The organism is Providencia zhijiangensis (assembly GCF_030315915.2).
Classification (GTDB): Bacteria; Pseudomonadota; Gammaproteobacteria; order Enterobacterales; family Enterobacteriaceae; genus Providencia; species Providencia zhijiangensis.
Window position 1 is genome coordinate 346,028 of sequence record NZ_CP135990.1, and the last position, 115,343, is coordinate 461,370.

Genomic DNA, 115,343 nt, shown 5'->3' on the forward strand with positions numbered 1-115,343 from the left:
CGTCGTGTATTGAATTAGATGGTAATTAAGGTGTGTCTTGGGGAGAGCGATAATTAAAAATAGTAAGGCTTGGTATTATTAATATTTTCATTTCATATAGGGTTATAGTTAGGATTAATAATTCAGTTAGGAAATAGTTGAAGCTATTTCTCTATAAGCTTGTGTTTTTAATTGACTATTTTCACGGTGAATAAATTTGGCAATTAAAATTTTGAAGTAATATAGGTGAACAATAACGTGATGAACATTATCTCATTTATTAGGAACTACTAATAATTGAAGGGTAGTGATTGATTCATGAATATATGCTTTATAATTCAATTAATTAGACTTTGTTTTTCTGAAAACACGATGTCGAGTAAAAATATTTAACTAATTTTATTTGTTAATGAATTGATTTTTAACTGAATAAATTAATATTTATCAGTGCGTTGATATTAATTGTTATGTCAATGCAAATGCGAATAAATTAATAATACCGCCCTCGATTGAATCAATTAGGGGGTAGTTAAATACGTCATAAAAATATTATCTAAATATATTATTCAAATATTAAAATCCAATAAGTCAAATACTATGAATTTAACAGGAATATAAATATGGGTAAAAATACAGAAAGTAATGACATTGAAAATAATAATAAAATGACGTCTAGCAGCATGATGCAAAATATGGCTTCGTTTGGAGCGCCAAGTATTATGGTTAATCAAACCTCGCAGCTTGTTACAGGGACGGGGGATATTGCCTTAGATTTGGTCGTGGTGATTGATACTAGCGGCTCCATGTCTGATGAATCTACGGATTTAAGCCAACAAATTGACGCTGCTATTGAAAAAGCGGCAGCAAATTGCCCATCACATTTACGCGCCACATTCTTAGGGATACAAGGTGTTTGGTCTGGTACTAAGTTTGATCAATCAGTGAGTGATTATTTAATCTTAAAAGGGGTTAACGAAAGCAGCCTACAAGCGCGCCCACCTTTTAAAGAGGCTGATGGTATTGACCATGCAGGTAATAAAGAAGATCTTTGTCGTGCCGTTATTGATGTGAGTAAATACTTTGATTGGCGTGATGGCGCTCGTCGAGCCATTTTTGTCTTAGGTGACGAAGGCATGGAGGGAGGAGGTGGCCGACTTACCAGTGCGGCAATAGCCAAAAACAATGAAGCGATTGACGTTGCTCAACATGCTCATGTCAAAGTGTATACCTATCAAGGGACACCGGATGATGCGCCAACCAATCTTGACCGTTTCCCAAGCCTAGCGGATAGAGACAGAGTCACAAAAGAATATGCCCGCCTAGCTGAGCAAACGGGGGGGCGTTCTTATATCTACACCACTGGCATAGCCAACTTCGCTTTAGTCTTGCAAGAAATTCTTTGTGACAGTTTGATCCCTCCGACTATCCCAAATCCAGAGCGTTCAGACTGTGCAAATGTCTGTGACCAACTGCCGACTATCTTAGGAACGGTGAATACGCTAGCTGAAATTATCAATAAGGCGATAGATGCTTGCTGTGGTAACGAAAGCCATCACAGCCACCACTCGCATCATCATTCAGTTTGCCAGTGTCAAAAATAATAATCAAAAGGCCTGCAATTGCAGGCCTAATACTACGACGAGTCAAATGAATATTTGTGAGAAAGATTTTATAAATTGGGATTACTGACTGGTATCTATGATAAAAAATGAATAAAGTACCTCGCTAATATACCGCTCATAACGTTAGTCATAGGTAACAGAGGATAATATTTTGGCGCCTATCACCGAAGAAAAACATGATGGACAAACCCTGCTAGTCAGTAGCTCACGGCTAAATGATGGAACATCTATTATGTTTTATCGAATCGGAACAGATAAGCCTAAGTATGAAATTGAAATATATAGCCATGCTAGTCGTTCCAGCTCAGAAGATATTATATGGCTAGATTATGATGCAGAGTATGGCTGTGGTGATGTCCACTCAGACACTTTTCTCAAAATAGATGATGAGGCAGAAGAAGAATTATCTTGTCACTGCTATTACAGCGGAGATAGCATCATTTTGCATGCTCAGCTCCCGATTAATACTCTTCGGCTTATCCAGGCATCGAATAGATTGCAATTACGGCTATCTATTGCGGGATTGGTCATCAATCACGGAAATCACACAATACTACTCTCCGACAGGATAATAAGTGAGTGGAAACAGATTATTGTTCTTCAATAGGATAAGGCCCGCAATGAATTCCATTGGGGCCTTATTTGTGGTGTACAGATTAAACTCTATGGATATATATCAGAGTACGATTTAGTAGAAGATACCGATAATTGCGCAGTGAGCCACAAAGCCCACCATCAACGGTATGGCAGTTCGTTTCACCACATCGAATGGCTGAAGTTTGGCACCACTGGATACGGCGATTATCACCCCCGAAACCGGAGACATACCGCGCCCCATATGAGAAGCCTGCTGCATTGGCAGGATCATCGCAATTGGGTTAACCCCCATGCTGTGTGCAATTTGTGGGATCAATTCCACGAATGCTAAGAATGGTGCGTTACCAGAACCCATAATAATCGCGGCGGCTAAGGTGACTAATGCGAACACAATCGCCATTGCAAACGGTGGTAAACCAACGGATTCAGCGCCAAGGATTAACTGGTCGATGGCACCACTGACTTTGATCCCGTGAGCAAACACGCCCGCAGCGACTAACAGCCCGACTACGTTACTGAACGCATGCCCCATCCCATTCAAAAAGGTTTGAAAGCCATTACACACTTGCTTGAAGTTACGTACTCGGATGGTTTCCAGTACCATACAAATCGCCATAGCAATCAGTACGATGGTCACAACATCTAGATGAATTCCCTCAAAGAACAGGTTGGAAGAGCCGACCGCCATAATGATTGGCAGCATCGGTAAAATGGCATAGTAGCCCGGTACCGATTTGGTTGTTGCTTCTTTGTCGTGAGACTGGACTGCTTTACCGATTTCAGGGACGAAACCCTGTTTTCGGTCACAATGACGTTGCCAGAAAATATGGGTAATACCGACCACTAGCACCGTGGCTAATGCCGCAGGCCCTTGGTAGTAAAGGACATATTCAACGACAGACATATCAACGGCTTTCGCACCACGGATAGCATCAATCGCGGTTGGTGTATAAGCAACCCCAAGGGATGTTGCGATAACCCCAGCGGCAGAGGCAGGAGAGAGTCCCAAACCAATCATAATTGGGAACATCGTACCCATTAACAGCACGGCTAAGCCTGTCGCCGATGGAATAGCTAACTGTAAGATACTCGCTAACAAGAATGAGAAAAATAGCAGCACATAAGGCGAACGCATATTTTTCAGAGGCTTAGTTGCAACACGTACCACAGCTTCGTTGGCACCGATATGATCCATATAGTGAGCAAAACCCATTAATGCCATGATCATCAGACCAAGATCAGCAGCACGGCTACTAAATAGGTCGCGCATCACTTCAAACGGATCAAGCCAAGTAATGCCCGTGGTTGCGACGCTTTTCGGTAGGATCGGACCCCAGCCTAAGGCTAGAGTGAAAATCATCAATGCCAAACCCGCAATTAATAACACGGGTTCAGCTTTGTATCCCTTCAAAATAAAGCGAGCAACCAAAACAACGATAATCAGAACCGTTAGAATTGGGATCATGCTTTAGCTCCTGGCTTGAAACGTTCAGCCGTAATTTGTACCACTTGTTTTAAAACATCACTGGCGGCATACAGGGATTTCACTGGCAGATATTCATAAATCGAGTGGAAGTTATGAGCACCGGTGAAAATATTCGGGCAAGGAAGTCCATTTTGTGAAAGCGCGGCTCCATCATAGCCTCCACGCATTGGGATCACTTTTGGCGTAATACCACAAGCTTCATAAGCGGCGTGTGCAATATCGATTGGATAACGGTTTTCACCTTGTAAGCTGTTGAACACGTTTGAGTAACGGTCAGCTAAAGTGCAAGTGACACTTTCTGGTCCCCATAAGTCTTCACAGTGACCCGCTAATTTTTTCAGGAATGCCATACGAGCGCGGTAGCCCTCTTCGGTAAAGTCACGCACATCCATTTTCAGCACTGTGCGAGCGCTGTTACCGGACATCTGCTTAACCCAGTAATAACCTTCACGGTTTTCGGTATATTCAGGTGCTTCGCCGCCTGGTAGCATCGCGATAAATTTCTGTGCCATTAGCAGGGAGTTCACCAGTTTGCCTTTCGCGGACATTGGGTGAGCTGATTTACCTGTAAAGATGATTTCAACATCCCCCGCATTCCAGTTTTCATACACCAGTTCGCCAATACCACAGCAATCTAGGGTATAGGCAAAATCTGCACCAAACTCTTTAACATCAAACACTTTCGCACCGCGTAGACCTTGTTCTTCATCAGGAACGAAGCCCACTTTGATGTCCCCGTGTTTGATGTCTGGGTTTTGTTTAAAGTACTGCAACATATCCATAATCGAGGCGATAGCCGCTTTATCATCGGCACCTAATAGGCTGGTACCGTCGGTGACAATGATGTCATCACCAAGGTAATTTCCTAATTCTGGGAACTCACTTTTACGCAGGTAAATATTGAGTTCTTTGTTCATGCAAATATCTTCGCCGTTGTAAGGCAAAATTTGTGCTTTGGTGTCGTTAGTCTGTTCTGCGCTGGTATCTAAGTGACCGAAAAATGCCACTGTAGGCACTTTATAATCGAGATTAGAAGGCAGTGTAGCGGTCACGATAGCCGTATCTCGCAGTTTGATATCCTGTAAGCCTAAGCCTTCTAACTCTTGAACTAACTGTTTGGCAAGAACGCGCTGGCCTTCAGAGGATGGCATGATGCCTGCGGCGCCTTTTTCCCTATTCGTGGTGGTGTTAATTTTTGTATAAGAAATAAAACGGTCAACAATATTCATTATTCTCATTCTCCAGCATCATCGTGATGCATTATTTTTATACTTTCATTATTGCAATGAAGACAAACATCACTTCGTTGCAATATTCTTTTATCATGAATAACGACAAAATAAATATCTGACCAGTTATTTTTTTGATTAAAGACACAGAGTGATTAAAAAAGAGGAATAGAAGTGGCAATATTTAATTATTAAATTAGAATATGCATCACAAAGTACTCAATGGAAGGTTAATTTATCTAGTTGATATAAATAAAGTATTTTTGGTTGGTTACCGCTGGTTATATTTAATGCTAGATATTCAACTTTCCTAACTTAAATTGTTATTTAACGAAGATAATAAAAATTTAAAATTCAGTTATACTATTATAATAATGTTATCGCAGTTTAAAAAACTATTAAAATATTTTTTTAAATATTATTAATATTTTAATTCAGCCAGACTAATGACGTATTCTTTTAGTTTTTGTGATCAGATTAATATTATTATTTAAAAATCAAACGTCATATTCTCCAAGTTCCATTTAATGGGAAATATTCTATTCAATATTTCCCATTGAAAATGGAACCGTTAACGTCCTAAGTAGCCATCCCAATCTTTCCAAACAGGTTGTAACCCGGCTTGTACTAAAGCATGGGCGACTTGTGCTGCACTGCGGTTATCGTGGGGCGAGAACTGCTCTAACTCGGTTTTCGAATCCGCATAGCCTCCAGGTTGAGTTTTAGAGCCCGCACTGACACTGTTAATCGCCAGTGGTACCACATGATCCCGAAAATAAGGAGATTCTCGGGTGGACAGCGACAATTCCACCGTCGGGGCAAGCAAGCGAAATGCACAGATTAACTGAACCAGCTCCGCATCCCCCATCAGTGAGGCGGGCTCGATTCCCCCTGCACAAGGGCGTAGGCGTGGAAATGAAATGGAATAGCGGCTCTGCCAATAGTATTGCTGCATATACAGCAGATGTTCTGCCACCATATAACAATCCGTTCGCCAGCTACTGGAAAGCCCAATTAATGCTCCCAATCCAATTTTATCAACACCCGCTTGGCCAAGGCGCTCTGGCGTTGCTAATCGCCAATGAAAATCCTGTTTTTTGCCTTTTAAATGATGAAGTTGATAAGTCGGCTCATGGTAGGTTTCTTGGTATACCATCACGCCATCTAATCCCAAGGTTTTTAGCTCGCGATATTCTTCGGTTGATAAAGGCTGAACCTCCATCATGAGCGAACTGAAATAGGAGCGGATCACTGGGATATGGCGGCGAAAATAGTCCATTCCGACTTTGGTTTGATGTTCACCCGTTACCAAGAGCAAACTGTCAAAACCAATTTGGCGGATGGTTTCACATTCACGAACAATTTCGGCGTCATCAAGGGTTTTGCGCTTAATGCGGTTGCTCATCGAAAACCCGCAATAGGTACAGTCATTGGCACATAAATTGGAAAGGTATAGAGGAACATAAAATCCAACAGTATGACCAAAACGTTGACGTGTTAAGCGCTGCGCCTTTTGTGCCATCGGTTCGATGTAATGCCGCCCCGCAGGGGAAAGTAGCGCCATAAAGTCATCGAGAGTCAATGTATCACTCTGCAATGCTTGCTCTACATCCGCGGCGGTTTTGCTATTGATCTGTAATGTGAGATCGTCCCAATCCAGCTGTTCCCAACGCTCCCGAAAGCTTTCAATCATTGCAGCGCCTCCAAAAATTGAGTCAGAGGGCTGGATGCCTCTGCTCGCTGTTTGGGGGCCGCAAGCCCACTTTGACGAGCGAGTTGTGCCGCTTCAACTGCCATTTTAAAGGCTTGTGCCATTAATACGGGCTGTTTAGCGACAGCGATGGCTGTATTGACTAGTACCGCATCAGCCCCCATTTCAATGGCTTCGGCAGCGTGGCTAGGGGCACCAATTCCTGCATCCACCACCACGGGTACATTGGCCTGTTCGATGATAATTTGCAGCATCTCCTTGGTCACTAAACCTTTATTGGTACCAATTGGCGCGCCGAGAGGCATCACCGCCGCGCAGCCCACTTCTTCCAGTCGCTTACATAACACGGGATCCGCGCTGCAATAAGGCAACACGACAAACCCTTCTTTAACCAGTTGCTCTGCGGCGAGTAACGTTTCAATAGGATCTGGCAATAAGTAACGGACATCGGGATGGATTTCGAGTTTTACCCAATGAGTGCCGAGCGCTTCACGAGCGAGACGTGCGGCAAAAATAGCTTCTTGGGCATTCTTGGCGCCGGACGTGTTGGGAAGTAACTTAACTCCCAACTCTTGAAGTGGCTGCAAAATACCGTCATCTTGCCCGCGTAAATTAACACGCTTCATCGCCATGGTCACCAGCTGGCTACCCGATGCTTGGATGGCTTGCTGCATTAATGTTGGATTGGCAAACTTGCCTGTTCCAGTAAATAAACGTGACTGAAAAGTGACATCAGCAATTTTTAACATCATTAACCCCCTGCGATAGCTTGAAACAGCAGAATGTTGTCTTGTTCATTCAAAAAATGGCTCTCCCACTGGCTTTTGGGAATGATTATTTGGTTGATAGCCAGTGCTGAGCCGGATGTACTTTGCCCGAGCAGTGTTAATAGCTGGTGGACGGTTATGGGCGATTCAACCTCCATCGGCTGGTCATTGATTATGATATGCATGTGGCTTCTCGGCAGACGGGACACTGTTTTGATCGAGTTAGTTGCAAGGTATTCCATTGCTGCTGCTTTCCATCAAACAGGCGCAGTTTTCCACTTAACGGAGAGGGTAACCCCACCAGCAATTTGATGGCTTCCAACGCTTGTAACGTGCCAATCACACCTACCACTGGCCCCAATACTCCCGCTGTGCGGCAGTTACGTTGAGGCTCTTCTTGGTCGGGATACAAGCAGGCGTAGCAGCCCGATTGAAAAGGCGGCTCAAGCACCATCAATTGCCCGCCAAAGCCAACGGCACTGCCACTGACGAGCGGGATATTGCTAATGACGCACGCGGCATTGACCGCATGGCGAGTGGCCATGTTGTCACAGCAATCCAGCACCAAATCCACCTGCTCCACTAAGGGAAGCAAACTTTCAGCATCCAGCTTTTGTTGGAAAATGCGCGTCTTGGTATGGGGATTAAGCCGCTTTAAACGCGCTGCGGCCAGCTGAGCTTTCGACTGGTTAATATCCTGTGTGTCATACAGCACTTGGCGTTGCAAGTTAGACACATGCAGGTCATCATGATCCGCTATCCATAATTCACCGACACCCGCCCCCGCGAGATACAAACTTGCAGGGGAGCCTAGTCCACCTAAACCGACAATCAATACCTTGCTCTGTTTGAGTTTTTGTTGCCCTTCAGGACTGACATCCTCAAGCAGCAATTGGCGGCTATAACGCATAAATTCGAGATCATTGAGCATGGTCGTTTTCCTTTAAGCGAGCGGTCGATTCAACCAGATCCAGCAATGTTCGCGTTGCACTTTGCCAGTCATCGGCTTGGGTGATGGCACTGACAACCGCTACACTGCCAACGCCAGTGGCAAGCACCGCAGGTACGCGGTCAATGGATATCCCTCCGATGGCCACGGTCGGATAGTCCGGTGTATCGATAACCATCTGCTTTAACGCGTCTAAACCTTGCGGAGAGGAAGGCATCTGCTTGGTCTGGGTCGGAAAAATATGCCCAAGGGCGATATAAGATGGGCGCACGGTTTTGGCAATCGCGACTTCATCAGGATCGTGGGTGGAGATCCCCAACCGTAGCCCAGCTTGGTGAATAGCAACTAGGTCGGTGGTTTCCAGATCTTCTTGCCCTAAGTGTACGCCATAGGCGCCCAGCTCTATGGCTAAACGCCAATAGTCATTAATAAATAATCGGGCGTTATGCTGCTTGCCAAGCGCTATTGCTTGCTGAATTTGATCGCGAACTTGGTGGTCTTGCTTGTCTTTGATGCGCAATTGCAAGGTGGAAACACCTGCATTTAGCAGGCGTTCAATCCATTCAATAGAATCCACAACCGGGTACAGACCGAGGCAATGCTCGGTCGGTGGAAATGGACTTTTTGGGAGATTAAGCGTTTTGTTCATCACTCACGACCTCAGTAATCTCAGCCCCATGATAGAGTTCGCTACCGTGAGCACGGAATGCTTCCGACATCTGCTCCATACCCGCTTCCTTTTGTGCAGCATAGTCACGAACTTCTTGGGAAATTTTCATGGAGCAGAATTTTGGTCCACACATAGAGCAGAAGTGGGCGATTTTCCCTGACGCTTGCGGCAAGGTTTCATCGTGATATTTACGAGCGGTTTCAGGGTCTAGGGCGAGGTTAAACTGGTCTTCCCAACGGAACTCAAAACGCGCTTTGGACATAGCATTATCACGAATCTGCGCCCCTGGATGACCTTTCGCGAGATCAGCGGCGTGGGCAGCGATCTTGTAGGTAATCAGCCCCTGTTTGACATCTTCTTTGTTCGGTAAACCAAGATGCTCTTTTGGCGTCACGTAGCACAGCATTGCACAGCCAAACCAGCCAATCATCGCCGCGCCAATGCCGGAAGTGAAATGGTCATAACCCGGTGCGATATCGGTGGTTAGGGGGCCTAAGGTATAGAATGGGGCTTCGTGGCAGTGCTCTAGCTCTTCGGTCATATTGCGACGGATCATCTGCATCGGAACATGTCCCGGGCCTTCAATCATCACCTGCACATCGTATTCCCACGCAATTTTGGTCAGCTCGCCTAATGTATGTAACTCTGAGAATTGTGCTTCATCGTTGGCATCTTGCACAGAACCCGGACGTAACCCATCTCCAAGAGACAGCGATACATCATAAGCGGCGCAAATTTCGCAAATTTCACGGAAATGCTCATACAGGAAGTTTTCTTGATGGTGGGATAAACACCATTTCGCCATGATAGAGCCACCGCGAGAGACAATGCCAGTCAGGCGCTTCGCCGTCATTGGCACATAGCGCAGTAAAACGCCGGCATGGATAGTGAAGTAATCCACCCCTTGCTCGGCTTGTTCCAGCAGGGTGTCGCGGAACATTTCCCAAGTGAGATTTTCAGCAACACCGTTCACTTTTTCGAGCGCTTGGTAGATAGGCACGGTACCAATTGGCACTGGGCTATTACGTAAAATCCATTCGCGGGTTTCGTGAATATAGCGACCGGTGGATAAATCCATCACCGTATCTGCGCCCCAGCGAGTAGACCAAATCAGTTTTTCCACCTCTTCCTCGATGGATGAAGTCACCGAGGAGTTACCGATATTGGCATTCACTTTCACTAAGAAATTGCGCCCGATAATCATCGGTTCAGATTCAGGGTGGTTAATATTGGCAGGAATAATTGCACGACCGGCAGCCACTTCTTGGCGTACAAATTCAGGGGTAATATTTTCTGGCAAAATAGCGCCGAAGCTTTGCCCCGGATGCTGCTGTCTTAACACTTCGCTGCGAATACGTTCACGGCCCATATTTTCACGGATAGCGATAAATTCCATTTCAGGAGTCACAATGCCTTGGCGAGCATAGTGCAACTGAGTGACACATTTGCCTGTTTGCGCTTTTAGTGGTGCAGGACGATGATTAAAACGTAAGTGATCTAAGCCCGCATCCGCTAAGCGCTGCTGGGTAAAGTCAGAGCTGAGATTCTCGACGGCAATCGTATCAGTGCGTTCATTGATCCACGGCGCACGGATTTTTTTCAATCCTTTGTGAACATTGAGTTCAGAAGCCGGATCGCCATAAGGGCCAGAGGTATCATAGACGGGGACAGCTTCGTTATCTTCAAACTTGGGATTATCTTTGTCACCGCCGATAAGTGTCGGGGAGAGCTGAATTTCGCGCATGGGAACTTGGATATCGTTCCGTGAGCCTCGCAGGTAAATACGCTCAGAGTTAGGGAATGAAACACCGGAAAGGGTATTGATAAAGTCTTCTGCGGCGTCACGTTGCTCTTTTCGTGTGCGTGCAGGCGCAGCTTTAGGGGAAATATCGGTACTCGGTATAACTGAATTATTAGCATTATTGGACATAGCAATTTCCTGACATCGTCACAGGCTATACGGCGTAAAACGCCAATAGCGGGTTTATCGAAAGAAAGTTGCTTGTCTGGAGTTCGGAGGAGTAATGGTAAGGCGTTGCGGCTAGTTTTTCGCCAAATAAATGAGCGAAAATTGCGCTGAATGATTACTCTTGTTCCCTTCGCGGGTATTAACCCGATCAGGTTCCGCGGATCCCGAATTAACGGTCTCAGCCTGATGTTTGCACATGCTAGGCACTCCGACAAGATTCTTCAGTATAAAGTTTCCCCGTCATTCTTCAAGCGATAAGTGCGTTGGCTTCTCTCGGCTACCCTAGTTACATACTTGTGTATGCTCCTAGGGATATCCTCGCTTGCCACCTTCTTCTCACTCGAATAATTTAGGGGAAATCAGTGTATTGGGTAAAAATCCAAAACCTAGAAATTAAAAGTTAAAACTAGGTTGGGGATTAGTTTGCCGCCTTCCTCTAGCACGAATAATTTAGAGGAACCTTTGAAAGGCAGTTAGTTAAAAACCTAAAAATCCAAAACCTAGAAATTAAAAGTTAAAACTAGGTTGGCTAAATATGGGTTTTACAAACTCCACGAATATTGCGGCCAGTGATTTTCGTTGGCGGCTTGGAGCAGGCGCGGGTCACCGTTGACGATAAACGTCTCATCGGCGAAATGACACATTGGTAGGTCATTGGCGGAATCGGTGTAGAAATAAATATACGCATCGGTGATGGGCTGGTGGGAAATCCACTGAGTTAAACGCTTAACTTTGCCCTCTTTGAAGGTCGGGATGCCATCGACTTCGGTGGTGTAACAGCCATTTGAACGCTTAATATCAATACCCATCGTGACATCGGCGCCAAGGCGATCCGCTACCTTCTTCACGATAAAGGTAACCGTTGCGGAGATCACAATGATCGGGATCCCTTGAGATCGATATGAGGCGACGGTGCTTAATGCGTTAGGGTAAATGCGCGGAATAATAATGGTATCCACAAAATCATCTAACCACTCATCGACTTGCTCTGTCTTGATGCCATCAAGGGTCTGCAAACTAAACTTTAAGTAAGTCACCATATCCAAATTGCCCGCGTTGTATTGTGCCATCATCTCTTTATCGGCTTCGACAAAACGCGGGTCGGTAATGATTTTCTTATCCCATAAATATTGCGTCCAAAGTACGCTGCTATCGCCACGGATCAGGGTGTCATCGAGATCAAAAATCGCTAATTTGGTTTGTGTAGATGGGTTTTGCATGGGGTTCCTTTCACTGACTAGCTTATCGTTGACTAGCTTAGAGCTCGAATTTCATTTTTATTAAACATTAACTCAAGGCGTGTGCCTGGTTCAAATAAACGCTCAGATGAGCGGTTGAGCAAGTCCACGGTCATATCCCCCGCAGGCGTGTTCACGCTATAGCGAATGATATTCCCTAAAAGCTGGTGGTCAAGGATCACGGCATCCACAGGCGCCGAAATATGGTTGCCATATTGACGTCCCACTTCGCGAACATAAATGGATTCAGGGCGAATGGCTAGGGTGCCTTGTAAATTCACGCCCAGCATCCCATTGGCTTTTTCAGCGTCCACCAGATTGTAGTGCCCCATAAATCGAGCCACAAATTCAGTAGCCGGCTGAGTATAGATATTTTCCGCAGTATCGCTTTGGATAATCGAGCCTTTGTTCATTAAGAAGATGCGGTCAGACATAATCATCGCTTCGTCTTGGTCGTGGGTGACGAAAATGGTGGTGAGCTTCAGCTCTCGCTGAATTTCACGAATTTGCTGGCGTAAATGTTTACGAATACGGGCATCAAGGGCGGATAACGGCTCATCAAGGAGTAAAATTTGCGGCTTCATCACCAATGCGCGAGCAAGAGCAACACGCTGGCGTTGACCACCCGAAAGTTGGTGAGGATATTGGTTTTCTTTGCCTTGTAATTCCACCATATCGATGACTTCCGCCACGGCTTTATCTCGCTCAGTGGCGGGCATCTTACGCATTTTCAATCCAAACGCGATGTTTTCAGCCACCGTCATGTTTGGGAAGAGGGCGTAGCTTTGGAATACCATGCCCACGCCGCGCTGTTGAGCTGGCTGCTGGGTGATATTCTGGCGGTTGATATACAGCTCCCCGCTGTCGGGTTGTTCAAGCCCGGCGATACAACGCAGTAACGTGGATTTTCCGCAGCCACTTGGCCCCAATAGCGTAATAAATTCCCCTTGCTCAATCGTAAACTGGATATCGGAGAATACTTGGTTCTGACCAAAGGATTTTGTTAGGTTTTCAGCAATGACGTAGCTCATCGTTCATCTCCCGCACGATTCAAGCGCGTTGCTAGCCAAGTCAGCAGCAACGTAAATAGGAAGTAAGACATCACTAGCGCAGAGGTAAAGTGTCCACTAGTTTGGCGCATATTAAACAGATAGATCTGCAAGGTTTCGAAGCGGGTTCCCACTAAGATATTGGCGAATACGAATTCTCCCATTAAGAATGAGAAGGAAATCAGTAAAGAAACCAATAACCCTTTACGGATATTTGGCAGCACTATCATTAAAAAGGCTTTAAAGGTGCTGGCGCCGAGTAGGTGTGCGGCATCCATTAAGTCATGCAGATTGATCCCTTGAAAGCTATTCGCCAGCGCGCGGTACATAAACGGCAACGTGATAGTGAAGTAGGTGCCAATTAAGATCCATGGGGTACCGACCAACATAAATGGCTCATCCGCAAAGATTTGCAGTAAACCGACTGAAGAGACCACGGGTGGGATCGCAAAAGGGAGAATAATCAGTAAATCCATCAACCCTTTGAGTTTTGGAAAGTGATAAAAAACGGCAAAAGTCATTGGCAAAATGACCAGTACGCTGATCAGCAATGTGCCAAAACAGATCAGTAGCGATCGCCCAAATGCCATTAAAAAGCGCGGATCTTGCCACAGTTGTAGATACCACTTGATGGATAGGGCATCAGGCATAATCGTCGCACCCCATGAGCTCGAAATGGAGTAAATAAAAGTGGCGATAATTGGCAGCGCAAGAATGGCGGCAACGGTGCCGAGAACCATTTTATGAAACAGTAAGCTCGGTGCTTTTGGGCTACGAATATTAGGATTTAGCATGGTAGCTCCGCTTTAATAGCCAGTGGTGGATGGCTGTGATAAACCCGAGGATCGCAATCAGCACAACGGACAGCGCGGCTGCCATATTTGGCTCTAAAAACAGGTCGCCAGAGACAAGGCTAGCGATGCGGATAGTGACTAAATTGTAGTTTCCACTGGTGAGTGCGTAAGTACTGGCGTAAGCGCCAACAGCATTGGCAACTAAGATAATAAATGTGCCTAACAGTGCAGGTGAAATGACCGGAATACCCACTTTCAGCCAGTAGGTTAACTTGCTGGCACCCATGGTTTTTGCTGCATCTTCCCATTCAGGCTTGAGTGCATCGAATGCAGGATAAAGCAATAAAATACCAAGCGGGATTTGGAAATAGATATACAGCAGCATCAAGCCACTGGCGCTGTAAATATTAAAATCATCAATCCATCCCCAGGCTTTAAGTTGCAGGGTAATCGCCCCGTTAAAACCTAAGATAATAATAAATGCGAAAGCTAATGGGACGCCGCTGAAGTTGCTTGCCATGGTGGTAAACGAAATCATGAAATTGCGCACTTTGCCTTGCATTTTGTAGATAGAAAATGCCGTTACGCAGGCGATCAGCAAACCAACAACGCTACAAATTAGCGATAGCCATAGGGTGTTTTGAAACGCTTGTAGGTAGAAATCATTGGAGAAAATTTCAACGTAATTTTCAAAAGACCACGCTTCTTCGTAGACAAAACTGTTGAAGAGTACCCAAATCATCGGGGCGATTTGAAACAGGCAAAACAGCACAATAAACGGCACGATTAACAGTGCGGCACGCCAGTGAAAATGTACATTGGGCTTGTTAAACATCGTTAAGCCTCTCTCTTGCTGGCGGGGCTGGTCGTTGGCTGGGATATCCGCCATTAGCGACCTCCTGCTAATAAATCATGGCATACAGTTTTGTCTGTGAATGGCGCACCCAGTAGCTGGCAAACGGTGCCACAAATCGCCGTTTGTTCCATCGGAACGTCGGGGCGATGAGAGAATGCGCTACCAATAGTCAACAGCGGAACTGTACACTCTTCCGGCAAAATACCACCGTGGCTACGGTCGTTATTCATCCCGTGGTCGCTGGTGATGATGATTTGGTAGCCCTGCTCTATCCACATCGGTAAGTAATGGGATAAATAAATGTCTGCTTTGCGAGCCGCATTGCGATACTGGGACGAGTCAAATCCAAACTTATGCCCTGCATCATCGATATTCATGGGGTGGATCAGCAAAAAATCGGGGTCGTGCTGGGTGCGTAGATATTCTGCATCCATAAACAGGTGATCATCAGGGTAGTGGTCTGCTTGGTAGAAGCAACCATGCTGAATCGGCAGCTGCTTATCATGGGTAAATCGGTCGCGGTTCGCCTCAAATGGCGCGTGGTTATACAGCTCACTGACCCAATAGTACGCTGCCGCTGCGGTGGTTTTTCCGGCTTGGTGAGCCAATGAAAAGATGTTCTCGAAGTGAGAAAGTCGCACCACATCGTTGTTGACGATGCCACTTTGAACCGGAGGAATACCCGTCAAAATGCATTCGTACAGCGGGCGAGACATGGATGGGAGCTCACACTCCATTTTATAAAGTGTTGCTCTATCGGCTTTGATAAGACCATTGAGATAGCCCATACATTGATGGGCTACTGAATAACTTAAACCGTCGAGAACAACAAGTATGACTTTTTCAGACATCAGACTGTTGATTCCTAATTGCGATTATTGCTGGTGAATTAATACTTGCTGCTGCCACATTTTCGGTAAGTTGCGTGATGACTTTTCCCAGCCTTCAGCATCTTTAATCGGGTGAACATTTTTGTATTGCTCATCTGGCAGTAATTTGGCTTGGATATCCGCAGGCAGTGTCAGGTATTGAGCACGAATTGGGCGCGCATAACCTTCTGCAAGATTGATTTGTCCTTTATCACTGAAAATAAACTCGCGGGCTAATTTCGCGGCATTTGGGTTTTTAGCAAATTTATTGATGATGGTGGTGTAGCCGGAGATAACGCTGCCATCGGATGGGATCACCACAATAAAGCGGTCGCGGTTGATTTGGTCACGGTAGTTCAGTGCGTTGAAGTCCCATAAAATGCCCACTTCCACTTCGCCTTTTTCGATGTTGGCAACCGTTGGGTCATTGACGGATAAACGCTTCTGTTTTGCTAATTCGCCAAAGAATTCAATGGCAGGCTTCAGGTTATTTTCATCACCACCACGTGCAAAAGCGGCAGCCAATACGGCGTTGTTGGCTTGTGCAGCAATGCCTACATCCCCAACGGTGACTTTGTATTTTCCTTTAAGTAAATCATCCCAGCTTTTTGGTGCGTCTTTGACTAAGTCTTTATTGATCATAAACGCGATAGTGCCGGTATAAGCCAGCGCCCAATGACCGTCTTTATCTTTTGCCCAATCCGGCACTTGTGACCAAGTGGTCGGTTTGTACGGCTGAGTCACGCCTTTTTGCACAGCAACAGGGCCGAAAGATGCGCCGACATCACCGATATCTGCGGTGGCGTTATTTTTTTCAGCGGCAAACTTTGCAATTTCCTGCGCAGAGCTCATGTCTGTATCTTGATGCTTTAAACCGTATTCTGTCGATAAATCCTGCCATGTGCCTTTCCAGTTCGCCCATGTATCAGGCATCCCGACGCTATAAACTTGGCCTTCTTTCTTTGCAGCTTCGATAAGTTGGGTTAAATCGCTGTCAGCCGCAAATGCCATTTGAGAAGCGCTGAGTGACAGTAAAATTGCAGGTACGATAGCTTTCATCTTGTTTCTCTCTGTAAGAGTCGCCGTATTGGTTAGTTGGCATGCTAATTATTCGAGATGACAATGAATTGACAGTTGTGTGACACTTTTTAGATGCTGTGACTTTTAAATGTCTAAAAAGTGTCAAAATCGTGAAAGGGTAGTGACGAATCAAACGGTTGTATGACAATCTATAAAACAAGCGTATCTTTAACCGCAACTCAGCGTGCTGAAATAGAGAAACAGAATGAATAAACACACATTAGCAGGAACCGAAAGCGGCTGGTGGTTTGTCTGCTTTGCGGGTCGGTTGTGGTTGCCCCAAGGTGATGTACCTAGAGGTGCTGCACAGCAGTTTGGATTAACGGGAAAACTCGCGACTCCGATCGGTGAGTGGCAAGGGGAAATTGTCTGGCTGATTGCTGAAAAAATGTCATCGGATATGGCTTCGCCTCGCGTGGTCGCTTCCCAAGATGAAGGGCTATTTCGCCTCGCAGGGCGTGGTGTACAGCTCGCGGAATTTTATCGCTCTCATCGTTACTGTGGATATTGCGGAACGGCGATGCGCCATAGTTCAACGGAATGGGCGTGCCTGTGCGACCACTGCCATGAACGTTATTATCCACAAATTGCTCCATGTATTATCGTTGGTATACGCCGCGATGATCATATTTTGCTGGCACAACACCGTCGCCATTCACAAAATCCGCTGTTCACGGTGCTGGCAGGGTTTGTGGAAGTGGGGGAAACCTTAGAAGAGGCGGTGGCTCGCGAAGTGATGGAAGAGAGCCATATAAAAGTACGCAATATTCGTTATGTCTCTTCCCAGCCTTGGCCATTCCCACACTCGCTGATGATGGGCTTTTTAGCGGATTATGATAGTGGGGACATTCAAGTGGATCCTAAAGAGTTAGTGAGCGCTAACTGGTATCACTATAATGATCTGCCGCTGATCCCGCCAGGAGATACAATAGCTCGGCGATTAATTGAAGATAGTGTGGTGCTATGTCGTCAATTTGATGAAGATAACCACTAATTGCGCTGGCGCTGATATTGTTTCCCTTTGCTGGTATAATATGGCGCCTTAGCCATTTGCGGCGGCCACAATAATAATGGAGTAAATAATGACTGAGTTGAAAAATGACCGCTATCTACGTGCGTTGCTACGCCAGCCTGTAGATGTGACCCCAGTATGGATGATGCGTCAAGCAGGGCGTTACCTACCAGAATATAAAGCAACTCGTGCAGAAGCTGGTGATTTTATTGCTTTGTGTAAAAATACGGAGTTAGCGTGTGAAGTCACATTACAGCCACTTCGTCGTTTTCCATTAGACGCCGCAATTTTATTCTCTGATATTCTAACCATTCCTGATGCGATGGGGCTGGGGCTCTATTTCGAAGCTGGTGAAGGCCCTCGTTTTGAAAGACCAGTAGCCAGTGCTGCCGATGTTAATAATATTCCAATCCCTGATCCTGAACAGGAACTGGGTTATGTGATGGACGCAGTTCGTGCCATTCGCAGAGCCTTAAATGGTGATGTGCCACTGATTGGTTTCTCGGGTAGCCCGTGGACATTAGCGACCTATATGGTTGAAGGTGGCAGTAGCAAAGCGTTCACTAAAATCAAAAAAATGATGTATGAAGATCCAAAAACGCTGCATTTACTGCTGGATAAGCTGGCAGATAGCGTGATTTTGTATCTGAATGCTCAAGTGCGTGCGGGTGCTCAATCCCTGATGATTTTCGATACGTGGGGCGGCGTGTTGACTAAGCGTGATTATCTGGAATTCTCCTTGCGCTACATGCACAAAATTGTTGATGGCTTAATTCGTGAAAATGACGGTCGTCGTGTGCCTGTGACCCTGTTTACCAAAGGTGGCGGTCAGTGGTTAGAAGAGATGGCGGCAACAGGCTGTGATGCGCTAGGTTTGGATTGGACGACCGAAATTGCGGATGCTCGTCGTCGTGTTGGTGACAAAGTGGCGCTGCAAGGCAATATGGATCCTTCAATGTTATATGCGCCACCTGCGCGTATTGAGCAAGAAGTGCAGCACATTCTAGAGGGCTTTGGTCAAGGTGAAGGGCATGTCTTCAATTTAGGCCATGGTATTCATCAAGATGTAGCACCTGAACATGCGGGTGCGTTTGTGGACGCGGTTCACCGTTTCTCTCGTCAATATCACCAATAGCCTTTCATTCCCAATAGCGGCGTCACTTTGCAGTGATTTGCCGCTATTTATGCCTCTAATTTAAGCGATGTATTTACAGGATCTTGTAAGTGCATCATTATCATCTATGATTAATCCTTATTAATAATGGTTCCATGATGGCAATTGATACTCAGCAGTTGCGACAACAGCAGGTAGAGCTAGCTCAACAAGTCATTTTGCACGACGAGTTTGTCCCGCCGCGTTTTATTGGTGGTGCGGATGTCGGTTTTGAGCAAGACGGTACTGTGACTCGCGCGGTGATTGTGGTGCTTTCATGGCCTGAGCTGCAATTGGTGGAGTATCAAATAGCACGGATCCCAACTCAATTACCCTATATACCCGGGTTGCTCTCGTTTCGTGAAGTCCCAGGATTAATGGCTGCGTGGGAAAAAATCCAACACAAGCCCGACTTAGTGCTGGTGGATGGTCAAGGTATTGCTCATCCGCGGCGTTTTGGGGTGGCTTGTCATTTTGGATTATTGGCTGATGTAGCGACGATAGGGGTAGCAAAAAGCCGTTTATGTGGTGATGTTGTCGAACTCAATGCTGAACCTGAAAGTGTCGAAATGTTGAAAGTGGCTCAAGAGCAATTAGGGTGGGTTTATCGCAGTAAGAAACGCTGTAATCCTTTATATCTTTCTCCGGGTCACAAAGTCAGTTTTATTTCCTCGCTAGAGTGGGTAAAACGGTGTATTCAGGGGTATAGATTGCCAGAACCGACCCGTTTTGCTGATGGAATCGCTTCGAATCGCACATTTTTTAAGCGAATGAATGAGAAAATTGGCTAATTATCAGCAAAATATGTGGCATTGGCAGATTTTCAGGTAAACTGCGAAGTATTGAGATTGATGAGTCAGAAATTATGTTAAGAAATCCTATTCATTTGAGGTTAGAGAAACTAGAAAGCTGGCAGCATATGACCTTCATGGCATCCCTGTGCGAGAGAATGTATCCTAATTATCAAATGTTTTGCCAGCAAACTGAATTTGCTGATGCGAAGGTTTATCGTGCCATCCTTGATTTAGTTTGGGAAACCTTGGTTATCAAAGATAGCAAAGTCAATTTCGACAATCAGTTAGAGAAGTTAGAAGAAATTATTCCAGTCGCCGATGACTTCGATATGTACGGTGTTTATCCCGCTATCGACGCTTGTATTGCTTTAGGTGAACTCATTCATGCAAAACTGAGTGGTGAAACCCTTGAGCACGCAATCTTAGTCAGTGAAGCATCGATTCGTACTGTTGCTATGCTTGAAATGACTCAAGCAGGGCGTGAAATGACCGATGAAGAGCTAAAAGTGGTGCCTGCTGTGGAAGAAGAGTGGGACATTCAATGGGACATTTTCCGCTTATTAGCCGCTTGCGAAGAACGAGACTTAGAGTTAATTAAAGGATTAAAATCTGACCTCCGCGAAGCGGGTGTCAGCAATATCGGCATTACTGTCGCGTAAATTTTGCACTTTTAAGTGCGAAAACGTGACTTAAAGCAGTAATGCTGTGTACTAAGACTTCACATTTACCCCTACTCTGTTCTACATTTAGGGGCGAGAAGAAGTGGCTATCGGGGGCGTGTATCAGGGGCTGTCTATCTGGCATATCCGACGCACTCGATGCTTTGCAAACGATAAACACACTGTGTAAGGATAATTTATGAACAAGACTGAATTAGTTGATGCTATCGCAGAATCAGCAGATCTGACTAAAACTCAAGCTAAAGCAGCTTTAGAAGCAACTCTGAGCGCAATTTCAGATTCTCTGAAAAGCGGCGAAGCAGTACAACTGGTCGGTTTCGGTACTTTTAAAGTTAGCCACCGTGCAGCTCGTACCGGTCGTAACCCACAAACTAAAGCAGAAATCCAAATTCCTGCAACAACTGTACCAGCATTCTCTGCCGGTAAAGCACTAAAAGACGCTGTAAAATAAGTACATTGTCTACGAGAATTATCAGAGGGGGTATGAAGTTACCCCTTTTGTTTATTCGCCAAAGGTTGCTGGTGTTGGGAGCAGTCTCAATACTAAGCGCCTGTTCTTCTAATTCGCCTCGACTCCCTGAGTTTAGTGCCAGCGGATTTATTGCCGATGAAGGCGTAATTCGAATGTGGAGACTGAATGATGCGAAGAGTCAGCCGTTGGTCTTAATGGTGGTGTATAGCCCCTATAAACGAACCGACACCTCCGTCAATTTCTTTGAATATCGTGATGGCAAATTGTGGCAGATCCGCAGCCAAGTCCTCAATCAAGGGGATAACAACATCACGGAACAACTGCGCTTTAGTAAAGATAATGAAATTGTGTTTATGCAGCGCGCGCAAAATAATATCAAAACCCCGCTTTCCTCTGATGAAATTAATCGTTGGCGCTTTGAAGCTGACCGTATCTTGAATATTAATACCGCACTGATTGTGGGTGGCGTAGAGCTACATCAAGGGTATTGGAAGCAAGGTAAAATCACCACTTGTGATGGTGAAAAGCGCGATGTTACTTTCGAACCGTATGCACAGAAATGGCTAGATGATAGAGCCAAAGTCTGGACGAAAGAGCTGAATTTGGCGTGGCTGGAGTCACCAGAGGGAAGTCAGCTTTTGATGGTGGCGGATACCAACTTCTGCAGTTGGCAACCTTCTAAAGATTCGCTCTAATCTCACCGCTCGTCGTCTTTCAAATCCTAGCGTTGTTGGCTTCGGTGACTTAACCCAGTCACATAGTTATCTATGCTCCTGGGCATAAGTAACCTCGCCGCCTAGCTATGCTTCGAAATACTTAGAGCCATTGGCTGGGTGAAGGTCAAAGGCAAAAACAAGAAACAGAAAAGCAAAAAGCTGATAAAAGTTTCCTCTTATCAGCTTGTGGGTTATTTGCTTCTATTATTTGTTCTATTACTTGATGCGGGCGATGGCACGGTAGCCGATATCGTTGCGATAGAAGCTGCCAGACCAATTGATAGTCTTGGCAACTTCGTACGCTTTAGCTTGAGCTTTTGCGATGTCATTGCCTAGTGCAGTGACACACAGAACACGTCCGCCGGCAGTGACGACTTCGCCTGCTTGGTTTAGCTTGGTACCTGCGTGGAATACTTTGCTATCAGCTGCTTCTGATGTTGGGAGACCCGAAATCACATCACCATTGCGATAATCACCTGGATATCCACCTGCCGCAATCACGATACCTAGCGCTGGACGTTCATCCCACAGGGAATCTTTACCTGCGAGTTCGCCTTTAGCTCCCGCTAAACACAGAGCAACTAAATCAGATTGTAAGCGCATCATAATTGGCTGAGTTTCTGGGTCGCCAAAACGGCAGTTAAACTCGATAACTTTCGGATTGCCCGCTTTATCAATCATCAAACCTGCATATAAGAAACCTTGATAACGGTTCCCTTCCTGATCCATTCCTTTAACGGTTGGATAAATAACTTGCTCCATAACACGTTGATGAACCGTATCTGTCACCACTGGCGCTGGGGAATATGCACCCATACCGCCAGTGTTTAAGCCAGTATCGCCATCGCCAACACGTTTATGGTCTTGGCTGGTTGCCATTGGGATGACATTTTCACCATCTACCATGACGATGAAACTTGCTTCTTCGCCATCAAGGAACTCTTCGATAACGATACGATGACCCGCATCACCGAATGCATTGCCAGCCAGCATATCATGGACAGCATCTTTGGCTTCTTGCAGCGTCATTGCCACAATCACGCCTTTACCAGCAGCCAAACCATCAGCCTTGATAACGATAGGTGCGCCAACTTTATCTAAATAAGCCAAAGCAGGCTCAATTTCCGTAAAGTTTTCATAAGCTGCGGTCGGAATGCTGTGACGCGCTAAGAAATCTTTGGTGAACGCTTTAGAACCTTCTAACTGCGCAGCACCTTGAGTTGGCCCAAAAATGGTTAAGCCAGCTTGCTTGAATGCATCAACCACACCGATAACCAATGGTGCTTCAGGGCCTACGATGGTTAAACCGATTTGCTTGTCTTTGGCAAATTGCAGTAAACCATCAATGTCAGTTGCTGAGATATCGACATTTTCCAGTGCAGGTTCCAGTGCTGTACCCGCGTTACCCGGTGCAACATACACTTTATCTGCTAATGGAGATTGTGCGGCTTTCCATGCTAAAGCGTGCTCGCGGCCGCCACCACCAATAATCAGTATATTCATAGAAACCCCTAGCAATTAGTGACGGAAATGACGCATGTTAGTGAAGATCATTGCGATGCCATGTTCATTCGCAGCGGCAATTACTTCATCATCACGAATAGAGCCACCTGGTTGGATAACGCAAGTCACGCCTACAGAGGCAGCTGCATCGATGCCATCACGGAATGGGAAGAATGCATCGGATGCCATTGCACAACCAGCAACTTCTAAACCTTCATCGGCAGCTTTGATCCCTGCAATCTTAGCAGAGTACACGCGGCTCATTTGACCTGCACCAATACCGATGGTCATGTTGTTCTTAGAATAAACAATTGCATTTGATTTTACGAACTTCGCCACTTTCCAGCAGAACAGGGCATCTTTTAATTCACGCTCAGTTGGCTGGCGTGTGGTCACGACGCGTAAATCTTCCGCTTCGACCATACCTAAGTCACGATCTTGAATCAGTAAACCGCCATTCACGCGTTTGAAATCTAAACCTGCAACTGGCTTGCTCCACTCACCACACACCAGAACGCGCACGTTTTGCTTGGTAGATAAAGAAGGCAATGCATCTTCAGCAATTGAAGGGGCAATGATCACTTCAACAAATTGGCGTTCAATGATGGCTTCTGCGGTGGCTTTATCTAATTGACGGTTAAACGCAATGATGCCACCGAATGCTGAGGTTGGGTCAGTCTTGAATGCTTTATCATAAGCGGCATGGATATTGTCACCAATGGCGACCCCACAAGGGTTAGCATGCTTAACAATAACGCAGGCAGGCTCATCGAAAGATTTAACACACTCAAGAGCGGCATCGGTGTCTGCGATATTATTATAAGAAAGCGCTTTACCTTGAATTTGGTTCGCAGTGGCAATTGACGCTTCTTTTGGATTTTCTTCTATATAGAAAGCCGCGTCTTGATGGCTGTTTTCGCCATAGCGCATATCTTGCTTCTTAATGAAGTTTAAATTCAGGGTACGAGGGAAACGACCTGATGGCTGAGTAGTATCACCGTGATATGGCGCGACCAGCTCACCAAAGTAGTTAGCAATCATGCTGTCATAAGCGGCAGTGTGCTCGAATGCTTTAATAGCTAAGTCAAAGCGTGTTGACCAGTTCAGGGAATTTTCGTGGTTATCCATCTCTTCGATGATTTTGTCATAGTCATTACTGTTAACCACGATAGCCACGTCTTTATGGTTCTTCGCTGCGGAGCGAACCATAGTTGGGCCACCAATATCGATATTCTCAACGGCATCTTCTAATGTGCAGTTTGGTTTTGCGACGGTTTGAGCAAATGGATAAAGGTTCACAACCACCATATCAATAGGTGCGATGTTATGCTGCTGCATGATGGCATCATCTTTACCGCGACGACCTAAGATCCCACCGTGAACTTTCGGGTGCAGAGTCTTAACGCGACCATCCATCATTTCAGGAAAACCGGTGTAATCTGAAACTTCAGTGACCTTAAGGCCTTGCTCTGCTAATAATTTAGCGGTTCCACCGGTAGAAAGCAGTTCAACACCACGGTGAGAAAGCACCTTAGCGAATTCAACAACCCCTGTTTTATCAGACACACTAAGCAGGGCACGGCGAATAGGACGAAGCTGTTGCATGAGAGAGATCCCTTGGATTTGGATAAAAAAGCAATATCTATATATAAGTCACTAACAATTTCAGAGCATCAAAATAAAATCAATGCCGAATTTTCGCGCTAATTGTAGCGCAAACGTTTGCGTAATGCGCGAACTATTTTCACTATTTTTTCAGTCTGTGGATAAATCTGTGTGTAAGTGGGTATAAATAGGGGTTTTGCTGTGGAATGCAGCAGTTGAACTAAAAACCGTAAAAAATCTTAAAAAAAGGGTTGCAGGATTTCTGCGACTCCCTATAATGCGCATCCACTGACCGGGAACAAGCCAACGCAAAGCGCGATGGACACTGAACCGGCAGCGAGAGAATCTGAAAAGATTAAGCAAAAAATGCTTGACTCTCACTGAGGAAAGCGTAATATACGCCACCTCGCGACAACGACCTAAGTTGATAAAAACTGAGTCGAATTTCTTAAGAAATGTCGCACCGCTCTTTAACAATTTATCAGACAATCTGTGTGGGCACTCACAGGACACTATCAAAAAAATATTTGATTTTAAGTCTTGAAGAGTGACTAACACGTTAATTCATATATATGAACTAATAGGTAATTTGGTTTCTTCGGAAATCAAACGACAGTAACATTCTTTGAGCATCAAGCTTTTTAATTGAAGAGTTTGATCATGGCTCAGATTGAACGCTGGCGGCAGGCCTAACACATGCAAGTCGAGCGGTAACAGGGGAAGCTTGCTTCTCGCTGACGAGCGGCGGACGGGTGAGTAATGTATGGGGATCTGCCCGATAGAGGGGGATAACTACTGGAAACGGTAGCTAATACCGCATAATCTCTTAGGAGCAAAGCAGGGGAACTTCGGTCCTTGCGCTATCGGATGAACCCATATGGGATTAGCTAGTTGGTGAGGTAATGGCTCACCAAGGCGACGATCCCTAGCTGGTCTGAGAGGATGATCAGCCACACTGGGACTGAGACACGGCCCAGACTCCTACGGGAGGCAGCAGTGGGGAATATTGCACAATGGGCGCAAGCCTGATGCAGCCATGCCGCGTGTATGAAGAAGGCCTTAGGGTTGTAAAGTACTTTCAGTTGGGAGGAAGGCGTTGATGCTAATATCATCAACGATTGACGTTACCAACAGAAGAAGCACCGGCTAACTCCGTGCCAGCAGCCGCGGTAATACGGAGGGTGCAAGCGTTAATCGGAATTACTGGGCGTAAAGCGCACGCAGGCGGTTGATTAAGTTAGATGTGAAATCCCCGGGCTTAACCTGGGAATGGCATCTAAGACTGGTCAGCTAGAGTCTTGTAGAGGGGGGTAGAATTCCATGTGTAGCGGTGAAATGCGTAGAGATGTGGAGGAATACCGGTGGCGAAGGCGGCCCCCTGGACAAAGACTGACGCTCAGGTGCGAAAGCGTGGGGAGCAAACAGGATTAGATACCCTGGTAGTCCACGCTGTAAACGATGTCGATTTGGAGGTTGTTCCCTTGAGGAGTGGCTTCCGGAGCTAACGCGTTAAATCGACCGCCTGGGGAGTACGGCCGCAAGGTTAAAACTCAAATGAATTGACGGGGGCCCGCACAAGCGGTGGAGCATGTGGTTTAATTCGATGCAACGCGAAGAACCTTACCTACTCTTGACATCCAGAGAATTTAGCAGAGATGCTTTAGTGCCTTCGGGAACTCTGAGACAGGTGCTGCATGGCTGTCGTCAGCTCGTGTTGTGAAATGTTGGGTTAAGTCCCGCAACGAGCGCAACCCTTATCCTTTGTTGCCAGCACGTGATGGTGGGAACTCAAAGGAGACTGCCGGTGATAAACCGGAGGAAGGTGGGGATGACGTCAAGTCATCATGGCCCTTACGAGTAGGGCTACACACGTGCTACAATGGCGTATACAAAGAGAAGCGACCTCGCGAGAGCAAGCGGAACTCATAAAGTACGTCGTAGTCCGGATTGGAGTCTGCAACTCGACTCCATGAAGTCGGAATCGCTAGTAATCGTAGATCAGAATGCTACGGTGAATACGTTCCCGGGCCTTGTACACACCGCCCGTCACACCATGGGAGTGGGTTGCAAAAGAAGTAGGTAGCTTAACCTTCGGGAGGGCGCTTACCACTTTGTGATTCATGACTGGGGTGAAGTCGTAACAAGGTAACCGTAGGGGAACCTGCGGTTGGATCACCTCCTTACCATTGAAGTGTACTTGTGAAGTGCTCACACAGATTGTCTGATAGAAAGTAGAGCAAAAAGCGCGTCTGCGAAGCTGACTGTAGTGTCCCCTTCGTCTAGAGGCCTAGGACACCGCCCTTTCACGGCGGTAACAGGGGTTCGAATCCCCTAGGGGACGCCAATTGCGCGGAGAATGAGTGAAAGACGTTCCCCACAAATAATGATTAAGCCAATTACGTTGTAGTTGGTTTAACAATTATGCTCTTTAACAATCTGGAACAAGCTGAAAATTGAAAACAACGCACATTGTTTATCGCTTAAACAATGTGAGAGTCTCTCAAAAATCTCAACTTGAATGTGTTCAATTGGCCGTCGGGTCAGTTGATAAAAGACACCTTCGGGTTGTGAGGTTAAGCGACTAAGCGTACACGGTGGATGCCTAGGCAATCAGAGGCGATGAAGGACGTGCTAATCTGCGATAAGCGTCGGTAAGGTGATATGAACCGTTATAACCGACGATTTCCGAATGGGGAAACCCAGTGCAATTCGTTGCACTATCGTTTGATGAATACATAGTCAAACGAGGCGAACCGAGGGAACTGAAACATCTCAGTACCTCGAGGAAAAGAAATCAACCGAGATTCCCCTAGTAGCGGCGAGCGAACGGGGAGCAGCCCAGAGTCTTAATCAGCATTAGCATCAGGAGAACGGTCTGGAAAGGCCGGCAGTAAAGGGTGATAGCCCCGTATCCGAAGGTGTTAGTGTTGTGAACTCGACGAGTAGGGCGGGACACGTGTTATCCTGTCTGAATATGGGGGGACCATCCTCCAAGGCTAAATACTCCTGATTGACCGATAGTGAACCAGTACCGTGAGGGAAAGGCGAAAAGAACCCCGGCGAGGGGAGTGAAATAGAACCTGAAACCGTGTACGTACAAGCAGTGGGAGCACCCTTGTGGTGTGACTGCGTACCTTTTGTATAATGGGTCAGCGACTTATATTCTGTAGCAAGGTTAACCGTATAGGGGAGCCGTAGGGAAACCGAGTCTTAACTGGGCGAATGAGTTGCAGGGTATAGACCCGAAACCCGGTGATCTAGCCATGGGCAGGTTGAAGGTTGGGTAACACTAACTGGAGGACCGAACCGACTAATGTTGAAAAATTAGCGGATGACTTGTGGCTGGGGGTGAAAGGCCAATCAAACCGGGAGATAGCTGGTTCTCCCCGAAAGCTATTTAGGTAGCGCCTCGTGAACTCATCTTCGGGGGTAGAGCACTGTTTCGACTAGGGGGTCATCCCGACTTACCAACTCGATGCAAACTACGAATACCGAAGAATGTTATCACGGGAGACACACGGCGGGTGCTAACGTTCGTCGTGAAGAGGGAAACAACCCAGACCGCCAGCTAAGGTCCCAAAGTCATAGTTAAGTGGGAAACGAAGTGGGAAGGCTCAGACAGCCAGGATGTTGGCTTAGAAGCAGCCATCATTTAAAGAAAGCGTAATAGCTCACTGGTCGAGTCGGCCTGCGCGGAAGATGTAACGGGGCTAAACTATGCACCGAAGCTGCGGCAGCGATATGTAAATATTGTTGGGTAGGGGAGCGTTCTGTAAGCCTGTGAAGGTGTGCTGTGAGGCATGCTGGAGGTATCAGAAGTGCGAATGCTGACATAAGTAACGATAATGCGGGTGAAAAACCCGCACGCCGGAAGACCAAGGGTTCCTGTCCAACGTTAATCGGGGCAGGGTGAGTCGACCCCTAAGGCGAGGCAGAAATGCGTAGTCGATGGGAAACGGGTTAATATTCCCGTACTGGTGATAATTGCGATGGGGGGACGGAGAAGGTTAGGCTGGCCGGGCGACGGTTGTCCCGGTTTAAGGATGTAGGCAGGTGAATTAGGCAAATCCGGTTCACTATATGCTGAGGTCTGATGACGAGTCACTACGGTGGCGAAGTAGCTCATACCCCGCTTCCAGGAAAAGCCTCTAAGCTCTAGATTATCATTAATCGTACCCCAAACCGACACAGGTGGTCAGGTAGAGAATACTCAGGCGCTTGAGAGAACTCGGGTGAAGGAACTAGGCAAAATGGTGCCGTAACTTCGGGAGAAGGCACGCTGGCATTAGGTGAAGTGATTTACTCATGGAGCTGAAGCCAGTCGCAGATACCAGCTGGCTGCAACTGTTTATTAAAAACACAGCACTGTGCAAACACGAAAGTGGACGTATACGGTGTGACGCCTGCCCGGTGCTGGAAGGTTAATTGATGGGGTTATCCGTAAGGAGAAGCTCTTGATCGAAGCCCCAGTAAACGGCGGCCGTAACTATAACGGTCCTAAGGTAGCGAAATTCCTTGTCGGGTAAGTTCCGACCTGCACGAATGGCGTAATGATGGCCAGGCTGTCTCCACCCGAGACTCAGTGAAATTGAACTCGCTGTGAAGATGCAGTGTACCCGCGGCAAGACGGAAAGACCCCGTGAACCTTTACTATAGCTTGACACTGAACATTGAGCCTTGATGTGTAGGATAGGTGGGAGGCTTTGAAGCGTGGACGCCAGTCTGCGTGGAGCCAACCTTGAAATACCACCCTTTAATGTTTGATGTTCTAACGTAGCCCCATTATCTGGGGTGCGGACAGTGTCTGGTGGGTAGTTTGACTGGGGCGGTCTCCTCCCAAAGAGTAACGGAGGAGCACGAAGGTTGGCTAAGCATGGTCGGACATCATGCGGTTAGTGCAAAGGCATAAGCCAGCTTGACTGCGAGAGTGACGGCTCGAGCAGGTACGAAAGTAGGTCTTAGTGATCCGGTGGTTCTGTATGGAAGGGCCATCGCTCAACGGATAAAAGGTACTCCGGGGATAACAGGCTGATACCGCCCAAGAGTTCATATCGACGGCGGTGTTTGGCACCTCGATGTCGGCTCATCACATCCTGGGGCTGAAGTAGGTCCCAAGGGTACGGCTGTTCGCCGTTTAAAGTGGTACGCGAGCTGGGTTTAGAACGTCGTGAGACAGTTCGGTCCCTATCTGCCGTGGGCGTTGGAAGATTGAAAGGGGCTGCTCCTAGTACGAGAGGACCGGAGTGGACGCACCACTGGTGTTCGGGTTGTCATGCCAATGGCATTGCCCGGTAGCTAAGTGCGGAAGAGATAACCGCTGAAAGCATCTAAGCGGGAAACTTGCCTTGAGATGAGTCTTCCCTGACTCTTTAAGGGTCCTAAAGGAACGTTTAAGACTAAGACGTTGATAGGTTGGGTGTGTAAGCGTAGCGATACGTTGAGCTAACCAATACTAATGAACCGTGAGGCTTAACCTGACAACACCGAAGGTGTTTTCGAGATGAGAGATTAAAGTTGATTCAATGAAGTGGGACGCCGAGAGGTGGACACGACAGCTTGTTCAGGATTGATATTCTGGTTTAGTGGATTAGAGACTAAACGGGAATAAACAGAATTTGTCTGGCGGCAATAGCGCGGTGGTCCCACCTGACCCCATGCCGAACTCAGAAGTGAAACGCCGTAGCGCCGATGGTAGTGTGGGGTCTCCCCATGTGAGAGTAGGGAACTGCCAGACATTAAATTAGCCGAGAAGCCACCCATTGGGTGGCTTTTTTGCGTTTGGGGCATGAAAAATAGGTGATAAAAGGTCAGATTGTCACCCTCTGAGGTGCTATTATCGAAACAGACACCTTCAGATCTTACAAATTCCGTTATTCTTACTCTCTGACTACCTGCATTTAAAGGCGACTATGCAAAACCTACCACCCGAAAATCATTATTCAAGAAACAATAAGTCTTAAAATCCTCTCTATTTCAGATCAAAAAAGTCTAAGCCATTTTAGCTATTAAGCTGTAATAAAAAGTCTGGATATCATCGAGTTATCAGTTTGCTAGACTCTCAATATTCCTATAACACTGACCATCGCTTGAAATTATTTCAACTTGCTTTGAAACGCTCGACAAGTAGAGTTACATTGGTTAGATTGTTTAGCATTCTAGAAGTCTAAACGTATAAAGTATATTTAAGGGGATGAACCATGCCAATTCGCCTGCCTGATGAGCTACCAGCAGTTAATTTCTTGCGTGAAGAAAATGTTTTTGTCATGACCACGACGAGAGCAAGCCTTCAGGAGATCCGTCCCTTGAAAGTACTGATACTGAACTTAATGCCTAAAAAAATTGAGACTGAAAACCAATTTTTACGGTTGCTATCAAACACGCCATTGCAAGTCGACATCCAGCTTCTACGCATTGATCAGCGAGAATCTAAGAATACACCAACGGAACATTTGAACAATTTTTACTGTGACTTTGAAGATATTAAACACCAAAATTTTGATGGATTAATTGTCACAGGTGCTCCGCTCGGCTTAGTTGAATTTGCTGACGTGTGTTATTGGGAACAAATAGAGCGCGTGATTGCATGGGCAAAAGAGCATGTAACTTCAACATTGTTTGTTTGCTGGGCTGTTCAAGCTGCGCTTAACGTATTGTATGATTTACCTAAATTAACCCGTAAAGAGAAACTTTCTGGGGTATATTCACACGAAACATTAGAGCCTTACGCGTTATTAACTCGAGGATTTGATGCTTCTTTTTATGCGCCGCACTCCCGTTATGCCGATTTCCCTGAAGACTATATTCGTCAGAACACAGACCTTGATATTTTAGCCAGTTCACCGGAAGCAGGAGCGTACTTATTTGCATCAAAAGATAAGCGTTTGGCATTTGTCACGGGACATCCTGAGTACGATGCAGAGACATTATCCCAAGAATATTGGCGTGATGTGGATGCGGGGATCACACCTGAACTGCCGTGTAATTATTTCAAAAATGATGATCCGAATAATTCACCGGAAGTTCGTTGGCGTAGTCATGGCCACTTGTTATTCTCCAATTGGCTCAATTATTATGTGTATCAGATCACACCATTTGATCTTACTCACATGGAACCGACTTTAGATTAAAAAACTCACTTAATGCCAGTTAACTGGTCATATCTCAGAATATAAGGCTGAATAATCAAAATTATTTGGCCTTTAAATCAAGTTTTCCTTCTTTATTCAGATGAATAAATAACCATTTTTTGCCTATTTGTTCATTTTTTATTTTTAACAAAAAAATCCCACCAATACACAACCCTATGATTTAACTAATATTTAACACTTTGTTTTTTTGTAATAGAAATTAAAGGCAAAATAAAAATAGTAAATATCTCCTTTTAGATCAAATAGATAAAATTAATTTAAATTAAAATGGAAACCGTTTTTGATTTATTTATTTTTTGAGTTTACTCTTAATTCATAGCCAGCCATGAGTGAGGAAAAAACAATGGATCAGCAGTTATCTATTTCAGATTTAACCTTCAAGAAAGCATTTTCTCAGCAAGCAAAACAGATATTACATGCTGATTTTATTGGATTTCTTTCTTATCTCGTTGAAGGTTTCTTGCCAAGAAGAGAGCAGTTACTCAAAGATAGAGTGCATCGCCAAAAAGGGATTGATGCAGGAAGTTTACCTGATTTTATTATGGAATCTAATTCCATTAAAAATGCAGATTGGAAGATTCAAAATATTCCTGACGATTTACAAGATCGTCGTATAGAAATTACTGGGCCAGTTGATCGGAAAATGGTGATCAACGCATTGAATGCTAATGTAAAAGTATTTATGGCTGATTTTGAGGACTCTTTATCGCCATCATGGGAAAGGTTGATTGATGGGCAAATCAACTTACGCGATGCGATCACCGGCGAAATATCTTACACCAATGAAAATGGAAAAGTTTATCAGCTGAAATCTAATCCCGCTGTGTTGATCGCCCGAGTGCGTGGACTGCATTTAGATGAAAAACATGTGCTTGTTGATAACCAACCGATACCCGGTGGGCTGTTTGATTTCGCACTCTACTTTTTCAATAACTATCAGGCATTACTGGCGAAGGGAAGTGGCCCTTATTTCTATATTCCGAAGCTGGAATCTTGGCAGGAGGCTCAATGGTGGAGTGATGTGTTTAGCGCCGCAGAAGATTATGTAGGCTTACCACGCGGGACTATCAAAGCCACAGTGTTAATTGAAACACTCCCTGCGGTTTTCCAGATGGATGAAATTTTGTACCACATGCGCCACCACATTGTTGGGCTTAACTGTGGGCGTTGGGACTACATTTTCAGCTACATCAAAACATTGAAAGAGCACGCTGACCGCGTTTTACCGGATAGACAGTCGGTGACAATGACGCAGGAGTTTTTAAGCGCCTATTCACGTTTGCTGATCAAAACTTGTCATCGCCGTGGTGCGTTTGCAATGGGGGGAATGTCTGCCTTTATTCCAAGTAAAGATGAACAGGAAAATCAAGCGATTCTCGCCAAAGTGAAAGCGGACAAAGAGCTGGAAGCGCGTAATGGTCATGATGGTTCATGGATTGCACACCCAGGTTTGGCTGACACCGTCATGGCGGTTTTCAACGAAGCATTAGGCGAGCGAAAAAACCAGCTGAATATCCGACGTGAAAATGATGCTGAAATCACCGCGCAACAGTTACTAAAACCTTGTGAGGGCGAAAGAACCGAAGCGGGTATGCGCGCCAATATTCGCGTGGCGGTGCAATACATTGAAGCATGGATTTCAGGAAATGGCTGCGTGCCTATCTACGGTTTGATGGAGGATGCGGCGACCGCTGAAATTTCGCGGACATCAATTTGGCAGTGGATCCGTCATGGAAAATCATTATCGAACGGTATGAAAGTCACGAAAGCGTTATTTGAAGAGATGCTGGATGAAGAGTTGCAAGTCATCCAAAAAGAGCTTGGTGATCATCGTTTTCAAAGTGGGCGATTCAAAGAAGCGAGTGAGCTAATGCGTCGAATCACAACCCAAGATGAATTGATCGAGTTCTTAACGATACCGGGCTATCAATTACTAGATTAGCGAACTTGAAGAATACAGATATCACTCAATTACCCTACAAAGACAGATAACAAGAAAGGATGTAAATCATGACAACATCGCGCTTAGAACAGATTGCTCAATTGGAAAATGAGTGGAAAAAACCACGCTGGAAAGGCATTACTCGCCCTTATGCAGCTGAAGAAGTGATCAAATTACGCGGCTCGGTCAATCCTGAGCATACATTAGCTCGTAAAGGAGCTGAACGCTTTTGGGCACAGCTGAATGGCGGCGCGAAGAAAGGCTATGTAAATGCATTAGGTGCATTAACGGGCGGGCAAGCATTGCAACAAGCAAAAGCGGGAATTGAAGCTGTTTATCTCTCTGGCTGGCAGGTTGCGGCAGATGCGAACTCAGCATCCAGCATGTATCCAGATCAATCACTCTACCCTGTGGACTCAGTGCCGAACGTGGTTCAGCGGATCAACAATACATTCCGTCGCGCGGATCAAATTCAGTGGGCGAATGGCATTGGCCCCGATAATAAAGAATACATCGATTTCTTTTTACCTATCGTTGCGGATGCGGAAGCTGGCTTTGGTGGGGTACTGAATGCGTTTGAGCTGATGAAGCACATGATTGAAGCGGGTGCAGCGGCGGTACACTTTGAGGATCAATTGGCGGCGGTGAAAAAATGTGGCCATATGGGTGGAAAAGTTTTAGTTCCAACCCAAGAAGCAGTCCAAAAATTAGTTGCAGCACGCTTAGCGGCGGATGTTTCAGGTGTTCCTACTATCTTAATTGCTAGAACGGATGCGGACGCTGCTGATTTATTAACATCAGATTGTGACCCTTATGATGAGCCATTTATCACGGGTGAGCGTACGGCCGAGGGTTTCTTCCGTACCACGGCAGGGATAGAGCAAGCGATTAGCCGAGGCTTAGCCTATGCCCCTTATGCTGATTTAGTCTGGTGTGAAACCTCCAAGCCAGATCTGGAAGCTGCGCGTCAATTTTCTGAGGCAATTCACGCTAAATTCCCAGGTAAATTATTAGCTTATAACTGTTCACCTTCATTTAACTGGAAGAAAAATTTGGACGACAGCACCATTGCTCGTTTCCAACAAGAGTTGTCAGACATGGGCTATCGCTTCCAGTTTATTACCTTGGCAGGAATTCACAGCATGTGGTTCAACATGTTCGACCTTGCTCACGCTTACGCACAAGGCGAAGGAATGAAACACTATGTTGATAAAGTTCAGGAATGTGAATTTGCCGCTATCAATAAAGGCTATACCTTCTCTTCTCATCAGCAAGAAGTGGGAACTGGCTATTTTGATAAGGTGACGACGGTGATTCAAGGGGGGAGTTCTTCAGTTACGGCATTAACGGGTTCGACCGAAGAAGAGCAATTCTAATCGGGGAGAAATTTACGGTTCCTATTGCTCGGTGTATGTGTGTTGACATAAGTGTATCTTTTGACTTTTCAGGCACGTAAGTGCCTGTTTTTTTATTGGGAGAGTGAAGATGACCCTCGAAACTGAACAGATCATCGCTCAAACCATTTTGCAGGGCTTTGATGCGCAATATGGGCGATTTCTTGAAATCACCTCGGGCGCTCAAGAACGCTTTGAACGCGGGGATTGGCATGCGGTTCAACACGCGATGAAACAAAGGATCAAACTGTATGATCACCACGTGGGGCTTGTCGTTGCTCAGCTGCAGTGTATGGGGCTAGTGCAATCGCTCAGTCCTTATAATTTGGCAAGGATCAAACAGGTCTATGCGACATTGCTATCGGATTACCCGCGTTTTGAAATTGCTGAAAGTTTTTTTAATTCAGTATATTGCCGGCTGTTTCAACATCGAGAGCTGACCCAAGAAAATCTGTTTATCTTTACTTCACAACCTGCACGGCGCTTTTGCACCTTACCAAGACCATTAGCTCGCGAATATAAGCTCAATGGGAACATGGAAACGGTATTTAATGGGATTTTAAGCGGGTTGCCCATTCGCTTAACGTGGCGAAATTTAGCCTTTGATATTGATTGCATTGTAGAAACGCTAAGGCAGCGCTTCCCTGAGATTGTTGAACAGGGTGCTCAATTGCATGTGGCGAATGAGCTGTTTTATCGGAATAAAGCCGCATGGTTAGTTGGGAAGCTATATATCAATCACCAAGTTTACCCATTCCTATTGCCTATTCACCATGATGAAGACGGTAAAATGTATGTAGACGCGTGTTTAACTGGGTTTGATGACGCGAGCATCGTGTTTGGCTTCGCTCGTTCCTATTTTATGGTGTATGCGCCATTTCCGGCAGGGTTAGTTTTCTGGCTCCGCGAAATTTTACCCAGCAAATCAATCGCTGAGTTGTATATGGCGATTGGTTGCCAAAAGCACGGTAAAACAGAATATTACCGAGAGTACTTGGCGTATTTAAACTTTTCTCGAGAACAATTTACCCTCGCGCCTGGTGTGAAAGGTATGGTGATGTTGGTGTTTACGGCGCCATCATTTGATCGGGTATTTAAGATTATTAAAGATAAATTTGCGCCACAAAAAGAAGTGACTAAAGCTCGAGTGCTTGAGTGTTATCAAATGGTCAAAGAGCACGACCGAGTCGGTCGCATGGCGGATACTCAAGAGTTTGAAAACTTTATTATTGAAAAGCGTTTTGTCAGTGATGAGCTAATGAGCGAGTTACTGACGGAGGCGCCGTCTCAGGTTGAAGATTTGGGGGATAAAATATTAATTCGTCATCTCTATATGGAACGAAAGATGATCCCGCTGAATATTTTTATGGATGAAGCGTCGGATGAGCAGCTTTATCACGCAATAGAAGAATATGGCTGCGCCATCAAACAGCTGGCTGCCGCCAATATTTTCCCAGGGGATATGCTATTTAAAAACTTTGGGGTAACACGCCATGGTCGGGTGGTATTTTATGATTATGATGAAATTTGCTATATGACCGAGGTGAATTTCCGTCATATTCCTGAGCCACTTTACCCTGAGCAAGAGCTCTCTGGTGAACCTTGGTACAGCGTACGGGAGCAAGATGTTTTCCCCGAAGAATTTTCGCAATTCTTATGCCAAGATCCGAAAGTTAGAGATTATTTACAGCTGCACCATCAAGATTTATTTAACGCAGATTATTGGCAAAAACTGCAAAAACGTATTTTGGATGGGTATGTAGAAGATGTGTTTGCTTACTCGGAAGATCAGCGCTTTTGCCGTCGATTTATTCACGCTATCTCTGCGGCTTAGTTGATTGAAAGTGGGTCAATGACCCACTTTATAACTCAACCACTCACATCATAACTTAGCAATTACAGCGCGCTTTGCACCGCTTGCTGTGCTAATTCGGTGATTTTATCGTAGTTGCCATTTTCCAGAGCATCTTCTGGTACTAACCATGAGCCACCAATACACAGCACGCTGTCTAGAGCGAGATAATCACGGTAATTTGCGAGGGAGATCCCGCCTGTTGGGCAGAAGCGAACTTGGGAGAAAGGCCCTGCAATCGCTTTGAGCGCTTTCACGCCACCATTGGCTTCGGCTGGGAAGAATTTGAATTCTTTAAGTCCGTAGTTCATGCCCGCCATTAATTCAGATACGGTGGAAATTCCGGGAATTAATGGAATGCTGCCTTGATTTGCCGCCGCTAATAATTCGTCCGTTAAACCTGGGCTGATAGCAAATTGCGCACCCGCTTGGGTCACTTCAGCCAGCTGTTTTGCATTGATAACGGTACCGGCACCTACAATCGCTTCAGGGACTTCTTCAGCAATAAGTCGGATGGCTTCGATGGCGCATTCCGTTCTTAACGTGACTTCCAATACTTTGATACCGCCTTTGAGTAAGGCTTTTGCTAAAGGAACGGCTTGCTCGAGTTTTTTGATCACAATGACAGGAACAACAGGACCTTGTTTTAGAACATCTTCAGCAGTCATTTTCCAATTATTCATAATAAATCCTATTAAGCGGCATAAACTAAAAATTAATACAGTCAGTCATTAATACTACAAGCACCTTCTTCGGCGCCGGATAAATGTTGTCTTAATGCACCAAACAGCTCTCGACCACAACCCACTCGTTCTGCACTCAGGTCGGCTTGATAAGGTTGACGAGCGGATAAAATTTGTTCGTCGACGAGAAGCTCAATTTCTCCCGTTAATGCATTAACGCGAATTAAATCACCGTCTTGGACTTTGGCGAGTAAGCCGCCATTGTAAGCTTCTGGGGTGACATGAATAGCAGAAGGTACTTTGCCCGATGCTCCCGACAATCGCCCGTCAGTGACTAATGCCACTTTATAGCCTTTGTCCAATAATACCCCGAGTGGCGGCATTAATTTATGTAATTCAGGCATGCCATTCGCAGATGGTCCTTGGAAACGAACCACAATGACGCAGTCTCTGTCTAATTCGCCTGCTTCAAAACGCGGTGCAATATCATTTTGATTATTGAACACGATGGCTGGGGCTTCAATCACTTGGTTTTCAACGGGAACGGCTGACGTTTTCATCACAGCGCGACCAAGGTTCCCAGACAGTAGTTTAGTCCCACCGTGATGGGAGAAAGGATGATCAATATCAGCAATTACTTCAAGATCATAAGAATTTTTTGCCCCTTCGCGCCAAGATAACTGACCGTTGTCCAACCAAGGTTCGAGGGTATAACGTGATAACCCAAACCCGGCGACGGTGTGAACGTCATCATGGAGTAAACCTTTAGCAAGGAGCTGGCGGATCAACAACTGAACGCCACCGGCCGCTTGGAATTGGTTAATATCAGCTTGGCCATTTGGATAAATTCGGCAAATCAGAGGAACGACAGCAGAAAGATCAGAGAAATCATCCCAATTGATAATAATGCCGGCGGCGCGTGCAATCGCCACCAGATGCATGGTGAGATTGGTGGATCCCCCTGTTGCCAGAAGCGCCACAATACCATTTACAATCACTTTTTCATCAACCAGTTTACCAATCGGTAAATAATTTCCTGATTGCTCAGTAAGGCGTGTAATTTGGCGAGCCGCAGCACGAGTGAGTTCATCACGTAATGGGGAATCTGGTGGAACAAAGGAAGAGCCAGGTAAGTGTAACCCCATCACTTCCATCACCATTTGGTTAGAGTTTGCGGTACCGTAAAATGTGCAGGTACCAATGCTGTGATAGGACGCGGCTTCAGCATCAAGTAATGCATTGCGGTCAACTTTCCCTTCAACGTATAGCTGACGAATTCTCACTTTTTCTTTGTTGGGTAAGCCAGTGCTCATGGGGCCTGCAGGGACAAAAACTGCGGGTAGGTGCCCAAAAGAGAGCGCGCCCATCATCAGCCCCGGAACAATTTTATCGCAGATCCCTAAATAGAGCGCGCCATCGAACATATTGTGGGAAAGTCCGATGGCAGTGGACATCGCGATAACATCGCGGCTCAGTAATGAGAGTTCCATACCATCTTGCCCTTGGGTAACACCATCGCACATGGCAGGAACACCCGCAGCTACTTGCCCAATCGCACCATTTTCCAGTAGCGCTTGTTTCAATTGGTCAGGGTAGCGGTCATAGGGGCGATGAGCGGAAAGCATGTCGTTATAGGAGTTAATGATAGCGATATCGGAACGAGTCATGCTTTTGAGAATACTTTTTTCTTCGCTTTGGCAGGCAGCAAAACCATGAGCCAGATTCCCACACGCTAATTCAGCGCGATGTACAGTACTGCTACGAGCCTGTTCAATTTTTTCGAGATACGCTTTTCGACTCTCTTTCGAGCGCGCGATGATACGTTGGGTGATCTGTAAAATATGGTCATTGGCCTTCGTTGAAGGTGTGACGTCAGAAATATTTTTGCTCATGATAATGGCTCCATTATACAAACAGTACTCTTTATGTTACCGGTAACATTGTTCAATGAAAAAACAATTGTTGCAATGATCAAAATGAAGATTTCGACATATCTGTGATCTGAATCAAGAAGAGGATCGGGGAGTAATCGTGACCATTTCAGCCTAACAGAATGATAAATAATAACTATAATGAGTTGGTCAATGGCATTGAGATAAAAATCAAGTAGGGAAATATGGCTGGGTTGAAAAAACGGAATTCGCTTGGGTGGCTGTTAGGTGTTTTTTGGTTGTGCTCAAGCAGCGTTCAAGCGACAGAAGTGCCTGAAGTGGTTTTAACCACAGGATCTTACAGCGTATTAGAGAAGGCGATTTCAGCTAGTCAAGGTAGTTATGCTGAGCAAAAAATGGCGAATGCAACCGCCACTTTGTTGGGTACTCCCTACAATAATCGCACTTTAAATATGGATGCATTCTCAACGGAACGGTTAATCATTGACTTAAAAGCCGTTGATTGCATGACATTCATTGAGTATAGCGAAGCCTTTAAATATGCGGATGATGCTGAACAATTTACCTCATATTTAGAGAAAGTACGCTATGTCGATGCAAAAGTCGCATTTAATCAACGTCGTCATTTCTTTTCGGATTGGGCAGAAGGGGATCATAAAGTGGTCTCTGATATAACAGCTCAATTGAGCCCCCACACTATTTTTGTTAATAAACAACTGAATAAAAAAAGTAACGGTGATCCTATTATTGCTACGATTAAAATAACACCAAGAGTGATTGGTTATATCCCAACTCGATTTATTGATAGAAAATTACTGAAGCAGTTAAAAACAGGGGATTACATTGGTATTTATTCCCCTGCATCAGGATTGGATGTCACCCATGTGGGTATTGTTATTAGAGATGGCGAAAAAGTGATATTTCGCCATGCTTCTTCGCAACGAAAAAATTTACGGGTAATGGATGTCGAACTATTTTCTTATCTTCAAGGAAAAAGTGGAATTATGGTATTTAGATAAAGCTGGCTTGAAAGTTAAGCCCGCTAATTACTTATTTTTTAATGCTGATTACGTATGACATTATTTTAAATAAATTTCAATTTTTAAAATAAAATTAAAACGTAAGTACAAGTGATTTTTAGTTACCAATTATTTCCATAACTATTTAAATTGTAAAACATTATTAAATTAGAGATGTTTTAATAATAGTTTCACAAGGTTAAAACAACGAGTGACATTAAAAAATATTTTTATAAAGCAATGGATTACAACTAAGAATAGTAAAGGTTAAAAATTAAAATCATAATGGCACCTTAAATTCCTATCAATAATAGTTAATTCGATTGTTTTTATCTATTTTAAAAAAAACAGATTGTTTTTATAATGCCCGTTAATGTTTGATTGAGTTCTTTATATTGAGGTGAGTATGTACATGTCAGAAAAACAAAATATTTATGCTTTGCTTGGCAATCATCTTCGTAAAGCTAGAGTACGTAAAGGGTTATCAGGTCAGGAGTTAGCGGCTATTATTCAACTTAGTCAGCAGCAGGTATCTCGATATGAACTGGGTGTGAATAAGCTGAGTTTAGATAAATTAATCGAGATTGCTATTTTACTTGAAATTGATATTCATGAAATTACCACTATGATTGCGCGTCAATTTGAGAAAGAGAGAGTTAATTCTAGTGAGGTGGCACTAGCGAGTTTTTAATTTATTTTCACTTCCCTTAAAGTTTTATAGATTAAAAAAATTATAATGATTAAATGATTTTAATTATTAATGCTATCTTCAATGTAATAATTAAATGTCATGAATCTGATGATTCTGCTTTTAAATGATAAAAGCAGATAACGATTAAATTCGATTAGTTTTCTTTATAAAATTATTCATATTCTGCTTTTTTTGATTCATTTAATTTACTCTTTTTTTATATTTGCTCATATTTAAGACGATTCTTTACGAAAAGTTCTCATGGTTTTATCGAGGGCGGTGTGCTTAAATGTGCGACAATTCAACATGGAAAAAGGGCAGTTTTAAATGGCTAGGGCAATATGGATATTTGTCATATTCCTACTTGTCGGTTGTTCAACGACACCTTCAAAAACGGGCTACTATCTCGATCAGAGTTACCCGTCACAGAATACCAGTGAGCGTATTCAATTTATTGTTCTGCATTACACTGTTTCTGATGATGCCCACTCAATTAAAATATTAACGAAAGGAAAGGTGAGTTCCCACTACCTCATTCCTAGTCAACCTGCACAAAAAAATGGTCAGCCTGTTATTTTACAACTCGTTCCTGAGCGTTTGAAAGCGTGGCACGCAGGGGATAGCCGCTGGCAATATCATCATGGACTTAATGATAGCTCGATTGGTATTGAAATCGTTAATGAAGGTTTGGTGAGAAAAAATGGTCAAGATATCTGGCCGCCTTTTAATGACTCACAGATAGATGCGTTGATCCCGCTATTGAAAGACATCATGCAACGTTATGACATTCCGCCTGAAAATGTTATTGGTCATAGTGATATCGCACCACTGCGTAAGCAAGATCCGGGACGTGCATTTCCGTGGCAATCATTAGCGCTGCACGGGATTGGTGCTTGGCCTGACCCACAAACCGTCAATAAGTATTTAGCTGGGCGACAAATTAATGCACCTGTCAGTGTATTAAACCTACAAAAAGCATTGAAGTTTTATGGCTATGCGGGGATCCCACTGACAGGAAAATTAGATAAAGAAACGAAGCAGACGTTGCGTGCATTCCAAATGCATTATCGTCCACGGGATATTGATGGGAGGGCAGATGCGGAAACGGAAGCTATCGCTTTAGCTTTGATTGAAAAATATCGCAATATGCCGAAATTCAAACAATCTTTGAAATCGAATAAATCGGAAAGCGTATCCGGTCAACAGGGTGATTAACCCGTCAGTAACATGATTAATTGAAGAAGTGCGGGGAGATCCCGCACTTTTACTTGCTAGCGATTAGCGCCATATTCATGGCTGATTTCTTTAGCGGCTTTGATCACCATCGCTCCCAACTCAGTTACCCGATCATCGGTGATCCGTGAAAGTGGCCCAGAAATTGAGATCGCAGCAAATGCCTCTTTATGCTCATCATAAATACAGGCGCCAATACATCTTAACCCCAGAGCATGTTCTTCATCATCATAAGAAAACCCTTGTTTTTTAGCTTGTTGCAGATTTTCTTTCAATGCGGATGGGTTAGTTAATGTATGCGGTGTATAGGCATGTAAGCCTTTTTTGCCAAGTAATGGAATTAGCTGTTCTTCAGGCAAATTGGCAATAAACGCCTTTCCTGCACCCGATGCATGTAATGGCAGTTTCCCGCCAATCGGAGCAGACATGCGCATTAGTGCATTACATTGTACTTGGTCAACAATCACAGCGTCATATTCCGTGTGATCTAAAATCGCTAAATTAACGGTTTCGCCAGATTCTTCCATCAAACGGCGTAATATCGGATGGACAAGGGCTAATAAATTACGACTTTCAAGGAAGCTACTGCCGATGATAAAGGCATGAGAAGCGATGACCCACAGCCCGAGATCCCCTGTCTGGCGCACAAAACCGTGCTGCTCTAGGGTCATTAATAAGCGGTGAGTTGTGGAATTAGGTAAACCAGCTTGAAGGGCTAAATCGGTGAGGGCGATCCCTCCGGTCGATTCAGAAATGTATTCCAAAAGCGTCAGTCCACGGCTTAAGGATTGAACTTGTCCGGCAGCCGTAGCGCCACTCGCAGGTCCTTTTGCCTTCTTTATTTTTTTAGTAATGGGTGTAGCCGCCATCAAGTGTCTCCTGACAGGAATGAATATTCGTTTCTATTATGAATGATTTCATTCAAAAATACTCATCGGATCAGCAAAAAGTCGATCTTTGGCAACCTGAAAAACTCTCATCATAACGACGAATTTTCTCTTCTGAAGTTATGGTAGGATGTGATTCATACAAATTTAGTTTAGTTTCAATTCATTGACGTTTTAGCTGTGTGAAGTCACAGCATGGGGCCGATTAAGCCGAGGGATTATCATTTTCAGGAGGACAGTGCAGTGTCCAGCAAGAAAAACCAATTAGAACAACAATTAAAAAATAGAATTCTCGTCCTAGATGGTGCGATGGGAACGATGATCCAACGCCATAAACTCTCTGAAGAGCAGTTTCGCGGCGCGCGTTTTGCAGATTGGCCAAGTGATTTGAAAGGCAATAATGACTTACTTGTGCTCACCCAGCCCGAGATTATTCGCGATATCCATAGCCAATATTTTGCAGCAGGGGCGGATATTGTTGAAACCAATACATTTAACTCCACCACCATTGCGATGGCGGATTATAAAATGGAAGCCCTTTCTGCACAAATCAATGAAACCGCAGCTCGCCTTGCTCGTGAATGTGCCGATGAGTGGACACGTAAAACCCCAGAAAAACCGCGTTATGTGGCTGGGGTCTTGGGACCAACAAACCGTACGGCATCGATCTCCCCTGATGTGAATGATCCGGCTTATCGCAACGTCACGTTTGATCTGCTGGTGGACGCGTATCGCGAATCCACACGATCGCTGATTAAAGGTGGTGTCGATCTGATCATGATCGAAACTATCTTTGACACATTAAATGCAAAAGCGGCAATTTTTGCTGTAGAAACTGAATTTGAAGCCCTTGGGATCCATTTACCAGTGATGATCTCAGGGACTATCACTGATGCCTCGGGACGCACCTTATCGGGACAAACCACGGAAGCATTTTATAACTCATTGCGTCACTCTCAGCCGCTATCATTCGGGCTTAACTGCGCACTGGGGCCTGACGAACTTCGTCAATATATCGCTGAATTATCTCGTATTTCAGAGTGCTATGTTAGCGCCCACCCCAATGCAGGATTACCGAATGCATTCGGTGAATACGATCTTGATGCCCAAAATATGGCGCAGCAGATCCGCGAATGGGCGGAAGCTGGCTTTTTAAATATCGTCGGTGGATGCTGTGGTACCACGCCACTTCATATCCAAAAAATGGCGCAAGCCGTTGAGGGGCTTAAACCTCGCCAGTTGCCAAAATTGCCAGTGGAATGTCGTTTATCCGGTTTAGAGCCGCTGAATATTAGTGCGCAGTCTCTGTTTGTGAACGTGGGAGAGCGTACTAACGTCACAGGCTCAGCAAAATTCAAGCGTTTAATTAAAGAAGAAAATTACCAAGAAGCCCTTGATATCGCTCGCCAACAAGTGGAAAACGGCGCGCAGATCATCGACATCAATATGGATGAGGGAATGCTAGATTCTCACGCGGCGATGGTGCGTTTTCTGAATTTGATCGCGGGGGAGCCGGATATTGCACGGGTACCTATTATGATCGATTCCTCGAAATGGGATGTGATTGAAAAAGGCCTGAAATGCATCCAAGGCAAAGGGATCGTCAACTCCATCTCAATGAAAGAGGGAGTTGATGCCTTTATTGAACACGCCAAATTAGTCCGTAAATATGGCGCGGCAATGGTGGTAATGGCGTTCGATGAAGTGGGGCAAGCAGATACCCGCGAGCGTAAAATCGAAATTTGCCGCCGTGCATACCAAATATTGACGGAAACGGTCGGTTTCCCGCCTGAAGATATTATTTTTGACCCGAACATTTTTGCGGTTGCTACGGGGATTGAAGAACACAATAACTATGCCATTGATTTTATTGAAGTCTGTAAGGATATTAAAGATCAACTGCCCCATGCATTGATCTCCGGCGGGGTATCAAACGTCTCTTTCTCATTCCGAGGCAATGATCCGGTACGTGAAGCCATTCACGCGGTTTTCCTGTACCACGCGATCCGCAATGGCATGGATATGGGGATCGTCAATGCGGGACAATTGGCCATTTATGACGATCTTCCTGCTGAACTCAAAAACGCGGTAGAAGATGTGATCCTCAATCGCCGAGAAGACGGTACTGAAAAGCTACTGGAACTGGCTGAAAAATACCGTGGAACAGGGGGACAAGAGCAGCAAGTTCAACAAGCGGAATGGCGCAGTTGGGAAGTGGAAAAACGGCTGGAATACTCGCTAGTGAAAGGGATCACGGAATTTATTATCCAAGATACGGAAGAGACCCGCCAACGCGCATCAAGCCCTATCGAAGTGATCGAAGGCCCGTTAATGAACGGCATGAATGTGGTGGGCGACCTATTTGGTGAAGGAAAAATGTTCCTGCCCCAAGTGGTGAAATCCGCTCGCGTGATGAAGCAAGCTGTGGCGTACTTGGAGCCGTACATTCAAGAACTCAAACAATCAGGAAGCAGCGCAGGTAAAGTATTATTAGCGACGGTGAAAGGGGATGTGCACGACATTGGCAAAAATATCGTGGGCGTCGTTTTGCAGTGTAATAACTATGAAATCATTGATTTAGGCGTCATGGTGCCATGTGAAACGATCCTGAAAACCGCTCGTGAACAAAACGTCGATATTATCGGTTTATCGGGTCTGATTACGCCGTCATTGGATGAGATGGTGCATGTGGCAAAAGAGATGGAGCGACAAGGGTTTACCTTACCGTTATTGATCGGTGGCGCAACCACTTCGAAAGCTCACACCGCTGTGAAAATCGAGCAAAACTATTCAGGACCTACGGTCTATGTGCAGAACGCATCCCGTACGGTGGGTGTCGTCGCCGCATTACTTTCAGCAACCCAAAAAGCCGAGTTTGTAGCCCGAACGCGTCGTGAATATGACACGGTTCGCTTGCAACATGGGCGCAAAAAGCCAAGAACCCCACCCGTCACATTAGAAGCTGCTCGCGCTAATGGGGTGAATATTGATTGGCAACAGTACCAGCCGCCAGTCCCTAAATTCTTAGGCGTTCAAGAGGTGGCGGCTTCCATTAAAACATTGCGTGAGTATATCGATTGGACACCATTCTTTATGACATGGTCATTAGCAGGTAAATATCCGCGAATTCTGGAAGATGAAGTGGTCGGGGAAGAGGCGCGCAAATTGTTGGCTGATGCCAATGCGATGCTTGACACGCTGGATAGCCAAAAATTACTGACGCCAAAAGGAATTTTTGGGATTTTCCCTGCAAACCGTGTGGTGGATGATGTGGAAATCTATCGCTCCTCTGCTCGGGATGAAGTCCAAGCGATTTCACTGAATTTACGCCAGCAAACGTTGAAAACCGATTTTCCTAACTACTGTTTATCCGATTTTGTGGCGCCGAAAGAGAGTGGTAAAGCGGACTATATCGGTGCATTTGCGGTTACTGGCGGGTTAGAAGAGGATGAGTTGGCTGAGCAGTATGAAAATGCCCACGATGATTATAATAAAATCATGGTGAAAGCCTTGGCTGATCGCTTAGCAGAAGCCTTTGCAGAATATTTGCATCAACAAGTCAGAACCCAGTATTGGGGCTACGCACAGGATGAAGCGCTGAGCAACGAAGAGTTGATCCGTGAAAATTATCAAGGCATTCGCCCTGCGCCGGGTTATGCCGCTTGTCCTGAACACACAGAAAAGGAAAAAATCTGGCAACTCCTGAATGTGGAAGACAAAATTGGTATGAAACTGACCAGCTCTTACGCTATGTGGCCGGGAGCCTCGGTGTCGGGTTGGTACTTTAGTCACCCCGATAGTAAATATTTTGCGGTGGCGCAGGTGCAAAAAGATCAAATTGAAGATTATGCTAAACGCAAAGGAATGACTGTCGCAGAATTAGAACGCTGGTTAGCACCGAACCTCGGCTATGATCCAGAAGATTGATTTGATCCAGAAGATTGATTTGATCCAGAAGATTGATTTTTCAGTTATTCGCCTCCATCTTATAGGCAGGAAATCTATTGGGAGCAAATGATGAGCTATGAATTTATAATTGAAGGAAAACTGCCGTCCTCGGTAGTTTATCCTTATCAGATCCAAAATAGCGCCGCACCAGACACGTTTATGATGAGCGAAGATGCGGTGAGTGCCATGATGAGTATTTTGCAAATCATGGACAAATTGGATACTGAAGATTCATTGACGGAACATTGCTTTAACCAAATTTGGTTAAGAAGCGAGTTAACGCCAGCAAGAGCAGAAGAAATTTATCTGTTCTTGGAAAACCAAGAGCGGGTTGAGCCGATCCCTTCACAAGAAGAAATCGACGCGTTTTATCAAGCCCAACAAGCGGAAGATAAGTTACTCTCTAAAGAAAGTACCAAAGAAGGTATGGTTCCGGTTCATAAATTTGCGACCAATGATGGCTGGTTAATTACAGCGAAAGAGAGTGAATTAATTGCCGAGGTATTTTCAGAAGAATTAGTGGGTGAAAACCATTTTGTGGTTTCCCAAATATCGACGCTATGCAAAATTAGTCATCAAAAATTGGAATTGATTTTAATTGAGTGGGGTAAGTTTAATTTATTTGCCAGTAAGCATGGTGGATATCGCGTTAATTAATTTTCCGCATTAAGACAATTTAATTATTAAGCAGAGGGTGATTAGCTCGTTTTGTAACCAATTACGATAATCACCCAAATTATTTTCTTAAAAATTCACTTCATTTGGTTATTTTCTGCTTATAGTCCTTATGATTTTTGTATGGGAATGATATCTTATATAGCAGTGGTCAATGCCAAGCTGTGAGTAAATGTCATGAAATTACCCTCTCTCTTATTTAGTTTCTGCATTATCTGTGCCCCTTATGTGCAAGCAGAGCCAATAGAGTCGGGTTCGTTTCATAACCAGCCAACCAAAGCGGCTGCTAATCAATCTTCTACCCCAAATATCACCCCTGTAGTTTTAACGCCTCAGGCGGATTCTGCTTTAGTTGAACCTTTACCTAAAGCCCTTGAAGTGACTGAGCCAAGCAACCTTCCAACCGATTTCCAAAGTAGCATTAAAGAGGCTAATGCGGGCAAAGTTGATGCCATGATTGATGTGGGTGTCGCGTATTTGGATGGCACAGATTTTCTCGATGCTGATGAAAATAAAGCCTATTACTGGTTTAAGAAAGCTTCCGATTTAAATAGTAATGATGGTGATTACTACATCGGTATGCTGGCGCAGCGCAAAAAAGATTATGAGCAAGCGGGTAACTGGTACCGTAAATGCGCCGAAAAAGGCGATGCATATTGCCAATATGCGATGGGCTATTTATTTGAGCGTGGTTTAGGCGTCGAAAAAGACTATAAACAAGCACGTGCTTGGTATTATGAGGCTGCAGAGCAAGAGCAGGAATATGCACAGTTTGCCATTGGGCTGTTTTACCATGATGGGCTTGGTGGTGATATTGACTACAATAAAGCTTTTACATGGTATGAGCGCAGTGCACGTAATGGCGTAGCCTCTGCCGTGAACAACTTAGCCGTGATGTATGAAAATGGCGAAGGCATGGAAAAAGATGAGGACACGGCGATTTACCTGTATCGCCAAGCTGCGAATATGGGCTCCCCAGTTGCACAAAAAAACATGGGGGACTTTTACAGTAAAGGTCATCCGCTCGTTGAGCAAAATAACTACCAAGCCGTTTACTGGTATAAACGCGCGGCAAACCAAGGTGAATTTTCAGCTCAATATGCATTAGCGCAAGCGTATGAGACAGGCGATGGCGTTGGGCAAGACCTGAGCGAAGCCTTCAAGTGGTACCAAATGGCTGCGGATAATGAATCTGCTGAAGCCGCCATGAAAGTGGCTGAGTATTATGAAAAAGGTCTTGGCGGTGTTAAGCCTGATATGGCCAAAGCGACCCAGTGGTATATCGAATTAGCCGATTCAGATATTGTCGATGCACAATTAAAGTTAGCGAATTTATACCTGGCGGGTCAGTTGAAGGATGTTGAGATCCAGCAGATTGTGAAGTGGCTGGAAGTCACGAAAGAAGACAATATGGACGCAAAAAACCAGTTAGCCATTTTCTACCTGACTGGAACTGGAGTTCAACAAGATAGCCAAAAAGCACGAGAGCTTTTGGAGTCTGCGGCATTCAAAGAAAACAGTGATGCGCAAAATAACCTCGGCGTGATGTATGCTCGAGGAGAAGGCGGTAGTAAAAATATTTTTCGCGCTATTATGTGGTTTGAGCGTGCAGATAAATTGGGTAATGTGACCGCAAAAAATAACTTAGCATTATTGCAAAAAGACCATAATGCAAAAGCGAATATGCTGCAATATACAGAAAGTGTAAAAGATTCATTACCTTCTAGAAAATGAGTTAATAAAAAGATCCATTCCATTTTATTTCAAAGCCAATAACCTTATTAATATTATTGGCTTTTAATCATCAATGTCTATTTCGATTTTTATCATATTTACAAATATCATTTTGATATTCTTAGGAATTACTTTAATTGCACTTTTTCTTATCTACTTTTGAATAGAAACTACGTATATCTACACCATAAAATTTATCAATCTTTGTGAATTAGGAAGCTATTTTTATTTAGCTAAATAATGAAGTATAGTTCTATTAACTGGTTCTTTGTTGAGTCTTTGTTGTAAATCTCTCCATTAGATTAGAACGAGTTTAGTTGTTTTTTGAGTATGAAAAAATGAGGTGTCAAATGAGCACTTATTGTTTTTTTATTAAATCCGACGAAGTTGTTGCGTTAGAGATGAAGGAAACCCAAAAAGCGTCAGAGTTGCTGAGTGCGGGTTATCAGAAGCAGTTTGAAGAGATAGAGGCGAATAGCAAAGAATTAGCGTTAGCGCGCTTTGCGGATATTCGCGGAGAAGAGCTAAAAAGCACCTATGCTTTTGCGGGTGAGTCGACGTTTAGTGGGCTGATTACTTCTTTCCTAAGTCGTTAAATTTATATTTATTAGCAAGTCAAACGGGCAATCAAAAGATTGCCCGTTATCGTTTCTGGCTCGCTATCACTCAAAAAGATTATTGTGCAGCGTGCGAACAATCTCTTCCGCGTCGTTACCCGGCACAAGCAGACAAATATTATGGCTGCTAGCACCGTAACTGATCATGCGAATATTAAAGGATTCCAGTGCGCCGAAAATCTGTTTTCCGAGCCCGTTCACTTGTGATAGTTGGTTGCCAATAATCGCCACTAGAGCAAGGTTTTCTTCCACTTCTACGCGGCACAGCGCGGATAATTCGGTCATTAAGGCATTAGTTAGTAAGCTACCATTAGTGCCTGTTGAGCCCGTTGTATCTAATGTCAGTGCGACACTCACTTCCGATGTGGTGATCAAATCCACGGAAATATTATGGCGCAGCAAGATAGTAAAAATCTCTGCTAGGAAACCACGCGCATGCAGCATTTTCAAACTGTGCAGCGTCAGTAACGTTTGTTTGCGGCGTAGTGCGAGCGCTCTAAATTGCGGTGGGTTTTCCGTTTGGTCACTGACAATTGTTCCGCCTGCTTCTGGCGCTTTACTAGAACCGACGAATACTGGGATCCCCGCACGTACTGCGGGTAATAACGTGGCTGGATGCAGAATTTTGGCGCCGAACGTCGCCATTTCAGCCGCTTCATCAAAGGCGATTTCATCGATTTTTTGGGCATTCGGCACCACGCGAGGGTCGGTAGTGTAAATACCAGGTACATCCGTCCAAATATCCACGCGGGATAGGTTCAATACTTCAGCCAGTAAGGCCGCGGTATAGTCACTTCCTCCGCGTCCTAGTGTGGTGGTGCGACCTTTGGCATCACGACCAATAAACCCTTGAGTGATAACAATTGACTCGGCTAAGCGTGGAAGTAACTGCTGCTGTGCGAGCACTTGTAGCTGTTCAAGATCCGGCTCAGCGCGCCCAAAGCTTTCATTGGTTCTCATCACTTTACGGACATCAAACCACTGTGAGGATGCTCCACGTTGACGCAACACTTCCACAAACAGTAATGTGGACATAATCTCGCCGTGACTGACCATTTCGTCCGTTAAGGCATCGGAAGTGGCCAGAGAGGCTGAATCGGCTAAATGGGCAATATTCTCAAGTAGACGGTCGATTTCTTCGCGGATCACGTTCGCAGTTTGCAGGTGTTCGATAATGTCATATTGAGTTTGTTTGACTCTTTGCAGTAGCTCGTTGCGTTTATCAGTGTCACAGCCTTCAGCGAGTTCAATGAGTAAGTTGGTGATCCCCGCACTTGCGGAAAGCACAACCACACGAACTTGATCATTTGCCAGTACGATGTCTGCACTTTTATTCATGGCGTCGAAGTTAGCGACGCTTGTGCCACCGAATTTTGCGATAACAAACTGATTACTGCCAGCTACTGTATTCATTTTCCAATCCCTTTAATTAAACCGCCTATCTTTAAATAATGCATTAACCCAAAATAATTCCTGCGGCGCTGGCCGAATGAGGCACTACATCAACAGCTTGAAATACGTTGGAGTAATAGATTTATCGACTTTGGCACGTATCGTCAATAATGAATCGAGGTAAATCAGTAATTCTAATGATGGGCAAATGATTATCGGTTTTCCCAATACCTTTTCTTTTTTAATCCTTTTGGGGATGAGATGACAGTTGGCGTTAGGTTTGGGAGAATAGACCTAACAACAGCAGATTATGAGAACGCAGAAAACCGATAAGCTTCGTGCCCTCGGCGAGTTACAATCTATTATTATTTGAAATTGTTTTGGAGGTGTTATCCATGAAAAGTATCAATCCAAGCCAGACGGCGGCATGGCGAGCGCTAGAGCAGCATTTTGCAGACATGAAAAATGTGCATATGCGTGACTTATTTGCACAAGATGAACAGCGCTTTACGAAGTTTTCAGCCACTTTTGATGACCAAATCTTAGTGGATTTCTCCAAAAACCGTATTACACAAGAGACATTGGACAAACTTTTGGCATTAGCCAAAGAAACGCAACTGGAAGATGCAATCAAAAGTCTGTTCAGTGGTGAGAAAATCAACCGCACTGAAGACCGTGCTGTGCTGCATACCGCATTACGTAACCGCGACAATACCCCAGTGCTGGTGGATGGCAAAGATGTGATGCCAGAAGTGAACGCAGTGCTGGAAAAAATGCAGCAGTTCAGCGCGCGTATTATTAGTGGCGAGTGGAAAGGGTACACAGGTAAAGCCATTACTGATGTGGTGAACATTGGGATTGGTGGCTCAGATCTGGGACCATTTATGGTAACTGAGGCGCTACGTCCTTATAAAAACCATTTAAATATGCACTTTGTTTCCAACGTTGATGGCACTCAAATTGCAGAAACATTGAAGGATCTCAATCCTGAAACTACGTTATTCCTGATAGCTTCGAAAACCTTCACAACGCAAGAAACCATGACTAATGCGCATTCAGCGCGTGAGTGGTTATTGACGTTTGCCAAAGATGAAAAACATATCGCGAAACATTTTGTAGCGCTCTCAACGAACAGCGAGCAAGTCGCAAAATTTGGTATTGATACCAATAACATGTTCGAATTCTGGGATTGGGTTGGCGGTCGTTACTCTCTGTGGTCAGCGATTGGTTTGTCTATTATTTTATCCATCGGTTATGAGAATTTCGTTCAATTACTGTGCGGTGCTCATGCAATGGATAAGCACTTCACGCAAACGCCTCTAGAAAGCAATATCCCCGTTTTATTAGCGCTGATCGGCATCTGGTACAACAACTTTTTTGGTTCAGAAACTGAAGCGATTCTTCCATACGACCAATACATGCATCGCTTTGCTGCCTATTTCCAACAAGGCAATATGGAATCAAACGGAAAATATATTGACCGTAATGGCAATGCAGTCACTTACCAAACAGGTCCAATTATTTGGGGTGAACCGGGAACTAACGGGCAACATGCGTTTTACCAGTTGATTCACCAAGGGACAAAAATGATCCCATGTGACTTTATTGCGCCGGCAGTGACACACAACCCGCTGGGGGATCACCACGCTAAATTGCTGTCTAACTTCTTCGCACAGACTGAAGCGCTAGCCTTCGGTAAAACCCGCGAAGTGGTGGATGCAGAATTTGCCGCGCAAGGTAAAACCGTTGAAGAGATGGAATATGTAGCACCTTACAAAGTGTTTGAAGGTAACCGCCCAACTAACTCTATTCTGCTTAAAGAGATCACGCCGTATTCATTAGGGGCGCTGATCGCTATGTATGAGCATAAAATCTTCACCCAAGGTGCAATTTTGAATATTTTCACCTTTGACCAATGGGGTGTAGAGTTAGGTAAGCAACTAGCGAGCCGTATTCTGCCTGAATTGGAAAATAGCCAAGCGGTGGCGAGCCATGATAGTTCCACCAACGGGCTGATTAATTGCTATAAAAACTGGCGTTAATGGCGTTTTTTTAAGCGACTAATAGCCTGTGATTGGCAGGCTATTAGTATCCTAATAAAATACGATTTTTAAGCTAACTCATTATAAATCAAATATTTTTCACAAAATTTTTACAATTTGTGTTGAATTAGCGACTTTTTATATAAATTGTTATCTATCTTTAACCTTGCACAATAACAACGTGCTATTCTATCGCCCAATAATTTAGATGAACGATGCTGGTTGTGGCTTTAACGCGCTAGACGTTAACACGCTGGAGTAGCAATCAGGGGATAACCATAATTACTATGGTGGAATTTGATTGAATGCCTGAAACGATTTTTACCTCTCACCCGATAAACTGGTTAGAAGAGGGCGACGAGAGTGTTCCTGAAAGTGTATTGGATTGGTTGCAAGAGCAGGGGTCGATGACCAAGCGGTTTGAGCAGCATAGTCAGAAAGTGACAGTAATACCTTATTTAGAACGCTATATCTCACTGGATATGCTCACCGCCGACGAACAAAAATGCTTACCAATTAGTGAGCGTTATTGGCTACGGGAAGTGATTATGTATGGGGATAATATCCCTTGGTTGATTGGCAGAACGCTGATCCCAGAAGAGACGCTCACCGATAATGACAAACAATTAGTGGATATTGGGCGAGTCCCATTAGGGCGCTACCTCTTTAGTCATGAAAACCTAACCCGAGATTATATTGAAATGGGATCCAGCGCTGACCGCTGGGTACGCCGCTCCTTACTAAGATTGTCCGAAAAACCATTATTATTAACCGAAATATTTTTACCTGAATCACCTGCATATAGATAACTATCTAACATAATTCAAATAACGTTTATGGGTAAAATAGAAGCATAAAGGAGCACGACAACGTGGAGGGAAGTATGGCGCTAAGTAAATGGCATGCATACAGCCGTTTAATGCGTATTGATAGACCTATTGGCTCACTGTTATTACTGTGGCCAACCTATTGGGCGCTGTGGATTGCCGCCCAAGGCACGCCAAGTTTGCATATTCTGATTGTCTTTACGGCAGGTGTATTTTTAATGCGTGCCGCAGGCTGTGTTATCAATGATTTTGCTGATCGTAATTTCGATGGGCACGTAGAAAGAACCAAACATCGACCACTGCCTAGCGGTGATGTCACGGAAAAAGAAGCAAAAATCCTATTTGCTGCGCTGGTGGGGCTCTCTTTCTTATTGGTATTGAGTTTGAATACCATGACTATTTGGTTATCGGTCGCAGGCTTAGCGCTAGCGTGGATCTACCCGTTTGTAAAACGCGTGAGCCATTTACCTCAAGTCGTATTGGGGGCTGCATTTGGCTGGTCAATCCCGATGGGATTCTCAGCCGTTAGTGAGTCCTTACCATTAGTTTGTTGGTTACTGTTTTTAGTGAATATCATCTGGTCAGTGATTTATGACACTCAGTATGCGATGGTTGACCGCAACGATGATTTAAAAATTGGCGTGAAATCGACGGCGATTTTGTTCGGTCAATATGACAAGCTGATTATTGGTTTGCTACAAATTGTCATGGTTGGCTTGCTGGTGGTGATTGGCTCATTAGCTAACTTAGGCATGGTTTATTATGGTTCATTAGTGCTAGCCGCTGCGCTGTTTGTTTATCAACAGCAATTGATGGTGAACCGAGAACGTGCGCCATGTTTCAAAGCGTTTATGAATAATAACTATGTCGGTTTTATTCTGTTTATCGGTATGGTGATTAGCTATTTTTAACCATTAAAACGGGATAAGAAAAAGGGTAATGCATCTGCATTACCCTTTTTTGTTGGTGCATATCATTGACTTGCGAGATTACTCTTGCGGAGCTTCTGAGTCTGCATCAGCACTTTCCGGCGTATTTTTCGGTGCCGGTTTTGGTGCAGAAAGTTCTTCAGTTTGGCTAACGCTCTCAATGGTTAGACGGATTTCCGGTGACATCAAGCGTGCAAGCACAGCGTACAAGTTCTTCGCATTCGTCGAGAAAATATCGTTCTCGTTATTATCGATGTAGCCTTCTTCTTTGAGTGTGTCGACCAGTGTTGAGAACACGGCTTTATCAAAGAATTCAGGGGCGTTAATACCGTGAAGAACGGACAGACGCTGTGCGAGCATACGACTCTCTTTTTCCAACGTATTGCGGCTGACTTCTGGGCTTGCATTGAGCAATGACAGCGTGATGGCGTAGCGTTGCAGTGTCTCACGAACACCTGCGGCCAGTAGCTGCAAAGGACGGATACGGCGAGGATTTAACACCACCATATTCTCATCTTTCACACAGATCAGTTGTTGGCTGTTCAGCTCATTAATCAATGTATCCACCGTTTCCGTGAGCGCGTTTGCGTCATAGCGCATAAACAGCTCAGCTTTCAGGAATGGATAAATCAGCGCAACTTGCTGGTGGATTGCGTCACGGCTAATTCGCTCATGGTGCAGCACAATGCTGGCGATAAGCGAAGGCAGAACCAGTAAGTGATGAATATTGTTACGGTAATAGGTCATTAAGACGGCATTTTCGCGTGGCAGAATAATAATATCCCCCATGCTGTCTTTTTCGACTTCAAACTTATTCATCTGCAAAGCGTGTTCAAGCAGCTCTTCAGCCGTTTTGTTCGGCGTGGTTGCATCGGCAGTGTAAGGCACATTGCGCAATAGCTGCAGATAGCACTCGATTTGTTCAAGCAGCTGTTCACGGGTGAGTGAGCGCTGACGTGAAGCCAACAGTGCCGTTGAACATAAGTTAATCGCGTTGGCGGCTGCCGCATTATTGATATTCACCATAATGTTATCGGCTAAGCTGCTGACGGTTGGGTTCAACCAGCTTGGTCGTTGTGGCTCAATCGGGTCGATAGATTCACGCCAATTTGGTACGCGGTTATTTAAGTATTGGGTCAGTGAAATTGGTTGCCCAAAGTTCACATAGCCTTGGCCTAAATTACGCAGTTTGCGCAGACCACGCACCATGGAGAAGAAGCCTTCTTTCTCTTTCTCAGCACCACGCAGCTCTTTTGCGTAAGTTCCCACTTCCATCACATGCTCGTAACCAATATAGATAGGGACGATGGTGATAGGGCGGGAGTCTCCGCGTAGCATCGCTTGTAAGGTCATCGACAAGGTACCGGTTTTCGGTTCCAGTAAGCGACCTGTACGCGAACGACCGCCTTCCACAAAGTATTCAATGGAATAGCCGCGAGCAAATAGCTCACTGAGGTATTCGCGGAATACAGTGGAATAGAGCTTATTACCTTTGAACGTACGGCGAATAAAGAATGCGCCTAAACGACGGAAAATCGGACCGGCTGGCCAAAAGTTCAGGTTAATACCCGCCGCAATGTGTGGTGGCACCAGACCTTGGTGATAAAGCACATAAGAAAGCAGCAGGTAGTCCATATGGCTACGGTGAGAGGGCACATACACAATTTCGTGGCCATCTTGCGCCAGCTGGCGAACGCGCTCAGCATGTTGAACGTTGATCCCTTGGTATAAGCGGTTCCATGTCCAGCCTAGTACGCGGTCAGTCAGTCGCACTGCTTCATAAGAGAAGTTGGCGGCAATCTCTTCCATCATCGCCACGGCATTTTGTTGGGCTTTTTGTAATGGGATTTTTTTACTGCGAGCTTCGTCTTCAACGGCTTTTTCAATGGCTTTAGAGGATAGCAGCTTATTAAACAGCTCATAGCGTGCTGGTAATCTAGGCCCTACAGCCGCCAAACGCTGACGAGAGTAATGAATACGTGCTACGCGAGCGAGTTTATTGGCAATGATGGTATCAGTGCCATGCTCTTGTGCCATCTGGCCAAGAGAAATGCTTGGAGAAAAACGCACAAAGCTATCGCGCCCTAACCACAGGACTGCAAAGAATTTTTGCACACCGTTTAAGAGTTTCAGCGGGGCAGGCTTATGCCCTTCGCGACCCGGCGCACGTCCAAACATGACGGATGCAGGTAGCATTTGAATATCAAGATTTGGGTTGTTTTTATGCAAATCCAGATACGCATGGAATATTTTTACTGACTCTTTACGTGGATCTGGGGAGTAGTAACGGAACACGCGCGGGCCATCATCAATAAACACATAGGCTGGGAGCTTGGTGCCATTGATGTCGTTATCCACGAGTGGATCAGGTAAACCAATCGCTAAGCATTGTTGGCGAAGCGTGAGCAGGTCGGACTTTGAGTGATATGGCAAGACATACAGCGTTGGCTTGTTTGGGTCAAGCTGCAACTCTGTTATCGGGTCCGTTGGGATTAGTTTACTTTTTACCAATAATTTCAGTGGTAAATTCAACGTGTTGTAATATATTTTACGCCATAGTGACATAAATGATTATAGCCTCTTGTTAGTAATGCTGCGCAATCATATCAGAAAGCAATGTTTAGATCTGTTATCGATAATTCACTTTGACTGCAAAAGTTGATTATTGTTTAGAAATTAAGGAAAAAATATGGCAAGTCAAACTAAGGGACTCACTCGGGTCATCAAAGCGGCTGGATACTCCCTTAAAGGTTTAAAAGCAGCATGGGTAAATGAAGCTGCATTTCGTCAAGAAGCGGTTGCTGCTATCATTGCGATAATTATAGCTTTTTACTTGGATATTAGCCAAATTGACAGAATTTTGTTGATTGGATCAGTGGTTTTAGTCGCTATTGTTGAGTTAATTAACAGTGCGATTGAGGCGGTTGTTGACCGTATTGGCAGTGAATACCATGAATTATCTGGACGAGCGAAAGATATCGGCTCCGCAGCCGTGTTCGTCACGATAGGATTGGCTCTGTTTATCTGGGGAACCGTTTTATGGGCGCGTTATTTTGCGGTTTAGTTGGCTAAAAACAGTAAAAGCGATAAAAAGCCAGAAATTCATCAACAAATGCAGATTTTGGCTAATTTAACAGTTCCCAATACCCATTTACCTGTATATACTCACAGTCTGACTGTATAAACAAACAGGGGAACGGGATGAAAGCACTGACAGCTCGACAACAGCAAGTTTACGATCTGGTGCGTGACCACATTTCGCAAACGGGCATGCCACCAACACGCGCTGAGATAGCAGCAAGTTTGGGTTTTCGTTCGCCTAATGCGGCAGAAGAACATTTAAAAGCCTTAGCTCGTAAAGGGGTAATTGAAATTGTTTCTGGAGCTTCCAGAGGCATTCGTCTGTTGTTAGAAGAAGAATCCGAAGATTTAGGGCTTCCTCTGATTGGACGTGTTGCTGCCGGCGAACCATTGCTTGCACAAGAGCATATTGAAAGCCATTATCAAGTCGACCCAGAGTTATTTAAACCACACGCGGACTTTTTATTACGTGTAAATGGTATGTCGATGAAAGATATCGGTATTATGGATGGTGATCTACTTGCGGTACATAAAACGCAGAATGTCCATAATGGGCAAATTGTTGTGGCGCGTATCGAAGATGAAGTCACGGTTAAACGCTTTAAGCAACAAGGTAATCGCGTTGAACTTATTGCTGAAAACGCTGATTTTGCACCAATCGTGGTTGATTTACGCGAACAGAATTTTACTATCGAAGGTCTGGCTGTTGGGGTTATCCGTAACAGTGATTGGCATTGATGATGAGTGATTGAGTCTGGCAGCAGACTCAATATCTCTTTTCCGAATAGTCTTTCTTTATATAGTTATTTTCACTTTTTACTTCTTTATATAGACCTTCTTTATATAGCCATTTTCATGTTGCTATATAGATCCCTTTCTTTTACTTCCTGTATATCTCTTCTTCTATATCACTTCTTTTTTGAACTGACTGTATTGTGATGGTCATGTTCACAGTGTTCATGATCTTGGCAATTGGAAACCTCAAAACATTTTTGGCATAAACCATGGTTTTCTACCACTGTATGCCTGAGATGAAAATGATTTTCTTCGGCTAGAGTACTAATCGCTTTTTCGATGGTTGTGCAGTCACTTTCAGTCACATTGCCACAATTATCACAAATTAACATCACTGAAATATGACTTGGATTATCGACATGGTGACAAACCACATAGCTGTTTGTGGATTCAATTTTATGAATAAACCCTTGTTCCATGAGGAACTCTAAACCACGGTAAACGGTAGGAGGTTTAGCCTGAGGCTCTATTTCACGCAGTAAATCTAGCAAATCATAAGCACTGATCGCACCGTGTTGTTGCGCAATTAACCGCAGAACAGTCTCTCTTTGTGGGGTCAAACGCACGCCTCGAGACTGACAAATACGTTCGGCCGTCGTAAGCAGCATGTCTTCACTGATTGTTTTCATCTTGTTTGGCCCCACCTGGATAGCTTCAAGTTTTTATTACTGTTTAGTTTACCATAACTTCCATTTCTGTTGTGTTTGAAATGATGGTGATGAAATAAACAGTTTTTTACTAAATTGAATACGCAATTTTAACTTTAATAAAGTCAACGTTAATAAAGAATGAATATCTTATTTAAAATGTGGCTTTTTTGATTTTAAATAAATCATTAATTGCTGCATTTTAGTTAATCATTGAGTGTTAATTTTAACCAAATAAAAACAATTATTGAAATTCATTGTTACTATTTGACGTTGATTTTAATTAAGACTTATCTTACCCCTTGTTTTTTATGTAGCGATTACCGGTGAAAAAAAGACAATCAATAGATTTTAAATCTAATAAATTTGCATCTTTACGGTTTATTAAGTTGTATATAAATATAAATACAGGTTTTTATATTTATAGATTTTTTGCAATATTTAGACATTTTTATAAATGCAAAATGAAGCCTTCATATAAATCTTTCTAAGTAATTCATCATTTCTTCAGGTTTAAGTACTCATTCAGTGAATGAAACTTGTTTATCTGCATTTTGTCGATATAAAAAACCAAGTCAACGCTTTATTTGGGTGGTTTTTGACAACATATGTCACGTATGTAGAATTGACATCAGAAAATATCACAAGGTAGTTATCAGGATTCATTTAGTGTTCTATATCAATTTTAATTAATTAATGAATGACTCAATAATTAATTTAGAAGTGAGAATGTTGGCTTAATGAGTTCTGTTTTTTAAATCACATAAATGAGATGGATCTCGTTTATATAAAAAAATCTCTAACCTGAATGAAATTCATCAAGTAGGAAAGCTAGAGGAATTTTCAAGGATGCACTGCTTAAGTAAATAGACTTGATTTTGCATCAGTGAAAACAGGAAAGAGAAAAAGAGAAATAGCAGTTCCTACTCATTTAAAGGAAAACTTTTATGAAACTGAATAAATTAGCATTAACTCTAGCTTTAGGTTTAGGTGTTGGCGTTTCTGGCGCTGCTTTAGCTGCTGATCCGGTAGAAAGCTCACAAGGTGAAATCCGTTTTACTGGTTTCATTAACGACGTTCCATGCTCAATCGATGCTGACAACCTGAAGCAATTAGTTGAATTCGGTGAAATCGCATTACACGAACTGACTTCTAACCAATTCCGTTCAGACAGCAAAGCGTTCGATATCGTTCTGAAAAACTGCTCTACTGAAACTTACAAAAACGCAAAAATCACATTTACTGGTTCTACAGTAAACGGTTTCCAAGGTTTCACTGGTGACTTACTGGGCTTAGGCGGTAAAGTTAAAAACGCTGGTATCGTAATCACTAACGGCGCTGACAAAATCGTTGAATTTGGTAAAGCATTCCCAGGTACTGGTGACGGCTACGCGTTAAATAATGGTGACGGTTCACAAACTACTCTGCACTTCGCAGCGTACGTTAAAGGTAACGAAGACCCAACTCAAAAAGCTACTACAGGTCGTTTTGACACTGTAGCTAACTTCAAAATTGTTTACCAATAATAGTCAGTTTCTATAGAGAATAATATGGCGTAGTCATACGCCATATTTCTTATATCGTCTTCACTGTATTTGTTTGTATAGGCGCATAGTTAATGAAAAGCATGAAGCTAAATCTAATTACAAAATTAATGCTTTTAATGTTAACGCCAATGGTTGCATTCTCTGAAGAGGCCGTTGATTTTAACACCGACTTCATTGATTCTGAAGGTAAAGAAAACGTCGACTTCAGTAAGTTCTCTCACGCCAACTATGTCCCTCCTGGGGATTACTCTTTAGCGATTGAAGTTAACCGCGCTAAAGTTTCTATGGAACAACCTATCACTTTTTTTAATCCTAATTACGACGACAAAGTTTCGTTGGCATGTATCACGCCTGAAATTTATGCATTATTGGGATTAAAAAAGGAGTGGAATAGCCAAGTCAAATGGCTAGATGATGGAAAATGTTTGGATATTCGCTCAGTTCCGGATATGACCATTCAAGGAGATTTGGCAAAGAACGTTGTACAGTTCAATATTCCTCAGGCCTACATGGAGTACTCAGACCCTGATTGGGACCCACCATCTCGTTGGGATGACGGGATCATGGGTGCATTTATTGACTATAACGCGACAGGACGCGTTGTTAATAAACAAACCGGCGATAAAGGAACGAAATCAGGTCTGACGGCCACAGGGACAATGGGGGCAAACTTCGGTGCATGGCGTTTGCGTGCCGATTGGCAAACTCAAAACGGTGAGCTGAATAAAGGCAGTAAATCATGGTCTTGGAACCAATTATACGCCTATAGAGCCATTCGTTCACTGAGTGCGCGTTTGACGATCGGGGAGCAATATTTAGCGTCAAACCTGTTTGACAGTATTCGTTATCTTGGTGCGAGTTTAGAAACTAACGAATCCATGTTGCCACCTCGCTTACAAGGCTATGCGCCTGAAATTGCGGGTGTTGCAAAAACGAATGCGACAGTCATGGTAAAACAAGATGGCCGTATTATTTATCAAACAGAAGTTAGCCCTGGTCCATTCCGTATTCAGGATGTGAACTCATTCGGTGGTGGTACGCTGGATGTGGTGATCCAGGAACAGGATGGCACAACAAGTAGCTATCGAGTGGAAACCTCTCGATTGGGTACGTTGACACGCCCTGGTCAGCTGATTTATCAATTTGTGATGGGTAAACCGACTAAAGATGACCATGATACTCAAGGCCCTGCATTTAGCATGGGATCGCTCTCTTGGGGGGCAACAAACAATATCACGGTTTATGGTGGTTTACAGGCATCCTCTGAATATCAAAACGTTGCATTTGGTTTAGGTCGTGACTTTGCACCATTTGGTGTGTTATCAGGAAACATCAACATTTCTCGCGCGCAAATGGGGCGACTGGATGACAATGAAACGTTAACCGGTAACTCTTATAACCTAACGTATTCTAAGCAGTTTGATGAAATTAACAGTCAGATTACGTTTGCGGGTTATCGATTCTCCGAACGAAATTATATGTCAATGAGCCAGTTTATTGACCGTCGCTATAAAGGCGATAAGGTCGATAGTGGTAAAGAACTTTATACCATTATCTTTGGTACGGCGTTCCCGGATTATAACGCCAATATGTATTTGAACTATTCGCACCAAACCTATTGGAATAGAGCATCAACCAACCAGTATAACTTTACGCTTTCAAACTATTTTGATATTGGCAAAGTAAAAAATATCAGCCTGAGTTTAACGGCGTATAAAACGAAATCACGTGACCGTGATGATGATGGCGTTTATTTAAACCTCATGATCCCATTAAATAAAAATGAGTCGAGCATAAGTTATTCCAGTTCCTTTTCTGGGGGGAATAACTCCAATAACGTTAACTATTATAGCCGAATTGATAATCGCTCTTCTTACTCTGTGTCTGCAGGTAACTGGGATAAAGATAAAGTCACGACCGCGGGTACATATAGTTACGATGGTGATAGAAGCCAGCTGAATTTGAGTGGTACCTATATTCAGGATAACCAAACCGCCGTTTCTATGCAGTTAAAAGGCGGTATGACGATGACACCTGAAGGTGGCGCGATACACCGTAATAACTCAGTTCGTGGCGGATCCAGAATATTAGTCGATACTAATGGTGTCGCAGATGTACCCATCTTAAATGGAGTCACACCAATAAAAACTAACCGTTATGGTAAAGCGGTGGTCACCAGTGTGATGGACTACAACCGTAACAACTTAAATATTGATCTGAAAAATGTGCCGGATAATGCAGAAGCGCTGCAATCCACACAGTATGCAACCCTGACAGAAGGTGCCATTGGTTACCGTAAATTCAATGTCATCACGGGTGAAAAATTAATGGGAATTATCAGCTTAGCTGATGGAAGCTACCCACCATTTGGGGCTTCAGTGAAAAATGTGAAAAAAATAGAAGTCGGAATTATTTCAGATAAAGGTTTTGTTTACTTAGCGGGTGTTAACCCATCAGAGTCGCTTGATGTGACATGGGGTGATGATACGTCATGCCATATTCAACTGCCTGAAAAATTAGATAGCAACATGGAACATGATGTTTTACTGCCATGTAAATAATTAAAAAAAATTTTTTAACGTCAACGGTGAAAATATGAATTTATTAACTAAACGTAATGCGGTCGCAATTTTAAGTGCCTCATTATTGGCTCAATCAGCTTATGCAGCCATTGCTATTGATAGAACTCGTGTAATTTACAACGAGGGCGATAAATCAGTGAGCGTAGGTTTAAGTAATGAACACAAAACCAGCCCTTATTTGGCGCAAGCATGGATAGAAAACGATAAAGATGAAAAAGTAAATTCACCTTTTATTGTGACGCCTCCGGTACATCGACTTGAGGCGGATTCAAAAAGCCAAATTAAAATTCAGTCTGTACCTGCTATCGCTAAATTACCGAAAGATCAGGAAAGCGTTTATTACCTAAACGTGCGAGAAATACCACCGCGTAGTGAGAAAGCCAACGTATTACAAATTGCGTTACAAACAAAAATTAAACTGTTCTATCGTCCCGCTGCGATTGCAACGAAAGATAGAATGGAAACTATTCCTCAAGAAAACGATATCAAACTGGTGAAACAGGGTGGTGGATATGTCGTTAAAAACCCAACCCCTTACTTCCTATCAGTTACTAAATTCAGCAAAGGTAAGACAGAAGTTGCCGATTTTGAACCTATTATGGTTCCACCACGTGGTGAAACTAGCTTAGGAAAAAATACAGGGGATATCGGGACATCACCAACCTTAGTATATCTCAACGATTTTGGCGGTACGATTGACTTGAAATTTAACTGCAGCGCGGTTGAGTGTTCTGTCGTACCTAGAAAATAAGGTCTACCGCTATGATGTCTATTAAAAATTTAGCCAAGGTATTATTGATATCATCGACTCTTTTTACGTCAGGTGCCTTTGGATTTTCAGGCTACCTGTATGTAGAAATTAAAGGTGTCGTCTTATCCAAGCCCTGCCAGATTAATAATGGACAAGCCATAGAAGTTGATTTTGGCAATGTCATGACCACGCGTATTGAAGGTGAAGTGTATAAACAGCCAATGGACTACACCATTACCTGTAAAGACGGTGTTCAACCAAAATTGAATATGTATATTGACGGCACACCCGCTGTGTTTGACCAGCGGGTGCTTAAAACGAGTGTCGATAATCTCGGTGTCCTTTTTAAGGCGGATACCAATGATTTTCCATTAAAAAGTAGACGTGCCTTTAACTTTGCATCACCGACTAAATTATTTGCGGTGTTGGTGAAGAAAAGTGGTGCTGATTTACCAGCGAAAGCCTTTACGGCTAATGCGACACTCAAAGTCGAGTATCAATAAAGGTGATAAACATGCGGAACATTTATAAGCTTATTGGGGTGTTTTTACTGTTTATCTTATTCCCTTTCTCTGCAACGGCGAGAGATAACGAAACAGACATTCTGATTAAAGGTAATTTAATCACACCGCCGCCGTGCCATATTGATAATGGTAAAGATATTGAAGTGGAGTTTGGTAACGTTCCCATTAAATCCATTCAAGGTAATGCTCAAAAGAGACAAGTGAATTACCAAATCCAGTGTGAAGAAAACAAGAACAACTGGGCCATGTATTTAACATTAAATGGCGCAAAAAGTGCATTTGATACTAATGGGTTGAATACAGGAATTACCAATCTTGCGGTTAAATTTCAACTGGGTGATCAAACTTTAGATTTAGGCAAAAAATATTTAATTAACCCAAGTAACCCTGGGGTACTTTGGGCTGTATTGGTTCGTGATGGTAATAAAGAGCTAAAAACGGGTGACTTTCTTGCGAACGGAACCATGCTAGTGGAGTACCAATAATGAATAAGAAAATACGTTTTGGAATTTTATTTGCATTACTGGGAAACCTCGCTGCGGTAGCAACGATGCCTGCGCAAGCCGCGCAGAATAATATGAAAATCAAAGGGACGTTGGTGAACGCACCTTGTGTGGTGTTACCAGAAAACTCAAAGGTTGAAGTTGATTTTGGTGATATTCGATTGTTGGATATCTATGAACCGGGATTTCAATTCCCTAATGAACCCTTCACGTTAGTGTTATCAGATTGCGATTTGACTATTGCACAAAAGTTGAAAGTAAAATTCTCAGGAACTGAAAACTTACTGCTGCCAGGTTCCCTTGCGTTGACGGGCAGTGATTTAAACCCTGGATTAGGTATTTTTATTGAGTTAACCGATGGAACCCCGATGAAAATTAACCAATTTTCATCGCTAATGCCTATCAGTAAAGCGGGTAAGAATGAATTACAGTTTAATTCATTTATCAAAGCGACATCGGATGTTGTGAATAATAAACAAGTGAAAGTCGGTAGAATATCAGCCACTGCAACATTTATATTTGAGTACGAGTAATTTTATTATCAAAGTGTATTGCTTTGATTTAACTAAGCTTTATTAAGTAAATAAAGAGAACTGAAATGGGAAAACGAATTCAAAGGTTATTTTTAATACCGTTGCTTTTTATAAGCTCTCTTGGTTATGGGTCGACATATTTCTCGTATGTTGAAGATATTGTCACTTCAGGTAGTAGCCATACCTATTATTACCAATTTGATTATTGGAAAGCGAACTCTCCTACGGAACCAAACCCATGTGTTTCTGTTTTAGGCTCTGGAGGTGCTAAGAACTGTTATTTTACGATTAACCATTTACATACAGCGCCAAATATTGGGGGGGCTGGGTCCCGTAAAGACTGGGAGTGTTCTATAAATTTTGCGACTTACCCAACGATGCAATCAATTATCGATGCAGCACAAAGCCAATGTGGTTTGAGTTTTCCTAAACGAGGGGAAACTCGTCACTCGGGGTCTATTAAAGCAGATGAGTGTGTTGGTTTCTTTTTAGACACAAACCGTACTAGTAGTTCTGCGAAAATGCTACCCGGTGGGATTTGTGGTATTGCGCCACCACCTGCCGGTAAGTGTTATTTTAGTTATGTTGCAAATAACCGAATGGAATTAGATCACGGTACATTGAATACTGGGGATCTAAATGGAAATACGCAGCATGGATTTTTCTCTATTGTTTGTAACCAAAACATGCGAGTAAAAGTCTCTTCAAACATGGTGCAAGAGTATGTGAATTTACGTCCGAATGGTGAATTGATGTCACGAGTGACATTGAACGGCCAACCTGCTTGGTATGGTACGATTATTAATGCAAGAGCAAATACGAATGAGATTGTAGCAGTAGAATCTGTATTGAAAACGAATGGTACGGTTGCGCCGGGTAACTTTAGTGGTGTGATTACACTGGTAATGACCATTCCATGATGTAAAGCGTTAAGAATTTTGTATTCGTCATTTTCCCATGTTGACGGTTTTGCCTACTTAAACGTAAATGTTGGTAGGCTTTTTTTTAATCTTTTTTATTTATTCTAAAGTACAAATTTTTAATATAGAAATTATTAAGCTTTATGCTTATTCAACATAGCAAGTGAAGGCAGAATAGGCCTCATCCTTCAAAATATAAACATTATCTTCCATTCTAGTGACATTCACATAATACTTTATTTTGTCTTTCTCCAATTGAATGAAATTGGAAAATACTTCATTAGGGGTGCTATCAGAGTTTGTCACTGATGAAGAATTCATCACGATTGAATAATTACCCTTTTTATCTACAGGTATATAGGAAAAATAAATAGCGCGATCTAATCGATAAATGGTTTCTTGGTTTTTTATATAACCATAAAAATTCATTCTTCCATTATGATTGTCTGAAACCTGTAATGACATCTTAGATTTAAGAATAATACCATCCGGTGTGCCATTTTCTTTTATCCAAACAATTTCAGAATGACAAAGCTTTATATCATCTTTACCTTTTGCAAAGGTAACATAAGTAATGGGGATAATAACCGCAGCTAGAGTTGCAGTAATAAGATACTTTTTCATTTAAATTCTCTGATCGTTAATAGAAACACAGTCAAACTTATTATTTTTTTCTTTACAAACGCTAATTGCAGCATTTTTATCAAATGAGTAAGAGGCATTGACATCAGAAAGAACAATAATTCGTTTTGGCTCTTCGCAGGAAATATTATATTTATTTAACTTTTTATTAATAAAATCGAGATTGGTTTTTTTTGCCTGTTCATTCATTTTGATGGGTGATTGAAATACGCAATTATCTCGGTTTCCAAACGTTGTATAGCTATTCTGTTCATTATTATTTTGTTTTAATGTATTGATAAATAAGTAAAATGAGCCTATCAAGATGAATGAAATGATAGCAAATAAAAGCATTCTACCTTTTAGATTACTATTTTTAGTGGCAATAATTTCTGAAGTTGAAATGGTTTTTTTTGTTGAATCATCGGTACTATTACTTATTGAAGCATTAAATTCTACAATTTCATTTTCACCCCCTGAAATAGAGGCTTTTGTAAGTTCAGTATTTTGGGGTATTAGCAAACTCTTAGATGGGGTGACAAGTGTTTCTGTTATCCCATAATTATCTGAGGTGATAATTTCACTAGATACAGTTTTTTTGTTGTCATTATCCATTGCAATACTGGATAGATGACTATCAATTCTAAATCCTTTTTTAGGAACCGTAACAATTGTTTTTGGATCAATACCAACCAGCTCAAGTTTTTTCCTTATTTCGCTGATATAGGTGTTTAAATTATTATTTGAGCCAACCAGACCATATTCTTCCCAAACATTTGTAAGAAGTTCATCTCGGGTAGCAATGCCTTTCTTTAAATTCAATAAAAGGATTTCACCAAATAATCTAGCCGCAGGTTTAGATAATTCAATATGTTGATCTGGATCATCTTTTAGAAAAATACGACTTGTCCTGTGCTCAAAAATAAACTTGTTATCGATTGTATAATCATGTTTTTCAATCATAGTTATCGTCTGCTCTCTGAAATTCAAATAATTCAATAGCTAAGCCACCATTAATTAGTGGCTTAATGTAATTTAAGTTAAATTTATTCTGGGGATTTATATATTTTTATTAATTTAATTATGAGTATAGTCTAAATAGGGATTGGAATAACTTCAAGTATTCGGGGATGAGCTTTTTTGCTATAAATTAGCAAAAATATTGATTTGAATATCATATCGGAGCAATAAACTAAATAAAATATTATTGCTAGTTTATTATTATAAATATATTCGTTTTCGTTGTTATATCGGTAGATAAAACTAAATTTTGAGGACGCTAAGCAGAGTTATTTATAAGAATTATCCTAAGGGGTTTCGCTTAATTCTATTTATAGGTCAAATTAACTGATAAGACAATTTATTTCTCAATTTATAAGGCAAGAAAGTAATATCTTGCCTTATATAATTACGTATTAGTATTTATATTCAATTCCTAGCCAATAGTTGCGACCTTCTTCTATATAGCCATCGGTATATTCATAGGATTTGTCGAACAAGTTGTTGACTGAGCTGTTCACGGATAGCCCATGCCCTAAGTCATAATCCACGCGGAGATCGGTTTTGGCGAAGCCGCGTACCTTATCTTCACTGTCCACATAGTTAAATGCCCAGCTTCTGGCTTCTTCTGTAATCGTAATGCTCATTGGCTCATATGGCGTGAATTTCACCCAAGCAAACGCTTTGTGGGTTGGCAGCTCTGAAACATGGCGTACGCTATAATGTTTCGGATCAGCGTGAATATAGCTGTAGTTCACACCCGCTTCCATCCAATCGGTGATCTGCCCTGTGGTGCCTAGATCCGCGCCGATATAATCCACTTTGCCGCTATTACGGTTTTGCAGTAATGCGCCACCTTTTTTATTTTCGCCTACATGGTGCGCCATGATGGCATCAGAAACGTGGTTATAGTAAGTGCTTGCTGTGTAGCTCCACACAGGAGTGAAATGCCCTTTGTAAGTTAAATCAAAGGTCAGTGCGCGCTCAGCATCTAAATGCGGGTTAATGAGGAATGAATCATCATTCTTCATTTTGTTCTCGGTGTAGCGCTCTTTCTGTGTTGGGAAACGTGTTCTATCCGATACAGAAAATTGAACGGTATCTTCATTTTCTAAATGGTAACGCGCCATCATCTCCCAGTTAAAGGCATGCTGGCTGTTAGTATCATAATGCTCTACACCCGTGATGGCATAGGTATCTTTATTATACTTATAGCGTTTACCTTCATTGCCATCGCGCCAGTCATAGCCAATACCGCCGATGATATCGAGCTTGTCAGTTGCCACCCATTGATATTCGGTGGAAACAGACCAGGTTTGATCTTTATAACGGTCAAATGGAACCAGCTTGCTACTACGAGAGCGATGAACATCTTCTTTCCAGTGGGCAGCAAAAGAGAGCATATCTAGTTCGCGTACCGTAAAGTCTGCACGTAAGTCTGCACCGTTGCTGTAGTCGTCATAGCGGCTGTAATTCATATTCCAGCTTTTATATTCATCGTAGCTTGTGCTTTTTTTCTTTTTCTTCTTATCGTTATCGGTGTACTGATGAAGCGTATTTTTAAAACTGTCGTGGTATAGGCGGCTCTGTACGGCGATATCTTCAGTGATTTGTGTTGTACCATTAAAGTAGATACTTTCTTTATCATAGGCAGGCCATTGCCAACGTTGTAGACCCTTTTTTAAATCTGGATCAATCTTTGTGGCACTATCTTTAGAACCATCTTGCTTAATATAAGTCACCACATACTCATCGGCTTCTCGTGGCGTCCAGCCCATTTTCAACATCAAACGCTTATCATCGGTGGCGGAGTTAGTACGGCGCCCGTGAGTCCCTGCATAAGGGTTATTATCGTCAGAGCTAGGTAGGCCCATAAAGCGCTGTTTATATTGGCTACCACTGACTTGAATAAAACCTAAATCATTGCGACCACCAAGGCGGGCGCTAACGTTATGGGCATTATCTGCACCACGCGCAAAGCCTTGGTTCAGGCTGATATTCGCTTCAAATGGTTTTTTCGGGGTGGCGGTGGTTAAGTTGATGGCACCGCCCATTAAGTTTGGGCCTTGTAACAGGGAAGTATACCCAGTCGAAAGCTCGACACTCGCCAGTTCGCTGGTCATAAAGCGCCCAAGATCAAGGGTACCGTCATAAGGAACATAAGTCGGGATACCGTCGAAGAAAACGGGGACTTGGCGGCTGTCAAAGCCACGCACGTTCACTTGAGTTTCGTTACGGTTACCGGATTTTTGAATCGCCACGCCGGGTAGGGTGCTTAGGGCTTGAGCCACGTTGGTTTTATTGAGTTGCTTCATTTGCGACTCAGTGATCACGTTAGCATCAGCGGCGAGTGGGGTGCTCCAGACGGACATCACATCGCGGCTAGCATCAGCTTGTGTCTGATTATTCTCTGGAGAGGTAGTTGCTGCTTGCCCCTGTGCTGCGAATAACGCCATTCCTATCAAATAGGTAATTTGTTTTATTTTCATTATTAATAATTTCCAGTTAGTTTTTCCTGCGATTTATATCGATATATTTATTTTTATATAACGATGGGCGTCGCTTTTGCCATAAAACACCATCCCGCGGTTAGCCGCAGGATAAGGTTTTAAATCTATGTATTTGGGTCGTTAAGATTTAAATATCTGTACTTTGATGTCTCTCGGGTTTGCGTAATAGGGCGCTGAAGTCACCAACAGAGGAATCCCTGTTTGCGCAAAGCTTTCGATGGTTTGCAGGTTAACGCCACCGGCAATGGATAATCGGCAGCGAGATTTTTTATCATTCACCAAGCGTTGTAATTGCTGAATCTGCTCTACGGGAAGTTTATCCAGCTGCACAATATCGGCGTTAGCAGCAATGGCAAGCAGGGCTTGCTGATAGTCATCGGCTTCAACAATGGTCTGCTTCTCTGGGGCGGCCACTCGTAACGTATCGACATGTAGCTGCCAATCATCGGGGTTGGCGAGGCAGTTGCGATGGTTAGTGAATAGTAAGATAGTTTCTGCGCTACCCGTGCGATGGATAATGCCACCACCGGCGAGGATCGCGGTTAACGCAAGAGGCTTGGTTGCGGGAATGGTTTTTCGCGTGCAAGCGAGCTGCCCATTAGGGTGATATTTTTTTAATATCATGACCATTTGATGGGTGTAGTGACTGACGCCACCGCACCATTCCAAGACATTCTGGACTGCCTTCCATCCTTGATGCAGTGCTTCAACCGAGCCAAACGCGCTAATCAAGCGGCTTTGTGGCTCCACAATATCTCCGTCACGAAATAGGCATTCGCTGCGTATGCCCAGCTTTGTGAGCATACGTTGGGCGATATCCAACCCGCTGACACAGCCGCCAAGCTTAGAGGTAAAGGTCATAGTGCCTTGCTGGGTATGCAAGCCAAGAGCGCGGCTGGTGAGATCCCCATACTGGATATCGTCGAGCAGCAACTGGTCAATCAAGGCGTCAGGCACGTAGATCATAATGTCAGTTCCGCTTCATCCACCACATCCCATGAGACCATCGCCCAATCGCGGGATGGGAACGGTAGGGTTTTGCCATCTGCGGTTTGTTTTTGGTAGTAAGCACGCAGTTTTTCAATTTCTTCTTCGGTGAGATCTTTGAGAGACCAATTTACGCTATCGATAAACGCATCCACGTTATCGAATCCACCTCGGTTTGGACTTTTAATAAAGTCGACACGGGCGTGGATCCCCATTTGATGCAGGACATTCACGGCATAGATATAGGTTGGCAAGCTAACCACTTCACGCCCAATTTCGCGGATAATTCTTTCATCAATAAATGTCGGGTTAACGGTGTGAGTGGTATATACGCGCAGGTTAGTTTGGCGGTTGAGCTTTAACATTGCGGCTTTTAAGTCATCCACGAGAGTAGAGCGAGAAGCCACCGAAATATCGGCTTTTGGTAAATCATCCCAGCTATCTTCCCACGCAAGGGTTTTAAATTGCGCATTGGTGACATTCATTTCTTTGGCACGAATATTGGCCATTTCGAGCATACCTGCGCTGTAGTCAATGCCGGTGACAGATTGAAATTGGTTAGCGAGATAAAGGCTAATAGAGCCGGGCCCACATCCCACATCCAGCAAAGTTTTTGCACCCGTAAAATCCATTAATTGGCGAAAGCGAATTAAGTATGGATCGTTCGGATTAGCACAGTTTTGCGCCATTTGGTGGGCTTTTTTATCCCAATGCTCTGGCTCTTTGCGTGTGCGTTGGGCTTGTTGCATATGCTGCTGATACATTGCGGCAAAATCGAGTTGGTGAATAAGCATGATCCCTGACCTTAACAAGTAAAATTGAGTGGAAGCTGAAAATGCGCCGTAATACTCGGTGCATCGATATTATAGAGTTCTGCCAAGTTAGTGAGCGTTAACATACTTTGAGTCGAGCCTTGCCGTGCCTGCTGTTGTTTGTTGAGTAAAATTACATGGTCGGCAATGGCGGCGGCATGTTGGGGATGATGGGTGGACATCAACACCGTGATCCCATGCTGCTTCAGCGTTTCGATATGCTGTAACAGCCGAATTTGGTTACCAAAATCGAGGCTTGCCGCCGGTTCATCCATAATCAATAATTTGGGCTTTTGTACTAAGGCTCTGGCAATTAAAACCTGCTGCTTTTCTCCCCCACTGAGGGTGCTATACAAGCGCTCTGCAAGATGTTCAATGCCAAACTGGGCCAATTGCTCCATGGCACTGGCTTTTTCTTTTTCCCCCGGTACGCTGAACGCAGAGAGATAAGGGGTCAGTCCCATCATCACCATATCGACCACCGAAAACGTAAAGGGCGTATCGTGAGCTTGAGGTACGTAAGCAATCACTTTCGCGATATCTCGCTGTTTCAGCTGATTGATGGGTTGCCCTTGTAAGCATATATCCCCATCAATGGCGGGAAGTAACCCTAATAAGGTTTTCATTAAGGTGGTTTTTCCGCACCCATTCGCACCCAGCAAGCAGGTCATCTCACCTTCAGGTAAATGCAGGTTAATGCCTTCAATAATGGCTTGGCGGTGGTAGCCGATCGCCACATTTTCTAGGGTTAAAATACTCATTTAACCCGCCTTGTTTGTAGCAAAATGGCTAAGAAAAAGGGCGCGCCTACAGCGGAGGTTAAGATCCCGAGCGGTAATTCAATGGCAGCAATGGTGCGAGCTAGCGTATCGGTGATCAGCAGTAAAATAGCGCCGATGGCCACTGCCGCAGGGAGCTGATAGCGGAAGTTAGCACCCACTATCATTCGCGTAATATGGGGAACAATCAGCCCCACCCAGCCAATAATGCCGGCAATCGATACGGTGCTGGCGGTAATCAGTGTTGCGCTAACAATCAAAATGGTGCGATTGAGCGTCACATTCACCCCTAAGCTTTTGGCTTCTTCATCGGATAAACTTAGCAAATTCATGCGCCAACGCAGCATTAATAAGGGGATAAAACCCACTATCATGATGGGCAGGACTGACCATAAATCTTGCTGAGTAATGGAAGACAGACCACCGAGTAGCCAGAACGTGATAGAGGGAAGCTGCGTGTAGGGGTCGGCTAATATTTTCATTAATGAGATGGCAGAGCCGCAAATCGCACTGACGGCAACCCCAACCAGCACAAGGGACAGAATCGGGTCGTGCTGGCGTGCCAAACGGGCGATAAAATAGACTACGGCAACGGTGATTAACCCACCCACAAAAGCAAACAGTTGGATGGAAACCAGAGATTGCCCGAGAAATATCCCTAAAACAGCCCCGACGCCCGCCCCTGCGGAAACCCCTAAAATATCGGGGGATACTAGCGGATTACGGAACATGCCTTGGTAAGCCGCGCCGGCAATCGCCAGCCCGCCACCGATTAAAATGGCGGCTAAGACGCGCGGAAAGCGAATTTGCCAAAATACCGTGTTGCTGCGAGGGTCGTCCACAGGCGCTTGGATAAACAAGCGATAGAGCTCTTCCAAGGTTAGTGAGTATTTACCACTGATTAATGCCATCAGAAAACAGAGTAGCAAAATAGCCATCAATAATAATGGCTTAGTTTTGGTGTTGAGCCAGCTCGCCGTCATGACCTTTCCATTAGCAAGTCGACCTGCTCTTGAGTGAGCGACGAGTGATAGAATAGCTCAAAAAATTGTCTGAGATCGTGCGTGATAGTCTCTTCAACCGCTTTATCAAAGTGGCTTTGTAGGCGGCGCATGCCCAATAAACGGTTGATCCCCGGTGGGCCATCTAACCAACCAAATGGCATACCACTGAAGATGAAAAGATTATTCGATGAGACAGCTTTGAGTCCTGCCCATAATGGCGAGCGAGTGATTAATTCAACTGATTCATCATATTGGGTGATGATAATGTCGGGTTCCCACTGGTACAGCTGCTCCATAGAAACATCGGTCAAACCGTGGAAGCCATCGATGTCCACCACATTGCGAAAACCGAGCATTTCGATAGCTTCAGTATGAATAGAGCCTTTTGTACCGGTTTGTAGTCCTTTTGCACCTCTGGCGAGGTAAAAACTGAGGGGGTTTTGTTGTTGAGTCAGTGCAAATTGTTGAGCATTGCTAAGATAGCGTTCTGCGATCATACTCAGTTTTTCAGCTTGCTGATTAACATTCAATAGACGACCTAGTTGACGCAGCTGTTGCGGAGCATCAATTAGCTTGCCGTCCATCAGCAAATACGGGATACCGGTTTGTTTAGCAACTTTTTCCGCTTGGGAACGGTAGGTTTCATCGATATTGCCAGTATCGAGGATCAAATCAGGATGGTAAGCCAATAATTGTTCAAGGGATAACGTGCTACCTCGTCCCGCAAGACGACCATAAACAGGCAAATTCATCCATTGTGGCGCAAACAGTTCACTATTTCCTTTTTTCAAGTTAATCGAGGCAAAACCCACCATTTTTTCTGGGGCGAGAGCAAGCATCAGCAAGTCTGCGGGCGGGCCCGCCGTGATCACTTTTTGAATGTTACCGTTTGCAGGTAAAGTACCGAATAATGCCTCTGCGACAGGGCTGCGACTAAATGCAGGTAAACTGTAGAATGCCGCAAGGACAGCGCAGGATTGGATAAAATGTCTTCTGTTCATTGCCATAATTAATATCGTTATACTTATATTTATATAGCGCGAAAATTAGCGAAGTCAGGCAATAGAGTCAACAGTAAAAACGAGATAGCACTGAAAAGTCGATGTTTCTGTGATTTAAAGCAATATCAAGGATTGATATCCACTGGCAGATCGCAGAACATAGCGAAATATAACGGCGTATTATAGATAATCTGGGATATATGAAGAATAAAAGACCTTCTTTGCAAGATGTAGCCGACCGAGTCGGTATCACAAAAATGACGGTGAGCCGTTTTCTGCGTAATCCTGAGCAAGTTTCAGAATCCTTGCGCGGGAAGATTGCCAGTGCAGTGGAGGAATTAGGCTATATCCCAAATAAAGCACCTGATATTTTGTCGAATGCCACTAGCCACGCCATCGGCGTTCTATTGCCATCATTAACCAACCAAGTTTTTGCGGAAGTGATCCGCGGTATTGAAGCCGTGACCGACAAACATGGTTATCAAACCATGTTGGCGCACTATGGTTATCGTGCAGAAAAGGAAGAAGAGCGCCTAACTTCGCTGCTTTCTTACAATATCGACGGCGTGATTTTAGCGGAACGTACCCATACCGAGCGCACCCTACGCATGTTAAAAACGGCGGGGATCCCTGTCGTCGAAATTATGGACAGTATTTCGCCTTGTTTTGATGCCGCAGTCGGCATTGATAACTTTGAAGCATCTCGCCAAATGACGCAGGCGATGATCGACCGTGGCTGCCAGAAAGTCGTCTATTTAGGGGCGAGGCAGGATGAGCGGACAATCATCCGCTTGGAAGGTTATGAAAAAGCCATGCTCGATGCCAAACTGACTCCACGTAATTTAATGACTCAAGAGAGCTCCTCTTATTCTCTTGGTGCACAATTACTTCAAGAATGTCGCGTAAAATACCCCGATACCGACGGGCTATTTTGTACCAACGATGACTTAGCCATCGGCGCTATTTTTGAATGCCAGCGTTTAGGGATTAATGTCCCCAACGATTTGGCTATTTCGGGCTTCCACGGCCATGATGTGGGGCAGGTGATGACGCCAAAACTCGCCAGTATCTTAACCCCCCGTGACCTTATGGGGCGCAAGGCGGCAGAAGTGCTGCTGGCAAGGATGCGCGGGGAGAAATTATCGCAGAAAAAATTCGATGTTGGTTTTAAGTTACTAACTGGTGAAAGTATCTAGTAAGGTTGCATCGAGTCAGCAAAAGATTATTGCGATTACCATCACAATTCCGCTGTTTTCTTCACCTATCTAATTGCTAAATAAATATCCACTAGCAATAATGTTACCCGTAACCTGTTACCGGTAACATCCCGCTAGGGCACCGGAATAACAACCTAAATTAAATTTCAAATCTAGAATTAAATAACCTCTTTTCAACACCCGAGGAGTTTCCTATGAGTGATACCCAAAATCAAAACTACACATTTGTCTTAATGGGGGTATCGGGTAGCGGCAAATCCGCAGTGGCGAGTGGCGTTGCTCAGCAGTTACAAGCTGCCTTTTTAGACGGGGACTTTTTGCACCCGAAATCCAATATTATGAAAATGGCATCCGGACATGCACTGAATGATGACGATCGTCGTCCGTGGTTAGAAGCGCTGAATGGTGCCATTTTTGCAATGCAAAGAACCAATCAAGTTTCTCTGGTTGTGTGCTCTGCATTGAAAAAGAGTTATCGCGATATTCTTCGTGAAGATAATAAAAATCTCTATTTTATCTATCTGAAAGGCGATGCAGCAGTCATTGAAGAGCGCTTAAGAGCGCGTCGTGGTCATTTCTTTAAACCAGAAATGTTGAAATCACAGTTCGATACACTGCAAGAACCAGATACCCAAGAAGCTGACGCTTATGCGGTTGATATCCGTCCTGCGCTCAATGAGGTTATCGACAATACCTGTGCAACCATTCGTCAAATCATGACGGGAGATAAAGCATGAACGCACCAGTAGAAACATTAAGTACCTTAACATTGGTACTGACCGCCGTTGGCTCGGTGGTGTTATTGCTATTTTTAGTGATGTACGCGCGTTTACACGCTTTTGTGGCGTTAATGATTGTATCGATTGGTGCGGGTCTATTTTCCGGTATGCCAATCCAAGATATCACTGCAACCATGCAAAAAGGGATGGCGGGAACCCTTGGATTCCTTGCTATCGTCGTCGCCTTAGGTGCGATGTTCGGTAAAATCCTGCATGAAACAGGTGCATTGGATCAGGTCGCTCATAAGTTATTAGACCTTTTTGGTGAAAAACGCGCGCACTATGCGGTGGGGATCGCCGGTTTAATCTGCGCACTGCCATTGTTCTTTGACGTGGCTATCGTGCTATTAATCGGCGTGGTATTTGCCGTCGCTAACCGCACAGGCCACAACGTGGTTCGCTTAGCTATCCCTCTGTTTGCGGGTGTGGCAGCAGCGGCAGCCTTCCTGTTACCGGGGCCAACACCCATGCTGGTGGCGTCACAAATGGGTGCAGATTATGGCTGGATGATCTTAATTGGTCTGTGTGCGGCTATCCCTAGCATGATTTTAGCGGGCCCACTGTTTGGTAGCTTTATCAGCAAGTTTGTTAGCATTGAAATTCCTGCCGACTACCAAGCACCACAAACATCAAATGGCAAAATGCCAAGCTTTGGTTTCAGTTTAAGCCTTGTGTTGTTCCCACTATTACTGGTCGGTTTAAAAACCATCGGAACTCACTTTGTGGAAAAAGGCTCAAATTTAGAAAATTGGTTAGAATTTATTGGCCATCCATTTACTGCATTATTACTGGCATGTTTGCTGGCAATCTACGGCTTAGGCTTCCGTTACGGTATGGACAAAGAGCGCGTGATGGCGGTCTGTTCTGCAGCAATTCAACCTGCGGGTATCATCCTATTAGTGACCGGTGCGGGTGGCGTGTTCAAACAAGTGCTGGTGGATTCTGGTGTGGGTCCTGCATTAGGTGACTCACTGATTGGTGCAGGTTTACCGATTGCTGTCGCGTGTTTCGTTTTAGCGGGTGCGGTACGTGTTATCCAAGGCTCTGCAACTGTTGCTTGTTTAACGACTGTTGGTTTAGTCCTGCCTGTTATCGGTGAGCTAGGTTACTCTGGTGCTCAACTGGCGGCATTAGCGATTTGTATCTCTGGTGGTTCATTAATTTTGAGCCATGTGAATGACTCTGGTTTCTGGTTATTCGGTAAATTTACTGGCGCAACTGAAGCTCAAACCTTAAAAACGTGGACTATCATGGAAACGATTTTAGGCACGACGGGTGCGATTGTTGGGATGATTTTCTTTACCTTCCTGTAAAACTGATTTCTCTCTATCTCTTCTGTAAAAACAAAAGTCAGCTTACTTCGGTAAGCTGACTTTTTTGTATGTGAAGATAACGAAATAGGTTTATTTCAACATCTGATTAAACTGGCTATATAGAGCCTGTGCACTTTTCTTATAACCATCCGCAGAGAAATGCACATTATCAGGACGGGCTAAACCTTGTGATGCCCATGCGCGGATAGAACAAGGCCCGCCCATGTTAGCTTGCCAATCCCAAAACAGCGTATGTTCCTGAGCTGCAATGTTTTTCTGAATGCGGATCACATCCATCAAATTCACCGGCATCTGTGCGCTACAACCCGCAGCATTACTGAATTTAATTGAGTCGCTCGGGCCCACTAACATAATCACCGCATTAGGCGACTGCTGGCGGATCTGGCGAATTTTATCCCGTAGGTTTTGCTCGTAAGCCGCCAAATTCAGGGTGTCATTAAACGCTTCGTTGGTACCGAAGGCTAAAATCACCATATCTGGCGACATTTGTGCCAGCGTGGCGCTCCACTGCGGTTGCCACTTATCCAGCATGTTGATGGTCGCGCCGTTCAAACCGATGGCGGATAACATCACGCCGGGTTTATTCGAACGGACTAACCATCCACCCACTTTGAGGTTACTTGCCGCACCAACTGACACGGTTGATGGCAATTGAGTACTCACTGGTGCAGAAAATTGCCAGCTATTTCCTGTGGCAGGTAAGGCAACCGTCGAAGACGAGGATGGCGAAACCTGCATCTGGGCACCATTTGAGCTTTGGTACAGTGCTTGTAAGCGATAACTATTTTGAACAGGCTGCAATGGCTTTAATAAAACATTGCTCTTGCTACCTTGTGGCTCAGCTATCAATCCACCTAACGGGTAGTCAAAACGCTCGTCTTTACGGCTACTGGAAAGTGACCAATCCGACTTATCACTGACGCGATTAATGGTGGCGGTGCGTTGACCCGGTACCGAAATTGGCGGTACAAAACCAGGGCCTGCATCTCCATAGCGTTGTTGGAACAATGCTCTTAATTCACCCGTGAAAAAATCGGCAGCCGTGTGTGAATCCCCTATCTGGACGATATGGACTTGTTGACCACCTTGGCGCAGTTTTGACGCCAATTGGCTTAAGTTTGGTTCGCTGTTGTTGACTAACTGCCCTTGCTCTGTAGGCGCTTGCCACTGAGTTTGCGACGTTTTGCCGCGTTTAGTATCAGGGGTTTGACAAGAGACTAAGCCTAATGACAGCAGGGTAATAACACTAGCTGTGAGTAGCTTGCTCTTGACCTGATTCTGGTTGTTCAGTTTCATGAGGTTCCTTGTTTTCCTCTTCGAAATGGATCAGTGAAAATACGCTTTCGGCAATCATTTGCTGCCCTTTACCACTGAAATGGATCCCATCACCACTGCGCAATTTTATAGCATTGCTACCATCCCCAATATAGTCGGAATAGTCGTCATTTTTATATTTAAAGACGTCATTGGCAGAAATGTACATTTCGCCATATTTCGCAACTTCGGTTTGGTAGAGACCGCGTAGGAACTTCATTCCATCGGAAAGGGTGTTTTTACGCATATTCGGTGGACCCACCCAAATCACATCGACATGATGTTGGCGTGCGGTGGAGAGAATTTCACTGATACGCGAGCGATAGGTTTGTTCCCACTCTTCACTCTTGAATTTCACATACTTATAGCCCGATTGTGGTGGCATATCCCACGGGTCATTAGGCCCTAAAAATACCACTAAGACTTTAATGTTCGGGTTATCGTTTAATGCTTTGGCAATGGTATCTGGCCAGTTAAAGAATTTAGGGTACGCAAGACCCGTACTCTGCTTACTTAAGTTAATACTCTCAATGTTATACTTTTTCAACAGCATGTTTTTAACATGGGGAGCGACACCCTGCATCATGGAGTCCCCAGCAAACAATACCTGATCCCCCGCAGCAATATTGGCTATCTGTTTTTGAACGACAGGCCCTTCAGGTTGCGCAATAGTCACGCCAGCAAAAGTTCGTCCCGAAATTTTAGCGCGAGCTTGAGGGCGTTTTAATAACTCAGGGAACGTGACCGATAAGCTCTCTGCGGGATGAATATAACCATTAACAAAGTGTAGCCCGACACGGAAATCTTGCGGGAAAACTAACGTTTTGTGGTTAGCGGCCATTTGGGCGGCAAGTTTATCTTCGGCAGCCTTTTGCCCAGACGCGTGATAGGCAAAAGTTGCCCCCGCTTCTTGGACACCATCATGTAACGCGCTCCCGTAATCCCAGACAGGGTTTCCGCTGATTTTCGCCCATGGGGTATCTTGGTGATACTTTTGCTGCCAGAATCGCTCTAAGGAGCTTTGGTTTAACCAAATCAGTAGCAAGCCCGTGATGATGACAATCAGCACCACTTGTCCGGTTTTTTTCAGGTTATTTTTAAACTCAGAAGTTAGCATAGATAAATCCTGGCATTCCCGAAGGTGAAAGCATAAACATAATCGTCAACACGATGGCTAGTGGGATTGGGTAATAGTACCAAGCGATATCTTGATATTTCTTGGCTACATACTGATAGCCTTGAACAAAATAAGGGTAGGCGAGGAACAGTAACCAGAATGCAATCAGTAATCCGAGGTTCGCGCTAATTGAGGCGATAAATCCAGGTTCAACAAATTGATTGAGCATTACCAGCGCATCATCAAACGATGGGCTACGGAAGAAAATCCATGCAAAGCAGACAAAATGGAAAGTCAGAATTCGTGCAAGTAATTTTGAAACGTGGGCATTGGGAATTAAGTGGGTTCTCCCCAGTTTTTTCATTAGCTCAGTTTTAATATTAAAAATTACCGTTCCTAAGCCATGGATCGCGCCCCAAATAACAAACGTCATTGCTGCGCCATGCCACAGACCTGAAATTAACATTGCGGTTAATACGTTGATATTTTTGCGCACAAATCCTTTGCGGCTACCGCCCAATGGAATATAGATATAGTCCATGATGAAGGTCGATAAACTGATATGCCAACGTTTCCAGAAATCTTGCAAGTTGGTGGCTAAATATGGGGCATTAAAGTTAAGTGGCACTCTAAAACCTAATAGCAATGCAATCCCCGTGACTAAGTTGGTATAACCGGAGAAGTTAAAATAGATATTCCACGCGTAAGCGTAGGTGGCAATTAATATTTCCCCTGCACTAAAGCCTGCGGGAGCATCAAATACCGGATTAACGTAGTTTTCAGCAAGGTAAGAGCTGAATAGAAACAGTTTTACCAGTGCTAAGCTAATTAACAAAATGGTGCGGCGAGAGTCGAGAATAACGCGGCTTTCAGCTTGGATTTGCGGTAAAAAGTTTTTCGCACGGTTAATTGGACCCGCCACGATACTTGGGAAAAAAGCCAAATATAATACAACGTCAAAAAAGTCGGCTTTTTCAATTTCTTTGCGGCACACCGAAACGGTATAACTAACGGAATGGAAGGCGTAGAAAGAGAGCCCCAATGGTGCCAGCAGTTCCAGCACAGGCAGTCCAACGCTAAATCCAAACTTATCGAGGGTTTGCTGAATAGTTTCTTGGAAGAAAGAATAATATTTAAATGCGGTAAAGCAGCCAATGATCCCGACAGCTAATAACGAATATACCCATCGGTTAGATAACCAAACCGTTGCCCAGTTGGTGAGCAAATAGATAAATAACGTGTAGCCAAACAGAATATAGGCAAAGTCAGGGCTAAATGAGTAGACAAAGAAATAACTTGCTGTGATGAGCAACCCATTCTGCAATTTAGAGCTGGGTTGGCAGCCCCAATAAATAAGAAAAAAAACTAAAAAAGAGCCAAGAAACTCAAATGAGAAGAAATTCATATTAGACTCAGGTGTTATTTGTTATGGAGCGTTATAATATTTATTCTATTTTCCGATGCAATCGGAATTTCGTCATATTTCGCGCCGTCGCGGTGTTTTCATCGTATTGCCACCCTAGTCACATACTTATGTTTACTCGTCATACTTCGAATTTTAGGGGTGTTGGCTGCGCTCAGCTCCCCTAGTCACATACTTATGTATGCTCCTAGGGATATCTTCTCTTGCCGCCTACCTAAAACCCGAATTATTTAGAGTAAATCGGGGATAGGGAAAATAAGTTATACAAGACTCAAGACTCAAAGTTTAAGAAGTATAGCTGGGGCGGGGTGGGTTGTCATATTTCGAGTGGATGGGAAAAAATGCAAAAAAAAATCCACTTTCGAAAAAGTGGATTTTTATACTGTGTACCTGGTGTGTAGATACTAAAATTAGCTGCGAGTCGCTGCTCTTTTTTGAGCTTGTGTAATCAATTCTTCGTTGCTCGCGTACATCTCTTTCAAATAGCGGTTATATGATGAACCTAACTCTGAGTACCCTTTCATATCGTTAATCAGCTTGACGGAGTCTAACTCATCTTGTGATTGACGCTGTTTAGCACGCGAGTGACGTAAAGACTCATACGCGTTATGGGTATTCATGTTCTTCATATAGGCAGTCACTGTTGCTTCAACAGAAGCGTAAGCTGAGTAGCCTTTGATCTTTCCTTTGCTAACTTGGCAACCGCTACCACAGCGCATACCAAATAAATTTCCGTTTTGTAGAGCAAGCTGAGAAGTACCCCAACCAGACTCTGTAGCCGCTTGTGTCGCAACTAAATGTGTTGGCATGATGTCTACACGACTTAACAGCTTATCCCAATTAATACGTTTTGGGTTGCTGCAACTGATGCCATAACTATCGCAGATCTGAGTTAGGCGACGTAGCTCTTGGGCGCTCCATTTGGTGTTTGTGCGCACGGAAAGCAGCCAGTTACGCTCTTCCATAATCTGTTGATTGACTTTTTCAATCACCGGGACAATCGTTTTCAAAAACGCTTTCTTACGTGGAGTACCAGACGGATATTTACGCATATCAGGCAGTGGTGTTTCTGCTTGATTTGAGTTTTGTGCCGACTTCAGTGTGAAGTCTTTTTTAAGCATCGTACTGGTACTGGTGGAGCCAAAACTGAGGCCCGAAAACAAAAGTAAAAATAAGAAAGCGAAGACGGCGTTTGTCCTCATCGTTCGAGAGGGCATTTGCTTCTCCTATGTTTCTCTGAACAAAAATCGAGCGAATGGTAGCAGAATAATTTTTCACGAGCTACCTTTATCCGACTCACATTAACTAAATTTCTGTATTAGTATGTCATTAAGTGTTGATTTATTTTAACTTAATGATTTTAGATTATATATAATTGCATTATTTATATTTTCAATGCTGTATTTATCAATTTTTGTTTTTGATTTCATTTTGTAATCATCTGATTTAAGCTAAATTTGATTGGTTTTCAAACAATTGACAGGTGTATTGTAGGGGTATTATGTTTAAAAAATAATCAATCAGCAGTCTAAATTTTAAACAAAATGGGGTGTTTCGCATTTTATGAGTGGTATTGGTTGTTAAAAATACAGAATCTAAATCGACTTTCAATGCGTGAAAAGGTCAAAAAAAAGACCGTTTTTTGACCTTTTGTTTCAGCTAAATATTACTATTGATCGACGACCTTTTTAGTCGTTGAATGGCACAGTTTGCTGTTTCTGATCTTCAATTTTTGCATTCTCAGCGAGCCGTTTGAAATCATCAACTGTCCAATATGTTTCTGGAATAGGAAGTTGTGCCATATGATCGGTGGGGACTAAGCGAAACTGTGCGAGAGAGGATAACGTAAATCCTGCATATTCCGACGGCAAACTGAGTTTTAGCCCCAAAGTTGCTACAGCCTGAGTAGGTAAAAATGGATAGCGGTTATCGGTGGTATCATAATCGCGCGTGAGCACTAAAAATTTATCTGGAACACGCTTCGAACTATTCCACCAAAGCCCATCAATTTTGTTAAATGCATGGCGAGTTAAGGGTTTTTCTTGAGCCCCAAGTTGATGTAATGCAATAGGAAGCAGTGCTTCGAGCGATTGCGAGAATATCGCAAGTGACTCAGCACGACCTTGTAAAATCAGCGAACTCGCCAGCCTTGCACCCACTAAGTTGGAATATAAGTCTTCGGGAGAGAAGGCGGATATCCCCTCAGAAAAACCGGGAACCGATTGATAACCATACCATTGTGCAATTTCATGCCAAGCGGCTAACTGAAACGCGAGTTTGGCCGCTAGATAGGTACTTAACGTGTAGCGCTCTGCGGGGGAGACTGGTGGTGTAAAGGCGGAAAAATGGATTTGTCTGCTCGCGAGTTCATCGCTGAGAGTTAATGTCCACTCTTCACCAAGCTTTGGGTAAATCTGGCTAAAGAGATATAACGTATAGTCGGCGGTATCTCGAACATGGGCAATATCAATAAACCCGCCATCTGTGGTGTAGATAATTCCCACTTTTTCGTCACTGATCCCCATTAGACCTTCGGTGGCAGCCAAGTAGCTATCATTATAATGGTGCTCACCGAGATTATTGGCTTCAACAATGTTATCGATGGTATAGAAAGGAACGGGAATGCCTGCCACTTCGGCTTGCAGATCATAGCCAAAAGCGCAGCAGGCTCGGAGCCCTTGAGGGGCTTTGAGATCTTGTAGAATAGGCCACGCTTGGGATGCTTCCTCGTTAGACGTCGTATCTAGATTAAGATTCGCTGCAGGTAGGTTCAGTTCTTCGCGAGTTTGGCAGGCGACGAGCATAAATAAAAAACATGAAGTTATTAGCAGCTTAAACATTAGAAAGACTCACCAACTTGGAAATAGACCCCCGTACTGTTGCGACCAACACCAAAATCCAGTCTCACATTCATCCGAGGCTTAAATTCAAAACGATAACCCACTCCGGCACTTGGTAGCCAGTGTCCAGCACCTAACTCTGAGGGAGAGTCGCTCATGGTTCCTGTACCTAGCCAACCAACAACCCCGTGCCGCCAGTCTAATTTATGGCGTAACTCAATTTGGCTAGTAAAAATATTGTTATCCCGATAGCGCCCTTCATAGTAACCCCTCATGCGGTTACTGTTACCTAATAAAGAAAGCTGGTTCCATGGCACATCTCCCGTAGTAAAACGGGCATAGTTATCAATAGCTACGACAGTTTTCTCTGTGAGCTCATGGTAATAAGCATACTGCAACTGGGTCGCTTGAAAACGGGTATCACTACCAAGGTTAGGTGAAAAATAGGTGTAGATGACTTCGAGTGTTTGCCCATGGTGTGCGTTGGGTAAAAAGTCTCGGGTGTCATAGCTATAATAGGCGCTGACGCCTGAGCTAATAACCGAACGACCACCAACTGACTGCGAGAAGTAAGCTTTTGCGCCTTCATCGGGGTCGCTGGCATTGATCGACGAAAAATTCCATCCCAGTCCCACATAGGTGGCATCGGTTAGCTTGTATAAAGCCCTTGGGGTGATTTTGAACTCTTGAGAATGATATTTTTCTTTATTACTCTCTTTTTTACCTGCTGCGTATCCTTTGCCCCAATAATACGTCGGAACATTATTAATGGTGCCGGAGACAAACAGTCGCCATTGGTCACTATCTACAAAGTTGTAGTTAGTGAAGTTGAGTCCAAAAGCCCCTGTGGATGATGCAAAACCACTTAACCCAATCGAAGAGGGCTGAGTTTTAGTGTCTTGTTTGTCGAGACGATACAAGCCCACTAAAGCGGTTCCGACACCTAATCCCATTTCAGGGGTATAAAAAGGCCCCGGTAAAACGCCCCAGTCGATAATTTTGGATTCATCAAAGCTGTTTTCGCCCCCAAGTTCGCTGAGCCAACCATCAATTTTTCCCCGTTCAGGAAGGATTTGTGCTTGCGAGGAGAAGGCAAAGATAAGGCTGAGGAGTGTCAGCCTACGCAGGTATTTCTGTTGTAACATTAAAAACGGAACTCGCCTGAAATAAAGAAGCTATTACGGTTATTAAAGCCCACTTCGGTAAGGACATTAAAGTTGCGGGTTAATTCAACGCGAGCACCGACGGTATTATTCCACTTATGGGCAAGGTGTTGTTTAACGTCGAATTTCATTCCAGGATCATCAAGGGCATTAACAAAATTTTGGAAATCAGCAGGAAGATTCAAATTGTTAACATTCCCTTGAAAACGCTGGGTAATATCTTGGTACATAGCACCTGTCCAAATTTGGACTTTGGTATTACCTTGGCCAGCGATAAGTGGGTCAAATGTAAATTCATAACCAATTCGAGGGCTAATGACTAACGCTTTGATATCCCCATCAAGAATATCTAAGTTAGTTTTAGAATAGTTCAAGTCAAAGGTTGTAAAGAAATTATTATATCCACCGGCCAGTGTGAATCCTGCGCCATAGGTTTTACCTTTAAAATCTAAGTCAAATGGCTGACCTTCTAAAAATTTTAATGGCAGTTTTGCAAAACCTAGATCAAAGGTGCCACCATTGAGCTTTGTACGTGATGTGCCTTTAGTATGGCCATATAAACCATAAACATTTAAGAATGGAAAAACCCATGAATCGATTCTGAGGGTGTGGCTTTCACTTTTTTCACGTGTATGACCCGCATCAATGCTCAGTGCTTTTGCTGTCTCTGGGTTTTTGGGCATAATAAAGCCAATCGAATCAACCACAATATCTTGTCGCAGGTTCATATAGCTGTAACCAACACCAAAAGGTTCCGGCAGGTCATAACCTCTAGCGCGTGCTTCATCTCCCCAAAAAGGTAAAATTCGGGATTCAGTCGTCGATGAACGAGTCACTCCTCCTTCGTTATTCGCTTTAGGAACGCCAGATTCGCTCATGCTTAATGAAAATAGTGGTGTATCACTATCGGCAAAGCTGGCGGGGGCAGCCAGACAAGAGGAAAGTAGCAGCGCTGCGCTGTATTGAATGCGTGTCATAATGAACTCAATGATTAGTAGAATAGAATGAAGGAAATAATAAATTATCTTAATTTAATTAGCTTACAATTATCGATGGAAGCTTAACATACATTATAATTGATAATATGGCTCATGGTGCTATTTTAATGGTATTCCGCTACTGATAAATGCGTATTATTATCAATATGATGGATATGACTAAAATATAGGAAGGATATTATTGAGGCGTTAAAGAGGGTGCTGAAACTCTGGGTATTTCAGCACACATTAGAATAAGAACAGTATTATTTGCTGTTTTTCTGATGAAACTGAACACGCTCATGGAAGTAGTCTTTTAAATGTGCTTCCATATTGTGGATTTTTTGTTCCAGCGCATTAATTAAGACATCATCATTATTCATATCAAAAACGCGCTGCATCGCGAGGTCATCAATATATTCTTTTTGCTTCTCAGATAAATCAGCCATGTTGTAAAACCTCTATTTTCAAAACCTATATATAAGAAAGGATTATTTCACCCACCAACATTATTTTACCCATCAACAACATCGGTGATGCTGATTCTCATTGTGCCCTAGTGAATACGGGATGAAAAGTGGAATTACGTCGCATCAAATAATGATGATTGGTGCTCCTAGTTTAAATATGAGAGATTAAACGCCTATCTGACTGGGTTAAGAATAATCACAATATTCTTACCGAATATAAGCTGATATCCTCCGGTAAGATAATAAATAACAGGGCAAAATAGTGAACAATAAACAACAATACCTTGATATTGCTGCTGGAAACGGGGAAAAAGAAGCCTCGATGATGGTGGCAATCCCTGCGTCAGAGCTGGCCTCCCTACAACTTGAACAGCGTCTGGAAGAGCAAACCTATTTTACTGAAGGGGAAATCGACTACCTGCCTGATGAAGAAGGCGGCGGTTTCTTCTTTACCTGCAAACGTGGTGAAGAAGAGTTACGTTTTTACATTTCGCTTGTGGAAAGCGACCCTGAATACACCATTAACCCGTATTTCGCGACAGATCCTATTAGCCAAGAGCTGTATGCCGAAGCGAGCAATGCGCCTCAAGCGGTGGTGGTTGAATGCCTATTCCAAGAAAAGCCTTTGGTGAGCTACTTACAGCAGCTTAAAATTATTCAAATTTTAGTGCCTGATTTATTATTGGGCTTGGATATTTCTGCCGCAGGTAAAGTCTTTACCCGTGAATGGCTTAACTTCCAGTTAATCGACGATTTAATGCCAAGCATTGATTCTCTGTATGTGGTACATGCCATTTACGATCACGATGAAAACTCAGAAGATTCCGCGCCAACCAAATATTGGTTCCATACTCATGGTTTAGCACGTTGCGGTTTATCGGAAGCGGAAATTATTATTCCACACCCGATTGCGTCTTATTATGGGATCCCTGAGTTGTTCTGGAGCTTTGTGAACAACAGCATTACCAACGGAAAAATCGACTTTAATGAACCGATTTTCATTGGGCAAACACAAACCGGCTATGAGTATTTAGTGGCGGTGCCTTTTGAAGAAGGTCTCCTTCATGTAGGAACCTCTACACCGATTGATAATTTAAAACCACTGGAAGAGATGAACTTCGAGTTTGGTGATATGAGCTCTGAGCGCTTTATGGGGGATTGGCACGATCGTGACGAATCTCACCAGCATCCGTCCGTAATGTTATTCCGTGTTACTCAAGAAAACCCAACATTGGAAAGTTTCTTCGAAGGGTTTGAAGACCAAAATGCGATGATGTTTATGCGTACCGATGAAGAAACGGCGGATATGTCCAGCAAAGCCAGACTGCGTTGGGAATATTTCACCCATATGTTAGATAACTATGGTCCAAAACCGGCCGCACCGAAAAAAGGGTTATTTGCGAAGCTACTCGGAAAATCGGAAGAAGAGGAAGAATCAGAGTGGCGCTTCCTAGTCAAATGCGGCATTAGTTATCAAGATGAAGATGGCGACGAGGGACACGAACATATGTGGTTTGAGCCGTTGACATGGAACGGTGACCAATTTGAAGGCCGCTTGATTAACCACCCATTTTACGTAGAAACCATGGAAGAGGGAGGCGTTTATCCGCTAACGCGTGACCATATCACGGATTGGACTATTTATTATCAGGACGGTAGCTATACTCCTGATACAATCTATAAACTTCTTAGTGGTGCTCAAGTGCATTAATCTATCTTGATTGACTAATGCGAATAGGGCACTGAATTCAGTGCCCTTTTTAATGAGCTAGATGTGACAATGACCCAACCTGAACTGTACCAATATGCCCTATTTTTACTTTCCAGACGCGATTATGGCAAAGCGGAGTTATTTACCCGTATGAAGCGCCGTATGTATGAGAAAAATGAAGGCATTATCGATGAGCAGTTGATTGAAGGGGTGTTAGACAAACTGAGTGAGCAGCATTTTCTGGATGATGACCGCGTGGTGTCGCTGTTATTGCAGGGGTATGCGCGTAAAGGTTATGGGCCTTTGCGGATCAAACAAGAAATGCGCCAAAAAGGATTTGCTGAGACATTAGTCGAACACCATTTTGCCGAGCTTGATGTGGATTGGTTTGAAAAAGCAGCTGAAGTGCGTAGTAAAAAGTTTGGTGATGAAATCCCAACTGACTTTAAAGAGAAGGGTAAACAAATTCGTTATCTGCAATACCGAGGTTTTTTTGGTGACATGATATTTGAGTTATTCTCGCGCTAATTTTTGCAGTTAATCCTACATTATTTATGATTGTCATTATGTGAATAATCACGCCATTTAATATCGTTCAAATGACTATTATTTGACTTTAGTTTAAATGATTAACGCCCCTGAGTTTCATTTCTTTTGCTTAGTCAAAAAATAATATTTTTTTGACTTGTGTTTTTATCTATTTCTAGATTAAAAATATTGTCCACTATGATCATTATCAGTGTATTTCGCTTTTTTTTTAGGCAGAGTACCTCCAATAATTACAAAATGAGACGGGCAGGAGAAACACATGATTGAGCTCTTAATAGGCGTATTGGTCGCCGTTGGAGTTGGGCGCTATATAATAAAGGGTTACTCTGCAACAGGGGTATTAATGACGGGGGGTATTTTACTCCTGATTATTACCGCGTTAATGGGTAAAAGCATTTTACCAGAATCAGTGAAAGCAACGGGATGGCGCGTTACTGATATTCTGGAATACATCAAGTTCTTATTAATGAGCCGAGGTGGTGACCTCGGTATGATGATCATGGTGCTGTGTGGGTTTGCGTCTTATATGACTCACATTGGTGCGAATGACGTGGTGGTTAAAATTGCCTCCAAGCCATTGAAAATGATCAACTCCCCATACTTATTGATGGTTGCGGCGTATATTGTTGCTTGCTTGATGTCACTGGCAGTTTCATCGGCAACAGGTTTAGGGGTGTTATTGATGGCAACCCTGTTCCCTGTGATGGTTAACGTCGGGATCAGCCGTGGCGCAGCAGCGGCTATCTGTGCGTCACCCGCCGCTATCATTCTGGCACCAACGTCTGGAGACGTTATCTTAGCGGCGAAAGCAGCGGAAATGCCTCTGATTGATTTCGCATTCAAAACCACACTGCCTATCTCCATCGCTGCCATTGTTGCGATGTCAGTGGCTCACTTCTTCTGGCAGCGTTTTCTGGATAGAAAAGAGCACGTTAAAACCGAAATGCTGGATGTGAATGAAATCAAAACCCACGCACCGGGTTTCTACGCGATTTTACCGTTTACCCCAATCATCGGTGTATTAGTGTTTGATGGTAAATGGGCACCTGAACTGCATATCGTCACCATTATTGTTGGCTGTATTATCATGGCTGCAATCATTGAATTTATTCGTAGCTTCAGTGCAAAACATGTCTATGGCGGATTAGAAGTTTGCTATAGAGGCATGGCGGATGCGTTTGCAACCGTCGTGATGCTGTTAGTGGCAGCCGGCGTCTTCGCACAGGGTCTAAGCACCATCGGCTTTATTAAAGGTTTGATCGACTTAGCACAATCCTTTGGTTCAGGCGCGATTGTGATGATGATTGCGCTGGTGGTGATCACCATGTTAGCGGCGATGACGACAGGTTCTGGTAACGCACCATTCTACGCATTCGTTGAATTGATCCCTCACTTAGCGAAGCAAATGGGCGTCAACCCAGCTTACCTTGTCATCCCAATGTTACAGGCATCTAACTTAGGTCGTACATTATCACCGGTTTCTGGGGTGGTGGTTGCGGTATCGGGGATGGCGAAGATTTCACCGTTTGAAGTGGTGAAAAGAACCTCGGTTCCTGTATTAGTTGGGCTTATCGTTGTTGTGATTGCTACCGAGATTTTAGTGCCTGTTTATTTGTAACAAAATAGGTATTTCTCCATCTAAAATGGCTAGAAATTATTCTAGCCATTATGTTGCTGACAAAGAGGGATAAAAGCGTGGTTTTTCCCTCTTTGTGTTATCAGGCGAAAATCAATGAATTGATTTTCCTTGTTAATTCTACAATCTAAAAGGGCCATTTTTTTTATCGATATTTATTTCGGTTAATACTTAGGTTTAAAAGAAAAAAACTCTACGCTTTTTTGATGTGGTGTTTGGGTATTTTCAATCAAATGATAAAAATTTATTTGCGATTATTAACAAATTGTCATTTTTTTAGATTCAGATATGAGATCTACACCAAAAAGCCAGAAAGATTAATCAAAATAAGCTAGTTGCTCTAACGCATTTAATGCAAAATTCGCGCATCTTTTTTTATCCATTTTAAAACGATGAAGTGACGGTATGAGCACAATAAAAACCGCAGTAAACACGACAGACAAACCTGCTAGTAAGTGGACGTATAAAGACTTCACTTGGGTATTATCTCTTTTTGGTACCGCCGTTGGTGCGGGGGTTCTTTTTCTGCCAATTAAAGCTGGCGCGGGTGGTTTCTGGCCATTAGTTGTATTAGCTTTAATTGCAACACCAATGATTTGGTTAGCTCATAAAGGGTTAGCGCGTTTTGTTTTATCGGCTAAGAAACACGATGCTGATATCACCGATACTGTGGAAGAATATTTCGGTAAAACAGGCGCGAATATCATCACTTTTGCTTATTTCTTTGCGATTTACCCAATCGTATTAATTTACGGCGTGGGTATCACTAACACAGTAGACTCATTCTTAGTGAACCAAATTGGTATGGACCCACTGCCACGTTGGTTGCTGTCTGGAGTGTTAATTGCAGCAATGACGGCAGGTGTGGTATTCGGTCGTGATTTAATGCTGAAACTCACTTCTATGATGGTTTATCCATTAGTCTTCATCTTATTAGCATTGTCTCTGTACCTGATCCCTGAGTGGAATACGTCGATGTTAGAAGTCGCACCAGATTGGAGCGCAATGCCGATTGTTGTCTGGATGGCAATTCCTATCATCGTATTCTCTTTTAACCACAGCCCAATCATCAGCCAATTTGCAAAAGACCAACGTCAGCAATTTGGTGACCAAGCCGTGATTAAAACTGACATGATCACTGGCGGTGCAGCATTTATGCTAACTGGCTTCGTGATGTTCTTCGTATTCTCTGTAGTACTGTCACTGAGCCCAGCTGAGTTAGAAATCGCGAAGAAAGAAAACATCAGCGTGTTATCCCATATTGCGAACATTAACCCATCACCAATCCTGTCTTACTTAGGGCCTATCGTGGCATTCGCCGCTATCGTTTCTAGTTACTTTGGTCACTTCTTAGGTGCGCACGAAGGTCTGGTTGGTTTAGTGAAATCACGCTCTTCAGTTTCTGTGAAGAAAATTGAATTAATCTCTTTACTGTTCATCGTGATCACCACGTGGATCGTCGCAATTATCAACCCAAGTATCTTAGGTATGATTGAAACCATGGGTGCTCCAATGATTGCGGCAATCCTGTTCATTCTGCCAGTTGTGGCGATGCGTATTATTCCTGCAATGAAGCCATTCAGTACCTCTAAGCCAGCGCAAATCTTTACGCTGCTATGCGGTTTGGCATCAATTACCTCTGTGATTTATGGCGCGTTCGCGTAATTAAATTCAGTTGTACCGAAACCCATATTGCTTCGGCAATATGGGTTCTTTTGTTTCTAAAGTGGGCTTATTTATTTTGTGAATAACTATAGATGAAATTATTTCAAGTCTAGATGGTTGTGTGAGGGATCTACTTGGGGGATATTGGAAAGGATTACCGTGAAATAAAAACAAGAACCCATTCAATTGGCAGTGCGGGTATAACAAGGATAACGCAATGAAATTAGAAACATTATCAATCCACGCAGGCTATTCTCCAGACCCTACAACCAAGTCTGTCGCGGTGCCTATTTATCAAACCACCTCTTATGCATTTGACGATACACAACACGGCGCGGATCTGTTCGACTTAAAAGTGGCGGGTAATATCTATACCCGCATTATGAACCCGACCAACGATGTGCTCGAAAAGCGTGTTGCTGCTCTTGAAGGGGGTATTGCCGGACTGGCGGTGGCGTCTGGAATGGCGGCTATCACCTATGCAATTCAAACTATTGCCCAAGTCGGCGATAACATTGTTTCTGTGGCAAAACTGTATGGCGGTACGTATAACTTACTGGCGCATACTCTGCCGCGCCTTGGTATCGAAACCCGTTTTGCTGAACACGATGATTTAACTGCACTAGAAGCCCTGATTGATGAGAAAACAAAAGCCGTTTTCTGTGAATCTATCTCTAACCCTGCGGGCTTTATTGTTGACCTTGCGGCGCTGGCAGAGGTTGCGCATCGCCATGGCGTACCTCTGATTGTCGACAATACCGTAGCGACCCCGTATTTATGCCGCCCATTTGAACACGGTGCGGACATCGTGGTGCACTCGTTAACTAAATATATTGGTGGTCACGGCACCTCAATCGGTGGAATGGTGATTGATTCAGGTAAATTCCCGTGGGCGGAGCACGCAGAGCGTTTTTCTCTGCTAGTTGAGCCTGATATCGCCTATCACGGCGTCAGTTATACTGAGCACTTCGGTGCGGCGGCTTTTATTGCCCGTTGCCGCGTAGCACCGCTGCGTGGGACGGGAGCAGCATTATCGCCATTTAACGCCTTCTTGATCTTACAAGGTCTGGAAACACTCGCATTAAGAATGGAACGCCATACTGAAAACGCATTGAAAGTGGCTCAATTCCTCGAAAATCATCCTCAAGTGGCATGGGTAAAATATGCGGGTCTGCCAAGCAACCCTGAGCACGCACTTGCGCAAAAATATATGCAAGGTAAACCTGCCAGTATCATGTCTTTTGGGATCAAAGGCGGGCAGGAAGCCGGTGCGCGTTTTATTGATGCACTGAACCTGATTGTTCGTTTGGTCAATATTGGAGATGCAAAATCATTAGCGTGCCATCCAGCATCTACCACCCATCGTCAATTAAATGATGCGGAGCTAGCACGTGCAGGGGTATCGCGCGATATGATCCGTTTATCCATTGGTATTGAACATATCGATGACATTCTTGCTGACTTAATTCAAGCCTTGGATGCAGCTAAGTAAATCTTGTTAAGCAGCTACCGATAAATAAAGGTGGTTATTGTGAAGAATATATTGCAATAACTGCCTTTATTGCTTCCTACGTGATTAACTATTGAGGTTTATTCTTCTTTCTAGGATTAATAACTATTCGCAATCAGCACTGTTTTTTAATTTATTTTTCATTCTGTTAAAAATAAATGGAAATTGCTGAACTATTGTTTTTTAATCGAGTCTTAACAAGCAGCTCATCCTGTTATCTTAATGTTGAAATAAAATATTCATTTATTGATTGTTTATCTCATATGGGCGTATGAAATACGAAAATGTTTATTGGTTTATACTGGGTTTAGTCGAACTAACGATAATAGAACCCTGATTTGATTAATCAAAAGCGCCTGAAGCTTCGGCGAAAATAATAATTATTAAATATTTATGACAATAATGGTTGAGATTAAATGATGATGGCAAATAATAAAGTTGCCTACTTTAAGTGGTGCCTATTATTCGGTTTTGTACTCATAACCTATTTTCTTCCTCTCAATGGACGAATGCTATGGCAACCCGATGAGCTACGCTATGCAGAAATCAGCCGTGAGCTGATATTAAGTAGCCATTGGAGCGTACCTGAGCTGCTTGGTATCCGCTATTTTGAAAAACCGATTTTTGGTTATTGGGTCGGTTCTTTCTTTCAAATGCTATTTGGTGAAAACAATGTCTCGGTTCGATTAGGCGTGGTGTTTAGCACCCTGATCAGCGGGTTATTTGTTTATCTCAGCGCAAAGATGGTATGGAAAAATAAAGACCTCGCGTTTAATGCGGTGCTTATTTATCTTTCCATGTTTATGATTTTGACCATTGGGACATACAATATCCTTGACCCAATTGTGACCGCCTTTATTACGATGATTATCTTCTTTTTCCAATGGGGGATAACCACGACACAACGCACTCATAAATTGTATGCCTATATTCTGATTGGCGTGGCATGCGGCTTAGGGGTCATGACAAAAGGCTTTTTAGTCTTAGTGCTTCCCGTTTTAGTGTGTTCCGTTAGCGCAATTTACTTCAAAAAGCTCAAAGACGTCTGCCTGTACGCATTAATTTCGATTCTTGTCGCCGTGTTAGTTTGCTTACCGTGGGCGCTCACGATTGCCAGCCTAGAGCCAGATTTCTGGAGCTACTTTTTCTGGGTTGAGCATATTCAGCGTTTTATGGCGGATAACGCACAAAACAAATCTCCTTTCTGGTTCTATATGCCGATTTTATTGGCGGCAGTGCTTCCGTGGTTAGGTTACCTCTTCTCATCCCTTGCACATGCAGTTCGCGCGAGAGGCATGAACCTTTATTTCTTATTGTGGGCGGCGCTACCTTTCCTATTTTTTAGTGTCACTAAAGGGAAGCTACTCACCTATATTCTGCCGTGCATCGCACCTATCGCGATTTTGATGGCATCCTATTTGCAGCAGATTTTAACCCAGAATAAAGTGGCTACCATTCGTCTGAATGCGCTGATAAACATTACGCTGGGTATCGCGGCGGCAGGGGCATTTATTGCCTCCCCTTACTTCCCTAAAATGAATTTATATCAAGGGGATGAAAGCTACAAAATGTGGATTGCCGCAGGAGCATTTCTATTTTGGGCTGTGATGGGTGTGGTGTCATTTAACCGTAAATTCTGGTCATTGGCCGCTGCCTGTACGTTAGTGCTCAGCCTCAGTATTGGGCATGTGATCCCTAAATACATTGAGAGCAATAACACCCCGCAAGGCGTGCTAACTAAATACCAAGATCAGCTACAAAACCGCGCGATACTCTTAACCAATAATGTGGGATTAGGCACTGCGTTGGCTTGGGTACTAAAACGCGATGACATTACCATGCTGTATCAAACAGGTGAGCTAGGTTACGGGTTGAATTACCCTGATGCAGAAAATCGTTTTTACCGTTTAGAGCAGCTACCAAGCTTGCTGGCGAGCCAAAATAACCGCAATGTTGCGGTGGTGGTTGATGCTTCGCAAAATGAAGTCATTGATGCTTTACCGGGTACGCCAATCATTATTAAAGAAGGTAAGTTAGTGATGGCTTTCTATGAAGGTCAGTAAATTAATAGCCTGATGATCTATTCTTGAGAACCTATTGAAAAAGAGCCGCACTACGAAAGTATGTGGCTCTTTTTTTCTATTGATTAAAACATGACTAAGAACGCTATTTACGCCATCGGTTCGTGACGTCGGAGTGCGTGTTCCTTGATGGATAAGGATGATAAATCATCATCATTGCCACACTGTTGCTCATAGGATGAGTCGAAAAATCCGTTGATTTGCTGTCATGAACTGTTCGCTTTTCCTTGCGAGTGGGAACAAGTGAAAGATGGTTTAACGATGATAAATTCATGGTGCCGTCTCCTCAGAGTGTTTAATTAAACGGTTAGCTTCAGCCAGCTCATAACGTCTTGGGGTTAACGCTGTCGCACTGTGATTACGTGCCAGCACGGAATAGATAGTTGGCAACACAAACAGGGTAAATAGCGTCCCCACCAGCATGCCAGTGACAATCACCAGGCCTAGCCCAAAGCGGCTATTTGCTCCGGCGCCAGTCGCGAACAGAAGAGGAACTAAACCGATAACCATTGCCGCTGTTGTCATCAAAATCGGGCGTAAACGGATTTGTGCTGCTTTTAAAATGGCGTGGCGTTTATCTAACCCTTCGTTAGCTTGTAGCTCATTGGCGAATTCCACCATTAAGATCCCGTGTTTACTGATAAGCCCAATCAAGGTAACTAAGCCAATTTGGGTATAAATATTGAGAGTGGCATAACCCAGCGCCAGCGGGATCAAGGCACCACAGATAGACAGCGGAACGGTAATTAAGATAATCAACGGATCCACTAAACTTTCATACTGCGCCGCGAGCACCAGATAGATAATGATCAGCGCCGCCATAAACGCGAAGGCGAGGGTGTTTCCTTCTTGTTTATATTGGCGCGAATCGGATTGCCAATCATGGCTAAAACCGGCGGGTAGTTCGCTGGCTACCTCATCGAGATACGCCACCGCTTGCCCTAAGGTGACGCCTGGTGCAGGGATCGCTTGGAAAATAGCGGCATTTTGCTGATTAAACTGAGACAGTTTATTCGGCTCTACTTGTGTTGAAATGTCCACCACCGTCGACAGCGGGATCATGCTGCCATCTTCGGACTTAACATAATGGCGGGATAACGCTTCAGGCGTCAGTCGCTGGCTGCGTAGGCTTTGCGGGATCACATCGTAAGAGCGCCCATCCATGCCAAAGCGGTTGATATAATTCTCACCCACTAGCAACGTTAAGGACTCACCAATATCCTGCATACGAATGCCTAAACTGTTGGCTTTCGAACGATTAATGCGAACCTCAACCACAGGGTTGTTATAGTCGAGGTCGCTATCGACCACCATAAACAGGCCACTTTCACGAGCTTGCTGCTTGATCTCTTCCATGGTGCGATACAGTACCGGATAATCTTGCGGGCTTTTTAGCACCATCTGAATAGGCAAACCGCCCGTCGAACCCGGTAATGCAGGTAACTGGAATACAAAGATACTGTTACCTTCCACATCGCCAACACGATTTTGTAAATCCGATTGGATCGCTGACGCAGGGCGCTCTCGTTGCTCCCAAGAGGTTAAGTTTGTTCCCCCGAAGCTGGCGGAAGGGCCATCGGTGCCGTTAATAATCCATGTACTTTCAGTTTCGGGCAGCTCCATAAACACATCGTGTAATTTGCGGGAGAAACGCTCCACATACTCAAGGTTGGCATGTTGCGGAGACTTAATCGCCGTTAAGACGCTAGATTGGTCTTCAACTGGCGCCAGCTCTCGCGGTGCGGATTGATACAACATTGGCAGGCTGATCACGACACCGACAGCTAAAATTCCGGTGATCCAGCGGTTCTTCAATGAGAAATTCAGTACCGCTGTATAGTAATGGGCAAGGGTCTCGAAGAAGGTTTCTGCCATTCGCGCCATGCGCCCTTCATTCTGCTTTGAATTCAACATAAACGAACTCATCACCGGAGAAAGGGTTAACGCCACGATGCCAGATACAATCACCGCGCCCGCCAACGTGAGCGCAAACTCTTTAAATAATGCCCCTGTTAATCCAGACATTAAGCCAATCGGCGCATACACTGCGGCGAGGGTAATGGTCATCGCGATAACGGGACCTGCTACCTCACGTGCGCCAATCAACGCCGCCAGAACGGGGGATTTTCCCTCTTCAATATGGCGATGCACGTTTTCCACCACCACAATGGCATCATCCACCACCAACCCAATCGCCAGCACCATCGCCAGTAAGGTTAGCAAGTTAATACTAAAGCCGAACGCCATCATCAATGCCGCCGCACCTAGCATGGATAGTGGAATGGCAAGAATGGGAATAATCACGCTGCGAATCGAACCTAGGCACAGATAAATTACCGCGATAACAATCAGCAAGGCTTCCACGAGGGTGTGGATCACTTGGTCGATGGAGGCCTTAATAAACCGTGAAGTTTCAAAGGCCATTTCCACTTTTACCCCCGGCGGCAGGGTTTTGATGATATCTGGCATTAACTTATTCATGCCATCTACAATCACTAGCGGGTTACCCGTTGGGGTGGCAAATAAACCTAAGTAAATGGCAGGTTCCCCGTTCATTAAGCCACTGGTTTCTGTAGATGCCGCCCCCAGCTCAATGGTGCCCACATCTTTTAAGCGCACCAATCCGTTACCATCATTGCGGATCACCAAATCACGAAATTCATCCACATTGGTTAAATCGGTATTCACATATACGTTGGAAATGACAAACTCTCCCTTCACTTTACCGGGAGCCGCTTGATAGTTATTTTGGCGTACCGCTTGGGCGACTTCAGCCGCTGAAATACCGCGACCAGCGAGTTTATCCGCATCCAACCATAAACGCATCGCCAGCTGCTGCCCGCCAAATACTTGCACTTTCGCCACGCCATCAATAGCGGAATACATCGGTTCCACTACGCGGGAAAGATAATCGGTTAGCGCAGGAATCGAAAGTTCGGTACTGGAAAAACCAATATAAGCGACGGCGGTAGACTCCCCAGAAGAGAGCTCAATCACAGGGTCATACGCCTCTTTTGGTAGCTTATAACGCACTTGGTTGACTTTTGCCATCACTTGGGTGAGGGCTTGAGTGGAATCGCGGTTTAGCTCCATGCGCACGGTCACAAGGCTGCTGCCTTGAACGGAGGATGATGATAAGTAATCGACCCCTTCAACGGAAGAGACCGCTTGGGCAATCGGTTGAGTCACAAACCCCTGCATTAATTTTGCCGAGGCGCCCGGATATTGGGTGGTAATAGTAATTGTCGAGCTTTCTAACTGAGGGTATTGGCGAATGGGTAATTTGCTTAGCGCAAACAGCCCCATCAACACAATTAAGGCACTGACCACTAATGCTAATACCGGTCGGCGCACAAACAAGTCCGTAAATTTCATCGTTCGTCCTTATGAGCCTTGCGGGGTTTCAGATAATGTATTTTGAGCAACAGGGGTAATGGCAGAGCCATTATTCAGACGTAGCTGCCCAGAACTGACCACTTGGTCGCCTTCCGCAAGTCCGTGCTCAATTTCAATATTGCCATCAAAACGCTGCCCCGTTTTCACGGAAACGCGCTTGACCGTCATGGCATCACTGGTACCTTCGGCGATAAACACGGTATCCCCGTAAGCGGTGTAAGTGACTGCGGTTTCAGGAACGGTCAGTACCGCATTGTTGGCTTGTCGCACTACCGTGACATTGGCGTACATCCCCGCTTTTAACTTCCCATTGCTGTTATCCAGAGTGGCTTGCAACGCAATCGTTCGGGACTTACCAATCAATGGATCAATCGCCGTCACTTTGGCAGGAAATGGTGTTTCGGGGTAAGCATCGACAGTGATGTCCACCACTTGCCCTTGGTGCAATTCGGGAGAGGCTTGCTCGTCTAAGGAGAAATTCAGCTTCAGCGTTTGGGTATCCACAAGGCTGGCTATCGCTTCGCCGGGGCTAAGATATTGCCCTTCATGGACTTGGCGAATACCAATGGTGCCATCGAATGGGGCATGAATGGCTTTTTGCGCAATCAATGCTTGGGTTTGCTGAATCAGCCCCTGCGCCATATCGCGCTCGGCACGGGTGCTATCCACCTGCGCTTCCGCCACTAAATGTTGCGCAGACAGAGAACGGGTTCTGTCATATAGACGGGCGGCATTGCGGTATTGTGCTTGATAGCGGGCTAAATCTGCACGCTCCACCGCATCATTGAGCTGCACCAGTAATTGCCCTTTTTTGACCTGTTGACCGGATTCAAACCCAATTTTGGTGATACGCCCACTGGTTTCTGCGGCCACAAACACCTGACTACCTGCTTCTAATTCCCCCACACCGTAAAAAGTGCGTGGAGCATTAGCCAAGGTGACGGGAGCAAGAGCCACTTTCACTGGAGGATATTGATAAGCCGCTTGTGGCTTATCGTCTGAGCTGGCGTAAGTCGAGTAAATGGCGGCTCCCCCACCTACGGAGAGAAGCCCTGCACATAGCAACGTTAGCGTTTTTTTATTCATTATGATTGGCATCTTAAATTGACAATTAAAGAGGCTGGCACTATAAAACCTTAAGTTAAGTTGAGGTCAATAGGAGGTGAGCAAAAATGGTGGGCAAAACCATGAATACGATAAAAAAGCGGGAAATTGCCGCTGAAAAGGTAGATTTTTCACGGGCTCTGACGGTAGGGGAAGTGGCGAAACGTGCAGGCGTTCCGGTCTCTACGGTGCATTTTTATGAAGCGAAAGGGCTGATTCAAAGTACCCGAACACAAGGAAATCAGCGGCGTTTTCCACCGGTGGTTTTACGCTACATTGCCATTATCAAAGTGGCACAAAGTACCGGTATTCCCCTCAAAGAGATCCAAGATGCACTGGGTCAGTTTCCGGCAAACAGCAAATTGACGGCGGAAGAATGGAAAGGGATGTCAACGGAATGGAAAAGTTCATTAGATAGACGAATCAAACAGTTAACTCGATTGCGCAATGAGTTGGATCACTGTATTGGTTGTGGTTGTTTGTCTCTCAAAGATTGCCCTTTGCGCAACCCTGAAGATATCTTAGGCAACCAAGGTTCCGGCGCCCAAATCCTCGAACGTCCTTAAATCACACTTTTCACTATCTGGATAGCCACTGCAAAATGTGGCTATTTATCCATTATTATCATCATGTTATTAATCAAATAGCCGCGCTGTGTGGATAATCTTTGCGCATATGGGCTACCGATTTTTGCCTTTTTTGCGTAATGATTCGTCATGTTAATTTTTTGTGAACGAATTAGAGCAAAGAGGGCACAGTGATGAAAGGTCTGAATAACAAAATTGCCATCGTGACGGGTGGTGCAACCAAAATAGGCGCAACCGTAGCAAAAATCTTATGTTCCTATGGGGTCAAAGTCACTATTTTCGATATCGACAAAACCAACGGGGAAAGTGTGGCACAATCGGAGCCCAATATTGACTTTCTGCCCGTGGATATCACCGATGACCAACAATTAAAGCAAGGCATTGATCGCGTTGCGCAAAAATATGGGCAACTCGATTTTTTGGTTAATCTGGCCGCCACCTATCTGGATGATGGCCAAGCCTCTTCACGTCAAGACTGGCTAACGGCATTAAATATCAACGTGGTGAGCGCCGTGATGGCTGCGCAATTTGCCAAACCGCATTTAGCCAAAGCAGGTAAAGGGGCGATTGTTAACTTCACCAGTATCTCTTCCTCGGTGGCGCAAACAGGTCGCTGGCTTTATCCCGCATCGAAAGCCGCCATGCTAGAAGCAACGCGCAGCCAAGCGATGGATTATGCCCCCGACGGCATTCGCGTCAATTCCGTTTCCCCTGGTTGGACATGGTCTCGGGTGATGGACGAACTGACTGGCGGCGACCGCCAAAAAACCGACCGCGTCGCGGCGGATTATCACCTTTTACAACGTGTTGGAGACCCTGAAGAGGTGGCTCAAGTTGTGGCATTCCTATTGTCTGAGCTGGCGAGTTTTGTCACTGGCGCAGATTACGCGGTCGATGGTGGATACTCCGCCATGGGGCCTGAACAGGCGAAACCCGCCATTCCCCGTCTTGCAGAATAAGACACCCTGATTTTAATTTTATCGAGGAATTCACTATGCGTCGTATTGCAATCGTAGGTGGTGGTCAGGCGGGTATGCCATTGGCATTAGGGCTGCTGGACAAAGGTTATGACGTGACGGTTGCCACCAACCGTACCCCAGATGATGTGAAAAATGGCCGTGTAATGTCTAGCCAATGTATGTTCGATATTTCACTGCAATTTGAGCGTGACTTAGGGATCAACTTCTGGGAAGACAAATGCCCACCCGTTGAAGGCATTGGCTTTACCGTCCCGCATCCTGAAAAAGCGGGTGAAAAAGCCATTAGCTGGCGCTCACGTATTGATAACTATGCCCAAGCCGTTGATCAGCGCATCAAAATGCCTTACTGGCTAGAGTTATTCGCAGCGCGTGGCGGCAACTTGATGATTGAAGATGTGGGCGTGGCAGAGTTAGAGAAACTTGCCGAAACCCACGATTTAGTGATCTTAGCGGGGGGGAAAGGGGAAATCGTTAAGCTGCTAGAACGTGACCCGACTCGCTCACCGTACGATAAACCTCAGCGTGCGCTAGCGCTTACTTATGTTCACGGCATGCTGCCAACCCCTGAATTTTCACAAGTTTCATTCAACCTGATACCGGGTGTGGGGGAGTATTTTGTGTTCCCATCTCTCACCAACAGTGGCGACTGCCACATCATGGTTTTTGAAGGTGTGCCAGGTGGGCCGATGGATCAATGGGGAGAAGCGCGTACGCCACAAGAGCATTTGGCCTACAGCAAAAAAATCATCGATACCTATTTACCGTGGGAAGCAGAGCGCTGCCGCCATGTGGAACTAACGGATGAAAACGGTATTCTGGCAGGGCGCTTTGCGCCAACAGTTCGTAAGCCAGTTCTCACGCTGCCATCAGGGAAAATTGTCTTCGGTTTAGGGGATGCATTAGTCACCAACGATCCACTCACTGGACAAGGATCGAATAACGCCACGAAAGCCAGCAAAGTCTATTACGACGCGATTTTAGCCCGTGGTGACAAGCCGTATACCGCGGAATGGATGAATGAGACGTTTGAACAATTCTGGAAATACGGTCGCCATGTTGTTGAGTGGACGAACGCTCTATTAGCGCCGCCACAGCCACACATTCTTAATGCATTAGGCGCAGCGCAACAGCTGCCAACCTTAGCGCACACCATCGCGAATGCCTTTAACTATCCACCGGTTCTTGCACCATGGTGGCACGATGCCCATGCCTGCGATGCGTATATTCAATCGCTGATGCAAGAAGAAGTTCGCGCTTCGTAGGAGAAATCAGTATGTCGATGATTGCAGAGGACACGCTTATGTGCGAAAGCGAATGGGGTCATACCGAGTTTGAATCGAAAACCTTACGCAATTTACTAGGCTGCTACCCCACTGGGGTAGCGGTTGTGACCACCCGCACCCCTGATGGACGTGACGTTGGGTTGACCATCAATTCATTCGCATCACTGTCGTTAGATCCGCCTTTGGTACTGTGGAGCTTAGTGAATCATTCACCCAACCTTGCGGTATTTCGTGATTGCCAACATTTCACGATCAATATCTTAGGCAAAGATCACCAAGAGTTGGCGATGCGTTTTGCTAATCCTCGAGTCGAAAATAAATTCGAAGATGTCGCTGTGCACATCACGCCAGAAGGGATCCCCGCCTTACACGGCGCGATCGTGACGTTAGTGTGTGAAAACCACAAGCAGGATCATATTGGCGATCACTTATTGATGGTGGGGCATGTGCGCCGTATTGGTAGTGAAACGGGCAAGCCTTTAGTTTTCCACGGCGGCACATTTACCGCCTTACATGAAGCGCAATAGGCGCAGGAGATAGTATGGAACAGCAAACTTTGATGTCATTCGCCAGCGAGTTACAAAAAGGCAATATTCAGATTATCGACCTGACACAAACTTTATCGCCTTCATTTCCAGCATTGCAACTGCCAGCTGAGTTTGGGCAAGTGTGGTCATTCAAAATGGAGCAAATCTCCCGTTATGATGAAAACGGCCCCGCTTGGTATTGGAATAATTTTAGCTGCGGCGAACACACCGGTACCCACTTTGATGCGCCAATTCATTGGATAAGTGGCAAAGATCAGCCAAAAAACACCGTTGATACTATCCCGCTCCACCACTTTATTGCCCCAGCGGTCGTTGTTGATGCTAGCAAAGAAGTGGCTCAAAACCCCGATTGGATCTTAACCGTCGATTTCCTACAAAAATGGGAAGAGAAACACGGCAAGATCCCTAAAGCGGCATGGGTTTTACTGCGTACAGATTGGTCGAAAAAATCCGATAACCCAGAAGCGTACGTGAATATGCGCGAAGATGGCGCTCATACGCCGGGGCCTTCTCAAGAAGCGGTTGAATGGCTTATCCACCAACGTGACGTTAAAGGCTTTGGGGTTGAAACCATCAATACCGATGCAGGGCAATCTTACAGCTGGCCTGTGCCATACCCGTGCCACACGCTAATGCACGGCAACAATAAATACGGCCTGCAATGCTTGAAAAACCTCGACCAACTACCGGCTACTGGAGTGGTGATCGTCGCAGCGCCCCTAAAAATTGAAGGCGGCTCGGGCAGCCCATTACGCGTGCTTGCGCTGGTGGGGTGAGGTATGGCGACCTTATCCAACCCCCAAGTGATCGTGGTCGGTAGCGGGATGAACTCGCTGATGTGCGCCGCCTTATTGGCGGTGCGCGGAAAATCGGTCTTGGTTCTGGAACGTAATGACCGCCTTGGCGGCTGTATTCGTACCGAAGCGCTATTTGAAGGCTACACCCACGACCTGCTTTCTTGCTGGTATTCACTGTTTGTCGGTAGCCCCGGCTACCAAGAGTTAGCGCCATTGCTTCAAAAACAGGGTTTGGAATTCGCGCAATGCGACTATTCCACTGGATTGGTGCAGCCAAATGGAAAATCAGTGGCATTAAAGCGAGATATTGCTGAGGCCGCCAAACAGCTGGATGCTCTCGCTCCCGGAGATGGCTTAGCGTTTCGCCAAATGGCAGAAAAATTGTTTAGCGAAGATGCCGCACTGACATTTGGTCTATTAGGGCAAAACCCCTACAGCGGCGGCATGTTCAAGCTGCTGTTTTCTGAGTGGCGCAAACGCGGGGTTGATGGCTTGCTGGATTTCGCTAAATCTGGCGTGGAAAGTTTTCGTCGCTGGTCTGAGCGGGAATTACAGCATGATTTTAGCCGTGCGTTGATGGCTCCGTGGGTGCTGCATACGGGATTAGGGCCAGATGAGGCCAGCTCGGCGCTGATTGGTAAACTGACGTTTGCCGCGGTTGTGGCGGGTGGCATGCCCGTTGTCAAAGGCGGCAGCTACCGAATTGTTGACGCGTTCGCCAAAGTGATTGAGCAACATGGTGGCGAGTTACGTACCAACGAGCATGTGGAGAAGATCATCACACAAGGCAGCGGTAAAAATAGCCGTGCCACAGGGGTTCGTGTGAATGGGCAGTTTATCCCTGCGAGCGAAAGTGTGGTGTGCAACGTGACGCCAACTCAGCTATATGGCGGCTTGCTTGATGAGGTTTCGCCACGAGTGAAGCAGCGGGCGAAAGGCTATCGTTATGGTCGCGGTGGGATGCAAATCCATTTTGCGCTAAGCGCGCCACCGCCTTGGTGCAACCCTGAACTACTCAATGTGCCATTGGTTCATTTCACGGAGAGTATGGAACAAGTGTGCATGTCGGTTACGCAAGCCAATAATGGCTATCTGCCGGATCGCCCGACGTTTGGGATCGGTCAACCCACCACATTAGACCCAAGCCGTGCTCCTGAGGGCGGATGGATCTTGTGGATCCAAATGCAAGAATTACCTCGCCATCTTAAAGGGGATGCGGCGGGAGAAATTGCGATCCCTAAAGATGGACGTTGGAATGATGAGGTGCGTGAAGCAGTTGCCGATCGCATTCAGCAGCGTTTGGAAATGGTGATGCCCGGTGTGTCTGATTTGATCGTTGGCCGCAAGGCGATTTCCCCCGCCGATCTCGATCGTTATAACTGCAATCTGGTGGGTGGAGATCCGTATTCAGGAACCTGTTCGCCAGATCAATTCTTTTGGTTGCGACCGTTTGCCGCTTCAGGGCAGACCAAAGCGCATCAAACGGCAGTCAAAAATCTGTTCCATATTGGAGCATCAACTCATCCGGGTCCCGGTCTTGGCGGGGGCTCTGGGTATTTAGTTGCTGAGAAATTAGCAGCGAAGAAAAAGCGGTAATAGAGAATGGGCTTTAGTCGATTCAAGGCAAGACAAACACAGCAAACATAAAAGTAAACATATAAAAAATATCATAAAACCACTACAGCGGCAGGTAAATGATGAATAAAGAAATGGTGAATAAGCTGCTCGTCGGCTCGTGCTTGGGGGCACTGTCATTTGGTGCTGTCGCAACAGAAGGGGGCGGTCTTGGGATCTACCCTGATGGGCTAGAAAACTTTATGTCTGGCGCACTGCCACCGCAAGGTGTTCATGTGCTGGTCTATGGTGGAAATGCCCACTATGACAGTGTTCGTGACAACAAAGGCGATAAAATTCCAATCCCCGGTTTTAGTGTGAATGTGAACGTACTCGCACCACGCTTTATCTGGGTGACTGACCAAAAAGTGTTTGGTGGCGATTTAGCGTTTCATACCATTCTTCCTTTGTTGGATGTGACGGCAAAGGCGGCGGGGAATAAAGAAACCAGTCGTGGGCTCGGGGATATTACTTTTGGTCCCGCACTCGGTTTCCATCCTTCCGCTGACTTACATTATGTCTTAGGGCTGGATGCTTACGCGCCAACCGGAAAATACAGTAAAACCGACCCATCAAGTTTAGGGAAAAATTACTGGGTATTACAGCCAGTGTGGGCAATCAGCTACATTCCACCTGTCGGGGTGAATGCGGATTTAAAAATGATGTATGACTTTAACTTCCGCAACAATGATACGGACACGCGTTCAGGGCAAGCATTCCACGCCGATTATGCATTAGGCTGGGGCTTTGGTAATGGCTGGGTCGCGGGTGTTGGGGGGTATGGATTTATGCAAACCACCAATGACAGCGGTCCAAATTCAGCACAAGGTAAGGCTCAAGCCTTCGCTGTGGGTCCTTCAATCCGTTATGCAAACCCACAAGGTTGGCTATTTACGGCGAAGTGGGAGAAGGATTTTTCTGTGAAAAATCGCCCAGAAGGTTCACAAATTTACCTCAAAGCATCTATTCCGTTTTAATTCCTTCCTCTTCAATATTGGCAGCCGAAAGGCTGCTGATATTGAAGTACATAATTCCTATTACCTATTTTCATTTTCAGGTGGTAGTCGAGTCTTCCATATATGAAAAAATGACCGTACAGCTCGCTAATCAGCCATACGGTCATTTTAATCTAGACTGGTTTTGCTACATGAATTTACGCTTTTTTCATACTTTGGCTTGGACTCTCTCCATAGCGTTGCTTATATTCTGCGCTAAACCGTCCCATATGGGCGAATCCCCAACGCAATGCCACGCCAGTCACGCTGGTGGCTTCCCCTGACATCAATTCGGCTCTAACTCGCTCCATACGCAAATCACGTAAATATTGCATTGGGCTAATATCTAAAAACTCTTTAAAACCAGCATATAAGCTGCGCAAACTGACGCCAGCAATATGGGCGAGTTGTTCAACGGTAATTGGCTCGTGGGCGTGTGCTTCGAGATACTCTTGAACGCGGCGCACATGACGCGGGCGAATGGTGGCACGGCGCATACCGGAATCTTCTAAATAATTATGTTGGTGGGTGGAAAGTAGAGTGACAGAAACCAATTGTTCTACTTGGGTGGTTATCAGCTTATGTTGCAGTAAATCAGGCGTGCGCGTAGCGCATTCAACCAAATAATTCATCAACGTACGCCATGCAATACAAGACTGCCAAGCAAACCCTAATTCAAAAACTAACGGTTTCTCTAAGGTATGCCCCAGTTGCCCAACCAACGTACGCTCTAATAAAGAACGAGAAATTCTCAGCATAAATTGGTCATTATCACCATTCCATCGCATCACCGTAGACTCTTCTGGGCTAAGTAAAGAAGCCATCTGCGGTGTGGATTCTAAGGTTTTCCCGCCGCTTTCGATCATTGCACTACCTGACAATGGCATTTGCACCAGAAAAAAATCTTCCAGTTGCCCGGGAGTGATAGCCACATCAGCCCCATAGCGTAGGCGGCTGAGGGAAATATCCCCCATTGGAATGTAATGCATTCGAGCATCAAGACGTTGATGCGGGTTAAGTAACTGAAATTGATGGGGCTTCATCACTCGACCCACCATGGATTTGATCTCTTCAGGATCAGCTGAACTGAATAATAATCGCTCAGAAGAACAGAGTTGGTTCTCTATCTGAGGTGCAGGTGCGTAAGGCCATGAATTGCTCAACATAAGGAGGTGCCTCCAAAGTAAACACTGTGCCCTTGATAGGTTGCCTAGCGAGTGTCGCGATAAGCTAGAATCCTCGAGGGGCACTATGGGATATTTCGATATCTCATTGTTATTTTTTTATTATCTTCGACTTATCACGCAGGTCGATTTTGTTAACATTTTATTAAACAATTTTTAACCAATTGTGCTTCGAACATAGCATAAAGGAATTTGCTTACCTAGCCATATTTGTGCAAAAACTATCCGAATACTGCAAAAAAATAGAGAGAATTCACTGATTGTGATTTCTATAACAAACTAAAAAATAAAGTTATTTTTATTAAATGTTAGTTTTAAATATATGATTGTTCATATTGTTTTATATATTTCTCTACCTATTAGTTAAGCAAAAAGTTATCTATGGTGGAATTTCATTTTTTATTAGAGGAATACTCTAATACCCTTATATTTGTAAGGGATAATTAGGATTATTAGTTGATTAATTAGGGAAATTAGCCATGGCTTTCTTTGGTGGTGATTCTTATCAGTCGTCCCTTTCCCTGACATTTTTTCATTATTTTACAATGATTTTGTCCGCTCTATGCACCCCTTATCCACTCTCTGCAAAAATCTAATATACATGATTAATCATGGATTGACCGTTTATTAACAAATGAGATACAAGAAAGAAACACAAAAAAGATAACAACGTGCTGACGTTGACTGGTGAGGTTAAAATGGCTGAGCGCTCGTTTGTTCAAGAAGTTCAAAAATTACGGCAGGGTGAAGGCGAAGTCTTCAGCGGTGAAGGGATCCTCGCCGTTACGAAAGCATTACTCGAATCAGGGGTTTCCTATGTGGCAGGCTATCAGGGAGCACCCATTTCTCACTTGATGGATGTGCTGGCAGATGCGCAGGATATCCTATCGGACTACGGTATTCGTTTCGAAAATAGCGCCAGTGAAGCCACTGCCGCCGCGACTTTAGCCGCATCGGTTAATTACCCTTTACGTGGTGCAGTGACATTCAAAGCAACAGTTGGTACTAATGTGGCTTCTGATGCATTAGCAAACTTAGCCTCTGGCGGAGTACTGGGTGGTGCGTTGATCATCGTCGGCGAAGATTACGGCGAAGGTTCCTCCATCATGCAGGAACGTAGCCACGCATTTGCGATGAAATCCCAAATGTGGCTACTCGACCCTCGGCCTAATTTACCTTGTATTGTTCAAGCAGTTAAAGATGGTTTTGATCTTTCCGAAGCCAGTAATACCCCAGTTATGCTGCAAATGCGCATTCGCTCTTGCCATGTTCATGGACAGTTCACATGCTCTGATAATCAACACCCTAAATTTACGGTCAAAGATGCGTTAGAAAACCCAACTCGTGACGTGAGCCGCATCGTGTTACCGCCAGCCAGTTTTTTACATGAAAAAGAGAAAATTGAGGCTCGCTGGCCTGCTGCCATCAAATTTATTCAGCAACGTGAACTCAACGAATTTTTTGCGGAAGATGCCGAAGATGTGGGGATCGCCTTACAAGGTGGCAACTACAACACGCTGATCCGCGCATTAAACCAGATTGGTCTCGCCGACGTTTTTGGTAATAGCAAAATCCCGTTGTATGTCATGAATGTAGCGTACCCGCTGATTGATGATGAATTTGAACGCTTTTGCCGCAATAAAAAAGCCATTTTGGTTTTAGAGGAAGGGCAACCCAACTTTGTTGAGCAAAACGTGGCGAATATTTTACGTCAACGCAATATTGATGTGGCGCTGCATGGCAAGGATATGCTGCCAATGGCGGGAGAATATAACACCGCGACGGTATTGGCGGGGCTGCGTTCATTTTTCGAACGCTATGGCAAAATTGAGCCACAAGTGAAAGCGGCTGCAAATCAGATTCGTATTCCAACCATTAATGTCGCGGCCGTGAAAGCCGACGATGACCTGCCTGAATATGTGAACGCTGCGGAACCTACTCTGAATGAAACGGTACATGCGCGCCCACCAGGGTTCTGTACTGGCTGCCCTGAACGACCCATTTTTACTGCAATGAAGCTAATTGAGCGTGAATTAGGCGAACACCATGTGAGTGCGGATATTGGCTGCCATTTATTCTCGATTCTGCCGCCATTTAACCTCGGTAACACCACAATGGGTTACGGGCTGGGTGGCGCGGGTGCTGCTGCACTCAACGCGAAGGCGGGTAAACGGGCGATTTCTGTGATGGGAGATGGCGGTTTTTGGCATAACGGGTTAACCAGCGGTATTGCTAACAGCGTATTTAACCGTAGCGATAACTTAACCATTGTTGTTGATAACAGTTATACCTCAGCAACGGGTGGACAAGACATTTTGTCGTCAACGGCGCTAAATCCTACTCGCAGTACTGGTCATGAGATTGAAAAAGCCGTTAAAGGTGTTGGGGTGAACTGGGTGAAAACCATCACCCGTACCTACGATTTAAAAGCCATGACGAACACCTTGCGTGAGGCACTGACGACGACAGAAAGCGGTCCTAAAGTGTTAATTGCGCAAAGCGAATGTATGTTGAACAAGCAGCGTCGCGAAAAGAAAAAAGTCCGTGAAGATGTTTCAGCAGGCAAGCGAGTTGTCCGTGAACGTTTTGGTGTTGATTCAGATACTTGCACGGGAGACCACTCCTGTATTCGTTTATCGGGTTGTCCATCTTTATCAATCAAACCTAACCCAGATCCTTTACGGACAGATCCAGTCGCGACAGTGATGGATAGTTGCGTAGGCTGTGGGCTGTGCGGTGAAGTCTCCCATGCAGCAGTGCTGTGTCCTTCATTCTTTAAAGCTCAGATTATTACCAATCCAAATGGTTGGGACAAACTGCGCCACCGTGTTCGCGGCTGGTTTATTGGCTTCTTGCAGCGTCGTGATGCACGCCGCCGTGAACAACTGAGTTTTTAGGGGGGCACATGGCTCAATCTTTAATGACTTCTAAACCGTTAATGACTTCTCAACCGCTAATGGCTTTGCAGCCGATCAAAATCGCCATCCTCGCGATGGGCGGTGAAGGTGGTGGCGTTCTCGCCGATTGGATTGTCAATCTTGGCGAAGATAACGGTTATTTTGCGCAAACCACTTCTGTTCCAGGCGTGGCGCAGCGTACTGGGGCAACAATTTATTATGTTGAATTATTCCCTGGTGCTGATAACCCGAAAACTCCTTCACCTGTTTTAGCGTTAATGCCCATGCCGGGTGATGTGGATGTGGTGTTGGCTTCAGAGCTGATGGAAGCAGGCCGCGCTGTACAACGTGGTTTTGTGACTGCGGAGCGTACCACGCTGATTAGTTCGACCCATCGGGTTTATTCCATCGCAGAAAAATCGGCTATGGGGGATGGGCGAGTGGATAGCCAAGCGTTGATCCGCCATGCGGGGCAAGCCGCCCGTCAGTTTGTACATTTTGATATGGCGCAAGCGGCGCAAGAGAGTGGCAGCGTGATCAGCGCCGTATTGTTCGGTGCACTGTTTGGTTCGGGGGTACTGCCCTTTAGCCGTGAACAATTTGAAGAAACCATCGTTCGTGGTGGCGTTGGCGTGAAACCGAGCTTGCGGGCATTTGCATTGGGTGCTGAAAAAGCGGCTCAGCCTGAAGAAGCTTATCAAGCAGAATCTGCAAAATTGGTAGAAAAAACGCCAAAAAACAAGCATGTAGCTGCTCTCCTTTCTCGGATTGAAAGTCAGTTTCCTGACCATGTTCACTACCTTGCGACCGAAGGTGTTCGTCGGCTGGTTGATTATCAAGACCCTGCGTATGCCGAAACGTATCTCAACCGATTACAAGGGCTGTTTGCGCAAAAAGGCGGTGATGACCCGCGTTTACAACGTGCGCTAGTGCGCCACTTAGCGCTGTGGATGTCTTATGAAGACACCATTCGCGTTGCGGACTTAAAAATTCGCGATAGCCGCTTTGCCCGAGTACGCAGTGAAGTCCAAGCGAAAGATAACCAATTGCTCGACATCAATGAATTTATGCATCCAAGAATCGAAGAGATTTGCGAAACGCTTCCCAAAAGTTTAGGCAACTGGTTGATGAAACCACATTGGGTACACAAAGCCGTTCGCAAATTGACGCAAAGGGGACGAACAATCACTACCAGTTCCTTGTGGGGATTCTTACAGTTATACGTGCTAGCCGCATGGCGCAGAGGGCGTCGCTCAACGCTGCGTTATCAGCTTGAAAATAATCGCATTGAAAAATGGCTAGCCACCGTCGTGCAAGCCGCAAAAAGTAACCCTGCTTTGGCAACCGAAATTGCGCAATGTCAGAGAGTGGTGAAGGGGTATAGCGACACCCATGCTCGTGGATTGCGCAATTTCCAAGTTTTGATGGAGATTGTTGAACGTCATGGTAGCCAGCTAGCACCGATTAATTTACGTGAATTACGTGAAGCGGCGCTGGCGGATGAACATGGTAATGAGTTGAAAAAATGCCGTCAGCGTTTGGCGATGGAATAAGGATAGCATCATGAGTTTACTGACATTTTCTCGAAACCATCGGATCAATTTTTCAGAGTGTGATCCCGCAGGGATCGTGTTTTACCCGCAATACTTCGTGATGTTTAACAACCTCATTGAGCGTTGGTTTGATGAACTACTCCCTGAAGGATTTGCGGGGTACATCCTCGATCAGCGCTTTGGTTTGCCCACGGTGCATTTAGAGGCGGATTTTAAAGCGATTAGCCGTATGGGAGATGATGTTCAGCTTGAGCTGCATGTCGAACGCATAGGCGGTAAATCACTGACTTTACGTCAACGCTGTATCAGCCTTGATGG

91 protein-coding genes, 1 tRNA gene, 3 rRNA genes and 1 riboswitch (1 of these 96 cut by a window edge) are annotated in these 115,343 nt (G+C 44.5%); of the genes, 54 read left to right on the top strand and 41 right to left on the bottom strand.

The window, feature by feature from the left end; translation table 11 throughout:
* The first annotated feature begins 599 nt into the window (after window positions 1–599).
* Both QS795_RS01565 and QS795_RS01570 read left to right on the top strand, forming a co-directional pair.
* Window positions 600–1,580, top strand: coding sequence for a VWA domain-containing protein (locus tag QS795_RS01565; RefSeq protein WP_418055365.1), 981 nt, complete (start codon window positions 600–602; stop codon window positions 1,578–1,580).
* A 172-nt stretch (window positions 1,581–1,752) separates the two neighbouring features.
* A complete protein-coding gene (locus QS795_RS01570) occupies window positions 1,753–2,208 on the top strand; it encodes a hypothetical protein (RefSeq protein ID WP_286272755.1) in 456 nt (151 codons plus the stop codon).
* 81 nt (window positions 2,209–2,289) lie between these two features.
* Here the strand turns inward: QS795_RS01570 and dcuC (QS795_RS01575) are convergent, their stop codons facing one another.
* The 14 genes from dcuC (QS795_RS01575) to QS795_RS01640 form a co-directional block, all read right to left on the bottom strand.
* On the bottom strand, window positions 2,290–3,663 hold the full coding sequence (dcuC, locus tag QS795_RS01575; protein ID WP_154626055.1) for a C4-dicarboxylate transporter DcuC: 1,374 nt from the start codon (window positions 3,661–3,663) through the stop codon (window positions 2,290–2,292).
* Window positions 3,660–4,913, bottom strand: a complete 1,254-nt coding sequence (pepT, locus tag QS795_RS01580) for a peptidase T (RefSeq protein WP_318626769.1) — start codon at window positions 4,911–4,913, stop codon at window positions 3,660–3,662. Before pepT ends, dcuC (QS795_RS01575) begins: the two co-directional genes overlap by 4 nt.
* Window positions 4,914–5,484: 571 nt before the next feature.
* Window positions 5,485–6,606 (bottom strand): 2-iminoacetate synthase ThiH, encoded by a 1,122-nt coding sequence (gene thiH, locus QS795_RS01585; protein ID WP_154603146.1) that lies wholly within the window; start codon window positions 6,604–6,606, stop codon window positions 5,485–5,487.
* Window positions 6,603–7,373, bottom strand: coding sequence for a thiazole synthase (locus QS795_RS01590; protein WP_181478648.1), 771 nt, complete (start codon window positions 7,371–7,373; stop codon window positions 6,603–6,605). The genes thiH and QS795_RS01590 overlap by 4 nt, the downstream gene beginning before the upstream one ends.
* Before the next feature lie 2 nt (window positions 7,374–7,375).
* Entirely contained in the window at window positions 7,376–7,576 is a 201-nt protein-coding gene (gene thiS / locus QS795_RS01595) for a sulfur carrier protein ThiS (protein WP_286272760.1), read from the bottom strand.
* Window positions 7,564–8,322 (bottom strand): HesA/MoeB/ThiF family protein, encoded by a 759-nt coding sequence (locus tag QS795_RS01600; protein ID WP_181477897.1) that lies wholly within the window; start codon window positions 8,320–8,322, stop codon window positions 7,564–7,566. Before QS795_RS01600 ends, thiS begins: the two co-directional genes overlap by 13 nt.
* Window positions 8,312–8,989: a thiamine phosphate synthase gene (gene thiE / locus QS795_RS01605; RefSeq protein ID WP_318626770.1), complete on the bottom strand. Its 678-nt coding sequence runs from the start codon at window positions 8,987–8,989 to the stop codon at window positions 8,312–8,314. Before thiE ends, QS795_RS01600 begins: the two co-directional genes overlap by 11 nt.
* A complete protein-coding gene (thiC, locus tag QS795_RS01610; protein ID WP_286272766.1) occupies window positions 8,973–10,940 on the bottom strand; it encodes a phosphomethylpyrimidine synthase ThiC in 1,968 nt (655 codons plus the stop codon). The genes thiE and thiC overlap by 17 nt, the downstream gene beginning before the upstream one ends.
* A 147-nt stretch (window positions 10,941–11,087) precedes the next feature.
* Window positions 11,088–11,200, bottom strand: a riboswitch (TPP riboswitch).
* Window positions 11,201–11,521: 321 nt separating this feature from the next.
* On the bottom strand, window positions 11,522–12,199 hold the full coding sequence (locus QS795_RS01615) for an HAD family hydrolase (protein WP_286272767.1): 678 nt from the start codon (window positions 12,197–12,199) through the stop codon (window positions 11,522–11,524).
* Between the two features lie 32 nt (window positions 12,200–12,231).
* Window positions 12,232–13,248 carry an ABC transporter ATP-binding protein gene (locus QS795_RS01620; protein ID WP_154626071.1) on the bottom strand — a complete coding sequence of 339 codons (1,017 nt, stop codon included), beginning with the start codon at window positions 13,246–13,248 and terminating at the stop codon, window positions 12,232–12,234.
* A complete protein-coding gene (locus tag QS795_RS01625; RefSeq protein WP_318626772.1) occupies window positions 13,245–14,060 on the bottom strand; it encodes an ABC transporter permease in 816 nt (271 codons plus the stop codon). Before QS795_RS01625 ends, QS795_RS01620 begins: the two co-directional genes overlap by 4 nt.
* Window positions 14,047–14,949 (bottom strand): ABC transporter permease, encoded by a 903-nt coding sequence (locus tag QS795_RS01630; protein WP_154638831.1) that lies wholly within the window; start codon window positions 14,947–14,949, stop codon window positions 14,047–14,049. The genes QS795_RS01625 and QS795_RS01630 overlap by 14 nt, the downstream gene beginning before the upstream one ends.
* Complete coding sequence (locus tag QS795_RS01635) at window positions 14,949–15,767, bottom strand: alkaline phosphatase family protein (RefSeq protein WP_154603137.1); 819 nt, start codon at window positions 15,765–15,767, stop codon at window positions 14,949–14,951. Before QS795_RS01635 ends, QS795_RS01630 begins: the two co-directional genes overlap by 1 nt.
* Before the next feature lie 24 nt (window positions 15,768–15,791).
* Entirely contained in the window at window positions 15,792–16,844 is a 1,053-nt protein-coding gene (locus QS795_RS01640) for an ABC transporter substrate-binding protein (protein ID WP_154626077.1), read from the bottom strand.
* Between the two features lie 226 nt (window positions 16,845–17,070).
* Here QS795_RS01640 and nudC point away from each other — a divergent pair, with 226 nt between their 5' ends.
* From nudC to QS795_RS01670, 6 genes are all read left to right on the top strand, one after another.
* Window positions 17,071–17,859, top strand: coding sequence for an NAD(+) diphosphatase (gene nudC, locus QS795_RS01645; protein ID WP_154626079.1), 789 nt, complete (start codon window positions 17,071–17,073; stop codon window positions 17,857–17,859).
* Window positions 17,860–17,947: 88 nt separating this feature from the next.
* Window positions 17,948–19,012, top strand: a complete 1,065-nt coding sequence (gene hemE / locus QS795_RS01650; protein ID WP_286272776.1) for a uroporphyrinogen decarboxylase — start codon at window positions 17,948–17,950, stop codon at window positions 19,010–19,012.
* A 137-nt stretch (window positions 19,013–19,149) separates the two neighbouring features.
* Entirely contained in the window at window positions 19,150–19,821 is a 672-nt protein-coding gene (gene nfi / locus QS795_RS01655; protein WP_286272778.1) for a deoxyribonuclease V, read from the top strand.
* Between the two features lie 74 nt (window positions 19,822–19,895).
* Window positions 19,896–20,483 carry a YjaG family protein gene (locus tag QS795_RS01660; RefSeq protein ID WP_036953566.1) on the top strand — a complete coding sequence of 196 codons (588 nt, stop codon included), beginning with the start codon at window positions 19,896–19,898 and terminating at the stop codon, window positions 20,481–20,483.
* Window positions 20,484–20,682: 199 nt separating this feature from the next.
* Window positions 20,683–20,955: an HU family DNA-binding protein gene (locus QS795_RS01665; RefSeq protein ID WP_006657071.1), complete on the top strand. Its 273-nt coding sequence runs from the start codon at window positions 20,683–20,685 to the stop codon at window positions 20,953–20,955.
* Window positions 20,956–20,987: 32 nt separating this feature from the next.
* Window positions 20,988–21,671 carry a DUF1481 domain-containing protein gene (locus tag QS795_RS01670; RefSeq protein ID WP_154626085.1) on the top strand — a complete coding sequence of 228 codons (684 nt, stop codon included), beginning with the start codon at window positions 20,988–20,990 and terminating at the stop codon, window positions 21,669–21,671.
* Between the two features lie 237 nt (window positions 21,672–21,908).
* Here the strand turns inward: QS795_RS01670 and purD are convergent, their stop codons facing one another.
* Complete coding sequence (purD, locus tag QS795_RS01675; RefSeq protein ID WP_154603131.1) at window positions 21,909–23,195, bottom strand: phosphoribosylamine--glycine ligase; 1,287 nt, start codon at window positions 23,193–23,195, stop codon at window positions 21,909–21,911.
* Window positions 23,196–23,210: 15 nt separating this feature from the next.
* Window positions 23,211–24,800 (bottom strand): bifunctional phosphoribosylaminoimidazolecarboxamide formyltransferase/IMP cyclohydrolase, encoded by a 1,590-nt coding sequence (gene purH, locus QS795_RS01680; RefSeq protein WP_286272781.1) that lies wholly within the window; start codon window positions 24,798–24,800, stop codon window positions 23,211–23,213.
* Window positions 24,801–25,442: 642 nt separating this feature from the next.
* Between purH and QS795_RS01685 the strand changes: the two genes are divergently transcribed.
* The 8 genes from QS795_RS01685 (at window position 25,443) to aceK (ending at window position 37,118) form a co-directional block, all read left to right on the top strand.
* A 16S ribosomal RNA gene (locus tag QS795_RS01685) occupies window positions 25,443–26,983 on the top strand.
* Window positions 26,984–27,068: 85 nt separating this feature from the next.
* A tRNA-Glu gene (locus QS795_RS01690) sits at window positions 27,069–27,144 on the top strand.
* Between the two features lie 227 nt (window positions 27,145–27,371).
* A 23S ribosomal RNA gene (locus tag QS795_RS01695) occupies window positions 27,372–30,277 on the top strand.
* A gap of 141 nt (window positions 30,278–30,418) precedes the next feature.
* Window positions 30,419–30,534 (top strand): 5S ribosomal RNA (gene rrf / locus QS795_RS01700).
* The 16S, 23S and 5S rRNA genes sit together here with 1 tRNA gene alongside, the layout of an rRNA operon.
* Window positions 30,535–30,997: 463 nt before the next feature.
* Entirely contained in the window at window positions 30,998–31,927 is a 930-nt protein-coding gene (metA, locus tag QS795_RS01705; protein WP_036955456.1) for a homoserine O-acetyltransferase MetA, read from the top strand.
* 364 nt (window positions 31,928–32,291) lie between these two features.
* Entirely contained in the window at window positions 32,292–33,890 is a 1,599-nt protein-coding gene (aceB, locus tag QS795_RS01710) for a malate synthase A (RefSeq protein WP_286271032.1), read from the top strand.
* A 68-nt stretch (window positions 33,891–33,958) separates the two neighbouring features.
* On the top strand, window positions 33,959–35,266 hold the full coding sequence (gene aceA, locus QS795_RS01715; RefSeq protein WP_286271034.1) for an isocitrate lyase: 1,308 nt from the start codon (window positions 33,959–33,961) through the stop codon (window positions 35,264–35,266).
* A 109-nt stretch (window positions 35,267–35,375) separates the two neighbouring features.
* Window positions 35,376–37,118, top strand: coding sequence for a bifunctional isocitrate dehydrogenase kinase/phosphatase (gene aceK, locus QS795_RS01720; RefSeq protein ID WP_286271035.1), 1,743 nt, complete (start codon window positions 35,376–35,378; stop codon window positions 37,116–37,118).
* 62 nt (window positions 37,119–37,180) lie between these two features.
* Here the strand turns inward: aceK and QS795_RS01725 are convergent, their stop codons facing one another.
* Complete coding sequence (locus tag QS795_RS01725) at window positions 37,181–37,819, bottom strand: bifunctional 4-hydroxy-2-oxoglutarate aldolase/2-dehydro-3-deoxy-phosphogluconate aldolase (RefSeq protein WP_286271037.1); 639 nt, start codon at window positions 37,817–37,819, stop codon at window positions 37,181–37,183.
* A gap of 41 nt (window positions 37,820–37,860) precedes the next feature.
* Window positions 37,861–39,711 carry a phosphogluconate dehydratase gene (gene edd / locus QS795_RS01730; protein ID WP_318626777.1) on the bottom strand — a complete coding sequence of 617 codons (1,851 nt, stop codon included), beginning with the start codon at window positions 39,709–39,711 and terminating at the stop codon, window positions 37,861–37,863.
* 278 nt (window positions 39,712–39,989) lie between these two features.
* On the opposite strand from edd, the gene QS795_RS01735 reads away from it, so the two are divergent.
* The 3 genes from QS795_RS01735 (at window position 39,990) to QS795_RS01745 (ending at window position 42,636) form a co-directional block, all read left to right on the top strand.
* Window positions 39,990–40,730 (top strand): N-acetylmuramoyl-L-alanine amidase-like domain-containing protein, encoded by a 741-nt coding sequence (locus QS795_RS01735; RefSeq protein WP_286271042.1) that lies wholly within the window; start codon window positions 39,990–39,992, stop codon window positions 40,728–40,730.
* A gap of 412 nt (window positions 40,731–41,142) precedes the next feature.
* Complete coding sequence (locus QS795_RS01740) at window positions 41,143–41,421, top strand: helix-turn-helix domain-containing protein (protein WP_286271044.1); 279 nt, start codon at window positions 41,143–41,145, stop codon at window positions 41,419–41,421.
* Window positions 41,422–41,748: 327 nt separating this feature from the next.
* The gene (locus tag QS795_RS01745; protein ID WP_154638679.1) at window positions 41,749–42,636 is read left to right on the top strand and encodes an N-acetylmuramoyl-L-alanine amidase; all 888 of its coding nucleotides are present in this window, start codon (window positions 41,749–41,751) and stop codon (window positions 42,634–42,636) included.
* Window positions 42,637–42,692: 56 nt separating this feature from the next.
* Here the strand turns inward: QS795_RS01745 and iclR are convergent, their stop codons facing one another.
* Window positions 42,693–43,523, bottom strand: a complete 831-nt coding sequence (gene iclR / locus QS795_RS01750; protein WP_036955435.1) for a glyoxylate bypass operon transcriptional repressor IclR — start codon at window positions 43,521–43,523, stop codon at window positions 42,693–42,695.
* Between the two features lie 261 nt (window positions 43,524–43,784).
* On the opposite strand from iclR, the gene metH reads away from it, so the two are divergent.
* The 4 genes from metH (at window position 43,785) to QS795_RS01770 (ending at window position 50,494) form a co-directional block, all read left to right on the top strand.
* Window positions 43,785–47,468, top strand: coding sequence for a methionine synthase (gene metH / locus QS795_RS01755; protein WP_318626780.1), 3,684 nt, complete (start codon window positions 43,785–43,787; stop codon window positions 47,466–47,468).
* Window positions 47,469–47,558: 90 nt separating this feature from the next.
* A complete protein-coding gene (locus QS795_RS01760) occupies window positions 47,559–48,146 on the top strand; it encodes a hypothetical protein (RefSeq protein ID WP_154601994.1) in 588 nt (195 codons plus the stop codon).
* Window positions 48,147–48,341: 195 nt separating this feature from the next.
* Window positions 48,342–49,898: a tetratricopeptide repeat protein gene (locus QS795_RS01765; RefSeq protein ID WP_154601995.1), complete on the top strand. Its 1,557-nt coding sequence runs from the start codon at window positions 48,342–48,344 to the stop codon at window positions 49,896–49,898.
* Between the two features lie 350 nt (window positions 49,899–50,248).
* Window positions 50,249–50,494, top strand: coding sequence for a hypothetical protein (locus QS795_RS01770; RefSeq protein ID WP_154601996.1), 246 nt, complete (start codon window positions 50,249–50,251; stop codon window positions 50,492–50,494).
* Between the two features lie 66 nt (window positions 50,495–50,560).
* Here QS795_RS01770 and lysC read toward each other — a convergent pair whose 3' ends face one another.
* Entirely contained in the window at window positions 50,561–51,928 is a 1,368-nt protein-coding gene (gene lysC, locus QS795_RS01775; protein ID WP_036955418.1) for a lysine-sensitive aspartokinase 3, read from the bottom strand.
* A 374-nt stretch (window positions 51,929–52,302) separates the two neighbouring features.
* Between lysC and pgi the strand changes: the two genes are divergently transcribed.
* The 3 genes from pgi (at window position 52,303) to ubiA (ending at window position 55,687) form a co-directional block, all read left to right on the top strand.
* Window positions 52,303–53,949 carry a glucose-6-phosphate isomerase gene (gene pgi, locus QS795_RS01780; protein WP_286271054.1) on the top strand — a complete coding sequence of 549 codons (1,647 nt, stop codon included), beginning with the start codon at window positions 52,303–52,305 and terminating at the stop codon, window positions 53,947–53,949.
* 305 nt (window positions 53,950–54,254) lie between these two features.
* Window positions 54,255–54,758, top strand: a complete 504-nt coding sequence (gene ubiC / locus QS795_RS01785) for a chorismate lyase (protein WP_154601999.1) — start codon at window positions 54,255–54,257, stop codon at window positions 54,756–54,758.
* A 74-nt stretch (window positions 54,759–54,832) separates the two neighbouring features.
* Entirely contained in the window at window positions 54,833–55,687 is an 855-nt protein-coding gene (gene ubiA / locus QS795_RS01790) for a 4-hydroxybenzoate octaprenyltransferase (RefSeq protein ID WP_036955408.1), read from the top strand.
* A gap of 78 nt (window positions 55,688–55,765) precedes the next feature.
* Here ubiA and plsB read toward each other — a convergent pair whose 3' ends face one another.
* Window positions 55,766–58,270, bottom strand: coding sequence for a glycerol-3-phosphate 1-O-acyltransferase PlsB (gene plsB / locus QS795_RS01795; protein ID WP_154602000.1), 2,505 nt, complete (start codon window positions 58,268–58,270; stop codon window positions 55,766–55,768).
* 124 nt (window positions 58,271–58,394) lie between these two features.
* Here plsB and QS795_RS01800 point away from each other — a divergent pair, with 124 nt between their 5' ends.
* Both QS795_RS01800 and lexA read left to right on the top strand, forming a co-directional pair.
* Window positions 58,395–58,769: a diacylglycerol kinase gene (locus QS795_RS01800; protein WP_154602001.1), complete on the top strand. Its 375-nt coding sequence runs from the start codon at window positions 58,395–58,397 to the stop codon at window positions 58,767–58,769.
* 137 nt (window positions 58,770–58,906) lie between these two features.
* A complete protein-coding gene (lexA, locus tag QS795_RS01805; RefSeq protein ID WP_108479281.1) occupies window positions 58,907–59,524 on the top strand; it encodes a transcriptional repressor LexA in 618 nt (205 codons plus the stop codon).
* Window positions 59,525–59,694: 170 nt separating this feature from the next.
* Here the strand turns inward: lexA and zur are convergent, their stop codons facing one another.
* On the bottom strand, window positions 59,695–60,210 hold the full coding sequence (gene zur / locus QS795_RS01810; protein WP_154638676.1) for a zinc uptake transcriptional repressor Zur: 516 nt from the start codon (window positions 60,208–60,210) through the stop codon (window positions 59,695–59,697).
* A 965-nt stretch (window positions 60,211–61,175) separates the two neighbouring features.
* Between zur and QS795_RS01815 the strand changes: the two genes are divergently transcribed.
* The 7 genes from QS795_RS01815 to QS795_RS17520 all read left to right on the top strand — a co-directional run bounded on the left by QS795_RS01815 (window position 61,176) and on the right by QS795_RS17520 (window position 67,588).
* Window positions 61,176–61,754, top strand: coding sequence for a fimbrial protein (locus QS795_RS01815; RefSeq protein WP_286271060.1), 579 nt, complete (start codon window positions 61,176–61,178; stop codon window positions 61,752–61,754).
* 92 nt (window positions 61,755–61,846) lie between these two features.
* Entirely contained in the window at window positions 61,847–64,336 is a 2,490-nt protein-coding gene (locus tag QS795_RS01820) for a fimbria/pilus outer membrane usher protein (protein WP_318626782.1), read from the top strand.
* Between the two features lie 34 nt (window positions 64,337–64,370).
* Window positions 64,371–65,108: a fimbria/pilus periplasmic chaperone gene (locus tag QS795_RS01825; RefSeq protein WP_286271062.1), complete on the top strand. Its 738-nt coding sequence runs from the start codon at window positions 64,371–64,373 to the stop codon at window positions 65,106–65,108.
* An 11-nt stretch (window positions 65,109–65,119) separates the two neighbouring features.
* Window positions 65,120–65,611, top strand: coding sequence for a fimbrial protein (locus QS795_RS01830; RefSeq protein ID WP_154602006.1), 492 nt, complete (start codon window positions 65,120–65,122; stop codon window positions 65,609–65,611).
* Between the two features lie 11 nt (window positions 65,612–65,622).
* Window positions 65,623–66,117 (top strand): fimbrial protein, encoded by a 495-nt coding sequence (locus tag QS795_RS01835; protein WP_286271063.1) that lies wholly within the window; start codon window positions 65,623–65,625, stop codon window positions 66,115–66,117.
* Entirely contained in the window at window positions 66,117–66,668 is a 552-nt protein-coding gene (locus QS795_RS01840; protein WP_286271064.1) for a fimbrial protein, read from the top strand. Before QS795_RS01835 ends, QS795_RS01840 begins: the two co-directional genes overlap by 1 nt.
* A 65-nt stretch (window positions 66,669–66,733) precedes the next feature.
* Window positions 66,734–67,588 carry an MrpH family fimbial adhesin gene (locus QS795_RS17520; protein WP_470386216.1) on the top strand — a complete coding sequence of 285 codons (855 nt, stop codon included), beginning with the start codon at window positions 66,734–66,736 and terminating at the stop codon, window positions 67,586–67,588.
* A gap of 147 nt (window positions 67,589–67,735) precedes the next feature.
* On the opposite strand, the gene QS795_RS01850 is transcribed toward QS795_RS17520, so the two are convergent.
* The 8 genes from QS795_RS01850 to QS795_RS01885 all read right to left on the bottom strand — a co-directional run bounded on the left by QS795_RS01850 (window position 67,736) and on the right by QS795_RS01885 (window position 76,307).
* On the bottom strand, window positions 67,736–68,212 hold the full coding sequence (locus tag QS795_RS01850; RefSeq protein WP_286271066.1) for a FidL-like protein: 477 nt from the start codon (window positions 68,210–68,212) through the stop codon (window positions 67,736–67,738).
* Entirely contained in the window at window positions 68,213–69,172 is a 960-nt protein-coding gene (locus QS795_RS01855; RefSeq protein ID WP_286271068.1) for a winged helix-turn-helix domain-containing protein, read from the bottom strand.
* 452 nt (window positions 69,173–69,624) lie between these two features.
* The gene (locus tag QS795_RS01860; RefSeq protein ID WP_286271069.1) at window positions 69,625–71,697 is read right to left on the bottom strand and encodes a TonB-dependent receptor plug domain-containing protein; all 2,073 of its coding nucleotides are present in this window, start codon (window positions 71,695–71,697) and stop codon (window positions 69,625–69,627) included.
* Between the two features lie 141 nt (window positions 71,698–71,838).
* Window positions 71,839–72,684 carry a ModD protein gene (gene modD, locus QS795_RS01865; RefSeq protein WP_286271071.1) on the bottom strand — a complete coding sequence of 282 codons (846 nt, stop codon included), beginning with the start codon at window positions 72,682–72,684 and terminating at the stop codon, window positions 71,839–71,841.
* Window positions 72,681–73,499 (bottom strand): class I SAM-dependent methyltransferase, encoded by an 819-nt coding sequence (locus tag QS795_RS01870; protein WP_154602014.1) that lies wholly within the window; start codon window positions 73,497–73,499, stop codon window positions 72,681–72,683. The genes modD and QS795_RS01870 overlap by 4 nt, the downstream gene beginning before the upstream one ends.
* Before the next feature lie 11 nt (window positions 73,500–73,510).
* Window positions 73,511–74,278: an ABC transporter ATP-binding protein gene (locus tag QS795_RS01875; protein WP_286271073.1), complete on the bottom strand. Its 768-nt coding sequence runs from the start codon at window positions 74,276–74,278 to the stop codon at window positions 73,511–73,513.
* Window positions 74,275–75,279, bottom strand: coding sequence for a FecCD family ABC transporter permease (locus QS795_RS01880; protein WP_318626784.1), 1,005 nt, complete (start codon window positions 75,277–75,279; stop codon window positions 74,275–74,277). Before QS795_RS01880 ends, QS795_RS01875 begins: the two co-directional genes overlap by 4 nt.
* Complete coding sequence (locus tag QS795_RS01885; RefSeq protein WP_154602017.1) at window positions 75,276–76,307, bottom strand: ABC transporter substrate-binding protein; 1,032 nt, start codon at window positions 76,305–76,307, stop codon at window positions 75,276–75,278. The genes QS795_RS01880 and QS795_RS01885 overlap by 4 nt, the downstream gene beginning before the upstream one ends.
* 194 nt (window positions 76,308–76,501) lie before the next feature.
* On the opposite strand from QS795_RS01885, the gene gntR reads away from it, so the two are divergent.
* The 3 genes from gntR to gntU all read left to right on the top strand — a co-directional run bounded on the left by gntR (window position 76,502) and on the right by gntU (window position 79,610).
* Complete coding sequence (gene gntR / locus QS795_RS01890) at window positions 76,502–77,497, top strand: gluconate operon transcriptional repressor GntR (protein ID WP_154602018.1); 996 nt, start codon at window positions 76,502–76,504, stop codon at window positions 77,495–77,497.
* Window positions 77,498–77,712: 215 nt separating this feature from the next.
* Window positions 77,713–78,255, top strand: a complete 543-nt coding sequence (gene gntK, locus QS795_RS01895) for a gluconokinase (RefSeq protein ID WP_036955343.1) — start codon at window positions 77,713–77,715, stop codon at window positions 78,253–78,255.
* Entirely contained in the window at window positions 78,252–79,610 is a 1,359-nt protein-coding gene (gene gntU, locus QS795_RS01900; protein ID WP_154602019.1) for a gluconate transporter, read from the top strand. The genes gntK and gntU overlap by 4 nt, the downstream gene beginning before the upstream one ends.
* A 90-nt stretch (window positions 79,611–79,700) precedes the next feature.
* Here the strand turns inward: gntU and QS795_RS01905 are convergent, their stop codons facing one another.
* The 8 genes from QS795_RS01905 to QS795_RS01940 form a co-directional block, all read right to left on the bottom strand.
* Window positions 79,701–80,927, bottom strand: coding sequence for an SGNH/GDSL hydrolase family protein (locus QS795_RS01905; protein WP_272522289.1), 1,227 nt, complete (start codon window positions 80,925–80,927; stop codon window positions 79,701–79,703).
* Window positions 80,878–82,062 (bottom strand): SGNH/GDSL hydrolase family protein, encoded by a 1,185-nt coding sequence (locus QS795_RS01910; protein WP_286271082.1) that lies wholly within the window; start codon window positions 82,060–82,062, stop codon window positions 80,878–80,880. The genes QS795_RS01905 and QS795_RS01910 overlap by 50 nt, the downstream gene beginning before the upstream one ends.
* The gene (locus tag QS795_RS01915) at window positions 82,049–83,467 is read right to left on the bottom strand and encodes an MBOAT family O-acyltransferase (RefSeq protein ID WP_318626786.1); all 1,419 of its coding nucleotides are present in this window, start codon (window positions 83,465–83,467) and stop codon (window positions 82,049–82,051) included. Before QS795_RS01915 ends, QS795_RS01910 begins: the two co-directional genes overlap by 14 nt.
* A 428-nt stretch (window positions 83,468–83,895) precedes the next feature.
* Window positions 83,896–84,702, bottom strand: coding sequence for a protein bax (locus QS795_RS01920; protein WP_154602023.1), 807 nt, complete (start codon window positions 84,700–84,702; stop codon window positions 83,896–83,898).
* Between the two features lie 471 nt (window positions 84,703–85,173).
* Window positions 85,174–86,325 carry a DUF4056 domain-containing protein gene (locus tag QS795_RS01925; RefSeq protein WP_286271085.1) on the bottom strand — a complete coding sequence of 384 codons (1,152 nt, stop codon included), beginning with the start codon at window positions 86,323–86,325 and terminating at the stop codon, window positions 85,174–85,176.
* Entirely contained in the window at window positions 86,325–87,470 is a 1,146-nt protein-coding gene (locus tag QS795_RS01930) for a BamA/TamA family outer membrane protein (RefSeq protein ID WP_286271086.1), read from the bottom strand. The genes QS795_RS01925 and QS795_RS01930 overlap by 1 nt, the downstream gene beginning before the upstream one ends.
* Entirely contained in the window at window positions 87,470–88,465 is a 996-nt protein-coding gene (locus QS795_RS01935; protein ID WP_286271088.1) for a hypothetical protein, read from the bottom strand. The genes QS795_RS01930 and QS795_RS01935 overlap by 1 nt, the downstream gene beginning before the upstream one ends.
* 266 nt (window positions 88,466–88,731) lie before the next feature.
* The gene (locus QS795_RS01940) at window positions 88,732–88,914 is read right to left on the bottom strand and encodes a hypothetical protein (RefSeq protein ID WP_154602027.1); all 183 of its coding nucleotides are present in this window, start codon (window positions 88,912–88,914) and stop codon (window positions 88,732–88,734) included.
* Window positions 88,915–89,197: 283 nt separating this feature from the next.
* Between QS795_RS01940 and QS795_RS01945 the strand changes: the two genes are divergently transcribed.
* The 6 genes from QS795_RS01945 (at window position 89,198) to arnT (ending at window position 98,069) form a co-directional block, all read left to right on the top strand.
* Window positions 89,198–90,646, top strand: a complete 1,449-nt coding sequence (locus QS795_RS01945; protein WP_286271089.1) for a DUF4026 domain-containing protein — start codon at window positions 89,198–89,200, stop codon at window positions 90,644–90,646.
* Window positions 90,647–90,715: 69 nt separating this feature from the next.
* Window positions 90,716–91,174, top strand: coding sequence for a regulatory protein RecX (locus tag QS795_RS01950; RefSeq protein WP_154638687.1), 459 nt, complete (start codon window positions 90,716–90,718; stop codon window positions 91,172–91,174).
* A gap of 280 nt (window positions 91,175–91,454) precedes the next feature.
* The gene (gene dcuC, locus QS795_RS01955; protein ID WP_036955315.1) at window positions 91,455–92,813 is read left to right on the top strand and encodes an anaerobic C4-dicarboxylate transporter DcuC; all 1,359 of its coding nucleotides are present in this window, start codon (window positions 91,455–91,457) and stop codon (window positions 92,811–92,813) included.
* A 423-nt stretch (window positions 92,814–93,236) separates the two neighbouring features.
* Entirely contained in the window at window positions 93,237–94,496 is a 1,260-nt protein-coding gene (locus tag QS795_RS01960) for an amino acid permease (protein WP_286271092.1), read from the top strand.
* Between the two features lie 217 nt (window positions 94,497–94,713).
* Window positions 94,714–95,988, top strand: coding sequence for a bifunctional O-acetylhomoserine aminocarboxypropyltransferase/cysteine synthase (locus QS795_RS01965; protein ID WP_154602029.1), 1,275 nt, complete (start codon window positions 94,714–94,716; stop codon window positions 95,986–95,988).
* Window positions 95,989–96,422: 434 nt separating this feature from the next.
* Complete coding sequence (arnT, locus tag QS795_RS01970; RefSeq protein WP_286271094.1) at window positions 96,423–98,069, top strand: lipid IV(A) 4-amino-4-deoxy-L-arabinosyltransferase; 1,647 nt, start codon at window positions 96,423–96,425, stop codon at window positions 98,067–98,069.
* Window positions 98,070–98,357: 288 nt separating this feature from the next.
* Here the strand turns inward: arnT and QS795_RS01975 are convergent, their stop codons facing one another.
* Together QS795_RS01975 and QS795_RS01980 are read right to left on the bottom strand one after the other, a co-directional pair.
* The gene (locus tag QS795_RS01975; RefSeq protein ID WP_154602031.1) at window positions 98,358–101,462 is read right to left on the bottom strand and encodes a MexW/MexI family multidrug efflux RND transporter permease subunit; all 3,105 of its coding nucleotides are present in this window, start codon (window positions 101,460–101,462) and stop codon (window positions 98,358–98,360) included.
* Between the two features lie 9 nt (window positions 101,463–101,471).
* Window positions 101,472–102,569: an efflux RND transporter periplasmic adaptor subunit gene (locus tag QS795_RS01980; protein ID WP_286271097.1), complete on the bottom strand. Its 1,098-nt coding sequence runs from the start codon at window positions 102,567–102,569 to the stop codon at window positions 101,472–101,474.
* A 101-nt stretch (window positions 102,570–102,670) separates the two neighbouring features.
* On the opposite strand from QS795_RS01980, the gene soxR reads away from it, so the two are divergent.
* From soxR to QS795_RS02015, 7 genes are all read left to right on the top strand, one after another.
* Window positions 102,671–103,153 carry a redox-sensitive transcriptional activator SoxR gene (gene soxR, locus QS795_RS01985; RefSeq protein ID WP_181477930.1) on the top strand — a complete coding sequence of 161 codons (483 nt, stop codon included), beginning with the start codon at window positions 102,671–102,673 and terminating at the stop codon, window positions 103,151–103,153.
* Between the two features lie 194 nt (window positions 103,154–103,347).
* Window positions 103,348–104,133, top strand: coding sequence for an SDR family oxidoreductase (locus QS795_RS01990; protein ID WP_286271099.1), 786 nt, complete (start codon window positions 103,348–103,350; stop codon window positions 104,131–104,133).
* A 35-nt stretch (window positions 104,134–104,168) separates the two neighbouring features.
* The gene (locus QS795_RS01995) at window positions 104,169–105,416 is read left to right on the top strand and encodes a styrene monooxygenase/indole monooxygenase family protein (protein WP_286271100.1); all 1,248 of its coding nucleotides are present in this window, start codon (window positions 104,169–104,171) and stop codon (window positions 105,414–105,416) included.
* Between the two features lie 11 nt (window positions 105,417–105,427).
* On the top strand, window positions 105,428–105,964 hold the full coding sequence (locus QS795_RS02000; protein WP_225577094.1) for a flavin reductase family protein: 537 nt from the start codon (window positions 105,428–105,430) through the stop codon (window positions 105,962–105,964).
* Between the two features lie 14 nt (window positions 105,965–105,978).
* Window positions 105,979–106,761: a cyclase family protein gene (locus QS795_RS02005; protein WP_318626788.1), complete on the top strand. Its 783-nt coding sequence runs from the start codon at window positions 105,979–105,981 to the stop codon at window positions 106,759–106,761.
* A 3-nt stretch (window positions 106,762–106,764) separates the two neighbouring features.
* A complete protein-coding gene (locus QS795_RS02010) occupies window positions 106,765–108,378 on the top strand; it encodes a phytoene desaturase family protein (RefSeq protein ID WP_318626789.1) in 1,614 nt (537 codons plus the stop codon).
* Between the two features lie 98 nt (window positions 108,379–108,476).
* Window positions 108,477–109,373 (top strand): SphA family protein, encoded by an 897-nt coding sequence (locus QS795_RS02015; RefSeq protein ID WP_036955277.1) that lies wholly within the window; start codon window positions 108,477–108,479, stop codon window positions 109,371–109,373.
* Between the two features lie 176 nt (window positions 109,374–109,549).
* Here QS795_RS02015 and QS795_RS02020 read toward each other — a convergent pair whose 3' ends face one another.
* A complete protein-coding gene (locus tag QS795_RS02020) occupies window positions 109,550–110,557 on the bottom strand; it encodes an AraC family transcriptional regulator (protein WP_154638657.1) in 1,008 nt (335 codons plus the stop codon).
* A 716-nt stretch (window positions 110,558–111,273) separates the two neighbouring features.
* On the opposite strand from QS795_RS02020, the gene QS795_RS02025 reads away from it, so the two are divergent.
* The 3 genes in view from QS795_RS02025 to QS795_RS02035 are tightly spaced (at most 10 nt apart) and all read left to right on the top strand, a layout consistent with a single transcriptional unit that may run on beyond the window.
* Window positions 111,274–113,472, top strand: a complete 2,199-nt coding sequence (locus QS795_RS02025; RefSeq protein ID WP_154602117.1) for a thiamine pyrophosphate-dependent enzyme — start codon at window positions 111,274–111,276, stop codon at window positions 113,470–113,472.
* A gap of 8 nt (window positions 113,473–113,480) precedes the next feature.
* Entirely contained in the window at window positions 113,481–115,025 is a 1,545-nt protein-coding gene (locus QS795_RS02030) for an indolepyruvate oxidoreductase subunit beta family protein (protein ID WP_286271108.1), read from the top strand.
* A gap of 10 nt (window positions 115,026–115,035) precedes the next feature.
* Window positions 115,036–115,343 carry the 5' portion of an acyl-CoA thioesterase gene (locus QS795_RS02035; RefSeq protein WP_154602039.1) on the top strand. 115 nt of this gene lie beyond the right edge of the window, so only the first 308 of its 423 coding nucleotides appear in the window; the start codon lies at window positions 115,036–115,038; the stop codon falls past the right edge of the window.

Bases quoted from the DNA above. Each gene is read 5' to 3' on its own strand.
- QS795_RS01565 (WP_418055365.1), top strand. From the start codon at position 600: ATGGGTAAAAATACAGAAAGTAATGACATTGAAAATAATAATAAAATG.
- dcuC (WP_154626055.1), bottom strand. From the start codon at position 3,663: ATGATCCCAATTCTAACGGTTCTGATTATCGTTGTTTTGGTTGCTCGC.
- pepT (WP_318626769.1), bottom strand. From the start codon at position 4,913: ATGAATATTGTTGACCGTTTTATTTCTTATACAAAAATTAACACCACC.
- thiH (WP_154603146.1), bottom strand. From the start codon at position 6,606: ATGATTGAAAGCTTTCGGGAGCGTTGGGAACAGCTGGATTGGGACGAT.
- QS795_RS01590 (WP_181478648.1), bottom strand. From the start codon at position 7,373: ATGTTAAAAATTGCTGATGTCACTTTTCAGTCACGTTTATTTACTGGA.
- thiS (WP_286272760.1), bottom strand. From the start codon at position 7,576: ATGCATATCATAATCAATGACCAGCCGATGGAGGTTGAATCGCCCATA.
- QS795_RS01600 (WP_181477897.1), bottom strand. From the start codon at position 8,322: ATGCTCAATGATCTCGAATTTATGCGTTATAGCCGCCAATTGCTGCTT.
- thiE (WP_318626770.1), bottom strand. From the start codon at position 8,989: ATGAACAAAACGCTTAATCTCCCAAAAAGTCCATTTCCACCGACCGAG.
- thiC (WP_286272766.1), bottom strand. From the start codon at position 10,940: ATGTCCAATAATGCTAATAATTCAGTTATACCGAGTACCGATATTTCC.
- QS795_RS01615 (WP_286272767.1), bottom strand. From the start codon at position 12,199: ATGCAAAACCCATCTACACAAACCAAATTAGCGATTTTTGATCTCGAT.
- QS795_RS01620 (WP_154626071.1), bottom strand. From the start codon at position 13,248: ATGAGCTACGTCATTGCTGAAAACCTAACAAAATCCTTTGGTCAGAAC.
- QS795_RS01625 (WP_318626772.1), bottom strand. From the start codon at position 14,060: ATGCTAAATCCTAATATTCGTAGCCCAAAAGCACCGAGCTTACTGTTT.
- QS795_RS01630 (WP_154638831.1), bottom strand. From the start codon at position 14,949: ATGGCGGATATCCCAGCCAACGACCAGCCCCGCCAGCAAGAGAGAGGC.
- QS795_RS01635 (WP_154603137.1), bottom strand. From the start codon at position 15,767: ATGTCTGAAAAAGTCATACTTGTTGTTCTCGACGGTTTAAGTTATTCA.
- QS795_RS01640 (WP_154626077.1), bottom strand. From the start codon at position 16,844: ATGAAAGCTATCGTACCTGCAATTTTACTGTCACTCAGCGCTTCTCAA.
- nudC (WP_154626079.1), top strand. From the start codon at position 17,071: ATGAATAAACACACATTAGCAGGAACCGAAAGCGGCTGGTGGTTTGTC.
- hemE (WP_286272776.1), top strand. From the start codon at position 17,948: ATGACTGAGTTGAAAAATGACCGCTATCTACGTGCGTTGCTACGCCAG.
- nfi (WP_286272778.1), top strand. From the start codon at position 19,150: ATGGCAATTGATACTCAGCAGTTGCGACAACAGCAGGTAGAGCTAGCT.
- QS795_RS01660 (WP_036953566.1), top strand. From the start codon at position 19,896: ATGTTAAGAAATCCTATTCATTTGAGGTTAGAGAAACTAGAAAGCTGG.
- QS795_RS01665 (WP_006657071.1), top strand. From the start codon at position 20,683: ATGAACAAGACTGAATTAGTTGATGCTATCGCAGAATCAGCAGATCTG.
- QS795_RS01670 (WP_154626085.1), top strand. From the start codon at position 20,988: ATGAAGTTACCCCTTTTGTTTATTCGCCAAAGGTTGCTGGTGTTGGGA.
- purD (WP_154603131.1), bottom strand. From the start codon at position 23,195: ATGAATATACTGATTATTGGTGGTGGCGGCCGCGAGCACGCTTTAGCA.
- purH (WP_286272781.1), bottom strand. From the start codon at position 24,800: ATGCAACAGCTTCGTCCTATTCGCCGTGCCCTGCTTAGTGTGTCTGAT.
- metA (WP_036955456.1), top strand. From the start codon at position 30,998: ATGCCAATTCGCCTGCCTGATGAGCTACCAGCAGTTAATTTCTTGCGT.
- aceB (WP_286271032.1), top strand. From the start codon at position 32,292: ATGGATCAGCAGTTATCTATTTCAGATTTAACCTTCAAGAAAGCATTT.
- aceA (WP_286271034.1), top strand. From the start codon at position 33,959: ATGACAACATCGCGCTTAGAACAGATTGCTCAATTGGAAAATGAGTGG.
- aceK (WP_286271035.1), top strand. From the start codon at position 35,376: ATGACCCTCGAAACTGAACAGATCATCGCTCAAACCATTTTGCAGGGC.
- QS795_RS01725 (WP_286271037.1), bottom strand. From the start codon at position 37,819: ATGAATAATTGGAAAATGACTGCTGAAGATGTTCTAAAACAAGGTCCT.
- edd (WP_318626777.1), bottom strand. From the start codon at position 39,711: ATGAGCAAAAATATTTCTGACGTCACACCTTCAACGAAGGCCAATGAC.
- QS795_RS01740 (WP_286271044.1), top strand. From the start codon at position 41,143: ATGTCAGAAAAACAAAATATTTATGCTTTGCTTGGCAATCATCTTCGT.
- QS795_RS01745 (WP_154638679.1), top strand. From the start codon at position 41,749: ATGGCTAGGGCAATATGGATATTTGTCATATTCCTACTTGTCGGTTGT.
- iclR (WP_036955435.1), bottom strand. From the start codon at position 43,523: ATGGCGGCTACACCCATTACTAAAAAAATAAAGAAGGCAAAAGGACCT.
- QS795_RS01760 (WP_154601994.1), top strand. From the start codon at position 47,559: ATGAGCTATGAATTTATAATTGAAGGAAAACTGCCGTCCTCGGTAGTT.
- QS795_RS01765 (WP_154601995.1), top strand. From the start codon at position 48,342: ATGAAATTACCCTCTCTCTTATTTAGTTTCTGCATTATCTGTGCCCCT.
- QS795_RS01770 (WP_154601996.1), top strand. From the start codon at position 50,249: ATGAGCACTTATTGTTTTTTTATTAAATCCGACGAAGTTGTTGCGTTA.
- lysC (WP_036955418.1), bottom strand. From the start codon at position 51,928: ATGAATACAGTAGCTGGCAGTAATCAGTTTGTTATCGCAAAATTCGGT.
- pgi (WP_286271054.1), top strand. From the start codon at position 52,303: ATGAAAAGTATCAATCCAAGCCAGACGGCGGCATGGCGAGCGCTAGAG.
- ubiC (WP_154601999.1), top strand. From the start codon at position 54,255: ATGCCTGAAACGATTTTTACCTCTCACCCGATAAACTGGTTAGAAGAG.
- ubiA (WP_036955408.1), top strand. From the start codon at position 54,833: ATGGCGCTAAGTAAATGGCATGCATACAGCCGTTTAATGCGTATTGAT.
- plsB (WP_154602000.1), bottom strand. From the start codon at position 58,270: ATGTCACTATGGCGTAAAATATATTACAACACGTTGAATTTACCACTG.
- QS795_RS01800 (WP_154602001.1), top strand. From the start codon at position 58,395: ATGGCAAGTCAAACTAAGGGACTCACTCGGGTCATCAAAGCGGCTGGA.
- lexA (WP_108479281.1), top strand. From the start codon at position 58,907: ATGAAAGCACTGACAGCTCGACAACAGCAAGTTTACGATCTGGTGCGT.
- zur (WP_154638676.1), bottom strand. From the start codon at position 60,210: ATGAAAACAATCAGTGAAGACATGCTGCTTACGACGGCCGAACGTATT.
- QS795_RS01815 (WP_286271060.1), top strand. From the start codon at position 61,176: ATGAAACTGAATAAATTAGCATTAACTCTAGCTTTAGGTTTAGGTGTT.
- QS795_RS01820 (WP_318626782.1), top strand. From the start codon at position 61,847: ATGAAAAGCATGAAGCTAAATCTAATTACAAAATTAATGCTTTTAATG.
- QS795_RS01825 (WP_286271062.1), top strand. From the start codon at position 64,371: ATGAATTTATTAACTAAACGTAATGCGGTCGCAATTTTAAGTGCCTCA.
- QS795_RS01830 (WP_154602006.1), top strand. From the start codon at position 65,120: ATGATGTCTATTAAAAATTTAGCCAAGGTATTATTGATATCATCGACT.
- QS795_RS01835 (WP_286271063.1), top strand. From the start codon at position 65,623: ATGCGGAACATTTATAAGCTTATTGGGGTGTTTTTACTGTTTATCTTA.
- QS795_RS01840 (WP_286271064.1), top strand. From the start codon at position 66,117: ATGAATAAGAAAATACGTTTTGGAATTTTATTTGCATTACTGGGAAAC.
- QS795_RS17520 (WP_470386216.1), top strand. From the start codon at position 66,734: ATGGGAAAACGAATTCAAAGGTTATTTTTAATACCGTTGCTTTTTATA.
- QS795_RS01850 (WP_286271066.1), bottom strand. From the start codon at position 68,212: ATGAAAAAGTATCTTATTACTGCAACTCTAGCTGCGGTTATTATCCCC.
- QS795_RS01855 (WP_286271068.1), bottom strand. From the start codon at position 69,172: ATGATTGAAAAACATGATTATACAATCGATAACAAGTTTATTTTTGAG.
- QS795_RS01860 (WP_286271069.1), bottom strand. From the start codon at position 71,697: ATGAAAATAAAACAAATTACCTATTTGATAGGAATGGCGTTATTCGCA.
- modD (WP_286271071.1), bottom strand. From the start codon at position 72,684: ATGATCTACGTGCCTGACGCCTTGATTGACCAGTTGCTGCTCGACGAT.
- QS795_RS01870 (WP_154602014.1), bottom strand. From the start codon at position 73,499: ATGCTTATTCACCAACTCGATTTTGCCGCAATGTATCAGCAGCATATG.
- QS795_RS01875 (WP_286271073.1), bottom strand. From the start codon at position 74,278: ATGAGTATTTTAACCCTAGAAAATGTGGCGATCGGCTACCACCGCCAA.
- QS795_RS01880 (WP_318626784.1), bottom strand. From the start codon at position 75,279: ATGACGGCGAGCTGGCTCAACACCAAAACTAAGCCATTATTATTGATG.
- QS795_RS01885 (WP_154602017.1), bottom strand. From the start codon at position 76,307: ATGGCAATGAACAGAAGACATTTTATCCAATCCTGCGCTGTCCTTGCG.
- gntR (WP_154602018.1), top strand. From the start codon at position 76,502: ATGAAGAATAAAAGACCTTCTTTGCAAGATGTAGCCGACCGAGTCGGT.
- gntK (WP_036955343.1), top strand. From the start codon at position 77,713: ATGAGTGATACCCAAAATCAAAACTACACATTTGTCTTAATGGGGGTA.
- gntU (WP_154602019.1), top strand. From the start codon at position 78,252: ATGAACGCACCAGTAGAAACATTAAGTACCTTAACATTGGTACTGACC.
- QS795_RS01905 (WP_272522289.1), bottom strand. From the start codon at position 80,927: ATGAAACTGAACAACCAGAATCAGGTCAAGAGCAAGCTACTCACAGCT.
- QS795_RS01910 (WP_286271082.1), bottom strand. From the start codon at position 82,062: ATGCTAACTTCTGAGTTTAAAAATAACCTGAAAAAAACCGGACAAGTG.
- QS795_RS01915 (WP_318626786.1), bottom strand. From the start codon at position 83,467: ATGAATTTCTTCTCATTTGAGTTTCTTGGCTCTTTTTTAGTTTTTTTT.
- QS795_RS01920 (WP_154602023.1), bottom strand. From the start codon at position 84,702: ATGCCCTCTCGAACGATGAGGACAAACGCCGTCTTCGCTTTCTTATTT.
- QS795_RS01925 (WP_286271085.1), bottom strand. From the start codon at position 86,325: ATGTTTAAGCTGCTAATAACTTCATGTTTTTTATTTATGCTCGTCGCC.
- QS795_RS01930 (WP_286271086.1), bottom strand. From the start codon at position 87,470: ATGTTACAACAGAAATACCTGCGTAGGCTGACACTCCTCAGCCTTATC.
- QS795_RS01935 (WP_286271088.1), bottom strand. From the start codon at position 88,465: ATGACACGCATTCAATACAGCGCAGCGCTGCTACTTTCCTCTTGTCTG.
- QS795_RS01940 (WP_154602027.1), bottom strand. From the start codon at position 88,914: ATGGCTGATTTATCTGAGAAGCAAAAAGAATATATTGATGACCTCGCG.
- QS795_RS01950 (WP_154638687.1), top strand. From the start codon at position 90,716: ATGACCCAACCTGAACTGTACCAATATGCCCTATTTTTACTTTCCAGA.
- dcuC (WP_036955315.1), top strand. From the start codon at position 91,455: ATGATTGAGCTCTTAATAGGCGTATTGGTCGCCGTTGGAGTTGGGCGC.
- QS795_RS01960 (WP_286271092.1), top strand. From the start codon at position 93,237: ATGAGCACAATAAAAACCGCAGTAAACACGACAGACAAACCTGCTAGT.
- QS795_RS01965 (WP_154602029.1), top strand. From the start codon at position 94,714: ATGAAATTAGAAACATTATCAATCCACGCAGGCTATTCTCCAGACCCT.
- arnT (WP_286271094.1), top strand. From the start codon at position 96,423: ATGATGATGGCAAATAATAAAGTTGCCTACTTTAAGTGGTGCCTATTA.
- QS795_RS01975 (WP_154602031.1), bottom strand. From the start codon at position 101,462: ATGAAATTTACGGACTTGTTTGTGCGCCGACCGGTATTAGCATTAGTG.
- QS795_RS01980 (WP_286271097.1), bottom strand. From the start codon at position 102,569: ATGAATAAAAAAACGCTAACGTTGCTATGTGCAGGGCTTCTCTCCGTA.
- soxR (WP_181477930.1), top strand. From the start codon at position 102,671: ATGAATACGATAAAAAAGCGGGAAATTGCCGCTGAAAAGGTAGATTTT.
- QS795_RS01990 (WP_286271099.1), top strand. From the start codon at position 103,348: ATGAAAGGTCTGAATAACAAAATTGCCATCGTGACGGGTGGTGCAACC.
- QS795_RS01995 (WP_286271100.1), top strand. From the start codon at position 104,169: ATGCGTCGTATTGCAATCGTAGGTGGTGGTCAGGCGGGTATGCCATTG.
- QS795_RS02000 (WP_225577094.1), top strand. From the start codon at position 105,428: ATGTCGATGATTGCAGAGGACACGCTTATGTGCGAAAGCGAATGGGGT.
- QS795_RS02005 (WP_318626788.1), top strand. From the start codon at position 105,979: ATGGAACAGCAAACTTTGATGTCATTCGCCAGCGAGTTACAAAAAGGC.
- QS795_RS02010 (WP_318626789.1), top strand. From the start codon at position 106,765: ATGGCGACCTTATCCAACCCCCAAGTGATCGTGGTCGGTAGCGGGATG.
- QS795_RS02015 (WP_036955277.1), top strand. From the start codon at position 108,477: ATGATGAATAAAGAAATGGTGAATAAGCTGCTCGTCGGCTCGTGCTTG.
- QS795_RS02020 (WP_154638657.1), bottom strand. From the start codon at position 110,557: ATGTTGAGCAATTCATGGCCTTACGCACCTGCACCTCAGATAGAGAAC.
- QS795_RS02025 (WP_154602117.1), top strand. From the start codon at position 111,274: ATGGCTGAGCGCTCGTTTGTTCAAGAAGTTCAAAAATTACGGCAGGGT.
- QS795_RS02030 (WP_286271108.1), top strand. From the start codon at position 113,481: ATGGCTCAATCTTTAATGACTTCTAAACCGTTAATGACTTCTCAACCG.